Source organism: Planotetraspora sp. A-T 1434, assembly GCF_025420585.1.
GTDB lineage: Bacteria > Actinomycetota > Actinomycetes > Streptosporangiales > Streptosporangiaceae > JAOEGB01.
Map to the genome: position 1 here is coordinate 113,999 of NZ_JAOEGB010000008.1, position 115,343 is coordinate 229,341.

The window sequence follows — 115,343 nt, forward strand, 5'->3', positions numbered from 1 at the left end:
CTTCCGTTATCCAAGCTCGATAGCTCAGATAGATACAGATCAAGGGGTAAAGCCAGCGTAAAACCTAGTAGGGGAGGGGGCGGCCCGAGGGGGAGCGCAGGTCGAGGTTGAGGCGGCGCGGGGTGCGGCGGGTGTTACGGGCCCGCGAGATCCGTATGCGTCTCATGGTCCGTATCTCCTTCCGGTGATTTGAGCACACTATGTGCCGCGTCGCTTGCCTTCTCCTTGTTTTCCGGCTGCAGGGTGCGCGCCGGTTGCGGGGCCGCATCAAGATTTGCCGCACGGCCCCGCTCGCTGGAATGTCGCTCGTCAGCGGTGGGACCCGGGGACGAGCCTGGCGGTGACGCCGATCCTGTTCCAGGCGTTGATCGCCGCGATCGCCACGACGAGCGCCGCCAGAGTCTCCTCGTCGTAGTGCTTGGCCGCCTCGGCCCAGATCTCGTCCGGGACCGGGTCGGGACGGTCGCTCAGCCGCGTAGCCGCCTCGGTCAGTGCCAGTGCGGCACGCTCCGCGTCGGTGTAGAACGGCGCATCCCGCCAGGCCACCACGGCGAACAGCCGCTCGTCGCTCTCCCCGGCCTTCTTGGCGTCGTGGCTGTGCATGTCGACGCAGTAGCCGCAACCGTTGATCTGGCTGGCCCGCAGCTTGACGAGCTCAAGCGTGCGCTGCGGAAGCCCGCTCTCATGGAGGAACCGCTCCAGGCCGAGCAGCGAGTGGTAGGCCTTAGGGGCGAGCTTCGCCACGTCGATTCTCTGCATTCGTTTCCCCTTTCACATCACAGGTTCCCGGTACGGCTCACACGGGCGAGCTTTTCCGGGTTCATGACGAGGTCGATGGCGGTGATCCGGCCGCCGGCGACCGTGAGCGCCACTCCAGGACGACCAGCATGGCCGTACGCCACTCCCACGAGCCGGGGCCGCAACGCGTCGACCTCCGCCGCGAGGTCGTCATGGTCGTTCACATACTGAGGGCGAGACACGCTCCCAGTGTGTGACAGTTATGCCCAGCGGCCTCGGGGAGGTCCGTCCGTACGCCTCTGGGAGGTCCGTACGCCTCTGGAAGGTCGGTCCGGACGGCTCTGGGGGTCCGTGCCTACAGTTCGGGGCAGGCTTCCCACTCGTGGCAGGGTCGAAGGGGATAGTGGTGGTAGATCATGCCGACCGCCAGGTGGGGGCCCCCGGCCTCCACGGCAGGCCAGACGTCGCCCTGACCGTCTATGCCGTCCGGGCCATCGACGCCGTGCGCGTCGTCAATGCCGTCCCAGCCATCTATTCCGCCGCTTTCGTCCATGACGTCCAGGGCGCTTACGGCCTGGCCGCCGGGGCCGCAGACGCAGTCCGGCGTGCCCTCGTGGCGGATGACGTCGTCGAGCGGCATCACGTGTACGAACCTGTCCATGCCACCTCCACTCCGAGGCGTGAATTGGCCGTCACGTTACCGTAAAGAGACATAAATCGGAACATATGGCTCAAAAGATTACTAATCTCCCGCAGGCGCTTGGGAGGGGCGCGGAAGCCGTACCTCCGCGCCGGTTCGCCCGGCCGGCCGTAAGAGCCCGGAAGGAAGCCCGTCGCGTGTGGGTGGGCAAGAGGCGCGCGCTGAAGGGGGCTCCGCCGTGCGAGCTGAACGAGTCGGCCGCATGAGCTCATGCGAATCCGGCGCGTGTGGCGAGAAGATCAGGCGGCGCGATCCCGGCGCGTGGTGTGGCCAGGAGATCAGGCGGCGCGATCCCGGCGCGTGTGGCGAGAAGGTCCCGCCGTGTGGTCCTTCGGCGTGGGCGGGAACGTCCCGCCGGGTGAGCTGGAAGGGGCACGGATGTCCTGACATGGGGCATCGGGGGGAGAGGCTCGAAGTCCCACGGCGAGCGCTGGAAATCGACCGGACATCGATCACTATTTCGCTATTCTCCCCGATATGGCCGAATCGCGCGGGGAGACGCTGGCCTCGCGATACCACCTGCTGCGCCCACTCGGCTCGGGCGGGATGGGCACGGTCTGGCTGGCCAGGGACGCCATGCTCGACCGCGAGGTGGCCGTCAAGGAGCTGCGAATCCCTGACGGCGTCGCTGACGCCGAACGTGCCGAGCTGACGGCCCGGGTAATGCGGGAGGCGGAGGTCACGGCGCGCCTCCGCCATCCGGGCATCGTGGCCGTACATGACGTACTTGTCCAGGGCGGCAGGCCGTGGATCGTGATGGAGCTCCTCCACGGGCGCGACCTGGCGCAGGAGATCTCGGCGCGCGGACCGTTGCCGCCGCCCCCGGTCGCGGACCTCGGCGCCCGTGTGCTTGAGGCGCTCATGGCGACGCACGCGCGAGGTGTGCAGCACCGGGACGTCAAACCCGGCAATGTGTTCATCACGGGCGACGGCAGGGTTGTCCTGACCGACTTCGGCATCGCGCGGCCGGCCGATCAGACTGCCCTGACCGAGGCCGGGCTGCTCGTGGGCTCGCCCGGGTTCATCGCGCCGGAACGGCTGGCCGGGGAGCCCGGAGGCCCGGCCTCCGATCTTTGGTCGTTCGCCGCCACGCTGTACGCGGCGGTCGAGGGCGTTCCGCCGTACCAGGGCTCGCAGGCGGAGGTGATCCGCGCGACGCTGACGCGGGAGTGCCGGCCGCCCCGGCTTGCCGGTCCGCTGGGGCCGCTGCTCGTTTGGATGTTGGCGAGAGATCCCCTCGCCCGCCCTGACGCCGCGACGGCGCTCGGCCACCTGCGGCAGATCGCGGAGGGCGGCTCACCGGAGATCCGCCCGCGCCCGGCTCGCACCGTCGGCCGCGCGGGCTCGAGAACCCCTGCCGGGTCTGCCGGCCGTACGCGCTGGTGGGTCCCGGCGGTGGCCGTCGCTGTCGCCGTCGCGGCCTTGGGAGCCTCTGCCATGGTGCTCCTCCCGAAGTCCCGGGAGGAGGGATCGGCGCAGCGGACCAATCCCGGCTCCCCGACGTTCACCCATGCGGTGGATCTCTGCCGTTCCCTCGCCGCGCCGGAGGTGGCCAGACTCCTCGGTACGGCGAAGCCGCCGCGGGGACGCTCCCGCGAGGCGGAATGCCAGTGGACCATCGACGGCGCCGGGCTCGGCCTGACGGCCGTGACCGACTCCGACACCCCCGACCCGTGGTCGCTGACGGCCGAGTCGGCTCGCACGCTCCTGGCCGGATACCAGAGGCAGTACGGCTCGGGACCCCGTGACGGCGAGTGGATTTGGTACGAAATCGGCCTCGACCGGAAGAGCCCCGTCATCGAGTCCGTGGCGCAGCCCGTTCCCGATGTCGCCGACCAGGCGTTCGCCTCGGACCTCTCAACGCCGGAGGGCCAGGTGCAAGGGTCTGTGGTGTTCTTCCGCCTGGGTGATCTCGTGGCGAGCCTGCGGTACGCCGACCTCGACGCGACATCCCCCACCGACGTGCGGCGACGCGCCGTGGAGGCGGCGAGGTCGGCCGCCGACGGGCTGAGGGGGCTGGCGTAGCCGTGGACCTGCTCGCGGGTCGATACCGCCTGGTCGAGCGGCTGGGGGAGGGCGGTGGTGGCACTGTCTGGCGCGCCGCCGACGAGGTGCTCCGCCGCGAGGTCGCCGTCAAACAGCTACGGACCGCCCGGGGCCTGAGCGAGGCGGAACTCGCGGACCTCACCGCCCGCGCGATCCGCGAGGCGCGGGCCGCCGGGCGGCTCAGCCATCCGTCGATCGTCATGGTCCACGACGTGGTACGGCATGCCGGCGGGCCCTGGATCGTCATGGACCTCGTGCCGGGCCGGTCGCTCGACAAGATCGTCCATGCGGAGGGCCCGCTCCCGGTGGACCGGGTGGCCGCGATCGGGCTGTCCGTCCTCGGCGCCCTTGAGGCGGCGCACGCCCACGGGATCCTGCACCGCGACGTCAAGCCGGGCAACGTCCTGATCGGGCCGGACGGCCAGGCCATGCTGACCGACTTCGGGATCGCCGCCTTCGCCGGGAAGAAGCGGGACGCGGAGGCGCAGAGCTCGGCCGGGTCTCCCGCCTACATGGCTCCCGAGCGGTTCCGGGGCGAGCCGGACGGGCCGGCCTCCGACCTGTGGTCGTTGGGCGCGACCCTGTACACGGCCGTGGAGGGCCACCCGCCCTTCCAGCGCGACCTGGCCGCCGCCGTCGTGGCCGCCGTGCTGCTCCACGAGCCCCGGCCGATGGTCCGGGCGTCGCCCGAGCTGGCCCGGCTCGTGCTGGCCCTCCTCGGCAAGGACCCCGCGCGGCGGCCGCCTCATGAGGTCGTCCGCCAGGCGTTGGGCGCCCTCGCGGGGCCGCCCAAGCAGGCCCGGGCCGTACGGCCACGGCCCCGCCGTACTGTCCGGACGATCGCCGGTGGCGTGCTCCTGGGCGCGGTGGTCGTGGCGGTGGGGGTCGCGGTCGGCCTGGGAGCGTGGCGGCTGGCCTCCGAGGACGAGGGCGACGCGGGCTCCGGGCGGTTCGCGGCGGCCCCCGACCCGTGCCGGAGCCTCACCGGGACCCAGATCAGGGACCTGCTCGGCGCGCAACCCGACGCGGAGCCGTCCGCGTTGGGCTGCCGATGGGCCGAACGGCGCGGCGGCCGGACCGTGACCGTGTCCTACGAGGTGCCGCCCGCAAGCCAGGGAGCCGGCGGGGCCGACGTGGCGCGGGCCGACTTCGCCGGGCGGCGGACGGCCCAGGCCCGGGAGGCGGGCACCGGGCTCCACGACCAGCCCGGTGTCGCGGACGAGGCGTTCGCCCGAGACGTGGCCGACCCCGCGTCCGGCACTGCCGGGACCACGGTGTGGTTCCGGCTCAGCAACATCATCGTCGAGGTCGCCTACCGGCGTTCGGGCGGCGGGGCGGCCACCCCGGACGACCGGCGGACCGCCGTCCGCGCGGCCGAACTCGTCAGCATCGGGCTCGGCTAGGGACGCCACCTAGTGCCCCTCCCTTCCCTCGAGTGCTCTCAGGAGACGACATGACCAGCGGCGAAGACGGACACTTTCAGCCGGACGGCCACCCACCCGACCGGTCCCGGCCTCCCCAGCCGCCACCGCCGTACGGCCCGCCCTGGCAGGGCACGCCGCCACCGCCTCCCGGCGCGGGCCCGCGAGACGGATCCCTCCCGCAGTGGACCGGGCAGGGTCCGGGGGCGGGGTGGGAGGGGCCGGGGCCCGGTGCGGGATGGCAGGGGCAGGGTCCGGGCGCGGGATGGCAGGGGCACGGTCCGGGCGCGGGATGGCAGGGGCACGGTCCGGGCGCGGGATGGCAGGGGCCCGAGGGATGGCCGGGGTCGGGGTCGGGGGCGGGGTGGCCGGGGGCAGGGCAGGGGGACCGGCAACCGTCAGGGCAAGGAGGGTGGCAGGGGACGACCCAGCCTCCTCCGGAGTTGTGGCAGATGCCCACCCAGCCCGCGCCGAGGCGGCGAGGATGGGCTGTGGCGGTGGTGGCCGTCGTGGCCGTGCTGGCGGTGGCCGGAGCGACCTTCGCCTTCATGATGGTCCGGGGAGGCGGCCCCACCCCGGTGGCCGCACGTAAGCCGCTCGCGCCTCCGGCGTCCCCGGCTGTCACGGCGGCTTCCGCCGCTACGTCCGCCGACGTCTGCGCCATGATCGACCCGGCCCAGGCCGAGCGGCTGGTCCCCAAGGCGAAGATCGACTCAAGGACCAGCGACAACCGCGCCGACGGCTTCGTCAGCTACATCAGGTGGACCTGCGACTGGGCCAACAGGGACATCTCCTACAAGGACGTCACCCGCAGCCGGGAGATCACGGTGAACGTCGCTCGCTATGAGGCGCTCGGCGGCACCACAGCGGAGAGGGCGGCCCGCATCCAGTTCGACGGCGAGCAGAGGCAGTACAAGTACAACGCGACCGTCTCCACGAAGGAGCACTACTACTCCGCGCCGGAGGACTATCCCGGGATCGGGGACCAGGCGGCCGCGCAGTATCAGTGGATCAGGCAGAAGGACGAGTTCTGGTACTCCTTCGGTCAGGGCGTGGGCCGCGTGGGCGACGTGGTGTTCCAGGTGAAGTACGAGGCGAGCCAGCAGAACAAGGAGGCCGCCTTTCTGTCCACGGACACCAAGCAGTCGATCACCGAGGAGAACGCCCTGCGTGAGGTGAGGAGCCTCCTCTCGCAACTCGGCCGCTCGGTCGCGGCATGGCGCTCGGGGCGGCCCCTGCCGTACCACGCGCGGCCCGAGCCCAGCCCGAGCCCGACGGCGAGCCCGAAGCCGACGCTTGTCGCCCTTCCCGCGCCGTGCGTGAGCGTGAAGCCGCTGGCCGCGACGCTCGTCCCGGACACCGAGGGGCTGGCCGCCCGGAGCGTGGACGGCAAGGCGGCGGTGGCCGACTGCCAGTGGTGGAACGAGAAGCTGCCCGCGGGCCATGGCAAAGCCAGGTGGCGGAACCTGCGGATCACCATCCGCGCCTTCACCGATGCCGACACCGCCCGCTATTTCCTCATCGACAAGCGCGCGAAGAACAGGTTCACGGCCAACAGCCAGATCGGCGGCATCCGCTGGGGCAGGATCCAGAAGCTGCCGGGGCTGGGCCAGGACGCGTTCGGCCAGGCCATCCGCCAGCGCACGGACACGGCGCAGTCGAACCGTTACGAGATCTACGTGCTCGACGGGAAGAACGTGGTCTGGGTGCTTTTCGGCGGCAGCGACCGTCCGGAGGACACGCCGATCAACGCCCCCGACTCGACGCTGATGGACCTGAAAGAGGCGACGGCCGGGGCCAGGTCCGTCACCGAAGCCGTGGTGGGAGCCCTGTGACGACGCCCCGATGCCGGCGCTGGGTGGTTTGGACGGTGTTGGACGGTGTTGGACGGTATTGGGGGCGGTACGGAACGGGTATGCCCGACTCGACATCGGCTATCGGGGGGAACGATGGCGACCTGTGAGGTTTGCGGCAACGAATACGACATGGCCTTCGAAGTGCACGCCCAGGGCGTGACGCACGTGTTCGACAGCTTCGAGTGCGCGATCACCCGGATGGCACCGGTCTGCGAACACTGCGGGTGCCGCATCGTCGGTCACGGCGTGGCGGTGGACGATCGCTGGTACTGCTGCGCCCACTGCGCGCGGGAGTCCGGGGCGAGGGCCATCGTCGACCGGGAGGTCACGGCCTCGGGCAGAAGGTGAACGCCCGGAGGGGAAGTCCCGGACGTTCATTCGCCTGAGGGGAACCAGCGGCCAGGTCAGGACTCGAAGGCGACGAGACGCATGATCACGTAGCCGTCGCCCTCGGCCATGGGCGGGAACGTGGTCCCGGGCACCGCCTCGAAGATCTCGGGGCGCTCGGCCCGGGACACCACGCCGAACATCTCGCCCGGCAGCGTCATGCCGAGCGCGTGGGCGCGCTTCGCGGCGGCGTAGAAGCTGCCGCCCGACTCGAGCTCGGCGGCGATGGTCTCCGCTGCCCAGTGGTCGGCGAGCCGGATGAACGCCACGCGCGCATTGTCCGGCTTCGCCGTCTGCGCGCTGAGGTAGTCCTCGATCTCCCATATGAGCAGCTCGCCCAGGTACTGCGACGTGTCTTTCCACATGCGGGACAGGTTCCCTTGTCTTGCTTGATGACCGGTTGCACTCGAATTGCTCGGCGTGCCATCGCCTCTCCGATATCTTGTCCTGGGGTCTGGACCGGGCGGCCAGAAGGCCGCCATCGCCGCCGCGAAGCTGGAGCGGCGAGTGGCCATCGTCGAGCGCCGCGACATGATCGGCGGAGTGTGCATCAACACGGGAACGATCCCGTCCAAGACCCTCCGCGAGGCTGTGCTGTACCTCACCGGGCTCACCCAGAGGGACATGTACGGCAGCAGCTACCGCCTGAAGGAGGACATCACGGTCACCGACCTGACCGTGCGGACGCGGCACGTGGTCGGGCGTGAGATCGACGTTATCCGCAACCAGCTCGCCCGCAACAGGGTGACCGTCCTGACCGGGTCGGGGCACTTCGTGGACCCGCACAAGGTCGCCGCTCTGGACGCGATGAACAAGCTGCGCAGGATCGAGCGCTTCGCCGACCAAATAGTCGGCATGACAGATTGTCTTTGATAAAGCCCATCTGTCAAGTCACCGTCTATCATGAAAGCGTGAGAGAACTGGCGTGCGAACTCCCTGCCGGCCTTGAGGTTGACTTCGGATGGTTGCTGGGCCAGGCGCTGCATGCCCACCTGACGGCGACCAAACGCGCGGCGGACACGCTTCCCGCAGGTCACCGTGGTTATCTGGTGCTGTCGGCGGCGGTCCACGAGAGCGCCCGCAATCAGATCGAAATGGCCCGCCAGCTCCGCCTCGACCGCACGGTGATGGTCTACCTGGTCGACGACCTGGTGAAGGCCGGCCTGGTCGAGCGGCGCCCGGATCCCGCGGACCGGCGCAACCGGCTCATCGCGGCGACCCACCTCGGAGCCGAGCGCCTCGCGCAGGTGACGGCCGAGATCGACCGCGCCGAGGCGCACCTCCTGGCCGCCCTCGACGACCACGAGCGGGAGATGCTCAGGAACCTGCTGCGCCGCGTCGTCGCGGGATCTCTGGCGGAGGACGGCCACGTGCCGTCGATGTGCGAGGTGGCGGAGAACCTACAGGACGCGCTCCAGGGACAGCACGGCGACGAGAAGTGCGACTAGCGCCGCGAGTTGCGCGGCCGACCACCACATCCCCAGCGGGAAGCTGGCCGCGGCCGCCAGCGCCGCGATGAGCCTCAAGGGCCCCTGACCGAGCCCGAGCACCCGGCGGAACCACACGTCGCCGATCAGGAACAGCGCCACCCCCGCCGCCATCGCGACGGCGGGGCCGAGGCCGAGGTGGTCGTGGCCGATGGCCTTCTTGATCCCGGCGGCCGTGGCGACGATGCCCAGCAGCATCGGCACGTGCGCGTAGAAATAGGCGCCCAGGATGAGCCGCGTGCGGCGGACGACGTCCACCCCGATCAGGGCCCGTTCGGGGGCCTCCTCGTCACCGCCGAAGTAGACCCACCACATGGCGGCCGTGAGGGCCAGCCCGAGCAGCGCCGCGACGATCAGCTTGGCGCCCGGGTGGTCGCCGCTCGCGCCGATCCCGATGGCCACGATCGACTCGCCCAGCACGATGATGACGAGCAGGCCGTGCCGCTCGACGATGTGGGCGGGGTGGAGAGGGAAGCCCTTCTGGCCGATGAAGTAGGGGCTCGTCCACAGCAGCAGGAGCGCCGCCGTCCAGAGCACGTAGTTCCCCGGCTCGTCCACGAACGCGGCGGCGAAGATGAGCGCCGTCCCGGCCAGGTTGAAGGGGAGGACGCGGGTGAAGGCGGCCGACGCCTGCAGGTAGAGCGCGCCGTGGACCAGCACGATCACCAGGTAGCCGAGGGCGAAGGCCGCCCCGCCGCCGTCGAAGACGCTCGGGATGGCCAGTGCCATGATCAGGAAGCCCGCCATGCCGAGCAGGATCAGGATCCGCCGGGCCGGCCGATGCGGGGGAACGGTGTTGGTCAGCCAGGCGTAGCCGGAGTACATCCACCACAGCACGCCGAAGATCAGAAGCGTCTGCACCGTGCCCTGCCCGGTGAACCGGTGCCCATCGGACCCCCCTGTGACGGCGGGGTGGGCGAAGTCGCCGACGATCAGCGTCGTCAGCTGTGTCACGGTGAAGACGAAGACCAGGTCGAAGAAGAGCTCGACCGTGGAGACGCGGAGTTCGGCTTCGGGGGAGGTCGGCTGGAGCCGCTCGGCGAACCAGACGGGCAGGCGCATGCCGAAATTATGCGGCTTTCTTGATTACACCTTTGCACCTGTTAGATGACAGCACGGCCAATCAGGACCGAGGCTCATAGGGCGGCGCAGGTCCCAAATGCGTTGCCGCTCCGCACTTTCCCTCAGACAGACAGTGCCGCCATGGGGACGCGCGCGGCGACCATGAACGATCTGGCAGGCCCTCAAGCATTGTTCGAGGCGTCTGGCCGGCCAGTCCGACCAATGGCGGTGGCAGATCGACGGCAGAACGCGGCCGGCCATGGACTAGTCGATGACCTCGGCCCGCAACTGGGGGAAGACCTTCGACACCTTTCCGAGGAGGTAATCGCCGTACGTCCCGGTGAAGGCGCGGAGGTCCTGGCCGTCCCAGCGCGGGCGCCCGCCGTCGCGTTGTGGGCGGGACGGCAGCGGTGGCACCTCCCGGTCCCAGCCGGGGTCGAAGAAGAACGGGAACGAGAGCCGGTCCCGGCCGCTCAGGTTGCGCACTCGGTGCGGCGTCGACCGGTAGTGGCCGCCGGTCAGCCGGTCGAGCATGTCGCCGATGTTGCAGACGAACGTGCCGGGGATGGGCGGAGCCTCCATCCAGCCGCGTGAGGTGTGGACCTGGAGCCCGCCGTTGTCGTCCTGGAGGAGCAGGGTCAGCAGGCCGTAGTCGGTGTGCTCGCCGACCCCCCAGTCCGTCGAGTCCGGCGGCGAGGGCGGATAGTGAAATATCCGGAAAAGGATGGTCGGCGCGGCCGTGTAGCCGGAGGCGAAGTAATCCTCCTCCAGCCCGAGGCTCAGGGCGATCCCACGCATGACGCTCTGCGCGACCTCGGTCAGCGCGTCGAGATAGGCCAGTACGGCAGGGCGCAGCTCCGGCACCTGGGAGGGGAACAGGTTGGGGCCGTGCAGGGGCCTCGGGTCGTCGACGGCCCCTTCCACGCCGAAGTAGATCCCTTCCTTCAGGTCGGGGCGTCCGGAGGTGAGCTCGCCACCCACGGGGAAGAAGCCGCGCCAGGCCCGGCCGCCCCGGTCCATGGAGATCTCCATCTTGCGCTGCGGCGGGAGCCGGAAGAACCGCCGCGCGGCGCCGTCCAGCCGGGTGACGAGCTCGGCGGGCACCCCGTGGCCGCTGACGTAGAAGAACCCGCTGTCCCGGCAGGCCGCCTCGATCTCGCGGGCGACAGCCGTACGCTCGCCGGGAGAGCCGGGGCCGACGAGCGGGCTCACATCGATGACCGGCAGCGGTCCGGAAGCGCTCGACATGATCGTTACCCCAGCACGCCCGCGCGGGGCCTCGCCATGGACGAGGACGCGGAGGACATGGCCTCCGACGCGGCGGAGGCCATGGCGTCGGCCCGCTCGCGCGCCTCCAGGACCTCCTCGACGTGGGTTTCGGCCCACTTCTTCACGGCGGCGATGGGCTCCAGGAGCGAACGGCCCAGCTCGGTGAGCCGGTATTCGACACGGGGCGGGACCACGGGGAAGACCTCGCGGCTGACGAGCCCGTCTCTTTCAAGCGCTCGAAGCGTCTGGGTCAGGACCTTGGGAGTCGCTCCGCCGACCCGTGCGCGGAGCTGGGAAAACCTGAGAACCTCACGACTGAGCGCCACGATGATCAATAGGGTCCATCTGTCGCCGATCCTGTTGAGGATCATCCGCGAGGGGCAGTCCACGCTCAGAACGTCATATTCGCGTTCAGTATCCATTCGGGAACTATAGCGCTTCGAAGTACTCAATACCTGTTGGATACCGGTCGGCCTTCGCGCGCCTTCGGCGACTTGGCGCGGGCTCGACCAGGTGCCGTTCATGCCGACGGGAGGGGTGACCATGGGGGAGGCGGCGGAGTGGGTCAAGGCCGGTGCCGTCGCCGTCGGAATGGAGCGCGCGCTCGCCCGCGCCGGCGCCGCCGCCCTGGCCGGCCTCCTGCGCGCCCTCACCTGACGGTCCGCATTGCGGCCCCGTGGCTGACGGACACCTTGACTGCCCGTTTTGTCCCCTTTACATCCTTGTTGCGTTTTGTGTACCTTTGGTCCCCACGGCACGGACGACGATGACCCCCGCGTTGTTCCGCCGCCGGTCAGTTGCCCGGACCGTGCGTTTCAGATGGGATCCGTCCCGACGGGAACGCCGGCCGCCGAATCCGCACCTCGCGGAGCCGGGGACCCACCTTTGCGGGGTGAATCGGAGCGCCGGCCCCCAGGCGCGCCCGTAGGGCACTTCCTCGCCCGAACCCGTCAGCTAACCCGGTAGGCGGTATGGAAGCAAGGAGCCAACCCCTACATGCCCCACCAGCGACACTCCTCGACCGCCCCCTCTCCCAAGGGCCGGCCGCACCTCTCCCGCAGGCGTCTCCGCACGGCCATCGCCGGTGCGACCCTGGCTCTGTCGGTCGCCGTCTCGACCGGCCTCCTGACGGGCCCGGCGCACGCCGACGGGTTCACCTATGGCGAAGACGTCTCCGGCTACGAGTCCGACTGGAACTGGAGCGCCAGCCCGGCCAAGTTCGGCATCATCAAGGCCACCGAGGGCCTGACCTACGACGACTCCTCCTTCGTCCGGCACTGGGACGAGCTCGCCAAGAAGGGCATCGTGCGCGGCGCCTACCACTACGGCCACCCGAGCAACGATCCCATCGCCGAGGCCGATCACTTCCTCTCCGTGGTGAACGCGCAGCCCGGCGAGCCCGGTGACCTGCTGGTGCTGGACCTGGAGACGTCCGACGACGAGTCCGTCGCGCACGTCAACGCGTGGGCCAAGACGTGGCTGCAGTACGTGAAGGCCAAGACCGGCATCACGCCCTTGTTCTACAGCGGCTGGAACTTCGCCGACACCTACGGCTACGGCCTGGCCGACTATCCGTTGTGGGTGGCCAACTACAGCATGGCCATGGGCACCGTCACGCCGCCCGCCGACTGGAAGTCCTGGACCATCCACCAGTACACCGACGCCCCCGTCGACCAGAACGTCTCCTCGTTGACTCCAGGCCAGCTGCGCGCCCTCGGCCGCCCCTGAGCGTAGCGCTCATCGTCGCCTACTGTCTGTGCCGAGATCGAGGGATCACTTACGCGGCCACAGGCGCCAGGGATGGTTCGAGGGCTCAGTCGGGCTCGGCGGGCGTGCGCCTTCCGGCGACCAGGGTGTCGCCCGGCTCCGCGGGGCGCGAGGGAGGCTCGCTGCGGCTCTCCGTCGTCTCGTCCCGCTTGGTACGGCGGAGCCGCCCCTTGGGGACCGTGTTCGCAGCCGTGTTCGCAGCCCTGTTCGCAGCCGTGTTCCCGGCCGTGTTCGCAGCCGTGCCGTCCTTGTCGTCGGATGAGGCCGATGCCGGGGTGGAGGCTGGAGCTTGGGTGGAGGCTGGAGCGGGGGATGAGGAGGCCGGGAACGTGACGGGCCCCTTCGCGCCGGCCCCCTTCCGGCTGGCCGGCTCGACCGATGGCCCCTTCGGCTTCCCGGCGGTTCCCGGCTCGCCCCGGTCCGTAGGCCCGGTCGCGTGCCGCTCGGCTGTGGACCGCTCGGCGGGGGCCGGTGTCCTCGGCTCACGCAGGGCGGCGATGACGGCGTCGGCCTCCGCCTCCGCGGCGAAGTCCTCAGCCGCCTCGGCCTCGCGCCGCTTGATGACGACCATGTGATCGACCGAGATGCGGCCGGCCCCTCCGACGGCCAGCAGCACGGACGCGGCGCCGAGCGCCACGATGAGTTCGATGTCGCCGCCGGTGAGCGGCAGTCCGGTGTCCCCGGCGGTCAGGATGAACACCGCGAGGGCCTCGGCGAACAGCAGCAGGCCGACGGCCGGTACGGCGAGGCCCGCGATGAGCAGAGTCCCTCCGATCAGCTCGATCAGCATGGCGGCGGCCGCCCAGAAGCCGGGCAGGGGGGCGCCGAGTTTGGCGAAATCCGCGCCCGTGGCGGTCAGGCCGGCTTCGAGCTTGTGCCAGCCGTTGGCGAAGAAGATCCCGCCGACGCCCATCCGGGCGGCCAGCGAGGCTAAGTCGTGGAGGGTTCTCTTCACGGCACTCATTCTGGGGGGCTGGGGGTGGCTTGCCCAGACAATCTCCCCATAACCGGCGGTCTCATGCATGCCCCCGCTACGACATGGCCGGGTCGGATGGTCGGGTCAGGCCGAGACGGGCCTGCGTTCCTCGGCGGGCGCTGGCGCTGGCGCGGGCGCGGGTCCGGTTGCGGGCGCGGATCCGGGCGCGCGCCTGGGGGAGGCGGGGCGGGGGATCAGCACGGCCACGGCCAGCGCGGTCAGGGAGAGCAGCGCGACACTCACCACGACCGTGCTGTGCAGGGCCGTGACGAAGGCCACGCGGGCAGCGTCGAGCAGCGCGGGCCCGGCGGCGCCGCCGGTCTCGGCCGCCACATGGGCCGCGGCGGCGAGCGACTCCCGGGCCTGGGCCATCAGGAGTCCGGGAACACCGGGAATCACCCCCAGAGCCGGCGCGTAGACGACCGTGGTGATCGTTCCGAGGACCGCGATGCCGAGCCCGGCGCCCAGCTCGTAGGCCGTCTCCTCGATGGCGGCGGCCCCTCCGGCGCGTGACTCCGGGACGGACGCCATGATCGTGTCGGATGCGGCGAGCAGCGCCACCTCGACGCCGAAGCCGATCCCCACGAAGGACACGGTCAGCATGGCCGAGTGCTGCTCCACGCCCCACGTGAGCACGGGGGCGAGCGACAGCGCGGTGAGCGCCAGGCCGCCGCTCATGGTGGCGCGCAGGCCGATCCGCCGCAGCACGTGCGCGGCGGCCAGGCCGCCGGCGATCGCGGCGACCATCAGCGGCAGCATCCGGACGGCCGCCTCCAGCGGCGACAGGCCGAGCACGAGCTGGAGATACTGCGCGAGCATGAGCTCCAGCCCGACCAGGGCGAAGATCGCCAGCAGCACGCAGGCCACTCCGGTCGCGAAGGCGCGCTCCGCGAACAGCCCGAGGTCGAGCAGCGGGAACGCCAGCCGCCGCTGGCGGCGCACGAACCAGACCAGTAGGGCGGCCCCCGCCAGGAACACGGCCACGGCGAGACCGCGGCCGATCGTGTGGCCGTATCCCGCCTCCTTGAGCCCGAACGCGACCGCGAGGATGCCGGCCGTGGAAAGGACGGCGCTCGGGGCGTCCCATCGGTGGGTGGCTCCGCGAGGTGACGAGGGGAGGATCCGTACCGCCAGCGGCAGCGCCACGAGCAGCAGCGGCACGTTGATCAGGAAGACCGCGCCCCACCACAGGTGCTCGACGAGGACACCGCCGATCAGCGGGCCTACGGCGGCCCCCGCCGCGGCGACCGCGCTCCAGACGCCGAGGGCGATGGCCCGCTCCCGCCGGTCGGTGAAGACCTGCCGGATGATCGAAAGAGTGGCCGGCATGATCATCGCGCCGCCGACCCCGAGGAAGGCCCGCGAGACGATCAGCGCGTACGGCGTCCAGGAGAACGCCGCCGACAGCGACGCCAGCCCGAACACCACGTAGCCGGCGAGCACGAACCGGCGCCTGCCGTACCGGTCGCCCAGCGTGCCGAAGGTGACCAGCAGGGGCGCGACGACCAGCGAGTAGATGTCGATGATCCACAGGAGCTGCACGGCGCTCGGCTCCAACGCGGCGGTGAGCGCGGGCACCGCGATGTGCAGCACGGTCGCGTCGACGGCGATCAGCAGCAGGCTGAAACAGAGCAGCACGAGGATCGACCACCGGCTCGCCCGGTGCTCACGCGCGATGCCTCGGGCGCGGACGGCGCCGCCGGACTCGGCCTCAACCGCGGCCATGATCATAGGCCGCTCAGGGCTCCCGTGAGCACAGGTCGCTCAGGACCGCCGTGATCGTAGGCCGCTCAGGGCTACGGGCCCGCTGGAACATGCGTGGCAGCTTAGGCCATCTTCGTCGGATCTCTCAGCCGCTTCGGGTCAGCTCTGGAACATATCCGGACAACGATTCCGGAGCCTCTCTAGAGAGCTATAGGTATATATCCGGCGTCTAGGCAATCCGCGACCCGCAACGGATCATGCGGGAGTGGGGAGCGATATCGATCAATGGGATACGTCCCCGGTGCCGCCCCCGCACGACCGCGCCGACCCCCGCGCCTGGTGCGCGGTCGCGGTGGCGAGGTTGTCCCGCGACCAGCCGGAGGCGGCGCTGGAGGCCGCCCGCCAGGCGGTCGGCCGTGACCCGGACGGAGAGTGGGGGCATCGCCTGGCGAGCCTCGCCCTTGAGCGCCTCGGCCGCGACTCCGAGGCGGTCGCGTCGGCCCGGGAGGCCGTCCGGCTCGCACCGGGCTCCTGGGCCGCGCGACTACGCCTGGGCGGCGCCCTCCGCCGGATCCCCGGCCGTTGGCGGGACGCGTGGGCCGAGGCGCGCAAAGCCGTCCGCTTCGCACCCGACGAGCCCGACGCGCACGTGCTCGCCGGCGACCTGGCCCTGCTCAGGGGAGAGCACGAACGGGCGGCGAGGTCCTACGAACTGGCGCTCCGCAGGGCGCCCGACCACCCCGGCGCGCGGATCAACCTCGGTCTCACGCTGCTGCGCTGGGAGCGGCCACGAGCCCATCACGACCCCGCGTGGGACGTCGACCCCCGCGACACGGGCCGCGCCCGGCACGCCATCGAGGTCTGGTCCCGCCAGGTGCGGGTGCTGCTCGCGGTGGCGCTGACCGCCGTGTCCGTCGCCGGGCTCGGCCTCGAACTGCACCGCGAGGCGCAGATCGGCGGAGCCGTGGTGCTCGGGGCCGTCCTGGCGATCACCATCAGGCAGGCGGGCCGTGTGCGGGCCTGGCCGTACGTCCCCGCCATGCTCGGCCGTGACCTGTGGCTCAGCATGTCGGTCTCGGTGACGCTCATGGCGATCGCGGCCTACGTCGCGGGCCTGGCCACCCTCCCGCCGGTCAGGCCCGCGTCCCTGGAAGAGGCGGCGGGCGGCGTGTGGGCCGGTGCGCTCGGCCTCGTGCTGTTGAACGGCGTGGCGGTGGCCGTGGTCCGCCTCCTCGCGGAGGCCTGGCGGGGGCGGCCCCTCCGGGCGCTCGGCGTATTCGCCGCAGCGGCGGCGGACCGTACGGCTCTGCGCGACATCGACGTGACGCTCTGGATCGTCGCCGGGCGGGTGTGGTGGCTGACCGGGCTCGCCGCCCTGCTGCCGCCGCTGACCGGCGACCCGCGTACGGCTCTCGCCGCCCTCGCGGTGCTGGGCGGCCTGCTGTACGCCAGAAGGCGCGTGGCAGGACAGGCAGGGGGCCGCCGGGCGCTGCGCCTCGGGCCGCTCCTGCGCGCCGACCGCTGGCTGGCCGTCGCGTTCCTCGCCCTGCTCGTCGCCATCGCCTGCCTGACCGTCGCCGGGATGGCCGCCGGAGTGTCCCCCATGACCGCGGCGGGAGCCGTACATGGGGAGGGCGGCACGGCGGGCGAGGCGGGGTGGGACGTGGTCGCGCGGTGGTCCCTGCTGGGCTCGTGGGGGGCGCTGGCGCTGGTCGGCTTGGCGTTCGGGGCGCGGGCCTGGCGGGCGTGGTGGCGCGGCGGCGCGGGGCCGTGGCGGGCGTCGCTCGTCCTCTCCGAGGCGCGGGGGCCGCGGCTTCCCGGCGACATGAGCCCCTCCACGGGCCTGAGCGACGAGGTGCGGCATGCCGCCACCTACTCGCGGAGCGTCGTCCTGGCCTACACCGAGCCCGACGGGCCGAGGGCGCTCGCGGTGAGCGCGGTGACGTCGGTGAGCGCGTCCGGCGAGTTCCGGCTCATCGCGGGGGACGAGGCGTGGGACGCCGTCGAGCGTGACCCGCGTGTCGTCCTCTTCGTCGGGGACCCACGCTTCTGGGCGGAGGTCCGGGGCATCGCCGTGCCCGACAACGACGTGCTCCGCATCACTCCACGGCGGGTTCTCATGCGCGAATACCCCGGCCGCCACCAGGCGCGGAGCCGGTAGGGCCGGAGCCCGGGCGCCCGCCCCGGCCCTGCCGGGCGCGGCGGGTCCACCCATTCCGCCGTCACGTGCGGTATAACCGGGGGCGAACCGGGGAGGCGTTGATGCGGGACTCCGACAGGGCACGGGCGGCGGGCCTCTTAAGTCGGAATGCGGCACGTGATCTGTTCGAACAGGTTCGTCTCCGCTATTTCCGCATTCCGCCGTTCGCGCGGCGGGCCATCTTCGCGGTGCTGCTCGTCGCCACCATGGGTGTGGCGGCGGCGCTGAGCTGGCCGCTCGCCCCGACGTTCGTCTACACCGTCGTGGTGCTGGCGTTCGTGGCGCTCGCGCTCAGCTATCCCCGCGCCGCCGCGACCGTGCTGGTGCTCGCGGCCTGGGGGCTGCTGGTGGTGCCGTTCCTGGGGTGGTTCGGCACCCAGTCCCTGGCGCCCGGCCTGCTGATGTTCCTCGGGCCGGCGGTCGCGGGCGCGGCCCATGCGATCCGGTGGGTGCCGCCGTGGCTCACCACGCTGATGGCGCTCTTCCCGGCCGGGGCGGTGGCCTTCGCGCTCGTGTGGTTGTCGCCCGCCGCCTCCCTCTGGGGCGCGTACGGCGTGGCCGCGGCGGTCCTCGTCTACCGGTTCCTGCTCGCCCGTAAGGCGCGGGCCGCGTTCGACGTGGAGCCCGTGAACGGCGACGGGCAGGTCCAGCAGCGGATCAGGATCGGCGGCCACCAGGCCTCAGGCGGAGACAAGGGAGCGCCGCCGCCCATCACGGTCGAGCAGGCACTCGGCGAGCTTGAGGCCATGATCGGCCTGGAGCCGGTCAAGGAGCAGGTCCGGGCGATCGCCGCGTCGATCGAGGCGGCGCGGCTCCGCAAGGAGGCCGGATACGCCAATGAGCCGCCGATGCGGCACTTCGTCTTCGTCGGCCCTCCGGGGACGGGCAAGACCAGCGTCGCCCGCACGGTCGCCAAGATCTTCTACGCCTTCGGGCTGCTGGACACGCCGTTCGTGGTGGAGGCCCAGCGGGCCGACCTCGTGGGGGAGTACCTCGGCGCCACGGCGATCAAGACCAACGAGCTCATCGACCGCGCGCTCGGCGGCGTGCTCTTCGTGGACGAGGCGTACGGCCTGATCAACTCCGGCGACGGCCAGCCCGACCGGTTCGGCGCGGAAGCGGTGCAGACCCTGCTCAAGCGGGCCGAGGACGACCGGGACCAGCTGATCGTCATCCTGGCCGGATACGAGAAGGAGATGAACGGCTTCCTGTCGTCCAACCCGGGCCTGTCCAGCCGGTTCGCCAGCCGGGTGCGCTTCCCCAGCTACACACCGGCCGAGCTGCTGGAGATCACCGAGGCGCTTCAGGTCAGGCGGGGCGATCGGCTCGCGCCCGAGGCCCGGCCGGTGCTGCGCGGCCTGTTCGAGGACGTCCACCGTCGCGGGCTGATCGACGAGCTCGGCAACGCCCGCTTCGCCCGCAGCCTCGCGGAGGCCGCCGCGCAGGCCCGCGACGTGCGGGTGGTCAGCGCCGGGGGAGCGCCGCGGGGCGAGGCTCTGGTCACCGTCACCACGGCCGACGTCACCAAGGCGTTCAACGAGATCACCGCCAGGTTCCGCGGCTACCAGGCGACGCCGACCCTGGAGGAGGCCCTGGCCGACCTCGACCGGATGGCCGGCCTGGAGCCCGTCAAGCGCCAGGTCCGGGCGATAACGGCGCAGCTCAAGGTGGCGCGGATGCGCCAGGAGCAGGGCCTGCCCGTTCAGTCGCAGATGAGGCATTTTGTGTTCGTCGGCCCGCCGGGCACGGGCAAGACGACCGTCGCGCGGATCCTCGGCCGGATCTTCTCGGCTCTCGGCCTGCTGGCCCGCCCCGACGTCGTCGAGGCGTCCCGCGCCGACCTGGTCGGCCAGCATCTCGGCGCCACCGCTATCAAGACCAACGAGCTGGTCGACCGGGCGCTCGGCGGCGTGCTCTTCATCGACGAGGCCTACAGCCTGGTCAACGCCGGATACTCGGGTGGCGACGCCTTCGGCGCGGAAGCCGTGCAGACCCTGCTGAAGCGGGCGGAGGACGACCGCGACCGCCTGGTGATCATCCTGGCCGGATATCAGCGCGAGATGGACGCCTTCCTGGCCACCAACCCCGGGCTGGGCTCGCGGTTCAACCAGCGGGTGTCGTTCCCGTCGTACGCGCCCGCGGAGCTCACGGAGATCGCCGAGCTGCTGGCGGCCGGGAGCGGCGACCGGTTCGACGCCTCGGCGGCCAGGGACCTCGCGGACGTCTTCGACTGGGTCTGCCGCGAAGGGCTCATCGACGGCCTGGGCAACGGCCGCTTCGCCCGCTCGCTGTACGAGAGGGCCGCCCTCCGGCGTGACGTGCGGCTCGCCGCGCAGGGGTCGGCGAACGCCGCCGAGCTGACGACGATCACCAGTGAGGACGTCCGCAGCGCGGTCGACGAGCTGTCCTGACCGGCCGGCCGTCCCCGGCCGTTTCGAACCCTCTATGCCATCCTGTGCGCGCGTCCGATGGCCTGGGACGATTACTGTCTGCTACTAATCTACTGCGACATGTAGCTGGAGGGATCGGAGAAGCACGTTGAGAGCACGATGGCCGGTTGCCCTGCTCGCGCTGATCGCCGTGGGAGCCGCGGGGGCCTGTGGCGGCGAGACCACCACGAGCGGGCACTCGCCCCGCCTGGCTCCCTCTCCCGTCAAGGCGCTCGACATCAACCCCGTCCCGCGTGAAAAGGTCAAGGACGGCGGCACGCTGCGGTGGGGGCTCAGCGACTTCCCCGCGCAGTGGAACCAGAACCACATCGACGGCGACCTGGCCAACGTCAAGACCGTCATGGCCGCGCTCATGCCGAGCCCGTTCCGGTCCGACGAGCGGGGCCGGGTCTCGCTTGACGGCGACTACGTCACGAACGCCCGGATCACGGCCACCACGCCCCGCCAGGTCATCACCTACTCGCTGAACCCGAAGGCGAAGTGGTCCGACGGCAAGCCGATCACGTGGGCCGACTTCGCCGCCCAGTGGAAGGCCATGAGCGGGCAGAACCCCGGCTACCGGGTCGACTCGACCATCGCCTACGAGAACATCCAGAACGTCGCCAGGGGGTCGAGCGACCACGAGGTGGTCGTCACGCTGGCGCAGCCGTTCAACGAGTGGCAGTCGCTTTTCTCGCCGCTCTACCCCGCCGCGACGAACGCCTCGCCCGAAGCGTTCAACGCCGACTGGCTCAACAAGATCCCGGTCACGGCCGGGCCGTTCAAGCTGTCGGGCTTCGACGCCAAGGGCAAGACCATCACGCTCGTCCGCGACGACAACTGGTGGGGCAACCGGGCCAAGCTCGACAAGATCATCTTCCGGGGCTTGAAGACCGACATGGTCCGCGCGTTCACCAAGGGCGAGGTGGACGTCTTCGACGTGGGGCCGTCCCCCGAGGACTACTCGCGCGCCAGGGGAGCCTGGGACGCCGTCGTCCGGCAGGCGGCCGGCACCGACTTCCGGCAGTTCACCTTCAACGGGGAGAGCGACAGCCTCGCCGACGTGAAGGTCCGCCAGGCCATCGCCATGGCGCTCGACCGCCGGGCCCTCATGCAGCTCGACCTGAAGGGGATGGGCTGGCCGGTCGTCACGCTCGACAACCACTTCCTGGCCAACAGCCAGCAGGGATATCAGAGCAACGCGCGCGCGCTGGGCGTCTACAACCCGCAGCAGGCCGGCAGGATGCTGGACCAGGCGGGCTGGAAGCTCTCCGGCAAGACCCGGCAGAAGAACGGCAAGCCGCTGAACCTGCGCTTCGTCATCCCGTCGGGAGTGGGCGTCAGCGACATCGAGGCCGAGGTCACGCGGCTGATGCTCCGCCGGATCGGGGTGGGGGTCACCATCCAGGCGGTGCCGTTCACCGACTTCTTCACCAAATACCTGATGGCCGGCAACTTCGACATCACGGCCTTCTCGTATCCGAGCACGCCCTACCCGGTGTCGAACGCCTTCGACGTCTACGCCAACGGCGAGACCGCCAAGGGCGACGACAAGAAGTGGTACTCCAACCTGGGGCGCAGCGGGAGCAGGCAGATCGACCAGGCCATGTACCGCGCCGGGACCCTGTTCGACCAGTGGCGGGTCTACGACCAGATCAACTCCGCCGACGACATGCTCTGGCAGGAGGTCAACGTCCTGCCGCTCTACCAGACGCCGGAGAACGTCGCCGTGAGGTCCTCGCTGGCCAACGTCGGCGCGAGCGGCTTCTACAACCTGAAATACGCCGACATCGGGTTCACGTCCTGACCTTCCGGAACCGGAGATGGTCGCCCGGCCGTAGCTGGGCGACCATCGGCACGTCACCGGACTGAACCACGCCGATCACCGGGTAGCCCCCCGTCGGCGGGTGGTCGGCGAGGAACACGATCGGCTGCCCGCCCGGCGGCACCTGGATCGCCCCCAGCGCCATCCCCTCGCTCGGCAGCTCGCCCTCCCGCGCGCGCCCCAGCACGGGGCCGCGCAGCCGCACCCCCACGCGGTTGCTCTCCGTCGCGATCTCGTACGGCCCGCCGTACAGAGCCGTGAGGGCCTGAGGGGTGAACCAGTCGTCACGCGGGCCCGGGACGACTCCGACGGTGGGGCATCGGGGGAACGCCCGCTGGGCGGCCACGTCGACGGCGATCGGCGCGGCGGGCTCCGCACCGCCCAGCGGAAGCACCATGCCCGCCCGCAGCGGCGGCGGGCCGAGCCCTGACAGGGAGTCGGTGGACCGGCTGCCCAGCACCGGATCCACGCCGATCCCGCCGCGAACGGCGAGATAGGTCCGCAGCCCCTCGTACGGCAGGCCGACCCGCAGCTCGCCGCCCTCCGGCATCCAGAAGGGCGCGCACATGCCGACGGGCCGCCCGGCGGCCTCGACCGCGCAGGGCGCCCCCGCGAGGGCGATCCACGCGCCGGCGGCGAAACGCAGAGCGACGCCGCCGAAGGTCGTCTCGATTCCGGCGGCAGACTCCGGGTTGCCGACGAGGCGGTTGGCCAGCCGCAGGCTGGGGGCGTCCGCCGCACCCGAGCGCGGCACCCCCAGATGGCCGTAGCCCGGCCGCCCCAGATCCTGCACGGTCGCGTACGGCCCCGGCGAGACGACTTCGATCATGGCGTGAACCGGACCCGGGTCCCCGGCGGGAGCAGCGCCGGTGGATCGGCGCGCACGTCCCACACCCGCAGATCCGTACGGCCCAGCAGCCGCCAGCCACCCGGAGACGCGGACGGGTAGACGGCCGAGTACGGCCCCGCGATGGCCACGGACCCCGCCGGGACCGACGTGCGGGGCACGTCCAGCCGGGGCACGTGCAGCGCCGGATCGAGCCCGGCGAGGTAGGCGAACCCCGGCGCGAACCCGAGCCAGCCCACCACGAACTCCGACGCGGCGTGCCGCGCCACGACCTCGTCCACCGCGAGCCCGCTCAGGTCCGCCACGGACCGCAGGTCCTCCCCGTCGTACACGACCGGGATCTCGACCGTCCCGCCCGCCGCCGTCGCCCCGCCCGCGTCCTTCGCCGGGCTCGCCGGGCTCATCGCTGGCGCGGAAGCCGTACGGAGCAGGGAGGAGAGCAGCGCCTCCAGGCCGGACCGGTCCGCGCCCGGCGCGACGACGAGGACCGTCTCGGGGCCGGGCACGATCTCCTCGACCCCGGCGGGCCGGTCGGACCGCAGCAGCGCGTCCAGCCGGTGAGCGACTTCCAGCGAGCCCGTCTCCACCAGCAGCGCGTGCTCCCCGGCCGGCCTGATGGCCGTGCCGGTCCCAGCCGCGCGGCCGGGGGTCGTGCGTGGCCCGGTCACGCCGAGGTCCCCGGTCACGCGAAGGGCTCCAGGGCGATGCCCGCGCCGACGAGGGCCTTCCGCACGGCCTCGGCCAGCCGTACGGCGCCGGGGGTGTCGCCGTGGACGCAGACCGATCGGGCGTCGATCCGCACCTCGGTGCCGTCGACGGCGGTGACGACCCCGTCGCGGGCCATCCGGACCGCGCGGGCGGCCACCTCGTCCGGGTCGTGCAGGACGGCGCCCGCCTCTCGTCGTGACACCAGCGCGCCCGCCGGGGTGTAGGCGCGGTCCGCGAAGCACTCGTTCACCGTCGGCACGCCGTACCGCTCGGCCACCCGGTGCACCGCCGAGCCGGGCAGCGTGAGGATCGGCAGAGCCGCCTGCCGTTCCCCACCCGACGCCGGGGCGTAGTCCGCCACGGCCGCGACCAGCGCCTCCGCCTGCACGGCGTCGCGGCAGACCCGGTTGTAGAAGGCGCCGTGCGGCTTGACGTAGGACACCCGGCCGCCCATCGCCCGCGCGATCCCGTCCACGGCCGCGAGCTGGTAGAGCACCTCCGAGCAGAGCTCCTCCGGGTCCACGTCCATCTCGCGGCGGCCGAACCCGGCCAGATCCCGATAGGACACCTGCGCCCCGATGGCCACGCCCCGGTCCACGGCGGCCGCGCATGTACGCCGGATGATCAGCGGGTCGCCCGCGTGGAAGCCACAGGCCACATTGGCGCTCGTCACAAGATCGAGCAGGGCTGTGTCGTCGCCCAGCCTCCAGATCCCGAAGCCCTCCCCGAGATCCGCATTCAAATCGACTGTGTTCATGGCCTCGCCTCCGGCTCGGCGGGCTCGGGGCGCCCTTTTTTGGCGCCCCTCGTAGTTCTTGTTGACCTCAATCCTGCCGCAGGCGGAGCGGGTGGGGGATTAGACGGGGGGTTCGTCTGGGATGTCGGCGATGTCGTCGAGGGCGGCGGCCAGCTCGTCGGGGTGGTCGCCGATCCGCTCGGCGATCTCGATGAGCACGTGCAGCACGTCGTGGCGGTCGTGGCCGAGGTCGATCAGCCGCTGGGCCGCCTCCCACATCTGCGCCGGGTCGCCCACCCACAGGCGGCCCGCGATCTCCTCATGCCAGGCCAGGTGCTCCTCGAGGTCGTGCCTGCCCAGCTCGTCGGCGTGGTCGATCTCCAGCAGGATCCGCCGGTCGGCCTCGTCCGCCGGGTTCAGCAGGTCGAGGTTGGTCGAGCCCCGCATGCCCTGCAGCAGAGGGAACGCGAAGGCCCGCCGGGCCAGCGCGGACAGGTCGCCGTCCGGCAGCAGCCGCTCCACGAGGGAGCGATCAAGGCCGAAGGTCGCCGGATCGCGGTAGGCGGCGGTGAACCGGGCCGTCGCCTCCCAGACGGCGTCCAGAGTGGCTCGGACGCCCTCCTCCGGCAGCCCGATGCGCGGCCCGGCGAACCGCACCCAGGCCGACAGCGCGTGCGGCATGGCGTCCTGCTCGGCGGGGGAGAGCAGGACCTTGCGCGGCAGCCAGTCGAGCAGGAACGTCTCGCACTTGGTCGGGCTGACCCGCATCGGCCGCCCGAAGTCCTCGTCGCAGCCGTAGTCGATGATGTGGTCGGCGCACCGGGAGGCCGCCGACGGGTCCGACAGGTTCTCCGCCGCGTCCGACGCCAGGAACTCCGCCGCGAGCATCGCACGCCGGTCCCGGCTGTACGGAGCCTCCGTGTGGGCGGGCGCGGGCCGCATGCGCCCCGGAGGGAGTGCCTTGATCCGCGACCGGGCGAAGGCGTGGTAGGCGCTGTAGCTGTCGCTGACGAGCTTGGGGGCCTTCCGGCCCTGAGCCGCCTTGGTCGCCTTCATGGCGAACTCCAGCAGCGCCCGCGCCTGCTGCGGCTCGATCTCCTCGAAGCGCAGCAGCGCGTTGCCGGCCGCTTCGAGTCTCGCCTGGTCCAGGAGCTTGTCGACCTGCGACGACACCCAGGCGTCCCGCGCCATGCCGCCCATGTTGTAGTCGACCACCACGACCAGGGCATGCGTGTCCTCGCCGTTGTAGGCGAAGGTGCACACGACGGTGTCCTGGTCGCCGTAGACGTCCCGGGAGACGTAACACCCGGCGGGCTTGACCACGCCGACGCGCTCGGCCCACCGGGGCCTGGCCACGTCGGACTCCATCAGCGCGAGCGCCGCGCCCTCGGCCTTGGCGGCCTGACGGGCGGTGCCGAGGTAGGCCACCGAGATCAGCAGCGTCAGCGCCGCGGGCGTGCCGGCCTTGGCCGCGTAGTCCACCAGTCCCTCGCCGAGGATCTGCTCGACGTCGCCTCCGCGTAGCCGCTTCCCCCACCAGGCGCCCAGCATGTCCGACACCATGAGCTCGGCGTCGAGCGGGCTCCGCACGGCGAGCAGCTCCCGGGCCGCCAGGAGCATCTCGGCGAACACGTCGTCGGGCGGCCTGGTATCCCGGGGATCTCGTCGGTGCCGACGACTCACGTGTACTCGCTCCGCTCGCTCACGGTCTCCACCCTCTCGCATTCCCGCCCCAAACGGCATCAGGAACGCGGGCCGGTGACTTCCCCGTTATGTGCGGGCCTTCGTGCGGGTCGGCGGAGTCGAGTTCACCACTCCGAGCAGGTGCTCCCGGGCCACCCGCTCGACGATCTCGGGCGTGACGTCGAGCCCCATGTGCTCGGCGCACGCCCAGACGTCCGCGACGCAGCGGTCGACGGCGTCCAGGGGAAGGGTCAGGAATTCGGCGGCCAGCCGGGCGATCACGGGTCCGCGGGGCTCCGGCTCCGCTGAAGGGCCGCCACTGAGTCGCGTTGCGAGTACGGGCATGGACTGCATTCCTCGCTGAATGGGGACCTGCCGCCCCTTATTCCACATCTTTCCGCGCGACTGTCAACCCTCATTCTCGGGCGCGTGCGAAGCTGAACCCATGCGGATCCAGCTCGCCCAGCGACCCGAGGCCGACGAACTCCTCGGACGCAGCCGCCTCGCCCTGCTCATCGGCATGCTGCTTGACCAGCAGATCCCCATGGAATGGGCGTTTTCCGGCCCGCGCGCGATCGCGGAAAGGCTCGGCCTCGGCACGGACGCGGACTTGGACGCGCGCGAGATCGCCTCTTATGATCCTGCGGAGTTCGCGGCCCTGCTGGCGGCCAAGCCGGCCGTCCACCGCTATCCGAAATCGATGGCGGAGCGGATCCAGCAGCTCGCGGCCTACCTGGTCGAGCATTACGACGGCTCGGCCGACAGGGTGTGGGAGGATGTCGGCGACGGTGCCGAGCTGCTTCGCCGGCTCATGGCGTTGCCCGGATTCGGCAAGCAGAAGGCACAGATCTTCCTGGCGCTGCTGGGCAAGCAACTCGGCGTGCGGCCGGAGGGCTGGCGTGAGGCGGCCGGGCCGTACGGCGAGGAGGGCGTGCACCGGTCGGTGGCCGACGTCGTCGACGCCGAAAGCCTCGAACGTGTCCGTGCGACGAAGCAGGAAGCGAAGCGGGCGGCCAAGAAGTAAGCCGGATCTTCCTGCGCGGGGTGCCGGTCTTTTGACAGGATGCGTTGACCGCATGGCGGGCGGGGCTTCCGTCCGCACATGCCCATCGCCGATGATGTAGGGCAGATCTGCGCTACCAATCACAGTTATGGAGATGTGCCTCGTGGGAGACCCTGGCACGCGACGGAGGTGCCGACCATGAGCGCCGAAACCTCCGTGCCCCGGCCCCGGGAGTCCGGTTTGGACATCTCAGACTCCGACCTCTTCAGAGGCCTGTTGTCGGAGGCTCCGTTCGCCTTTGCCTTTTTCGACCCATCCGGGCGCTTCATCCGAGTCAACTCCACCTTTACGGAGTTGACCGGGCACCCTGTCGAGCGGCATCTGGACCGCCGTCCGGCCGAGCTGCTCCCGGCCGACCTGACGGCGCTGATCGACTCGGCGCTCCGCAGGATCGGCGAGGAGGGCCTGCCGGTCACGGACCAGCGGATCAGGACGCGGGCCGGCAACGGCGACACCCGGCACTGGGCGGTGTCGTTATTCCCGATGCACGGCGAGGAGGGCGTCGTCATGGGCGCCGCCCTGTTCGGTGTGGACCTCACCGAGCGGCAGCTGACCGAGGAAGAGCTGAAGCGGAGCGAGGAGCGGTACCGCTCGCTCGTCGAGTCCCAGCAGCAGCTCGTCTGGATCACCTCGCCGACCGGCACGGTGGTCGAGGACGCCCCGCAGTGGCGCGCCATCACGGGCCAGGGCCTCGAGGAGTACCTCGCCCACGGCTGGCTGGACGCCGTCCACCCGGACGACCGCCCCGGCGCGGAGGAGGCCTGGCGTGAGGCGCTGCGCGGCCGGACCATGTTCGAGTGGAGCTACCGGGTGCGCACCCGGGCCAGCGGATACCGGCACTTCGAGGTGCGGGCCGTCCCGATCATCCGGCACGGCGGCGTGGTGGAGTGGGTCGGCGCCAACACCGACGTCACGCCGCAGCGCGAGGCCGAGGAGATGCGGGGCCGCCTGACCGACCAGCTCGGCGCCGCCGCGCTGCGCACGGCCCGGCTCCAGGGGGCGACCGCCCAGCTGGCCGAGGCGCTCACGGTCGAGCAGGTCGTCCAGGTCATCATCGACGTCGGCCGTACGGCTCTCGCCGCCGACCACTCCGCGGTGGCCCTGCTCGATCCCGACCGGGGCACCCTGAAGGTGATCAACAGTGGTGGCATCCCCGACGCGCCCGGCGCGCCGGGCGAGGAGCTCCAACTCTCGCAGTCCAGCGTGATGACGATGGCGGTCAACAGCCGGCGTCCGGTCTTCGCCGAGTCGCCGGAGAGCCTGCGGGCCCAGCTCGTCGACGCCGGGGCCGAAGCGGACCAGATCGCCAGCTTCGTCGCCCACACCGACGAGCGCGCCTGGGTGGGCCTGCCGCTTCTCGCGGCCGGCCGGGCCCTCGGGGCGCTGCGGTTCTCATTCACCCGGCCGCAGAAGATCTCGCAGGAGGACGGCGTCTTCCTGGAGGCCCTGGCCGGGCAGTGCGCCCTCGCGGTCGAGCGGGCCACGCTGTTCGAACGTGAGCACCGGACCGCCGAGACGCTCCAGCGGAGCCTGCTGCCCGACCGCCTGCCGGTCGTGCGGGGCCTGACGCTGGCCCAGCGGTTCCGGTCCGGCTCCCGCCATGTCCAGGTCGGCGGCGACTGGTACGACGCGTTCGTCCTGCAGGACGGGCGCGTCGCGGCCGTCGTCGGCGACGTGATGGGCAAGGGCGTGAAGGCCGCGGCCGGCATGGGCCGGATCCGCAACGCGATGCGGGCCCTCGCGCTGACCAACCCGCCTCCGGCGGCCGTCCTCACCGGTCTCGACCGGGTCTTCGAGGCCACCGAGGAGGAAGAGCAGGTCACGACCCTGGCGTACATGGTCGTCGAGCCGGGCACCGGGGAGGGTACGCTGGCGCTGGCCGGTCACCCGCCGCCGCTGCTGGTGTCGCCCCAGGGCACCGCCCTGCTGCACGAGACCGAGCCCGGCACACCGCTCGGCTGGGCCACCAGCCGGAGGCAGTTCCGGTTCTGCGTGCCGCCGGGGCACACCGCGGTGCTGTACTCGGACGGTCTCGTGGAGAACCGCAAGCGCGGGCTCGACGCGGGGCTACGGGAGCTTTCGTCCGTTGTGGCCGAGGCACCCCCGGAAGTCGTGGCCAGCCCGCATATGCTCCTTGATTTCCTGGTGGATCGGATGTTGTCCGGGTATGAACAGGATGATGACGTGACGGTCCTCGCGGTTCATGTACCAGCCGCCACGAAGAGTGACTGAATGAAACAGTCATAACGGTTGCTTTCGGGTATCGGTGACCTCCTTCCGTACGCACTAGTGTCTCGGTCGGCCTAGGGTGGAGGAGCAACCGGCGGGACGTGGCCGTTTCAGGCGTCGTGGCATGCCACAATGGCATGTCGCGATCCGCGCGGCCTCACCACCGGAAAAGAAGAAGCACCTGGGTCCATTCTCGCCATGCGTTCGTTCGAGAGGTGTTCGTGTCGCCTGCAAGTTCGACTCGCTCGAAGCCGTCGGAGCTGAACGAGCCAGTGATTCAGCAGCTCCTCGAGCGTGGGCGCTCGCAGGGTTTCCTCGAGTCCGAGGATGTCCGCAAGGCCTTCGAGGAAGCGGACATCCCGCTGTCGCACGCCGCTGGATTCCTGCGCAGCCTCAGCAAGGAGGGTGTGACCGTCGTGGTGACCGCGGCGGACTCCGCGGCGGCGCCCAAGCGGTCTCGAGGTCAAGCCAAGCGCCGCACCACCGCGCCCGTCAAGAAGACCACCAAATCCGCCGCGGCGAAGGAGTCGCAGCCGGAGACCGTCACCGCCGTGGTGACCGACTCCGCTCCGGCCGCCAAGCCCGCCGCCAAGAAGGGGCCAGCCAAGCCCGCGGCCGCCAAGGCGCCGGCCAAGGCGGCGCCTGCCAAGAAGACCGCGGCGGCTGCTAAGCCCGCCGCCAAGGACGGCCCCGAGGCCCCCTCGGCCGGTCCTGAGCTCAAGGCCGGCAAGGCCGAACCCAAGCCCAAGTCCGCCGGCCCCGCCGAGGACGACGAAGACCTCGACCTCGAGGCCGACGTCGAGATCGAGGACTTCGACCTGGAGGTCGAGGATGTCGAGATCGAAGCCGAGGTGGAGGTCGAGGGCGACGCCGAGGCCGACGCCGAGGTGGAGACCGACACCGAGGGCGACGAGCCCAAGGCGGAGGTCATCGCCCAGTCCGAGGACGAGGTGCTGATCCTCACCGACGACGATGATGACGCGCCCGTGGCCCAGGTCGCGGCCGCCGGAGCCACCGCTGACCCGGTCAAGGACTACCTCAAGCAGATCGGCAAGGTCCCCCTCCTCAACGCCGAGCAGGAGGTCGAGCTCGCCAAGCGCATCGAGGCCGGCCTGTTCGCCGAGGAGCAGCTCGGCACAGATGGGGAGCAGCTCCCGGTCGACGTCCGCGCCGAGCTGGAGTGGATCGCCGAGGACGGCCGCCGCGCCAAGAACCACCTGCTGGAGGCCAACCTCCGCCTCGTCGTCTCGCTGGCCAAGCGGTACACCGGGCGCGGCATGCTCTTCCTGGACCTGATCCAGGAGGGCAACCTGGGCCTGATCCGCGCGGTCGAGAAGTTCGACTACACCAAGGGCTACAAGTTCTCCACCTACGCCACGTGGTGGATCCGGCAGGCGATCACCCGGGCCATGGCCGACCAGGCGCGGACCATCCGCATCCCGGTTCACATGGTCGAAGTGATCAACAAGCTGGCCCGGGTCCAGCGGCAGATGCTGCAGGACCTCGGCCGCGAGCCCACGCCGGAGGAGCTGGCCCGGGAGCTCGACATGACCCCCGAAAAGGTCATCGAGGTCCAGAAGTACGGCCGCGAGCCGATCTCCCTGCACACCCCCCTCGGCGAGGAGGGCGACAGCGAGTTCGGCGACCTGATCGAGGACTCCGAGGCCATCGTGCCGGCGGACGCCGTCAGCTTCACGCTGCTGCAGGAGCAGCTGCACTCCGTTCTGGACACGCTGTCCGAGCGGGAGGCGGGCGTCGTCTCGATGCGGTTCGGCCTCACCGACGGGCAGCCGAAGACCCTCGACGAGATCGGCAAGGTCTACGGCGTGACCCGCGAGCGGATCCGCCAGATCGAGTCGAAGACCATGTCGAAGCTCCGCCACCCGTCCCGGTCGCAGGTCCTCCGCGACTACCTCGACTAGGGTCCTGTCCGCGGACGGTTAACACCGGCGTTACATCGTGGTAGCGCCGGACCACTTTGGCGCTCCTAGGCTCGCCCCTCATGGGAGTGATCGAAGTGGATCGGGCGCGTGCTCGGGGGCCACGCGTGATCCCGGACCGCCCGTGGGCGGACAGCATGCTGGACGACGCGGTGAGCGCCGTCCAGCGAGGTGATCTGGCGGCTGGCATCCCGGCGCTCGTGGCGAGCCGGGGGGATGCCGAGCTCCGGTCGCTCCGCCTGGAGGCGTTGTCGCGTGCCGTGCTCGGCTCCAGCCGGTCGATCGAGGCACTCGTCGCCCGCGACCAGGCCAACGCGGACCTGTGGCTGTGGCTGGGCCGGGCCAGGATAGAAGAGGCCTGGACTCTCAAGCCCGACGTGCGGGCGCGAGCCGTACAGGCCGATCGGCTGCGGACCTACCACGCCGCGATGGAGCTGGCCAGGCAGCCGCTGCTGTCGGCCGCGGCCCTCGCGCCCGGCGACCCCGTGCCGTGGGAATGCATGATGTGGCTGGCCCTGGGCCTGGACCGGCCGAGGGCCGACAGGGACTCGGTCTGGTTCGAGTGCTCCCGCCGCTGGCCATGGCTGTATCCGGCCGCGGTCGCCCGCATGATGACCCTTTCACCCGGCTGGGGCGGCACCGCGCAGGAGATGCTGGACTTCGCGCGGATGGCCGCCGCCCGCGCCCCCGAGGGCAGCCCGCTTCCGGCGCTCGTGCCGCTGGCCCACTTCGAGAACGTCGCCTCCGAGCGCACTCCGATCTCGCGCGGCGGCTGGTTCTCCTTCGACGTCCAGCGTGAGGTGGTGTCCGCCGCCGCCCGCTGGTCGGAGCGGCGGCTTGGGGGCGCTCACCCTCGGTCGATCGAGGCCCACAACGCGTTCGGGGCGGCCTTCTACCTCGCCGATCTCCGCCGGCCCGCCCGGGGACACCTCGCCCGGACGGCGGGGCGGTTCAGCAGGCTGCCGTGGTCCTATCTGGGGGATCCCGGGCATCAGTACCAGCGGGCGTGCGGCCGCCTGAATGTGATCAGCGAATGACGGTCACGAAGTGACGATCACGTCCAGGGTCCACGGCCGGCCGGGGCGGGGCGGGGCGCCCAGCTCCGCGCGGTGCCCGAGACCGGTCAGGACCTCGGCGAGCTCGTGCGGGTTCCTCGGCCGGTCGGCGCTCTCGGCCAGGGCCCGCGCCACGGCTCCGCGGGTGGCCTTGGCCATGTGGCTGACGACCGTGCGCCTGCCATCCTCCTCCCGCAGGACACGGACGGTCACCGACCGCTCGCCCGGCTGCCAGGCCGCCGCGTAGGTGGCCGACCGCATGTCCACGACCAGGCCCTTCACCGGTTCGAGCGCGGCCGTGATCGAGGGCCGCCAGAAGGCGGCCAGCCCGCCCATGGGTGGCAGCCGTACGCCCATGGAGAGCCTGTACGGCGGGACGCGGTCGGTGAGCCGCAGGAGGCCCCACAGCCCCGAGAAGACGACGATCCGCCTGTCGGCCCGCCTCCTGGCCTCGGGAGACAGCGTGGAGAGCCCGAGGTTGTCGTACAGCACGCCGGTGTAGAGCTCGGCGACCGGGAGCGCGAGCGCCGTATGCAACTCCCCGTTGCGGACCAGGTCGCCCGCCTGGCCGTCCGACAGGCCGAGGACGGCCCGCGCCTCGTCCGTACGGCACAGCGTGACCAGGGCGTCCAGCACCTTCTCCCGGGGCGACGCCAGCTCCGGGAAGCTCAGCCGCCTGAGCTTCGAGGTTCCACGGGCGGCCTTGCCCTCGGACGGCGGTAGCAGGATGAGCACGGTCCACCAGCGTATTAGCCGCGCTGACCGGTCGTGGCGATGCCCTCCACGAAGTACCGCTGGCCGATGAAGAAGATCACGATCAGCGGCAGCGTGGTGATCACCCCGGCGGCCAGGACGATCTCCCACTTGGGGTCGCCGCCCTGGTAGAACTGGTCGACGATCGCCTTGAGCCCCCTCGGCAGCGTGAAGAGCCGGGGATCCTGCAGATAGATGAGCGGCTTCATCAGGTCGAACCAGCTCGCCTTGAGCTCGAAGACGAACGCGATGATCAGAGCGGGCCGCGCCAGCGGCAGCGCGATCCGCCAGAAGAGGTCGAGATAGGAGGCCCCGTCCACCCTGGCCGCTTCGAAGACGTAGCGCGGGATGCTGAGGAAGAACTGGCGCAGCAGGAAGATGTAGAACGCCGACCCGAACAGGTTGCCCGCCCAGAGGGGGACCTGGGTCCCCGTCAGGCCGACGGAGTTCCAGATGAGGTAGGTCGGCACCAGCGTGACGGCCGACGGGAGCATCATGGTGCCGAGCACACTGCCGAAGAGCACGCCCCGGCCGGGGAAGCGGAAGTACGCGAAGCCGAAGGCCACGAACGCGCTCGACACCGTCACGGTCAGCGCCGCCATGAACCCGACGATCAACGTGTTGACCAGCCAGGCGAGCATGGGGGCCGCGTCCCAGACGGCGGCGTAGTTCTGCGGGGAGAACGGGTGCGGCCACGGGACGAACGGGTCGGCGAAGGTTCGCGAACGCGGCTTGAGCGAGGCCACGACCAGCCACACGAAGGGGTAGAGGAACACCGCCGAGGCCGCGGCCAGCATGACGAGGAAGAACGCCCGCCTCGTCTCGGGAGCCGAGGTCATCGCGTCCCCCGCTCCGCCGCTCCGGGCGGCTCCGACTCGTAGTAGACGAACCGGTTGCCCGCCTTCACCTGGATCACCGTGATGACCGCGATGATGGCGAACAGCAGCCACGCCAGCGCGGAGGCGTAGCCCATGTGGAGGAACTGGAAGCCCTGCTGGAACAGGTAGACGACGTAGAACAGGGCCGCGTCGCCCGACGACTGCTGGGCGCTCTGGCTCCCGAAGTACATCGTGTAGACCTGGTCGAACATCTGCAGCGACGTGATCGTGTTGACGATCACGACGAAGAACAGCGCCGAGCTGATCATCGGCACGGTCACCGACCGGAACCGCTGCCACGGCCCCGCCCCGTCGATCATCGCGGCCTCGTACAGCTCGCGCGGCACGTTGCGCAGCGCCGCGAACAGGATGATCGTGGTCGTCCCGAGGTTCCACAGCGACATCAGCACAATGCCGGGCTTCACCCACGCCGGGTCGGTGGTCCACTGCGGCCCGTCGATCCCGAACAGGCCGAGGAACTGGTTGACCAGCCCCGCCTGGCCGTTCAGCAGGAACAGGAAGAGCACGCCGACGGCGACGTACGGCGTCATCGACGGCAGGTAGAAGACCGTACGGAAGAAGCCCGCCGCCCGCCCGGTGATCCGGTTGAGCATGAGGGCCAGCAGCAGCGCGATGGCGATCGCCAGCGGCACGTGCAGCACGGTGTAGAAGGCGGTGTTGCCGATCGCCGCGGCGACCTTGGGGTCTTTCAGCATCTCGGCGTAGTTGCCGAGCCCGGCGAACCTCGGGCTGGAGATCAGGTCGTAGTCCGTCAGCGAGAGCACGAAACTGGCGACCATCGGCCCGACCTGGAAGATCACCAGACCGAGCAGCCAGGGAAGCAGGAAGACGTAGGCCCAGCGGGTCTCGGTCCTCAACCGCGGTCGGGTTCTCACGGCTCAGCCCGCTCCCCGCAGGGCCCTCTGGGCCTCACCGTGGGCCTGCAGCAGCGCGGCCTGCGGCTCCGCCCGGCCCTGCATGACCCGGGTGGCCGCGTCGAGCCATGCCGTACGGAACTCCGCGGCGGCGGGGGAGGGCGGCACGACCAAGCCCTCGGCCTGCGCGGCGAGGATCGTCTTGATCGCGTTGTCGTACGGCTCGTGCCCGCTCGGCCTGACGATCTGGGAGAAGATCACCTTGTCGGCCTTCGCGTTGCCGGTGTAGGTGCCGGTGTAGACCTTGCCCTCCTGGGCGCGCTTGGCGGCCCGCGCCTTCGCGGCGGCGATCCAGGTGTCCGCCGAGGTCATGGTCTTGATCCACTGGCAGGCCGCGTCCGGGTTCCGGGCCCCCTTGGGGATCGCCCAGGCGTTCCCGCCGACGTTGCTGATCGGGTGGCCCTGCCGGTCCTCGAACGGCAGGACGGTGATCCGGGCGTCGGGGCTGGTGTTGGCCATGGAGGTGATCAGGAACTGCTCCGTGAGCATCATCCCGATCTGGTCCTGCGTGACCGGGTTCTTCTCGCCGAAGTAGTCGAAGGTGTCGGTGAACGCCTTGAGCCTGGTCCAGCCGCCCTGCTCCTTGAGCAGGCCGTTGGCGTAGGTGAGGGCCTCGATGACCTTTGGGTCGGTGAGCTGGGAGGTCCTGCCGTCGGCCGTCATCAGGTCGGCGCCGTTGGCCTTGGCCCACAGCGGCAGGAACTCGGGAAGCTTGGGATAGAAGCCGAATCGCTCGATCTTGCCGCCGGACACCTTGTTCATCTTCTTGGCGAGGGCGGACAGGCCGTCCCAGTCGGAGGCGTCGATCTTCGCGGGGTCGGCCCCGGCCTCCTTGGCGGCCTTGTCGTTCACCAGCAGGACGATCGAGTTGTAGAACTCCGGCATGCCGTACCACTTGCCGGCCAGCCGGACCTGCTGCTGGGCGGCGGGGTAGAAGTCCCCGGTCGCGATGCCCTGCTTGGCCACACAGTCGTCGAGTGGCTGGATCGCGCCCCTGGCGGCGTAGGTCCCGAGCATCTCGCGGCTGAGGTAGACGACGTCCGGCGGGTTGCCGCTCGCGACCGACGAGAGGAAGGCCTGCTCGTCGAACTGGCCCTGATTGATGGTGAGCTTCACGTCCGGGTGGGCCTTCTGGAAGGCGGCCACGCGGGTCGTGGCGATCTCGTCGGGCAGACCGAAGCCCATCGTCGTCAGGCCGGCCGAGCCGCCCGCGGGCGTGCCACCTTTGGCCCCCACACCGCCGCACGCGGCCAGTGCCAGCGACAGGCCGCCGGCGAGGACGACGGCGCCGGCACGGCTTCCGCGACACCTGCGGCCGTGCCGGCGAAAGGCCAGGCGAAGTGACGCGAGATGAGACATCGCCGCTCCTCGGGGGGTCGAGCGATTGAGACGTCTCCCGTAACTGCCCCAGGGGCGAGCCGTAAACGTAGCAGTGCAGGTCAGCTACGCTGCGGAGAATGGATCACGGAAAATCACAGTTCGGTTCACGGCTCGGTTCGCGGTTCGACTCACTGGTCGATGAGGCGTGGCCCGCGCCGCACCGGGCCGAGGCGGGGGGCTGGGTCCACCGGCACGCGGGCGGCGTGACCAAGCGGGCCAACTCCGTGCTGGCGCTCGGCGAGCGGGCTGATCTGCCCCGGGCGGTGGACGACGCGGAGCGGTTCTACGCGGGCCTCCGCCTGCCCTGTGTGTTCTCCGTCGGTCCGGGGGCCACGCCGGGGCTCGACGAGGAACTCGAACGCCGGGGCTACCGGACCGCAGACCCCACTCTGATCATGACGGCGCCGCTCGCGGAGGCCGGAGCCGTACCGGGCGTGCGGATCGAGGCAGAGCCGTCGGAGCGGTGGTTCGGCACCTGGTGGCGGGTGGACGGCGGCCGTCACGCGGCAGGAGGTGAGACTCCGCCGCGGGAGTGGGCCCGGCGCATCCTGACCGGAGTCGCCGCGGGCTACCTCCACCTCGAGGAGGGCGCCGCCGGGCGGGCGGTGCCGCAGGGGGAGTGGCTCGGGATCTACTGCATGGCCGTCGAGCCCCACGCCAGGCGGCGGGGGCTCGGACGGTCGATCATGCGCGCGCTGCTCGGCTGGGGGCGGGAGCGTGGCGCGGCCCATGCGTACCTGGCCGTGACCGAGGCCAACGCCGGAGCCCGGGCGCTCTACGAGCGGGAAGGGTTCACGGTCGCCGGCCGCTACCACTACCGAGTAGGGCCATGAGGGTGCTGGGACGGCGTGGCGGAGAGGTGGGTCACTCCGCCACGCCGTCTATGGTCGGCGTTCGTCGTAAGCGCCGATGAATCAGCGCTCATCGGCTGGGGCGGACGCGGGGGATTCACTGAGTCGGGCCGACTCGTCCTGGATCTCAGCGCCTTTGTCGCGCAACACAGTCACGTGCTGACGCCCGTGATGGGCGCAGAACAGCAACTCCCCACCCACGGGCAGGGTCGCGCGGATGTAGGCCTGAGCACCGCACCGGTCGCACCGGTCCAGGGCTGTCAGCGGCTTGATGGGGGCGAGAGCTCCAGTCACGTATCGCCTTTCGGGTCGCCCCACTGTGTGGGGACGTTGGCGTCAGTCACTTGGCACAACATCTAACCGGATGAGGGCGTTCCCAATCATGCTCCGACTACGCCGAGAGCAGAATGATCCGGAAAGTGACGCGGATCACAGCGGAAGTGCCGAGTACACCGGTGCGCCTGGCAAGCTTGTACGCGTAAAAACATGGGTGGCGATAAGCTGCGTACGCGTGTTCGATTGATAAGTGGGAGCTCGTTGTGACGGCGGTTGGCGCGGAGACGGGTTATACGGCTCGTCATCTCTCGGTGCTCGAAGGCCTTGAGGCCGTCCGCAAGCGCCCTGGAATGTACATCGGGTCCACCGACACCCGCGGCCTCATGCACTGCCTGTGGGAGATCGTGGACAACTCCGTCGACGAGGCTCTAGCGGGGTTCTGCACGCGCATCGAGGTCGAGCTGCACCCCGACGGCTCCATCGAGGTCCGGGACAACGGCCGCGGCATCCCCGTCGACGTCGAGCCCAAGTCCGGTCTCGCCGGAGTCGAGCTCGTCTACACGAAGCTCCACGCCGGCGGAAAGTTCGGCGGCGGCTCCTACGGCGCGTCCGGCGGCCTCCACGGCGTCGGCGCCTCGGTGGTCAACGCGCTGTCCTCGCGGCTGGACGTCGAGGTGGACCGCGACGGCCGGATCCACGAGATCAGCTTCCGCAGGGGAGTGCCCGGCGTCTTCGAGGGCGACGGGCCGACGGCCAAGTTCCGCAAGAAGTCCGGCCTGCGCGAGGGCGGCAAGGTCGGCAGGCAGGTCACCGGCACCCGCGTGCGCTGGTGGGCCGACCGGCAGATCTTCCTGCCCGAGGCCGAGGTCTCCATTGACGAGATCCACGTACGGCTCCGCCAGACGGCGTTCCTGGTCCCCGGCCTCACGCTCGTGCTGCGCGACGCCAGGGGTCAGGAGAGGGGTGAGGAGCCGGCCGAGGAAACCTTCCGGTTCGACGGCGGGATCAGCGAGTTCACCGAGTTCCTCGCCCGCGACGAGGCCGCGTGCGACGTGCTCAGGCTGCAGGGCGTGGGGCACTTCCACGAGACCGTCCCCGTGCTCGACGAGCAGGGCCACATGACGCCCACCGAGGTCGAGCGCGAGCTCACCGTCGACGTCGCCGTCCGCTGGGGCAAGGGCTACGAGACGACGGTGCGCTCCTTCGTCAACGTGATCGCCACCCCCAAGGGCGGCACCCACGTGGCGGGGTTCGAGCGCGCCCTGGTCCGCACGATGAACGAGCAGCTGCGCGAGACGCGGCTGCTCAAGAACGGGGACGACCCCGTCACCAAGGAGGACATCCTCGAGGGCCTGACGGCCGTGGTGACCGTCCGCGTCCCCGAGCCGCAGTTCGAGGGCCAGACCAAGGAGGTCCTCGGCACGTCGGCGGCCACCCGGATCGTCGGTCACGTCGTCTCACGCGAGCTCAAGACGCTGTTCGCCAACCCCAAGCGGGGCCAGAAGCAGCAGCTCCGGGCCGTCCTGGAGAAGGTCGTGGCGGCCGCCAAGGCCCGCATCGCCGCCCGTGAGCACCGTGACAACCAGCGTCGCAAGTCCGCCCTGGAGAACTCGGCGCTTCCCGCCAAACTCGTCGACTGCCGCAGCGACGACGTGGACCGCAGCGAGCTGTTCATCGTCGAGGGCGACTCCGCGCTCGGCACCGCCAAGCTGGCCCGCGACTCGGAGTTCCAGGCGCTCCTGCCGATCCGGGGCAAGATCCTGAACGTGCAGAAGGCCTCCGTCGCCGACATGCTGAAGAACGCGGAGTGCGCCGCGATCATCCAGGTGGTCGGGGCCGGGTCCGGCCGGTCGTTCGACATCGAGTCCGCCCGCTACGGCAAGGTCATCCTGATGGCCGACGCCGACGTGGACGGCGCCCACATCCGCTGCCTGCTACTGACCCTGTTCCACCGGTACATGAAGCCGATGGTCGAGGCCGGGCGGGTCTTCGCCGCCGTGCCGCCGCTGCACCGGATCGAGGTCACCAATCCCGGCAAGGGGCAGGACAAGTACATCTACACCTACTCCGACGCGGAGCTGCACAAGGTCCTGCGCGACCTGGAGCGGCGGGGCAAGCGCTGGAAGGACCCCGTGCAGCGCTACAAGGGCCTTGGAGAGATGGACGCCGACCAGTTGGCCGAGACCACCATGGACCCGCGCCACCGTGTCCTGCGCCGCGTCAGGATCGAGGACGTCGAGCAGGGGGAGCGCATCTTCGACCTCCTCATGGGCAGCGACGTGGCCCCTCGGCGGGAGTTCATCGTCGGGAACGCCGCCGAGGTCGACCGGGACCACATCGACGCCTAGTGCCCCGGTCAGACAACCGTCGCCGTGATCATGCAGGGTTTCCCGGGAAGCTCGTGGACGTGGGGCCCCCTGGGGCCCCCCGGATCGTGATCATGCATGGATTCCGCCCTATGCGGTCTGATCAGGGCCGGCACTGTTTGTGATCATGGGGTGTCCGGCGGGCGCACCCACATCAAGCATGATCACGCGCAAGGGCGGCGTGCCGTACGTCAGGCCTTGACCTCGCGGAGGCGGCCGGTCCTGACGTCGTAGACGAAGCCGCGGACCGAGTCGCGGTGCGGGATGAACGGGTCGGCCTTGATCCGGTTCACGGACTGGACGACGTCCTCGTCGAGGTCCGTGAACGCCTCGGCGGCCCAGTCGGGCTTGATCCCGACCTCTTCCTCGATCTGCCGCTTGAACCCGTCGTCGGTGAAGGTCAGCATGCCGCAGTCGGTGTGGTGGATAAGGATGATCTCCCGGGTGCCCAGGAGCCGCTGGCTGATGGCGAGGCTGCGCCGCTCGTCGGCGGTGACCACCCCTCCGGCGTTGCGGATCACGTGCGCGTCGCCCTCGGACAGCCCGAGCACGCCGTAGGGGTTGAGGCGGGCGTCCATGCAGGCCAGAACCGCGACGTGCTTCGCCGGAGGCAGCGGCAGGTCGCCCTTGTCGAAGGACGCGGCGTAACGCTCGGCGTTGGCAAGGAGCTCGTCGGTGACGGACATGTATGCCTCCAGGTGTACGGGGGTCGTGACCTCACCCACCTTTGCCGGTATTTCCTACATAGTCAATAGGTAATATTACTGTGTGTGAGGTAATAATCCATATCCGTGCCCAATTGTCTCTCCGTCTTGATGCCCGCGCGTCACCCGGATTCGAGCTGCAGCGTGCTCACGCGCGAGCGGGCCTCCACCATGGCCTGCCGGTAGCGCTCGTCCCAGTTGGGGTCGTCGTCGGGGATGGCCCGGACGGTCTGCTTGGTGAGCTCGACAGGGCCACGGCTCCCCTCGGCGACCTTCCTGACGACGATCAGGGTCCAGCCGTCCTCCATGACGGTGTCGACCTCCCAGCGGGGTGGCGCCTGGACGGCCCGCCCGCCCCGCTCGCGCGATCCCTTGAGGAGGAGCACGAGCAGGTAGACGAGTGCGGCGACCACGATCAAGGTCACCGGGAGGGCGAAGAGTCGCATCGGTTCCGACCCCCTGCTTGGTGAGGAGTGCGACCTGCTTGGTGAGCGGCGAGTTGCTGGGTGAGGAGCGGGCTGCTCGGTGGGGAGGATCTACTTGGTGGAGAGGACTACTTGGTGGGGAGCGCGACGCCTCCAGTATTGCCCGGCGCGTACACCGTGATGCCCTGCGGGAGCGCCTTCAGTTTCTCGATGTCGGCACATGTCGGGCACTTGTTGTAGCCGTCCTGGCGCGCCTTGTTCGCGTCGGCCTCCGCGCGGGCCTGGGCCACCTTGGCCTGTGCCTCGGTGACCTTGGCGAAGGCCGCCTGGGCCTGGTCCACGGCGGACTGGACCTCGGCCGGCAGGGTGACCCTGGACAGGTTGAAATGGATCCCGGTGAGGAAGTCCGCGCCGAGCGTGGCCTTGAGGTCCTCGGCCAGGCTGGTGTTCACCGCGTTCTGGATCTTCGCGATGTTGGCGTTGTTGCCCTGCTGCTGCAGCCCGCCCTGCTGGTTGGAGGTGTTCTGCACCAGGGCGCAGGAGGACACGAGCTCGGCGCAGCGGAAGCTGTTGATCTGCGTGCGCAGGTCGTTGTCGATCACGGGGCGAATGATCTGGTCGAGGAAGGCCGACCAGCCCTCGTCGCCGTCCCAGGGGTAGTAGGTCCCGCCGCCCGCGCTGCGGAACTTCCGGGTGCCGAACTTGTCGTCGAACGACTTGAGCGTCCCGTGATCGAGGTTGAGCGCGAAGTAAAGCGTGCCCTCGATGCCCATGTTGACGCCGTCGCTGCTCGGCACGGTCACCACGTCGACGCCGGAGCGCTCGCCCCGGCCGGAGTCCGAGGTGATCGTGTAGAAGCGCTGCTGGGCCGGGTAGCGGTGGATCTGGGACCACCAGCCGATCCACGTGACGCTCGACCCCGGATCGATGATCTGCCGGACACGGTTGTCGTCGAGCGGGCCGCCGTCGCGGACGACGGCCACCTCGCCGCCGTTCGTCCGCTCGAATCCGTTGAAGACTCCGAGGACGGTCGGCACGGCGACGACGATGAGCGCGATCACCGCCAGGATCGCGAGCCTGCGGAAGGACCGGGATCCGCCCGCGTCTGTGTGGGTGGGGGTGCGGCTGGGCATCTGGGGCTCCTCTGGAGGGACCGCGGAGCCGCCTCGGATGGCTGCCTGGAGAGGCGCATCGGATGGGCTGCCGCGCGGCGATGGAACTCACCAGGAAACGTAGCAGCCCCCCGGCGCGGTTCCCGTTCCCGCACGACCTGGGGGGCCCGTACCAGCCGGGGGGCACGAGCTGGGGCTCGTACGAGCTGGAAGGCCCGCACGGCCCCGGGGCCGGTTCCCCGTACGGCCGGCGGGCGCCGCCGTACGGGGGGAACCGGAGGGCGTCAGAGCTCTCGGGAGCTCTCGGGAGCTCTCGGAGCTGTCAGAGCTCGATGGGCAGCAGCTTGCCGGTGTGCACGTCGTAGATCGCGCCGCCGACGGTCAGCGAGCCGGGGAGGAACGGGCTCGTCCGGATGCGGGTCAGGTCGTGCTTGAGCGCCGCGCCCTGGTCGGGCACGGTGCTGAACTCCAGGCTCCGCGTGTCCACGCCGTACTCGGCGGCGATTAGCTTGTGCACGTCGTCGTCGGTGGACTTGGCCATCCGGCAGTCGGTGTGCGGCATGACCAGGACGCGGTCGACCCCGAGCAGGTAGACGGCGAGGACCAGCGTGCGCAGCACGTCGTCGGTCACCCGGGCGCCCGCGTTGCGGAGGATCTTCGCGTCACCCGCCCGGAGCCCGAGCAGCCCGAGCGGGTCGATGCGGGAGTCCATGCAGGTCACGATGGCCAGACCGCGAGCGGCCCGGCCTGTCAGGTCGGAGTGTCTGAAATTGCTCGCATACGTGTCGTTGGCGGCGAGGAGATCGTCAAAGGCACCCGTCATGAGATAGATGTTCCCTCATGGCCGTTCGCCGATACGCAGCGGGTCAGGGTGCGAGGGGGTCAGGGGGGTCAGGCGGGTCTCAGCCGGGCTCGTTGCCGGGCTTCCACTTGATGCCGCAGCCCAGGCTGGGGCTCTGGTCCGGTACGGCATGGCCTTCCAGCACGGCGTCCGCGGCCGCCCGCAGGGAGGCGCCGGTCACCGGGACGTCGTTCCTCGGCCGCGCGCCGTCGAACTCGCCGCGGTAGGCCAGCTTGTGATCGGCGTCGAACAGGAAGAAGTCCGGCGTGCAGGCGGCGCGGTAGGCCCGGGCGACGTCCTGTGACTCGTCCACGAGGTACGGAAAGCCGAACGCGGCTCGCTCGGCCTGCTCGGCCAGATGTGGCACATCGTCGTCCGGGTAGTTGACCACGTCATTGCTGGAGATCCCGATCGTCGCGATGCGGCCCCGGTAGTCGGCGGCGAACCGGCCGAGCCCCTCCTCGATCCTCCGGACGTAGGGGCAGTGGTTCGAGAGGAAGACGACCAGGACGGGGGAGCCCTTGAGGTCGGACAGCGCGACCCGGTCACCGGTGATGGAGGGCAGATCGAACTCGGGCGCGGAGGTACCGAGGGGCACCATGAACGAATTGACGGCCATGCATTCCATCCTTCCCCATCCGCGCGGAACCCGCTGGGCCTGGGCCGGAGGTCGACACCGGTATAGAGTCTTTGGAGGTGTTTCCCCTATTACCGAGGAGGTCGACGATGAGCGGGATCGCCCGGATGCACTCGGTCGTGCTGGACTGCCCGGATCCGAAGGCGCTGGCAGAGTTCTACTCCGCCCTGGTCGGGTGGAAGGTCACGCGAGTGGACGACGACTGGGCCACGGTCGGCGACGGGGGGCAGTTCCACCTGTGCTTCCAGCTGGCGCCCGATCACAAGCCGCCCATCTGGCCGGACCCGGAGCATCCGCAGCAGGCTCACATCGACGTGGTCGTCGACGACATGGCGAAGGCGGAGGCCGAGGTCCTGGCCCTGGGCGCGGTGAAGCACGCCCACCAGCCCGCCGAGAAGGGAAGCTTCACCGTCTTCCTCGACCCGGCCGGGCACCCCTTCTGTCTCTGCGACGCCAACTGACCGCCTCACCTTCAGCGTGATCATGCATGGGTTCCCAGTGAGGGTGGCTGACCGCCTCACCCTTCAGCGTGATCATGCATAAGTTCCCATGCGGCGCGCTGACCTGCGAGAACGGACATCTTGATCATGCAGTCCGAACTGCATGATCACATTCGTCGGTTCCCCTGGTGGCTCCCCAGGGGAATCCGTGCATGATCACGCTGCGGGTTGGGGCCGCTCGAGGCATGCCTCCGGGAACGTGTGCATGATCACGGCGCGGTTGTATCGGGGGCATTGGACGTGCCGGCTTGGGCGTCAAAGTCGGCCGCCGAGGCTCCGAGCGACCCGCCGATCGCCGCTATCGCGTGCACGAGCCGTACGCCCGAGCCGTCGCGGCGGCCGAGCTCCTCGGGGAGCGGCACCGGCTTGCCGGTCGAGGACACGGCCTTGGCGGGCGCCGGGCCCGCCCACGCCAGCAGCAGGACGTCCTCGCCCTTCAGGAAGCGCTGGGCGCGCACTCCTCCGGTCGCCCGGCCCTTCGGGGGGAACTCGGCGTAGTCGGAGACCTTGCCCGCGCCCATCTGGGTGCCCGGCAGGGCCGTCGATGAGCCCGCGATCGTCACAACCCGTGACTCCCGGCTGGGATCGACCACGCCGAACCAGACGACCCGGGCGTCCCCCTCCAGGCGGACCCCGGCCATCCCTCCCGCGGGGCGGCCCTGCGGCCGGACCGCGGAGGCGGGATAGCGCAGGAGCTGGGCGTCCGAGGTGATGAAGACCAGGTCATGGTCGGGGGAGGCCAGTTCGACCGCGCCCACCACGGTGTCGCCCTCACGGAGCCCGATGACCTCGAAGTCGTCGCGGTTCACCGGATATTCGGGAACGACCCGTTTGACCACGCCCTGGGCCGTGCCGAGGGCGAGCCCGGGGCTGTCCGGGTCGAGCGAGCCCAGCCCGACGACCTTCTCGTCCGGGTTGAGCACGACATATTCCGAAACGGGGTGCCCGCCCGCCAGCGTCGGCGGATTGGCCGAAGGCGGCAGCGCGGGCAGGTCGAGCACCGACACCCGGATCAGGCGGCCCTGGGAGGTCACCACACCCACCTCACCCCGGACCGTCGAGCGCACGACCGACACGAGCACGTCGTGGGCCGCCCGCTCGCCGTCGCCCTCGATGGGCGTGGCGTCGGCCGTACGGGCGAGGAGGCCCGTGGAGGAGAGCAGCACGAGGCAGGGGTCGTCGGCCACCTCGAGGGGCACCACGGCGGCCCTGGCCGCGCCGGACGACTCCAGCAGGACGGTGCGCCGGGGCGTGCCGTACGTCTTGGCGACCTCGGCCAGCTCGCTCGACACCACCTGGCGGAGCCGCGTCTCGGAGGACAGGATCTCGGAGAGCTCGGCGATGTCCGCCTGGAGCGTCTCCTTCTCCCGGTCCAGCTCCAGCTTGTCGTAGCGGGTCAGGCGGCGCAGCGGGGTGTCGAGGATGTAGTTCGACTGGATCTCGCTCAGCTCGAACGTCTCCATGAGCCGCGCCCGCGCCTGGGCCGAGTCGTCCGAGGAGCGGATGACGCGGATGACCTCGTCGATGTTGAGCAGCGCGATGATAAGGCCGTCCACCAGGTGGAGGCGCTCCTCGCGCTTGCGGCGCCGGAAGAGCGACCGCCTGCGGACGACGTCGATCCGGTGGTCGACGTAGACCGTCAGCAGGTCGCGCAGGCCGAGCGTGCGCGGCTGCCCGTCGACGAGCGCCACGTTGTTGATGCCGAAGGTCTCCTCCATCGGCGTCAGGCGGTAGAGCTCCTCGAGCACGGCCTCCGGGTGGAAGCCGTTCTTGACCTCGATCACCAGGCGGAGGCCCTTGTGGCGGTCGGTCAGGTCCTTGAGGTCGGAGATGCCGCTGAGCTTCTTGGAGGTCACCAGCTCCTTGATCTTCGTGACCACGCGCTCCGGGCCGACGTTGAAGGGCAACTCGGTGACGACGATGCCCTTGCGCCGCGGGGTCACGTGCTCGATCGTCGCCTTGGCCCGCATGCGGAACGTGCCGCGGCCGGTCTCGTAGGCGTCCCTGATCCCGCCGAGGCCGATGATCGAGCCGCCCGTGGGCAGGTCGGGGCCGGGGATGAAGCGCATCAGCTCGTCGAGCGTCGCGTCCGGCTTCTTGATCAGATGCCGGGCCGCCGCGATGACCTCGCCGAGGTTGTGCGGGGCCATGTTGGTCGCCATCCCGACCGCGATGCCACTGGTGCCGTTGACCAGCAGGTTCGGGAACGCCGACGGCATGACCGAGGGCTCGGTCTCCTGGCCGTCGTAGTTCGGCTTGAAGTTGACCGTGTCCTCGTCGATCGACTGCACCATGAGCATGGCCGTCGCGGCGAGGCGGGCCTCGGTGTACCGCATGGCCGCCGGCAGGTCGTCCGGCGAGCCGAAGTTGCCGTGCCCGTCCACCAGCGGAAGCCGCATGGAGAACGGCTGCGCCAGACGCACAAGCGCGTCGTAGATCGCGGCGTCGCCGTGCGGGTGCAGCTTGCCCATCACGTCGCCGACTACCCGCGAGGATTTGACGTGACCCCGGTCGGGGCGCAGCCCCATCTCGCTCATCGAGTAGAGGATGCGGCGCTGGACTGGCTTGAGACCGTCGCGAGCGTCGGGGAGCGCGCGCTGGTAGATCACCGAGTAGGCGTACTCCAGGTAGCTGTTGCGCATCTCCGCGGAAACGTCGATGTCGACGATCCGCTCCTCGAACTCCTCGTCCGGCGGGCGTGTGGTCGTGCGTCGGGCCATATCGAACATTGTGCCGATGAAGGCGCGTGGTCGCGACTCAGCTCCGGTTCCCGCCCGATTCCGCCGCTCATGTCCCGAACGTGTCGCGCGCAGTCGTTCCCTTCACCCGGGACAACGCGCGGCTCATGCCGTACGGAACGGGCCGGCCGTCGCCCTCCCTGCCACGCCGAGTGGCGGGGACGGGGGGTTTCACGCGCGGTGGGCGGGGGATGCCGCACGGGCCGTGCCGGGTGGGCGGTGGGTCAGCCGCGGGGGCCGGCTCCCGGCCACGGGCCAGGCGTGATGCCCTCGTCCTCGTCTCCCGGCACGTTGAGCTTGGTGTCGAAGATCCGGAATCCCCGGGCCTGGTAGTTCGCGAGGGCCGCCGGGCCGTCCAGGGAGCAGGTGTGCACCCAGACGCGGCGGGTCTCGTCCAGCTCGGGCCAGCGCTCCGCGATGTCCCAGGCGCGGGCCGCGCCGACGGTGAGAAGGTGTCCGCCCAGGCCCTGGCCGATGGCGTACGGCAGGAGCCCGAAGTTGGTGATCTCCACGACGCCGCCCTCCCGGGCGACGAGCTCCACATATCCGGCGGGCGTGCCGCGCACGTAGGCGACCCAGGTCTCGGTGCCGGGGCGGCTGAGCCAGTCCATCCACTGCGCCCATGTCCACGGGAGCCGGTTGGTCCACTGCCAGTCGCCGCCCACGGCGGTGTAGAGGAACCGGCTGAACTCCGGAGCCGGGGTCTCGGCGCGGACGACGTCGGCGGCGGCGAGAGGCGGGCGGCCGGGCCGGAGATCGTCGGGGCTGGTCTGTTCGAGATACCACGTGGTCACGTCCATAGCGGGATTTATCCAACCATGTCGCATTGCCCCGGCCAGGTGACCGGGATCCGCTTAGTGGCAGCGGGAGCGGCGGGAAGCCCCCGGTCCCGTGCCGCCATGGTCTCTTGAGCAAGCGGTTGCTTGTTTTATGGGCGTCGCTCTACGCTGGGGGAAATGGCCCGACCGGCGTCGATGGAGGCATGATGATCGAGTTCCATCCCGTGACCCGCCACATCGCGGCCGAGGTGACCGGGGTCGACCTGCGCAAGCCGCTGTCGGAGGACGAGGTCCACACGATCCGGCGGGGCTGGCTGGAGCACAAGGTGCTGTTCTTCCGCGACCAGCACATCAGCGACGAGGAGCACATCCAGTTCGCGGTGAACTTCGGCACGATCAACCACCCCGCCTTCAAGAAGGACGGCGGCACCGCGATCCACGTGCTCGACCAGACCGACCCCAAGGGGGAGGGCGGCGACGAGTGGCACAGCGACAACACCTTCGAGCCGATCCCGCCGATGGGGTCGCTCCTGCGCTGCGTCCAGTTGCCGTCCGTGGGCGGTGACACGTTGTGGGCCAATACCCATCTCGCCTACGAGACCCTCTCACCGCCCATCCAGCGGCTCTGCGACGAGCTGACGGCGATCCACGACATCACGGCCTCGATGAAGAAGGCGATCTCCAAAGGTCACGACTTCGACCTGGCCGAGGTCCAGCGGAAGTGGCCGCCGATCGAGCGCCCCGTCGTACGGGTCCACGCCGAGACCGGCCGCAAGGCGCTGTTCGTCAACCGGTCGTCCACGACCCGGCTCGTCGGCCTGTCCGACCGGGAGAACGAGGCCCTGCTGCCGCTCCTGATCGACCACATCCGATCGCCCGAATATCAGGTGAGGCTCCGCTGGCGGCCGGGCACCCTGGCGTTCTGGGACAACCGGAGCACGCAGCACTACGCGGTCGCGGACTACACCGAACGGCGCCGCATGCACCGGGTGACGATCAATGCCTTTCCCGAGCACCTGGACCGCTGACGACGGCTCGGCACATGCATGATCACGATGGGCATCAGCCCAGGCCATCAACGCGTGCGGGAATCCGTGCATGATCACGTTGTGGGTGTGCGCAGGCCGCGAGAGCCGTACGGGAATCCGTGCATGATCACGCTGAAGCGGGCGGATTCGTCACCGGGACCTGGTACGAATGACCGAGTGAGCGAAGAAGAGACGCTGCGGGAAGAGGCCGAGGCGCGGCTGCGGGCGCTGGCGGGCGAGGGCGCGCGCCTGCGGGACGACCAGTGGACCGCCATCAAGGCCCTTGTCATGGACCGCCGCCGCGCCCTGGTAGTGCAGCGCACCGGCTGGGGCAAGTCGGCCGTCTACTTCATCGCGACGGCCCTGCTGCGCGAGCTGGGCGAGGGACCCACGGTCATCGTGTCGCCGCTGCTCGCGCTGATGCGCAACCAGATCGCGGCGGCCGAGCGCGCGGGCATCCACGCCGCCACCATCAACTCGGCCAACCCGGAGGAGTGGGAGAAGACCTACGCGCAGGTCGCCGAGGGCATGGTCGACGTGCTCCTGGTCAGCCCCGAGCGGCTCAACAACCCCGACTTCCGCGACCACGTCCTGCCCGAGCTGGCCGAGAGCGCCGGGCTCGTGGTGATCGACGAGGCGCACTGCATCTCCGACTGGGGTCACGACTTCCGCCCCGACTACCGCCGCATCCGCACGATGCTGGCGGATCTACCGCCGGGCATCCCGGTCCTCGCGACCACCGCAACGGCCAACGCCCGGGTCACCCGGGACGTCGCCGAGCAACTGGCCACCGGCGCCGGCCCGGACGAGCCAGAGGGCATGTACGGCGGCGGGCCGCCGCACGACACGGCGGATTTCGACGACACGGCAGACGCCGGGCTGGCCGGGGCGCTGGTGCTCCGGGGGCCGCTGGAGCGCGACAGCCTCCATCTCGGCGTCGTACGGCTTCGCGGCGCCGAGCAGCGGCTGGCCTGGCTGGCGAAGACGCTGCACGAGCTGCCGGGCTCCGGCATCGTCTACACCCTCACCGTGGCCGCCGCGCAGGAGATCGCGGCCTACCTGCGCGAGCAGGGGCATCAGGTGGTCGCTTACACGGGACAGACGGAGCCTGCCGAGCGGCTGGCCGCGGAGGAGGACCTGCTCGCCAACAGGATCAAGGCTCTGGTCGCGACCTCGGCCCTCGGCATGGGCTTCGACAAGCCCGACCTCGGCTTCGTCATCCATGTGGGAGCGCCGGCGTCGCCCGTGGCGTACTACCAGCAGGTGGGGCGAGCCGGCCGTGGCGTCGAGAAAGCGGAGGTCATCCTGCTGCCGGGCGCCGAAGACCGGGAGATCTGGGCCTATTTCGCCTCGCTGGCGTTCCCGCCGGAGCCTGTGGTGCGCGCCACCCTCCAGGCGCTGTCGGAGCAGGGCGTGATGTCGACCGCCGCCCTGGAGACGCGCGTCGACCTCAGCCGGAGCCGCCTGGAGATGATGCTCAAGGTGCTCGACGTGGACGGCGCCGTCCGGCGGGTCAAGGGCGGCTGGGAGGCGACCGGAGAGCCGTGGAGCTACGACGCCGACCGCTACGCCCGGGTCGCGGCCGAGCGGAGGGCCGAGCAGGAGGCGATGCTCGGCTACATCACCACGACCGAGTGCCGTGAGGAGTTCCTCCGCCGCCACCTCGACGACGAGACCGCCACACCGTGTGGCCGTTGCGACAACTGCACCGGAGAGCACCGCTCGCCGGAGATCGCGGCGGAAGCCGTACAGGCCGCGCATGAGCGCCTGGCACGGCCCGGGGTGGAGGTCGAGCCGCGGCGGCAGTGGCCGACCGGCCTGAGCGACCTGAAGGGGCGGATCAAGCCCGAGCTGTCCGCGGACCCCGGCCGCGCCCTGGGCCGCCTCACCGACATCGGGTGGGGCACCAGGCTCCGGGAGCTGTTCGCCGCGGGCGACGGCCCGGTGCCCGACGACGTGTTCGACGCCGTGGTCGCGGTGCTCAAGTCGTGGAGCTGGGCGGAGCGCCCCGTCGCCGTGGTGAGCGTTCCCTCGGCCGCCAGGCCCGTGTTGATCCGCACACTGACCGAGCGGCTGGCGCAGATCGGCCGCCTCGCCTATCTGGGCGAGCTGGGCTATCGGAACGGGCCGCCCGGCAGTCAGTTCAACAGCGCCCAGCGGGTGGGGGCCATCCGGGGGACGCTGGCGATGCCGCGGGACGTCGCGATCAGGATCGCCGAGGCGGGTGGCCCGGTCCTGCTGGTCGACGACCGCGTGGACACGGGCTGGACCATGACGCTCGCCGCGGCCCAGGTCCGCCACGCAGGGGCCCCGGCGGTGCTCCCGCTCGCCCTCGCCACGACGACCTAGGTCCCCTTGACGGGCGGCTGCCGGGGGTTCAGGTCAGCGACGGTCCCAGGTCAGAGGCGGGGGCGTGCGCCGAGGTTGGAGATGCACTTGGCGGCGAGGGAGTTGCCGGCGGCCAGGGCCTCGGCCGGCGGCTTGCCCTCCAGCCACGAGGGCAGGAAGCCGGCGGTGAAGGCGTCACCCGCGCCGGTGCCGTCCACCACCCGGTCGACCGTCTCGGCCGGCACGCGAACCGGCTCGGACCGGCTGTTGGTGTACCAGAGCGAGCCCTCGGCGTTCAGCTTGATGACGACCTGCGGGAACCAGGCGGTGAGCACCTTCGCCGCCGCGTCGGGCTCCTCCCGCCCGGTCAGCACCTTGGCCTGGTCGGCGTTGGCGAACAGCAGCTTGGCGCCGTGCGTCCACTCCAGGAACGGCTCGGCCCCGGTCCGCTCGACGGGGGCGGACGAGGCGCAGTCCACCGAGATCGACATCCCGGCCCGCCGGGCGAGGTCCAGCGCGGCCAGACCGGCGTCGCGCGATCCCTCGTTGATCAGCGTGTATCCCGACATGTGGAGGTGGCTGCCGCCGGCGAACAGGTCACGCGGCAGGTCCTCGGGGGAGAGCGCGGCGTTGGCGCCGGGGTCGGACAGCATGGTCCGCTCGCCCTTGTGTGTGACCAGCACGACACAGGTGCCGGTGGGGCGCTCGGGGTCCATGACCAGCCGGGCGTCCACGCCGTAGCCCATCAGCTCCATGTCGCGGTTGCGGCCGGTGATGTCGGCGCCACGGCGGCCGACGAAGGCCACCTCCGAGCCTTCCACGGCGAGCCAGGAGGCGATGTTCGCTCCGGAACCGCCACCGTGCATGGTCACGACGGCCGGGGTGTCGCTCGCCCTCGCGAGAGGGAACCTGGCGCGGGCGACCGCGTCCGTCATGAGATCGCCCACCACGACGACCCGCGTCATGATGTCACCACCTTGCCAACTGCTTGTGGAGGCGAGCGCGCCATGCCCGTGGAGGGCCGGCGTCCTCTCCGTGCTATGAGGCTGACGCCCAGAAACCTAACAGTTTCCGGCGTCGCCGTGGGGCATAGAGCGGACACCGGGGCACAGTCGATGCACAAGCGTTGTCCAACCCACCGGCGGCGATCTGGTCAATCCCGTACAAGTGCGGTCTCCGAGGGGCCGGGGTCGACCCGAGGTAAGCCAGGAGCCTAACAAAAGTATGGATTCGCCCAATACGGAGCAAGGCGGACACCGGTAGCCTCTCGTTCGTGCAAGCTCAGTATCCCGCCCACTGGGAGGCGGACGTCGTGCTCTCCGACGGGGGCACCGCACACCTGCGCCCGATCAGGCCGGATGACGCCGACCTGCTGCGGTCGTTCTACTCCCGGCTCTCCGAGGAGTCGATCTACTTCCGCTATTTCGGCCCCCGGCCCCGGCTGACCGACCGCGACGTCGCCTATTTCACCAACGTCGACTACAACAACCGGGTCGCGCTGATCGCCACGATCGGCACTGAGATGGTGGCCGTCGTCCGATACGACCGGGTGAAGCCGGAGGACCACGCCGAGGTGGCGTTCCTCGTGGAGGACGCCCATCAGGGGCGGGGCGTGGCGGCGGTGCTGATGGAGCACCTGCGGGCCGCGGCGCGCGAGCGTGGCATCAAGACCTTCATCGCCGACGTGCTGCCCGGCAACCACCGGATGATGGGCCTGTTCCGCCAGGCGGGGTACACGGCGCAGAGCCAGTTCGAGGACGGCGTCGTCCGCATGACGCTCGACCTCGCCAGCACCGACACCGCTCTGGAAGTCAGGCTCGCCCGGGAGCACCGCTCCGAGGCCCGCTCCATCGAGCGGCTGCTGAAGCCCGAGTCGGTCGCGGTGATCGGCGCGAGCCGCGAGCCGGGCGGGATCGGGCAGACCGTCCTGCGCAACCTGCTCGGGGCCGACTTCTCCGGCCCGGTCTATCCGGTCCACCGGCACGTGCGGGCCGTGGCCGGCGTCCGGGCCTACCGCGGCGTCTCGGCGATCGACGGCGACGTCGACCTGGCCGTGCTCGCCGTACCCGCGGAAAGCGTCCTCGATGTCGTCGAGGAGTGCGCGCGGAAGGGCGTCAAGGGCCTCATCGTGGTCTCGTCGGGCTTCGGCGAGACCGGCCCGGAGGGCCGCGAGCGCCAGGACGAACTCGTCAGCATCTCCAGGGCGTACGGCCTGCGCGTGGTGGGCCCCAACTGCCTCGGCATCGCCAACACCGACCCCTCGGTCAGGCTGAACGCCACCCTCGCGGCGACCCTGCCGGGACGGGGCAGGGTCGGCTTCTTCAGCCAGTCCGGCGCGCTCGGCACGGCCCTCCTCCAAAGGGTGGCCCAGCGGGGCATGGGCATCTCGACCTTCGTCAGCGCCGGCAACCGGGCCGACGTCTCCGGCAACGACCTCCTCCAGTATTGGGAGGAGGACCCGGCGACCGACGTGATCCTGCTCTACCTGGAGTCCCTCGGAAACCCGCGCAAGTTCACCCGGCTGGCCCGGCGGATCTCGCGGAGCAAGCCGATCGTCGTCGTCAAGAGCCGGGGAGTGCCCGGCGGGCACGCCGCCCCCGTGCTCGGCCTGCCCGACAGCGCGCTCAGCTCGCTCTTCGAACAGGCGGGCGTGATCCGGGTCGACGACCTGACCCAGCTCTTCGACGTGGCGCAACTGCTGGCCTACCAGCCCCTGCCGGCGGGCCCCCGGGTCGGCGTCGTCAGCAACTCCGACGCGCTCGCGCTACTGGCCGTGGAGGCGTGCCTCGGCGCGGGCCTGGAGCCGAGCCCGCCCGTCAACCTGGGCGCGCGGGCCGGTGCCGCCGAGTTCGCGAGCGCGCTGACCGGCGTCCTGCCCGACGTGGACGCGGCCGTCGTCGTCTACATGCCGCCGATCCCCGGCAACAGCGACGAGGTCGCCGCCGAGCTGGTGCGGGTGGCCCGCGACTCCGGCAAGCCGGTGCTCGCGACCTTCCAGGGCGAGATGGGCATGCCGCCGGAGCTCCGAGTGACCTCCATCCGCGAGACCTCCGAGCCGGCGGCACCGGAGCGGGGCTCCATCCCCTCCTACCCCGCCCCCGAGGAGGCCGTGCGCGCCCTCGCCCATGTCGTACGGCATGCCCGCTGGCGCGGCGAGCCCGCGGGCACCGTCCCGGCCGTCGAGGGGATCGACGCCCGCAAGGCGTGCGACCTCGTCGCCGGGGCTCTCGCGGGAGACGGTCGCCCGGATCGGGAGATCGACGCCACCGGGCTGCTTGCCTGCTACGGCATCGAGGTCTGGCCCGCCGAGGTGGTGGCGTCCGCCGACGAGGCCGTGGCCGCCGCCGGCCGGATCGGCTGGCCGGTGGTCGTGAAGTCGGCCGACCCCGACTCCTCCCGCCGGGCCGGAGCCGTCCGGATCGGCCTGAGCGAGCCCGCAGGGCTCCGGCAGGCGTACGCCGACCTGGCGGATCTCCTCGGGCCCGGCGCGAGCCTCGCCGTACAGCACATGGCTCCGCAGCCCGCGGTGCCGACCGTCGTCGGCATGCGGCAGGACCGCCACTTCGGCGGGGTGGTGTCCTTCGGGCTCGGCGAGATCGCGGCCCGCCTCCTGGGCGACCACGCGTACCGGCTGGCCCCGCTGACCCTGGAGGACGCCGCCGGGCTCGTGCGATCGGTCCGCGCCGCGCCCCTGTTGTTCGGCGAGTACGGCTATCCGCCGGTGGCCGTCGAGGCGCTGGAGGACCTGCTCGTCCGCGTGGGGCTGCTGGCCGACGCCCTACCCGAGGTCGCCCGGATGGACCTCGACCAGGTCCTCGTCGGCACGTCAGGAGTGGCCGTCCTCGGCGCCCGCGCCGTCCTGCGGCCGGCCTCGGGCCCCCGTCCGGACGTCGGACCCCGCCGCCTGGGCTGAAACCGGCGCCGATCGGATGTGAAAGCGGTGTCCCATACAGGGCAGGATGGACCCATGAGGGAAACCCGAGTCTCCGCCGCGGGCATGCGCGAGGCCATCGACCGCAGCGGCTACTATCCCGACCTGGTCGCGGACGCGGTCGACTCCGCGCTCGGCAAGGAGCAGGTAACGGCATACGTCGTGCATCACGAGGCCACGTTCGACCCGGCGATGGAAGTCCGCAGGCACGTCACGGTGCTGGTGCTGTCTCCCACCCGGCTGCTGGTGTGCCACACCGACGAGCACCCTCCGGCCGAGGGCATGCCGGCGTCGCACGCGTCCACCACCACCGAAGCCGTACGGCTCAGCCGGATCCAGTCGGTCGCGGTCACCAGAGTCGTCCCCGACCCGGCTTCCTACGTGCCTGGCGTGCCCCCCACCGAGGTCACGCTCACGATCGGCTGGGGCGCCATCTCGCATGTCGACCTCGAGCCCGCGACCTGCGGTGACGAGAACTGCGAGGCCGACCACGGCTACACCGGCGCGATCACCGCCGACGACCTGTCCCTCCGCGTCAGCGAGGCGGCCGACGGCCCCGAGGCCGTCAGCCACGTCCTGGCCTTCGCCAAAGCGCTCTCGGAGGCCACCGCCCGTTCGGCGACCTGACGGCAAGCGTCCTCGACAACCCCTGGGAGGCGACGTGGCCGAGCCCGCGCCGGTGCCGGAACCCGCGCACCCCGTGCCGCCCGCCGCACCGCCGGCCGAGCCGCCCATTGTGCCGCCCACTGTGCCGTTCGTCCCCGCGTACGGCGTGGCGTCGCTCGCGGACCTGCCGGGGTCCATGCTCGCCTCCCTCGGGGTTCCCACGACGACCAACACGCTCGGCCTGAACCCCGCCGAGCGCGTATGTCTCTTCCTGGTCGACGGCCTGGGAGCCGAACTGCTCAGCGCGCACCCCGGCGCCGCGCCGTTCCTGTCCGCGCACCTCCGGCGGACCCTCACGGCCGGATTCCCGTCCTCGACCCCGACCAGCCTGGCCACCATCGGCACCGGCGTCCCCCCGGGCGAGCACGGAATGGTCGGCATCCAGATGGCCGTGCCGGGAGAGGGGCGGCTGTTCAACTGCCTCCGCTGGACCGCGCCCGGCCTGTCCATCGACCCCGACGTGTGGCAGCCCGCCGAGACCGTGTACGAGCGCCTGGCCGCCATGGGCATCGATCCCGTCTACGTCGCCCCGTCCGCGTTCGACGGAACCGGGCTCACCCGGGCCGTCTACCGCGGCATGCGCTACCGGCCCGCCGACACCGTGGACGAGCGGATCCAGGGCGTACGGCAGGCGCTCCGCGAAACCTCGTTCGTCACCGTCTACTACGGCGACCTCGACGCCGCCGGTCACACGACCGGCTGGGGAAGCGCCCAGTGGCTGGAGAAGCTCGCGGTCGTCGACCGCATGGCCGAGCGGATCGCCGAGGCGCTGCCGCCGGGGTCGGCGCTCTACGTCACCGCCGACCACGGCATGATCAACGCTGTCGACAAGGTGGACGTGGACCAGCGTCCCGAGCTGCGGGAAGGCGTGGCCCTCGTCGGAGGGGACGCCCGCGCCCGCCACCTCTACACCGCCCCGGGCGCGGCGGCCGCCGCGCTGGAGACCTGGAGCGAGGCTCTGCGCGGCCGGGCATGGGTCGTCACGCGGGAGGAGGCCGCCGACGCCGGCTGGTTCGGCCGCGGGGTCCGGCGCGAGTGGCTCGACCGGATCGGCGACGTCATGGCCGTGCCGTACGGCGACTGCGTGATCGTCGCGTCGCAGGCCGAGCCGCTGGAGTCGTCCCTCACCGGCTACCACGGCTCCCTCACGGCCGCGGAGCAGAATGTCCCGCTGATGGAGATCCGCCGCTGATGCCCGCGGATCGGCTCGGGGGAATACCGGCGTTGATGGTCGTCCGGGCAGGGCAGAATGGCTGTCGGCCGATGTCCCGTTCTGGAGGTAGGTGCCGATGAGCCCGTTGATCACGCCCGAGGAGCTGGCCGCGCTCGACGACGTCACCGTCCTGGACGTGCGGTGGCGGCTCGGCGGCCCTCCCGGCGTCGAGTCCTACCAGGAGGGACACATCCCCGGCGCGGTCTTCTGCGACCTCGACGCCGATCTCGCGTCCCCGCCCGGACCGGCCGGCCGGCACCCCCTGCCGAGCCCGGAGGCGTTCCAGTCCGCCATGCGTCGTCTCGGCGTGTCCGGCTCCCGCACCGTGGTCGTCTACGACGAGGCCGACTCCACGTCGGCGGCCCGAGCATGGTGGACCCTGCGCTACTTCGGCCACGGCGACGTCCGCGTGCTCGACGGCGGCCTGCGCGCCTGGGCACAGGCCGCGCTCCCGGTCGTCAAGGAGACGGCTGCCGTGACGCCGGGCGACTTCACCGCCGTGCCGGGCGGCATGCCGGTCCTCGACGCCGGGCAGGCCGCGGACCTGGCCATCAGCGGCGTCCTGCTCGACGCGAGGGCGGCCGAGCGGTATCGGGGCGAGGTCGAGCCGGTGGACCCGGTCGCGGGCCACATCCCCGGTGCGGTCAGTGCTCCGACCGGCCAGAACGTCGAACCCGGCGGCCGTTTCCACGCCAAGGACTTCCTCCGCGAGCGGTTCAACACGCTGGGCGCGGTGGACGGAGTGCCGGTCGGCGCCTACTGCGGGTCTGGAGTGACGGCCGCCCACGAGCTCCTCGCGCTGGAGGTGGCGGGCATCCCGGCCGCCCTCTACGTCGGCTCCTGGTCCAACTGGGTCGCCGACCCCACACGCCCCGTCGCCACCGGCTGACGGCGGTCACCGGCTGGGCCAAACCGGTCGCGTCAGCGGTTCGTCGCCCGCGCCGAAACAGACGAAGCCGCCGATGCCGGTCTTGTCGGCCGCCGCTCCCAGGGCCTCGGCGGGGGAGCGGCCGTCCGCGAGGAGCGCGTGAAAGAGCGTCATCAGCGTCAGAGCCTCATCGTCGCGCACCGGCACCACCCCGGCCACCACGGAAGCGGATCCGCGATCGAGGAAGGCTCCGGCCAGGCCGAGAGCGATGCCGTCCACGGGGGCGTGCGCCATCCCCGCGTCGCATGCGGACAGAACCACCAGGCGCGGTGCCGTGCGGAGCCTCAGCAGGTCATAGGCCATCAGTGGCCCATCGCCGAGTGTGATCTTCGACAGCATCGGGCTACGCGGCGAGAACATGCCGTGGGCGGCCACATGGACCACGTCGGCCCGTTCGAGTGCGGCGAGCACCTCGTCCCCGGTGGCGTTGATCCGGCTTCCTCGGGGATGTGCCCGGACGACCATGTCCGCTTCCGCCCCCGCGTGCGTCAGTCCCGGCCCGGCCACCGCCACGACAAGCGGCCCGCAGCCTCCCTCGGTAACGGCCTTCATGGGAAGCGGGCTCCCTTGCTCCCGCACCGCCGGGCCGTGGGGACCGGCCATGACCTCCGAAGGTCCCTGAGAGGTCACCGGCAGACGTCTTGCCAGCCAGGACGCGGCCTCCGAGGCTACCGACAGCGGGCGTCCGCGTAGCGAGGGGAGCAACGGCCAGGGCAGCGTGCACAGGGTGCCGGTCGGCACGATCACCACTGGCCCGTCCGGCAGGCCGAGGGGTGCGAGCAGCTGCCGGTCGAGCGCGGCAAGCTCGCGGGCCAGCCCGTCAGCCGCCTCGGAGTCCTGAAGATTGCGGCGGCGCAGGCCGTACCGGACCCGGACGGTCGCCTCCGTCGTCGCCGCGTACGAGCCGAGAGGGCGCAGCGCGCGATCCTGTGAAGTGACCACGACCGCGGCGAGATCGTCCCCGTTCCGCACCAGCTCGACAAGCGAGCCTGCCAAGGGGGAGCCCTCCGCCAGAGGGCGGGCGTGAGGCTTTCCGGGCGGGGAGGCGCAGGGGTTTCCGGGCGGGGCGGCACAGGGCTTTCCGGGCGGGGCGGCACAGGGCTTTCCGGGCGGGGCGGCACAGGGCTTTCCGGGCGGGGAGGCGCGGGGGCTTTCGAGATGCGACAGGTGCGACGGCGATGTGCCGCGAACGATGGACCGCCACCGCTCGGCCCACGTGAGGACCGTCCAGGCGTCGCCGCTCTCCATGGCCACCTTCAGGCCGAAAGCAGCCAGCTCCTCGGCCGGGCGAGCCGCATGCGCGCGTAGCTCGGGCTCCGCCATGGCGGCCCCGCCGGGCCGGTCGGGTGGGTGATGCAGCGTTTCGAGGCCGGCGCGGGCCGCGTCAAGGGCGCCTGAATGATCGCCGTCGAGGTGGAGACGCATGGCCTGGGCGTGGTGCCTGACGACGGGCCGGGTGGCGGATCTCGCCACCGAATCGAGCTGCGTCCGCGCGGTGGCCCGGTCGCCGAGCCGCCAGGCCGTTTCGGCGGCGGTGAGCCGCAGCGCGGAGGAGGCGGTGGCCCAGCCGCCGTCGGCGAGGCTGGACGCGCACGACAACAGGTCCGACAGCAACTCCCCGCTCGGAGTCTCCTGGGCCAGCCGGGCGCGCAGCAGCACTTCCGTCGCGAGGGGCGTCCATGCGGCCCTGCCCTGGGCGGCCAGCTCCGACAGCGCGTCCTCCGCCATGGCTCTGGCCTGGTGGAGGTCGCCGGTGAGGAGCCAGACCTGGGCGAGTGACAACCGGGCGTCGGGAAGCGACGCCCGCGCCCCGGCGGCCAGCAGGTCCGGTACGGCCTGCTCGAGGAGCGCCCGCGCCTCGAGCGGCAGCCGGGCCGCCACGAGCGCCTCCGCGAAGTCCGCCCGCATGGCCGCAAGACGCTCGGGATAGCCCAGCAGGGCCGCCTCTGCTGCCTGATACCTCTCGAAAGCGGCTGGTATGTCACCTTGCCGCGCCGCCACGAACGGCAGGTTCCCCTCGGCCAGCATCGCGACGTGGTCGAGGCCGGCCGCCCGAGCGATCTCCGCGCACCTCGACAGGTCGGCCTCAGCGCTGCCGTACTCCTCCAGGAAGGTGTAGGCGATGCCGCGGTTGAGGAGGGCACCCGCCTGAAACTTCGGGTCCTCGTCCAGCGACTCGATCGCGCCGTGGCAGTGGCCGACCGCCTCCTGATGGCGGCCGAGCACCATGAGCGCCACCGAACGCTGCACGCCCAGCCGCGCCAGGTCGCCTCCCGTGAGCTCCCCCTCGGCGAGGTCGGCCAGGCGCAGCGCGCCTTCGGGATCGCCGAGCTGGGCCTGGATCGTCACCAGCGACATCTGGGCCTGCGCCACCCGCCGCGGGAATCCCTCTCCGACCTCGATGGCCTGCCGCAACCGTTCCTCGGCCAGAGCGAGGTCGCCCAGCTCCCGGGCCGCCAGCGCCGACGCCCGCAGCGCGACGGAGACCGCCTCCCGGAAGGCCGTCCCGACGCGTGGGCCGCCTGTGGCCTCCAGGGACGACCTGCTCTCCTCATACGGCGCGGCCGCCTCGGCCCGAGGTTCCGGAGGGCCCGGGAGCTCCGCCAGTACGGCTCTCGCCTCGGCCAGGGCGAGGTGGGGATCGGTGCCGGCGAGGGCGACGGCGGCCTCCGCTCGGGCGATGAGCGCGGCGGTGGCCACGGACTCCCGGGGCGCCGATCTCATGCTCGGACGTGCAGCCAGCGGGTGGACACCGGCGGCAGGCCCGGACGATGGCAGACCACGCTGACCCAGCCGGGAGGCAGCCCGGACACCGCGAAGTGGCCGCTCTCCGAGGGCGCGCGGGTCTTGCTGATATGAGCGGTGCGGACCTCGACCTCCCAGCCCGGGCCCGGCGGCGGGGAGACCTGCCCGGCCACCTCCAGGCGGCCGCCGACGACGGCCGGTTCGATGTCGATGGTCAGGCCGTCCGCTGTGAACCGACGCATCACCGGGCCGCCCTCCGGGGCGGTGCCGTACGTGCCGGTCTCTGGAGACGTCCCCGGGGCTGTCGCGGATCGGGCGCCCGGGGGTGCGGACACCCTGACGGGTGCGGCGATGACACCGCCGGGCAGGCGGAGCGCGAAAGCGGCGCGGGCGTCGGCCGAGACGCGGCCGGGCACCGGGTCCACCCCGGCGGCCATCCGCAGCGCGGCGAGCAGATATTCCTCGCTCATGGGCGTTCCTCCTCCGGAGAGCCTTCCTCCCGCATGAAAGGGTCCGGGGTGCCGATGCCTTGGGAGATCATGCGTCGTCGTCCTGGACCAGGGTGCGGAGGCGGGACAGGCAGCGCGCGCGGGTGGGGCCGATGCTGCCGACGGGGAGGTTCAGGCGGATCGCGATCTGGGCGTATTTCGCGTCGGGGTTCAGCACGTACAGGCGGAGCAGGGACCGGCACGGCTCGCCCAGCGTGTGGAGCCGCTGCCACACATGCCTGCCGAAGTCGGCGTCGACGATGGCCGCCGCCGGATCGGGACCGGCGACGTCGGGAAGCTCATGGTCTGCCATGACCTCCCCTCGGGCCCTGCGGCTCAGGCGGACGGCCTCGTGCCGGGTCGTGGTGATGAGCCAGGCGCCGATCCGCTCGGGATCGCGGATGCCGTCGAGGCTCTCGACCATCCGCAGCCAGGCTCCCTGGACGGCGTCGGCCGCGTCGGCGGGGCTCAGGCCGAAGGCGCGGGCGACGGCCCACATCCTGCCGTCGAACCGGGCGACGAGCTCCTCCCAGGCGGCCTGGTCGAGCACGGCGAACGACTTCTCTGGTGACTCTGGTGACATCGAGGTAACTTCACGCGTTGACGGGGGTACGGTGCGTGAGCACCCTATCGAGCCGGGGCGACGACGACCCCGAGATCGGGGATTCGCCGGCTTCCCGTCAGCGCCTGCCGTACGGCATCGGGCGGCGGCATGTCGCCGCACAGGCGGGCGACGGCTCCGGTGACGATCGCGGTGGCGAAGGACGTGCCGCTCCAGGAGGCGTAGCCGTGGAAGCCCGAATGCTCGACGAAGCTGCTCGTCAGGCCGACGCCCTGGGCGCAGGCGTCGACCCACGGGCCGTATGCCGAGAAGGCGGCCCGCGCGTCCCCGTCCAGCGCCGCGACCGCGACCACGCCGGGGAGGGCGGCGGGCCAGAAGGGGCGGGGCGAGCCGGTGTTGCCCGCGCAGGCGACGGCCGCCGGGAAGGCGCTCAGGGCGTCCGCCAGGCCCAGTGGCGGCTGGTCGTCGAAGGTGTAGCCGCCGAAGGACAGGTTCAGCACGTCGACGCGCTGTCCCCTGAGCCGGTCGAGGGCGGCGAGCAGCATGGCCTCGTCGCCGGCGCCGTGGCTGTCGAGCAGTCGCAGGACGCGCAGCCGCACACCCGGCGCGTGCCGCAGGATCAGCCCGGCGACGAAGGTCCCGTGCCCGGCCTGCTCGTCGAGCGCTCCGTCGCCGTCGGCGTCGGGGGTCTCGGCGATGTCGTCCCGATACCACTCGCGGAGCCACGGGTGCGGCGCGAGCCCGGTGTCCAGCACGCCGACCGTGACGTCACAGGCCTTCCCCGGCTCGTACGGCACGGCCGCCGCGGGCGCGGGCGGGCTGCCGGGGCCGCCGAAGTACAGCGGCTGCCCGACGAGGACGTGGTTCGGGGAGGCGAGGTGGCCCCTGTCCCGCAGTGCCGCCGTGAGGTCGAGCACGTCCACGCCAGGCGAGAGCCGTACAAGGTGGATGTTGTGGACAGGCGTGGCGCTACGGGTCCAGCGGGCGACGGCGGCCGGTGACGAGGTGAGCAACTCGTCCGGCCGGATAAGGGCGGGGTGACCCGGGATGTGTTCGACCAGTCGCTTTCGCATCCGTTGTCCTTCAGCGGGGGGTTACGGCATGCGTCTTTCCCAATCCATAGCGTTGCCAAGCAGGAATCGGTATGACCCCCCTCTGGTGCCGCGCCACAACGGACGGTAGTCTCTCCTACAGTCAACGCTGATCTTAGAAGTTCGCAAAAGATCAGATAAAACTGTGATCATCCCAGAGCGTGAGGCCGTTGGGGAAGGCGCACCTCATGCGATTTGGGAGGTCCGGTGGCTGCTGCTCGTGGCGTCCTGTACGTCCACTCGGCTCAGCCTGCGCTGTGCCCGCATATTGAGTGGGCCGTCGCAGGCGTTCTTGGCGTACCCGTCGACCTGACGTGGACCGCCCAGCCCGCCGCGCCCGGGACCCTGCGGGCCCAGGCGGAGTGGGAGGGTCGTCCCGGCACGGCGGCGGCGATCACGTCGTCTCTCATGGGCTGGCAGCGCATCCGCTTCGAGATCACCGAGGACGCGTCGCCGGGCGTCGACGGCTCCCGGCATGCCTACACGCCGACGCTGGGCGCCTTCACGGCCGTGGTCGGCGCGAACGGCGACATCCTGGTCCCCGAGGACCGCCTGCGCAACGTCATGCTGATGGCCGCCCAGGGCCGGGTCGTCCTGGAGGACGAGCTCGACCGCCTGCTCGGGAAGCAGTGGGACGAGGAGTTGGAGTCGTTCCGCTACGCGGGGGAGGGCGCGCCGGTCCGCTGGCTGCACGCCGCCGTCTGATCGGGCTGTCTGATCGGGCGCCCCAGACACGTGCGCGTATCTTCCGGGGCGCGCGTGGCAGACATGTGAAAGCGCCGGCCCCCTTCCGGGGAGGCCGGCGCTTTCGTGTGCCGTCAGAGGGGGATGTTGCCGTGGGCGCCGCGGGCCGGGGTGGCCTGGGCGAGCACCCGGGCGATCGCGCCCCGCGTCTTCGCCGGCTCGATCACTTCGTCGATCACGCCCAGGTCGATGGCCCGCTGGAGGCCGCCGGCGACCTTCTCGTGCTCCTCGGCAAGCTGCGCCTCGAGCGCGGCGCGCTCCTCCTCCGGCGCCGCCGCGAGCTCACGCCGCTTGAGGATGCGGACCGCCGCGACCGGGCCCATGACGGCCACCTGGGTGGTCGGCCAGGCGAAGACACGGGTCGCGCCGAGGGAGCGGGAGTTCATCGCGATGTACGCGCCGCCGTACGCCTTGCGGGTGACCAGCGTGACCCGGGGCACCGACGCCTCGGCGAAGGCGTGCAGCAGCTTGGCGCCACGCCGTACGACGCCGTCGTGCTCCTGGCCGACACCGGGAAGGTAGCCGGGCACGTCCACCAGGACGACCAGCGGCACGCCGAAGGCATCGCACATCCGGACGAAGCGGGAGGCTTTCTCCGCCGAGGTCGAGTCGAGGCAGCCGCCGAGCCGCATCGGGTTGTTGGCGATGACGCCGACCGTCCGGCCGCCCATCCGGCCCAGGGTGGTCACGATGTTCGGGGCCCACTTGGGGTGGAGCTCCACGCCGGGCTCGTCGAGCAGACCGTTCACCAGCGGGTGCACGTCATAGGCGCGGCGGGGGTTCTCCGGGAGCAGGCTGCTGAAGTCGACCTCGTCCACCTCGCGCACCCGGCCCTGGTGGCCGAGCAGCCCGGCGAGCTGGCGGGCCTTGAGCAGGGCCTCGCCCTCGTCCTTGGTGACCACGTGGACGACGCCGCTGCGCTTGCTGTGCGGCTCGGGGCCGCCGAGCGCCGCCATGTCGATCTGCTCTCCGGTGACGCTGCGGACCACGTCCGGCCCGGTCACGAAGATGCGGCCGTTGTCGGCGAGGATCACGATGTCGGTCAGCGCGGGGCCGTAGGCCGCCCCGCCGGCCGCCGCGCCGACGACGACGGAGATCTGCGGGACGACGCCGGACGCCTTGGTCATGGCGGCGAACACGCGGCCCACCGCGTGCAGCGACTCCACGCCCTCCGCCAGCCGCGCGCCGCCGGAGTGCCAGACCCCGATCACGGGGACGCGCTCGCGGACCGCCACGTCGTAGGCGTGGACGATGTGCTCGCAGCCCTCGGAGCCCATCGCGCCGCCCTGGACGCGGGCGTCGCTGCAGAAGGCCACGACCGGGACGCCTTCCACGCGCCCGGTGACGGCCAGCACGCCGCTCTTGTCCTCGGGAGAGATCAGTCTGATCGACCCCTCGTCGAGGAGGTGTCCGAGACGGGCGCGGGGGTCGCGGGGATCGACGGCCTCCGCGGCGGAGGCCGGGGTCACCAACCTGTTGTCCACAACAGTCACGTGAGACTCCTTGTCAAACAGTGGTGAAGGCCACGGCGACGTTGTGCCCGCCGAATCCGAACGAGTTGTTGACCGCGGCGATCTGTCCGTCGGGCAGCTTGCGCGGCTCCACGCGGACGATATCCACCTCGATGCCGTCGTCCAGGTCGTCCACGTTGATGGTGGCCGGGACGATGCGCTCGCTCAGCGCGAGGATCGTGAAGACCGACTCGATGCCGCCCGCGCCGCCGAGCAGGTGACCGGTCATCGACTTGGTCGCGGTGACCAGCGGGTGCGACCCGAGGGCCTCCTTGATCGCGACCGTCTCGACGACGTCGCCCGCCGGCGTGGAGGTCGCGTGGGCGTTGATGTGGCGCACGTCCGCGCCGGTCAGCCCGGTGTTCTCCAGGACCCGCCGCATGGCGAGCCGGATGCCCGCGCCCGTGGGCTCGGGCTGCGCGATGTGGTGGGCGTCGGAGGAGTAGCCCGCTCCGGCCGCCACGGCGTAGACCTTCGCGCCGCGCGCCCGCGCGTGCTCCTCGGACTCGAGCACGACGATGCCCGCGCCCTCGCCGAGCACGAACCCGTCACGGCCCTTGTCGAACGGCCGGGAGGCCCGCTGCGGCTCGTCGTTCCGCGTGGACATCGCCCGCATCGCTGCGAAGGAGCCCACGTTCAGCGGGTGGATGGCGGCCTCCGTGCCGCCCGCGACGACCACGTCCGCGCGGCCATCCTTGATCATTTCGATGGCGTAGCCGATGGACTCCGCGCCGGTCGCGCAGGCGCTGACGGTCGCGTGGACGCCCGCCCGGGCGCCGACCTCGATGCCGATCCAGCCTGCCGCGCCGTTCGGCATCAGCATGGGCACGGTGAACGGCGAGAGGCGCGCCCAGCCCTTCTCCTTGTACGTGTCGTACGCCGCAAGGATGGTGGTGATGCCGCCGATGCCGCTGCCGACGACGACGCCCAGCCGGGTGGGCTCGACCTCCGGGGCGCCCGCGTCCCGCCAGGCCTCGCGCGCCGCGATCATCGCGAACTGCTCGGCCCGGTCGAGCCTCCTGGCCTCGGGCCTGGGGAGCACCTCGCCGGGGTCGACCGCGGCCACGCCGGCGAACTTCACCGGCACGGTGTCGATCCAGTCCTCGGTGAGAGTGCGGATGCCCGAACGCCCTTCGAGGAGCGCCGACCAGGTCGAGGCGACGTCTCCACCGAGGGGCGTCGTCGCGCCGAGCCCGGTGACGACGACACGTACCCGGTCCTTACTCACTTGTCTGCACTCCTCTGTCGCTCAAGCGTTGTGGTCAAGCGGGTCCTGCCGCTCCGACGTGAATGTGCCGCGGGACGGCACATTCACAGGGGCGCGGCTAGGCCTGGATGAAGTTGATGACGTCCTTGACGGTCTTCAGGTGCTTGAGCTGGTCGTCGGGGATCTCGACGCCGAACTCGTCCTGCGCGGCGACGGCGATCTCGACCATGGAGAGCGAGTCGATGTCGAGGTCGTCCACGAAGTTCTTCTCCGGGGTGACCTCGGCCGCCGGGATACCGGTGATCTCGTTGACGATCTTGCCGAGGCCCGCGAGGATCTCCTGCTCGGTCAGTGCCATGTCGCGATTACTCCTTGGGATTTTCGGATTTTTCGGGTCTGTACGGCATGCCGTACAAGTGTTAGGGGATCTCGACCACTTGGGAGGCGTAGGTGAGACCGGCGCCGAAGCCGAGCAGCAGGGCGAGCCCGCCGGAGGGCACCTCGCCGCGCTCGATCATGCGCGACAGCGCGAGCGGGATGGACGCGGCCGAGGTGTTGCCCGCGAGGACGATGTCCTTGGCGATGACGGCGTTGTCGGCGCCGAGCTTGCGGGCGATCGCCTCGATGATGCGGAGGTTCGCCTGGTGGGGGACGAACGCGGCGAGCTCGGCGGGGTCCACCCCGGCACGCTCGCACGCCAGCTGGGCCACCGGGTGAAGCGCGGTGGTGGCCCAGCGGAACACGGTCTGGCCTTCCTGCTCCAGGAAGGACGCGCGGTCCTTGATCGCGATGGCGTCGGACTTGTCCCCGGCGCTGCCCCAGACCACCGGGCCGATCCCCGGCGTCTCGGAGGGGACGACCACGGCCGCCCCCGCGCCGTCCGCGAAGATCACGGATACGGCCCGGTTGTCCCAGTCGATCCACTGGGAGAGCTTCTCGGTGCCGATGACCAGCACGTTCGTGGCGGACCCGGTCCGTACGGCGTCGCTCGCGGCGCTGAGCGCGTAGCAGAACCCGGCGCACGCGGCGTTGATGTCGAAGGCGCCGGGGGCGGCGATGCCGAGCCGGTGGGCGACCCGGGCCGCCGCGTTGGGGATCTGCGCCTCCAGGGTGCAGGTCGCCACGATGACGAGGTCGATGTCGCCGGCCGCGAGGCCGCTCGCCGCGAGGGCCTTGCCGCCCGCCTGCACGGCGAGGTCGATCTCGGACTCCTGCGGCCCGGCGACGCGGCGCTCCTTGATGCCGACGCGGCTCTGGATCCACTCGTCGCTGGTCTCGATCCGCTTCGCGAGGTCCTCGTTCGTCACGACGTCGGCGGGCTGATAGCCGCCGAACGCGAGCACCTTCGCGCCGGGGGCGCCTTGGCTGAGCCTCACTTGAGCACCTCTCGGGCGGCGTCCAGGTTGTCCGGGGTCTTCAGGGCGACGGTCTTCACGCCGGGCAGGCCGCGCCTGGCCAGGCCGGTCAGCGTGCCGCCGGGCAGCAGCTCGATCATCGCGGTCACGCCCTCGGCGGCCATCGTGGCCATGCAGGCGTCCCAGCGGACCGGGTTGGCCACCTGGTTGATCAGGCGCTCGAGGAACTCCGCGCCGGTGGCGACGACGGCGCCGTCCGCGTTGGACAGCAGCCTGACCGCCGGGTCTCCGGGCGTGATCTCCGCCGCCGCCTGGCGCAGGTGGTCGACCGCCGGAGCCATGTGCGCGGTGTGGAACGCCCCCGCGACGGACAGCGGGATCAGGCGCGCCTTCGCGGGCGGGTCGGCCTTGAAGGCGTCCAGCCGCTCCAGCGTGCCGCCCGCGACGATCTGCCCGGCGCCGTTGTTGTTCGCGGGCGTGAGCCCGTGCTTGTCGACGGCCGCGAGGACCTCGTCCTCGGCTCCGCCGAGCACGGCCAGCATGCCGGTCTCCGTCACGGCGGCGGCCTTGGCCATCGCCTTGCCGCGCTCCCTCACCAGGGCGAGGGCCTGCTCGGTGGACATCACCCCGGCGATGGCGGCGGCGGCGAGCTCGCCCACGCTGTGCCCGGCCACCAGGTCCGGCGTCAGCCCCAGCACCTCGAAGGAGGCCAGCGCGGCCGCCACGAGCAGCGGCTGCGCGACGGCGGTGTCACGGATCTCGTCGGCGTCGGCGGTCGTCCCGTAGGCGATGAGGTCGAGGCCTGCGATCTCCGACCAGGCGGAGATCCGGTCACGGAATTCGGGGATCTCGAGCCATGGACTCAGGAAGCCTGGGGTCTGGGCGCCTTGGCCCGGAGCGACGATGACGAGCACGTAATCCACCCTGCCCTGTAGAAGTTCGCCACACTGATAGAGATCCGAACGAACTTTGAGGGCGCCGTTTTGTGGGGTACCTACAGTTTCGGTTTCGGCGAGGTTAACGCGGCCTAGCTACATTACGGTCAGGCGCCCCAATATCAGTCCTACTTGGAGGGTGAAAGCGGACCGACCCTCGGTGGGCTGATAGCCGGTGAGCTCCGTGATCTTCTTGAGCCGGTACCGGACCGTGTTCGGATGGACGAACAATAGCCGGGCGGTGGCCTCCAGGGAGGTCCCCTGCTCCAGGTAGGTCGCCAGCGTGTCGAGCAGTGGGGTGCCCGCGAGCGGCTTGTAGACGTTCTCGACGAGCTGCGCCCTGGCGTCCTCGTCCCCGTCGAGTGCGCGCTCGGCCAGCAGGTCCTCGGCCAGGACCGGCCGGGGCGCGTCCGGCCATCCGGCCGCGGCCCGCAGGCCGGCGATGGCCGCCCGCGCCGAGCTGGCCGCCGCGTGCAGGTCGGGGACCTCCGGTCCGATCACGATGGGGCCGGGCCCGAAGCGGGGGACGACGCTCCGCGCGGCGTCCTTGATGCTGTCGGCCCCGCCCACGATCACGATGAGCCGGTCGCCCTGGACCCCCGCGAGCAGCTCGTGGCCGACCCGGCGGCCCTTGTCGCGCAGGCCGTCGATGATGCTCTGCGGGTCGTCGTCCGGGGCGTAGCCGGCGAACACCACGACCGGCGCCGATGTCCAGCCGAGAGCCGCGGCCCAGGAGTGCAGACCGTCGTCGACCTGCCCGCGGACCAGCGCGTCGACGATGAGCGCCTCCAGCCGGGCGTCCCAGGAGCCGCGCGCCTCGGCCTCCCGCGCGTACACCTGGGCGGCGGCGAAGGCCACGTCGCGGGTGTAGCGGAGCATCGCGTGGCGCAGCAGCTCGCCGCCGCCGGGGGCCGCCAGCTCGTCGACCTGGGCCTCCACCACCTCGACGACGATGCGGACGAGGTCGACCGTCTGCTGGAGCGACACGCTCCGCTTGAGCTCTCGCGGCGCGGTGCCGAAGAACTCGATGCTGGGCGTCGGCCGCCCCTCGCCGGCGTGCCCGAACCACTCCACGAACGCGGCGATGCCCGCCTGGGCGACCAGCCCCACCCAGGACCTGTCCTCGGCGGACAGTGCCCGGTACCACGCGAGCTGCTCCTCCATGCGGGCCATCGCGGCCGTCCCCAGGCTGCCCATCGCGCGGTCGAGCCGTCGTGCCGTGTCCTGTCGGACCTTGTCGTTTATGTCGCTCATGAGGCCTCCTGGATCGGCCACACGAACGATCGCGTCGTCGTGCCTGTCTGCGCGCACCTGACTGTCCGCCTGCCCGCCCCGCTCGTTCACGCCTCTAGCGTGCCAGGTCATGGCACATGGTGCGGCGAGGCGCCCGCGCGGCTCCACTCGACGCGGGCTCGGAGGTGGAGCACGACCTCGGCACGCGCGAGCGGTCATCGCGTCCCCTTCCTCGGGATGAACACCCACGCCCGCAGCAGCACGAACCGGAGCAGCGTGGCGAGCCCATTGGCGAGCACCACGACGATCAGCTCGGCCGTACGGGACGTGTCATCCGGAAGGAGCGCCAGACCGGATGTGGTCAGCGCGAGACCGATGAAGAACACGATCAACCCGCCGAGGTGATCCCGGAGGGCGCCCGCCCGGCCGGTGACACCGAACGTGAAGCGGCGGTTGGCGGCCGTGTTGCCGAGTGCGGTGACCAGCAAGGTGATCGCGTTGGCCGTGACCGATGGCATGAACTCCGCGAACACCCAGAAGAGGGCCAGGTAGGTGATCGTGCTGACGACCCCGACGGCCGCGAAGACCGGCAACTGCCGGGCCATGCCCGCGGGAAGTTGTGCCTGTTGGATACGCGGCGGTACCGGGATGTGCGCGACGCCGGACACGCTCTTGCGGGCAACCCGCCACATGCCCTTGAGATCCTCCGCCGAAGTCTTGACGATGTCCACCCGGCTGTCGGGATCGTCGACCCAGTCGACAGGCACCTCGTGAATACGAAGCCCATGTTGCTCGGCCAGGAGTAGCAGCTCCGTGTCGAAGAACCAGGCCTCGTCCTCCACAGCGGGCAGCAGGGCCTGGACGACGTCCGCGCGGCCGGCTTTGAACCCGCATTGAGCGTCGGAGAAGCGGACCCCCATGAGGGACCGTAGCAGCAGGTTGTAGGCGCGGGAGATGAACTCCCGCTTCGGACCGCGCACGACGTTCGACCCATGCGACAGGCGCGTGCCGATGGCCAGGTCACTGTGGCCGCTGAGCAACGGCGCCACAAGTGGCAAAAAGGCGTCGAGGTCCGTCGACAGGTCGACGTCCATGTAGCAGACGACGTCGGCGTCGCTCTCCGACCACACCCGCCGCAGGGCGCGCCCCCGCCCCTTCTCGGCGAGGTGGACGGCGTGCACCTCCGGAAGATCCCTCGCCAGCTGATCTGCGGTCATCCAGGTGTCGTCCGTGCTGGCGTTGTCCGCGATGGTGATTCTAAAGGCGTAGGGGAGGTTACGAGTGAGATAGGCGTGCAGCCGCCGGACGCTTTCGGCCAGCACGCGCTGCTCGTTGTGGACGGGAACCACAACCTCGACAACGCGCGCCTTGACTGGATGCCCGAAGGCGAGTGTTTCCATCGAACCCCCTAATTGTCCTGAATCCCGAGGTCATTAGACGGCCCGGAGGATCTCTCGCCGATGCGACGCGCTCTCCATTTGCGCGTCCGACACCAAAAATTGAGAGTGTCCGTATAAGAGGGGATTTATCCGTCAGCGCCTGCCGGGTCAGATGGAAGGGGTGCGGCCTCCTGATATCTCATCGCACAGGTCGGGCCAGAGATTTGTTTTACACTAGCTTGATCAAGTTGTCGGTTGTGTCCTCAGGCGATCGGGATGTCCGGTCACTACAGTTCGGAACACACTCTCCCCAATTCCGCGTTGCGCACATGCCTGCCCAAGCATGGTGGCGTCCTTGAAAGAGGAACGACCAAGAGGAAGAAGGGGAGGATGACGATGACGGTATGGAGCGGGGTTCGACCGGACGAAGCGGCATCAAGCACCATTCCTGGACGTCCCGATGGGGCAGTAGAGGTTCTGCGCGAGGTCGCGGCGCCAATACGCCGGGCGTATCTGTCGTCTGCCGGCAGACTCAGGACTGCCCCTCGCCATTGTGGTCCAGGACATGATTGCCGGCGGCCGTGACTAAGGGTCTGGGAAGCGTCGAACGTGTCACCGGAAGGCCGTCGCCCGATTTCATGTGCGCATTTCGGTCCGGCAGCCGGAGTTTCCTGCTGTACATCGCCATTGGCACCAGCGGGGTGGCGGCCGACCTCGCGACATTCGTGCTCTTGTTCAATGTATTCGGGCTGCACGCACAGGTGGCGAACGCGCTCAGCACCACGCTGGGCATTACCAACAACTTTCTCCTGAACAGCTATTTCAATTTCAACAAGCGGGATCGAAAGCTCGCGCGGTTCGCGCGTTTCTATGGAGTGGGCGTCTTCGGAATGTTGTTGACAACGGTCGCGCTCCAGGTGTTCGTCACGAATCTCGGATTTGGCCCGAACCTCGTGAAGACAGTCACGATCCCAATTGTTGCCGTGGTTCAGTACTTGCTGAACAAGAAGTGGAGCTTCGCATGAGGGTCGGTGTCATCGGAGCCGGGGCGACCGGCCTCACCGCCGCCTACGACCTCACACTGCGCGGACATGAGGTCGTCGTGCTGGAAGGGGCACAGGAACTTGGTGGCCTCGCGGGTTCGCTCCTCATCGCAGGAACCTCTCTGGAGCGCTTTTACCACCATCTCTTCGGTACGGATCGCGCCATCATCGACCTGATCGGAGAACTTGGCCTCAGTGACCGGTTGCGCTTCCACGCCACCACGACCGGGATATATCAGGACGGTCGGCTGCATGATTTCAGTACACCCAGGGAGATGCTCAGGTTCAGTCCGCTGCCCTTCATGGACCGGCTCCGCTTCGGATTGAGCTCGGCCTCGATTAAGGCCATTCGTCGAGGAGAACGCTTCAATGACGTCACCGCCCTCGACTGGACTCGCCGTTGGGCGGGTCGAAAGGCGAGCACCGTGATCTGGGAGCCCTTGCTCGCCGGGAAGTTCGGCGACCGGGCGCCTGAGATCTCGATGGCCTGGCTATGGGCCCGAGTACACTTTCGCACCTTCCGGCTGGGATATCTGGATGGCGGTTTCGCGCGTCTCTACTCCGTGCTCGCGGAGCAGGTGGCAGCCAAAGGCGGGAAGCTTGAGTTCGGGAAAAAGCTCACAAAGATCACACAAACCGCCGCCAACCGGCCGGTTCGGGTATCAGTGGAGGACGAATCGCAATATGAATTCGATCGCGTCCTTGTAACGGTTCCGCAGCCCGCGTTCGCCAAGGCCATCGGTGCCGATGGGCAGGACTCCCTCTGGCAAAACCACTATCTGGGTGCGACCTGTTTCGTTCTCGAACTCGACCGGAGCGTGATTCCCTACTACTGGTTGAACGTCAACGATCCGAGCTTTCCCTTCCTGGCACTCGTTGAGCACACCCAGATGATCTCCCCCTCCACATATGGGGGTCGCCATGTGCTCTACGTCGGAAACTACGTTCCCCGCGAGGACTGGAGGTTCACCACGAGACCGGACGAATTGCTGAAACGATTCGTCCCCTACATCCGCCAAATCAACCCAGGGTTCGACCTCTCATGGGTGAGGCAATGGCACTTCTCTCGCGCCGGATTCGCCCAACCGGTGGTCACCTCTGGGTACCGTGCCCTGATCCCATCCCACACCACAGCGTTGCCCGGTGTTTTTCTGGCGACCATGGCGCAGGTCTACCCGCAGGATCGGGGGCAGAACTATGCGGTTGCGATGGCGCGCAGAGTAGTCCGTGACTACTTCAGCTGATCGGAAACAACGGACCAGACGGATGCCCAGGGTCAGTCCGCTCCGAGAAAGGATCTGCAATGCTTGATCGGTCAACGATCGATTACGCGGAGAACGCCAGAGAGGCGACCGAAACTGAGGATCCTCTCAGATCACGGAAGCACCGCCTCGCTCTCCTGACCGATCCATATTTCATCATTTCGGCGACAATCATACTGTGGGGAATTGTCGTCAGCTCCTACCACATATGGAGTAATGACTGGCATGCGCACGTGGCGAGCGTGCGCGCGCTCATGGACAACCCGTGGCGACCTGAGAATCCTCTAGTGGGTGGCTCCGCACCGTGGCCCTATTTCGAACCGTATGAGCTGGTGGTCGCGTTGGCTGCGCGACTGACAGGTCTGTCCGCGGAGACCGCTTTCGAGATGGCCGGCCCGGTCAATGCGGTGCTCTTCTGCTGGGCACTGCGACGCTTCTGCAATCACCTTCACAGGAGCACTTGGACGGCGACGCTCGCACTCGTGTTCACGTTGTTCTTGTGGGGAGTGACATCGATCCAGTGGAGTGGCCTGTTCGAACTGAGCTCACTGGTCTCATCCTTCAGCTACCCCGCCACACTCGCCACGGCGCTCATGCTGCTGTCCCTGGACGCTCTGTTGAGATTCCGGGAGACAGCCCGGGTCCCGTGGCTCGCCCTGCTCAGCGTTCTCGCGGCGGCGCTTGTCCTGATACATCCTGCGACCGCCATGGGCGCCGCCGCGACCGCTGTAGGTCTCGTATTCGTCCGGTTGGGAAAGTGGACCCCGTGGCGATTGGCCGCCCTGCTGATTCCTGCCGCATCTGCGTTGATTGCCGTAGCTTATTGGCCTTACTTCGATATCTCGGTCTTGCTCAACCGAGGCGAAGCCTTCGACCAGGTTCAGGCCGACTTGCTGCACAGCTCGATTCTGCGGTTCGGCCTGGTCTTGCTCGCACTCCCTGCCCTGCTCTGGGACAGGCGGGACCGGCTGGGGCTCGAACTGCTCGGGATGTTCACTGTCTGCACCGCCGCACTCCTCGTGGGAACGATCGCGGGGATGGGGACGATGGCGAGGCTGATGCCGTTTCCGGTGCTCCTTCTCCACCTGGCCCTCGCCCGGCACCTGGCGCAGAAGAGGGATCCCCGGCGACCGTATAGGAAGGTGGTCACCGTGGCGACGGTCATCGGGGCGTGGGTGCAAATCGGTACTGCCGTTATGCTCGCCCTCCCGCCAGACATGAGGCTTGGCAGATACCAGGAATGGACGGAGCCCTATCGCTTCGCGCAACGGCACCTACGGCCCGGAGATGTGGTACTCACAGAAGATCAAGGCGCCGCGCGGCTGCTGCCCCTGTGGGGAGTCCGGTCCGTCGCTCCAGGCTATGAGCACTTTTTCGTGCCCGACGAGGAGAAACGATGGAAAGCCGTCGACCGTTTCCTGGATCCGGATACGAAAGCCGACGAGCGCAAGCGCATCATCGATGATTATGGCGTGAGATGTGTGCTTACCAGAAAGTGGCCTCACCAGTCCATTCCTGGATTCGTGAAAGGGAGCACAAGGTCGGGCGACATCGCGCTGTTCTGTCGCCCCTGACTGAACGGGAACGTGACAGCCGGCTGGGCTATTTCGTGAGCTCGGGTTGGTCGCGCCCCTCGTCTCCACCTAACCAAGCGCCGCTAGGTCCACCGGAAACGGACACACCATGCTCAAGCCGTTCTTTTCCTTCCTCGCCGTACTCGGTCTGCTTGCTATGAACCTCGGCACGTTCTTTCCCTCGTCCGCGTCCAGCAGCACGCTTCGTACGATCACCGTCGATGACAGGGTGACCGGCACAGGAGACAACCAGTTCAACTACCGCGGCACGTGGTCGAACAACAGCGTCGGCGGTTATTACAACAGCACCCATTCCTGGAGTAACACCGCTGGCGGTTCGGTGACGATGACGTTCAGCGGCACACAGTTCAGGCTGTATGGGGGGCTGGGGTCGAATGGCGGGATCGCCACGGTTTCCATCGACGGGGGACCAGCGTACGAGGTGGACTTCTACGCGTCCTCCGACCAGGGGGATGCGGTGCTGTGGGTCAGCGGGATCCTCCCTAACGGTCACCACACCTTCACCCTGGCGGTGGCCGGCATCCGCAATGGCGCGTCCTCGGGTACCTACGTCGTGCTGGACCGGGTGGACATCATCGACGCGAAAACCGTCGCTTTGGACGATCGAGTGACCGGCGGGGGATACAACCAGTTCAACTACAGCGGCACGTGGGCGAAAGACGGCGCCCGCGACTACTACGGCAACACCCACTCATACAGCACCACCGTCGACAGCGCCGTCACCATCTTCTTCAACGGTGCCGGCATCGACTTCTACGGCGGGGTCGGCGCCGCAGGCGGCATAGGCGCCGCTTCCATCGATGGCGGTCCTGAACAGAAGGTCGACTTCTATGCCGCAGCCGACGCCGGAAACCGGCTGCTGTGGCAGAGCGGGCCCCTCCGTCCCGGCACGCACACCTTCAGCCTGAGAGTGACCGGCGAGAAGAACACCAACTCCGCCGGCACCCGGATCGCCACCGACCGGGTTGACGTCATCAGCAGTGCCGTTACGACCCCGATCCCGAGCACCACTGCCGGCGCAGGCACCGGCTGGACGAAATTCGCCCGCAACCCCGTCCTCGGGAAGAACTATGGCACCGCATTCGACACCTCGATGCTCCACGAGAACGGCGTCTACAAGATGTGGTTCTCCTGGCGTAACGCCAACGCCATCGCCTACGTCCAGAGCGTGGACGGCATCTCCTGGACCAAGCCGCGAAGCGTGCTGAGCGGTATCCCCGACACCTGGGAACAGGAGATCAACCGGCCCAGCGTCATCTACAACTCCAGGCTGGGCATGTACCAGATGTGGTACACGGGTCAGAATGGCATCTCGAAGATCGGCTACGCCACCAGCACCGACGGCATCACCTGGACCAGGAGCGCGCGTAATCCAGTGATGCGGGCCGGGAACGCCTGGGAAAAGAACACCGTCCTTAATCCCAGCGTGCTCTGGAATTCCAGATCGAACGTGTACCAGATGTGGTATGCGGCCGGCTTCGACTACGAGCCCAAAGCCATTGGTTACGCGACCAGCGCCGACGGTGTCACCTGGGTCAAAAGCGACAGGAATCCCGTCCTCACCGCCAACCCAGCCAAAATATGGGAAAAAGACCGTGTTTCGGGTGCGAGCGTTTTCCAACAGTCTGACGGTTACTACTATATGTTCTATATCGGCTACACCAACATCGACCGAAGCGCGATAGGCATCGCCCGTTCCCGGGACGGAGTCACCTGGCAACGGATGCCCACCAACCCCATCGTCGGGCCGGTCAGGGGTACGTGGGAATGCGACGCCGACTACAAACCCTCGGTTCTCTGGGAGGATGTCAGCCAATCCTGGAAACTCTGGTACAACGGCCGATGTGGCGCTCCCGAACAACAGGGTCTCGCCTTGCACCGTGGATCATCCCTGGGCTTCTAAGTCGTGTCTAGGCGCGTCCTCATCTCCGACCACGGGCGGGGGACGTAGCCGACCGTCTCGGCCTCGGGGACGCTTCGCACTGGCGTGTCCGGCGGCAGATTATGAACCGCCCGCGATCGCTTTTACCGCCGGGCTCGGAGCCGGGTGCGGGAGAAAAGCGGAACGCCCGGAGGGTGTTCCGCTTTGTAGTTTTCGCCACGAAAACGTGGCCGCTGAGCGGCTGTTCTCGCCCACCCGCGCTCTTCACTGAGGTCATAACTCGATTTTTTCTCCTTTGCGGGCCAATTCTCGCGCAAATTTTACGGGATTTTGCGGTTTGGTTCCCAGCTTGTCGCTGGTGGCCAATTGATTCTGATCCGGGATGTCATGTCCCGTTTTGGTTCGGCGCCTGGATCGAGGCGGGGTGGCGTCCATGGGGGTGCTCGAATCCCGGGTAATCATGGTCAAGCACAGGCCTCCGATGCGGCCGCCGTTTCTGTTGAGGAAACGCCTGGCGGCTCATTTCTGACTCCAGATTTTTTGGCCCACTCTTGCCAGGGTGGATGTCTGGGTGGTTCGGCGATACGGGGAAGGTTCGAAGCGACCTAATCGGCTGGAGGCGCTCAAGTAAGGGGGAGAAGATTTGAACGCGGAGGAGATCAGGAAACCTGTTCGGCTCAAGGAACGGCATTTCTGGCATCGGGAACGGCGCGTCATTCTTGCCCGAGAGGCCCATCGGCTGGGTCCACCCGTCGATGCCCTGGAAATCGGTGCCGCCAATGGTGTGAAATGCGAGATGCTCAATCGCTTGGGCTGGAACGCGCTTGCCCCGTATTACCACGTCACGGCGACGGAGATTGCGAGGGAACGCGGGCTGGAGGCGCTGCGCGCCGACACGCGCGCGCTGCTCGGTGTCTCGCTATTCGTGCGGGCCCGGCGGAGGCTCGTGTGACGAGCCTGACCGCGGTCCGTCCTGACGCCCCCGCGAAAGCGCGCCGCAGGAGACGGCTGCCCGTGGAGTTGGCGGCCCTCGGCGTGGGGTCCGTCGTGCTCGCGGTGATCATGACCTGGCCCACGATGGCCCATCCGGCCACCACGCTCCCCGGTGACTTGGAAGATCCGCCCTGCTTGGCCTGGGAAATCGCGTGGTACGGCCATGCCCTGCTCCAACAGTTCAGGCATCCCTTCGATGGAAACATCTTCTGGCCGGTGCAGCACACCGCTGTGATCAGTGACAGTTTGGTCGGCCTGGCACCGCTGGGCCTCGGTGTCAATGACATGGCGGACGCCCTCCTGCGTTACAACCTGATCTACGTCCTGGCTGCCGCGTTCAATTTCGTGGGTGCTTACTTGCTGGCTCGCCAGCTCGGCAGCGGGCGGACAGGCGCACTCGTGGCGGGTGCGGCCTTCGCTTACACACCATGGCGGATCTGCCATGCGATACACATCAATATCCTGATGACCGGCGGTGTTCCGCTGTCGATCGCACTTCTGCTGAGGGGCCACGGGATCGGCCGGGGACGATGGGATCTGTCCCAAGCGCGGCCGTGGCCGGCTCTGGCGGGCTGGGCGGTGGCCGCCTGGCAGATGAGTCTGGGTTTCGCGATCGGCTTGTCCTTCGCGTACGTGCTCATGCTGATCGTGCTGGCGGGATTCGCCGGGTGGCTGGCCGCCGGTCGGCCGCGCCCATCTCGGAGGTTGCTGGCGGCGGACGTGGCTGGAGGCGTCGGCTTCGCGGCGGTAACGTTCGCGCTGGGGAGCGTGTTCGCGCAAGTGGCGAAAGATCACCCCGAGGCCGCACGGACTCGTAACGTGGCCATCCTCGATTACTTCTCGCCCCCACTTCGGGGTTTCTGGGCAGCCCACGAGAACTCGTTCCTATGGGGGCCGCTTACCTCAGGGGCGCGCGATGGAATCCCGTGGACGGTTGAGGCCTGCCTGTTCCCCGGCTTGACTGTGGTCCTGATCGCGGCTCTCGGCTTGGTGGTAACGGTCTGGAGTCGTCGCAGGCGGGTGTGGCTGGTGCTGGTCGTGTTGATCAGCGCGCTGTGGGCCCTGGGCACGACGTTTTTGGGCGGAAGGTGGACGTGGTTGCCCGCCCGAGAACTGCTCCCGGGTTTCGATGCGGTGCGGACGTCCGGTCGCCTGGTGATGTACGCCGTTCTAGCGCTGGGGTTGCTCGCCGCGGGGGCGGTTACCCGACTTACCCGACTTACCCGATTTACCCGATTTACGCGTGTGGCATCGCTCAGATCCGCCCTGCTGGCAATTCCTCTGCTCGTCTGCGTCGAAGGATTGTCAACGGTCCCACATCCGAAGGTGCCACAGCCACCATCCGCCCTGGCCCAGGTCAAGGGGCCTGTGCTGATACTCCCCGCGCTGCGGTTTCGGGACCCCATTTCCGTGATCTGGTCGACGAACGGTTTCTACCAGCAAGTGAACGGCCACGGATCTTTCATTCCGCGGATGATGGTGGATGTGGCCAGGATCACCACGTCGTTCCCGGATCGGATGTCGCTCGAATACCTACGGCGCATGGGCGTCCGCGAGGTCGTCATCCCCCGGGACCGTGCTATTGGGCACATTTTCGAGACCGCAGTTGAACGTTCCGTCACCGGACTCCCGGTGGAGCGACGCGACATGGGAGACAGTGTCCTCTACGTCATCCACTGATCTTCCCTGCTGGGAAAAGATTCATTAGCCCCAGCATTGTTTGCGCTGAAGGTAATTCTCATCACGAGCGTGCTGATCGCTTATTCCTGATGGGGATGGCAGAGTCGGGCAAAAGAGGTGCGATCGCAGCGCGAGCCTCGCCCAAAACTAATGGCGCAGGCCTTTTACTGGCCTCGCAATTCCGGCCAACAGGAGGTTCAATGGAGACGCTTTCCTTCCGACGTCCGATCGCATCGACCGCGCCCCTGACCGCCCGGCACCATGCGCCCGCGAGCACGGTGAAGGGCACAGCGAACGGACTGGCATCGTGATGGCCAGGCCGAACAGGTTCCCAGAGACCCGGGTTGCGGCCGAACAGCCGGAGGCAGGAGGTGGTCGCCCGCCATCCCCCGCTTCGAGGCGATGGCCGGACCGGCACCGGCTTTCGGTCATGGCTATAACGGTCACGGCCGCCGGTCTGTACGCGCTTCTTAGCCTGGTCCGCTTCTACGGGTACCGGGCGAGCAACTACGACCTCGTCATCCATGACCAGGCCGTCCGCGGGTATGCGGCTTTCACCGGGCCCATCTGCCCTCTCCTGGGGTTCGATCGTGGTCTCGGCCTGGGGTTCAGCCAGCTCGGCGACCATTTCGCGCCGATTCTGGCGATTCTCGCTCCGCTCTACTGGCTGCACGACGGGCCGGAGACATTGCTCGTCGCTCAGGCGGTTCTGTTCGCGCTCGCCATCCCGCCGATCTGGTCGTACACGCGGCGCATGCTCGGCACCGGGCCCGCTTACCTCGTCGCCACCGCCTACGCCATCTCCTGGCCGGTCGCACAGGCGGTGAACTTCGACTTCCACGAGGTGGCGTTCGTCCCCGTCCTGACCGCGGTGATGATCGAGCGGTTTCACGCGAAAAAGCACGTTGCGGCCGCGCTCGCGGCGGCCGCGCTCCTGCTCGTGAAAGAGGACATGGGCCTGGTGGTCGCCGGCTTCGGCTGTTTCGCTCTGATACGCGGACGCCGCCTCAACGGAGCCGCGTACATCGCGCTCGGCCTCTCCTATACCTTGCTCGTGCGTGAGGTCCTGACCCCCGCCTTTGGCGGTGATCCGATGTACCACTGGCACTATGACGGGCTCGGGAAGAACATCGCGGAGGTGCTGGGCACGTTCGCCAGTGATCCGCTCAGCGTCCTGAACAGGTTCGTCACCCCGCAAGTGAAGGTCGAGACCCTGGCCTTTCTGCTCTGGCCTGCCTTGCTGACCTGCCTTTTCTCACCATTGATGCTGATGGCGCTGCCACACTTCCTCGAGCGGATGCTGTCGGACATCCCGAACTGGTGGGCATCGGACTTTCAGTACAACGCCTTCACCGTGGTCATCATTCTGTGCGCCGGCGTGGACGGCACCGCCCGGCTGGCCCAGTGGATGGGGCGCCGTGTGGGCACTCGGACCTGGGCCCTCACCTGGGCGGCCGGAGTGTTCGTGGCGGCGCTCACGCTGGTGCCGCGATTCCCCTTCTACCAGCTCATCGAGCCGCAGTTCTATGAGAGGGGTCCGGACGTGATCGCCGCGGATGAGGCGATCAAGGTGGTGCCGGATGGAGTCGTGGTCGAGGCGGCCAACAATATCGGTCCGCGCCTGTCCGGACGTACGACGGTCCTGAACTGGGGCGACCTGCCACCCGTGGCGGACTGGATAGTGGCGGACGTCGCCCGCATCAGCTTCCCGTGGCACTCTACAGACGAGGAGAAGCAGAGGGCGGATGAACTCGTGGCAATGGGCTACGAGGTCGTCTTCTACCGTGACGGTTACGTGGTCCTTCACAGGACGTCCCCCTCAGGGCAACCCGCCAAGGTGGTTCCGTAGTGGGCCACGACGCGTCCGCCCGACCGGCGGAGCCGTGATCAGATGACGGCGACGGCGGTGATGAGGCCGATGACGAAATGGGTGACGGCGAGGAGGACGGCGGCCGGCTGCAGGGTGGCCTCGTGCGCGAGCTCCCGGACCGAGATCCCGGCGATCTTGTCGAACACGATCATGCCGAGGGTCTGTACGGCGATGCCGACCAGGCCGAAGACCAGGGTCGCGAGCAGGCCGTCCCGCAGCGCGCCGCCGGACGACCAGATCGAGGCCGCCACGATCAGCCCGACGGCGGCCAGGCTGGAGGCGGTCAGGAGCGTCGCGTTGGGGTTGCGGTCGGTGCGGATCACCTTGCTGAGGCGTCCGGGCGTGGCGAGGTCGATGACGTAGAACCCGGCGACGAGCAGCAGCACGCCGAGGATCGCGTAGGCGAGGATCGCCAGCGAGCCATGCCCGAGGACGGAGGCGAGCGAGGTGGAGGGGGCGGTGTTCATGCCGGTGTTCAAGCCGGTGTTCATGCCGGTGTTCATAGCCGGGTCGCTTTCAGCCGTGGATGCGGTGGGGGACGAATGAGGAGGTGTCATCGGTGATCAGGCCGGAGGTCTCCCGGATGCCCAGCCCGGCGGACTCGTCGCCGACGACCCAGGCGCCGAGCACCGGCCGCCAGCCGTCGAAGTCGGGAAGCGCCAGGAACTCCTGGTAGACGAAGCCCTCGGCGCCGTAGTCGCCGCCGGTCCGCACCTGCTCTCCGGCGCCGGGCGTGACGATCCGCATGGAGGCGCCCTCGCGTCCCAGCAGCGGTTTCTCGATATATCCGGATGTGTCGGCGAGCTCGCGCGGGCCGCCCAGATAGGCGGGCAGCAGGTTGGGGTGGCCGGGGTACAGCTCCCACAGGACGGCCAGCAGCGCCTTGTTGGACAGCAGCATCTTCCACAGCGGCTCGATCCAGGCCATGGAGATCTGCTGGTCCAGGGCATGCGGGCCGAACGGCTCGGCGACGATCCACTCCCAGGGGTAGAGCTTGCACAGCGACCGCATCACCCGGTGTTCCATGTCGACGAACCGCCGGTTGAGCGCGTCCCAGCCGATGTCCTCCATGGCGACGGCGACCGTGGTGAGCCCGGCCTGCTCGGCGGTCTCCTGGAGGTAGCCGAGCGTCATGACCTCCTCGCCGGTCTCGTCGGCGTTCGTCCAGGCGAAGTGGACGGGGCCGGTCGGCAGCGTGAGCGTCTTCCAGTGGCCGACGAGCCGCTCGTGCAGCGAGTTCCACTGGTCGTCGCCCGGAAAGACGTCGCGCAGCCAGAACCACTGCACGACCGCGCTCTCGACCAGGCTCGTGGGCGTGTCCGCGTTGTACTCCAGCAGCTTGGCCGGGCCCGTCCCGTCGTACCGCAGGTCGAACCGGCCGAAGACGTGCTGGTCGCGCCGCCGCCACGACTCGGCGACAGCCGTACGGCACGCGGGCGGGATGCCGAAGTCGGCGAGCCGGCCGGTGGCGACGACGTGCTCGGCCGCCGCCAGGCACATCTCGTGCAGCTCCTCGACCTGGCTCTCCAGGGCGAGGACCTCGTCCATGGTGAAGACGTAATGGACGCTCTCGTCCCAGTACGGCCGGGCGAGGCCCTCGGGGTGAGCCGAGCGGTGGAAGGCGAGCCCCTGCGACTCGATGATGTCCGACCAGCCCTCGCGCGGCCGCGCGCGTTCCCTCCGCATGCGTCAGCCGCCGCCACCGGAGTGGAACCCGAAACCGCCGCGCTGGATGACCCGGCCCGACCGCGTCGTGATCTCGGTGTCCGCCGGCCTGATCGTGCTGCCCCTCGACACGCGCCCGCCGCGATGGCTGCCGCCGTAGTACCACCCGTAGGCGCCGCGCGAGCCGTGGTAGTGGTGATGATCGTCATCGTCGCAGAAGTCGTCGTCGACGACGGTGTAGGACCCGTCGGGCTGGCGGCTGGACATGTCCACGCAGTCCGCGCCGACCTCCTCGTAGTTGTTCTGCGCCGCGCAGAAGCCGACGACGAGCGTGGACAGGACGCCCAGCGTGCCGAGCTTGATCGCGGTGGAGGACTTGATGCCGCTCGACGGCGGAGGCGGCGGCGTCCGACCGGGCTTCCCCGGAGAGCTCATCGCCAGCGGGTGGGGGTCTGGGTGGGGATGCTCCCCGGGTTGTGCCATCGGGCTCCTGCGGTCGAGATCGGGACAGATTACCGCGTTCCAAACGAACGAGACAGTCCATGTCTCCACGCATGCCGCGCGTGCGTGATCCGGGCTCGGGTAGCGTGCCGGTGTGGATCCGGTCGAGGCTCTGAAAAGGATCGCCTACCTGCTGGAGCGGGCGGGCGAGCCGACCTATCGCGTCCGCGCCTTCCGCGGCGCCGCCGACACCATCGCCGCCATCCCGCGTGACGAGCTCGTACGGCTCGCCCGGACCGGCGGCCTGGCCGACCTGAAGGGCATCGGCAAGGTGACCGCCCTGGCGATCGCCGAGGCGCTGAACGGTGAAGTGCCGACCTACCTCAGGCGCATGGAGGACACCAAGGACGTCGATCTGGACGAGGCGACGTCGGCCATGCGGGCGGCGCTCAAGGGGGATCTGCACAGCCACTCCGACTGGTCGGACGGCGGATCGCCCATCGAGGAGATGGCCGCGGCCGCCCGGGAGCTTGGTCACGAGTACCTCGCGCTCACCGACCACTCGCCCCGGCTGAGCGTCGCGAACGGCCTGTCGGCCGACCGGCTGCGCAGGCAGCTCGACGTGGTCGAGGAGCTGAACGCCGGCTTCGCGGGGTCGGGCGACCCCTTCCGCATTCTCACCGGCATCGAGGTGGACATCAAGGCCGACGGCTCCCTGGACCAGCGGCCCGAGCTGCTGGAACGGCTCGACGTCGTCGTGGCCAGCGTCCACTCCCTGCTCAGGATGGACGCCGAGGACATGACGCGGCGGATGGTGATGGCCATCGCGAACCCGCACGTGGACGTGCTCGGCCACTGCACGGGCCGGATCGTCCAGGCGGGCGGCAAGCGGGGCGGCCTGCGCCCGGAGTCCAAGTTCGACGCGGAGATCGTGTTCGAGGCGTGCCGGCAGTTCGGCGTGGCCGTCGAGATCAACTCCAGGCCCGACCGGCTTGACCCGCCCAAGCGGCTGCTGCGGCTGGCCTACGAGATGGGCTGCGAGTTCTCGATCGACTCCGACGCGCACGCCCCCGGTCAGCTCGACTGGCAGCGGTTCGGCTGCGCGAGAGCCGTACAGTGCGGGATCGAGCCTGAACGGATCATCAACACCCGGTCATGGGGTGATGGTGCTGTGGCCTCTGGGTGAGGCGTTTTCGGGCGGTTTCGCCGGTTGGGTCGGCGTAGCTTCAAGTCATGCATCGTCGCGACGCCCTGGTGGAGGAGCTCCGCACCGCCGGATCCCTATCCGCCCGTGAGCTGGCGTCGCGTCTCGGAGTCAGCAAGCGGACCGTCGTCCGGGATGTCGCCAAGCTCCGCGAGGCGGGCGTTCCCATCCAGCTCGACCCGGGCGGGTACACCTTCGCCCGCGTCGAGATGGTCAAGCGCGCGATCGACCGGGCCCTGCTCGGGCGGCGGGTGCTGCTCATCGAGTACGTCGACGGCAAGGGCGTGGTGACCTCCAGGAAGGTCGAGCCGAGCATCTGCCTCGGCGGCAGGGGAGGCCGCTGGTACCTGGTGGCGTGGTGCAGGCTCCGCGAGGAGGTGCGGGTGTTCCGCCTCGACCGGATCCTGTCGGCCGTCGTCACGGCCGAGCGCTTCCCCGAGCCCCCCACCCCCCGGCGTGATCATGCACAGGTTCCTGGATTGGCCCTCTGACCGGCCCCCTCCATTCGCGTGATCATGCACAGGTTCCGCCGCGCAGGCGTTGACCAGCCGCGACGGGTCACGTGATCATGCTCGCCCCCGCGCGGCTCAAGTGATCCTTGACGCTCCGGCGTCTGTAAGGAACCCTTACTAATTAATTACTTGCACTCCGCGGAGGACGCCATGAGGCCCGCCGTACCCCCCAATCCCCCCTCGTGGCGGCGGTCTCCGCTCGCCCGACTCACCGCGGCCCTGATGACGGCCGCACTCCTCGCCGCCGGCGCAGGCCTGGCGGTGCTGACCACCGCGACGCCCGCCGCCGCGGCGTCGTTCGCCGATGTGGTGCCCGCCCCGGTCACCTCACAGCCGGCCAGCGGCGTGACCTACACGCTGCCGTCCAGCGCCTCGATCTTCACCGAGGCCGGCTCGACCCCGGCGGCCGACGTCGGCAACTACCTGGCCGGGATCCTCCGGCCCTCCACCGGCTACGCGCTGCCGGTGGCGGACGCGTCCGGCACTCCCACTAGCGGCATCTCGCTGCTGCTCAGCGGGGCCGACTCCAGCGTCGGGTCGCAGGGCTACCAGCTTGACGTGACCTCCACCACCGTGGTCATCAGGGCGCAGACGGCGACCGGTCTCTTCAACGGCGTGCAGACGCTCCGCCAGCTCCTGCCTGCGGCCATCGAGAGCGCCACCGTAGGCGCGGGGCCGTGGACGGCGCCCGGCGGGCACATCGTCGACTACCCGCGGTTCGCGTACCGCGGCGCGATGCTCGACGTCGCGCGGCACTTCCACCCGGTGGCGACCGTCAAGCGGTACCTGGACCGGATCGCGCTCTACAAGATCAATTACCTGCACCTGCACCTGTCCGACGACCAGGGCTGGCGGATCGTCGTGGACTCCTGGCCGCGGCTGGCCACGTACGGCGGCAGCACCCAGGTCGGCGGGGGAGCGGGCGGTTACTACACCAAGGCGCAGTATCAGGACATCGTGGCCTACGCCGCGCAGCGGCAGATCACGATCGTGCCCGAGATCGACATGCCGGGCCACACCAACGCCGCGCTCGCGTCGTACGCCGAGCTGAACTGCAACGGCGTCGCCCCGGCGCTCTACACCGGCACCAACGTCGGGTTCAGCTCGCTGTGCACGTCGAAGGAAAGCACCTACACCTTCGTGAACAACGTGCTGACCGAGCTGGCGGCGATCACCCCTGGCCCCTACCTGCACATCGGTGGTGACGAGGCATCCTCCACCTCGGCCTCGCAGTACACCACGTTCATGAACAGGGTGCAGCCCCTGGTCGTGGGCGCCGGCAAGACCGTCATGGGCTGGCACCAGATCGGCGCCTCGGGGGTGCAGCACTCGCCCGGCCGCATCGCGCAGTACTGGGGCACGACGACCTCCGACTCGTCGGTCACCAACGCCGTGTCCCTGGGGGCGAAGGTCGTCATGTCGCCCGCCAACAAGGCGTACCTCGACATGAAGTACAACTCCTCGACCTCGCTGGGCCAGAACTGGGCCGGCTACATCGAGGTCCAGACGGCGTACGAGTGGAACCCGGGCGCCTACCTGAGCGGCGTCCCGGCCTCGGCCGTGCTCGGCGTCGAGGCGCCACTGTGGGCCGAGACGATCGCCACCGAGGACGACATCGAGTACATGGCGTTCCCGCGTCTCCCGGCCATCGCCGAGCTCGGATGGTCCCCATGGTCCACGCACGACTGGACCGCGTTCAAGACCCGCCTGGGCGCTCAGGGCCCGCGCTGGACGGTCATGGGCATCAACTTCTACAAGTCCTCCCAGGTGCCGTGGGCGACCGCCCCTCCGCCTCCGCCGCCGAACAACCGGTATGAGGCCGAGAACGCGACGATCTCGCAGGGCGTGCTGGAGACCCTGCACACGGGTTACTCCGGCACGGGTTACGTGAACTATGACAACGTGACCGGGAGCTACGTGCAGTGGACGGTGAACGCGGCGTCGGCGGGCCCGGCGACGGTGACTCTGCGGTTCGCGAACGGTACGACGACCAACCGGCCGATGGACATCGCGGTCAACGGCACGGTGGTGTCGAGCGGGCTGGCCTTCGCGGGCACGGGTTCGTGGGACACCTGGCAGACCAAGACGGTCAACGTCAACCTGAACGCCGGGGCCAACGTCATCAAGGCCACCGGGACCACGGTCAACGGCGGCCCCAACGTCGACTACATCGAGGTCAACGCGTCCGCGCCGCCTCCGCCGCCGCCCACGCGGTACGAGGCCGAGAACGCGACGATCTCGCAGGGGATCCTGGAGACCACGCACACGGGCTTCTCGGGCACGGGTTACGTGAACTATGACAACGTGACCGGGAGCTACGTGCAGTGGACGGTGAACGCGGCGTCGGCGGGCCCGGCGACGGTGACTCTGCGGTTCGCGAACGGTACGACGACCAACCGGCCGATGGACATCGCGGTGAACGGCACGGTGGTGTCGAGCGGGCTGGCCTTCGCGGGCACGGGTTCGTGGGACACCTGGCAGACCAAGACGGTCAACGTCAACCTCAACGCCGGGGCCAACGTCATCAAGGCCACCGGGACCACGGTCAACGGCGGCCCCAACGTCGACTACATCGACGTCCAGCAGTGACCAAGTGATGAGACGGCGGGGCCGGCCATAGCCGGTCCTCGCCACGGAACCCGCACCGGTCGCAGAGCCCGGTGCGGGTTCCTTCGTATTCCCGCGTGGTCGTCGTTTACGGGGAGGGCACCGGACGGGGGAGGGGAATCGGATGGAGAGGAAGCGGAGAGGAGAAGACCACCGCGCGCCCGAGCCGGCCGACCGTCTTCTGGTTCGAGTGTGCGGTCGGCGCGGCTCGGCGGCGCGGCGGGCGGCGTGCACGGGGCGCGTATGGCGCGGTCATGGCGCGGTCATGGCGATTTCGCGGTGCTGGTGTGCCACGGTTCCGGCTGGCCGGACGGGGTCACGCTTCGGCGAGCCGTAATTGTCGGTCGTGTGTTCTATCTTCTCGCGTGTGAACCGTACCGACCGGCTCTACGCGATCGTTGAGGACCTGCGGGCGATCGCCCCGCGCTGCCGGTCCGCGCGCGCCCTCGCCGAGCGTTTCGAGGTGAGCTCGCGGACCATCGAGCGGGACATCGGGGCGCTGCAGCAGGCTGGAGTCCCCATCTATGCCGAAGCCGGCCGCCGGGGCGGCTACGCCCTCGAGAAAAGCATGTCCCTTCCCCCGCTCAACTTCACTCCCGCCGAGGCGGTGGCGGTCGCCATCGCGCTGAGCCGCACCGACCAGCAGCCGTTCGAGGACGACGCCCGCAGCGCCCTGCGCAAGCTCGTCGCCGCGATGCCGGGCCAGGAGACGGAGCGGGCGCGGCAGCTCGCGACCCGCGTGCAGATCCTCATGGACAAACCCGGGACACCCGAGCGCCGCTACACCGGATCGATCGGCCGGGTCATCGAGGAGGCGCTGCTCAAGGGGGTCGTCCTGCGGATGCGGTACGGCGACGCCAACGGCTCACTGACCACCAGGGAGGTCGAGCCGGGGATGTTCATCGGCGGACGCAGCGGCTCGTGGTATCTGGTGGCGTGGTGCCGCCTGAGGGACGCCGTCCGCCTGTTCCGGCTGGACCGGATCGCGGCCGCCGAGCTGACCGGCGAGCCGGTGCCGGGCCGTCCCCTGGAGGACTTCGACTCCGACGTGCCAGACATGATCACCCGATGTCCGGCCCTCGACTGAGGACGCGGAGCCGTTTCTGAGCCGCCTGGAAACTCCGACAGGGGGTTGTCGCCAGTGGCCGCGAAGCTCGATCCGTGCGAACGACCGGCGCCGCTCACGATGTCAGGGCGGCGCCATCAGATAGCGAGGGAGACGAGTGATGACCACCCCGGCCGTCAACACTGTGGCATGGTTCGAGGTCGCGAGCGACGACCCGGACAGCGTTCAGCGCTTCTACGGCGAGCTGTTCGGCTGGCGCTTCCGGGTGGACGAGGAGTCCGCGGCGGGGGGCATCGACTATCGGATCCTCAGCTATCCGGATGACGACGAGCCTCGCGGGGGCGTCTTCGGCACGCGTGGCCAGTTCCCCGGCCACGCCGTCTTCACCATTCTCGTGGAGGACGTGGCCGCCACCTGCGAGAAGGTCGAGGCACTCGGCGGCAAGGTGCTTCACAAGGTGCTGGGCAACACCAGCGGCCCCGACTTCGCCTACCTCCACGACACCTCCGGCAACGCCTTCGGGATCTTCGCCGAGGCAGGCGCCTGACCTGCCGGAGCCTCCCCAGGCCGTCCGATCGCCCGCCGGGACCGCCGCGGTCCCGTGCTTCCCCAGGCACTTCCCCCCGGGCGCTTCCCCTCCGGGCCTCAGAGGGCGATCGGACGGCCCCTTCTCCGCGGGCCGGCTTTCTCCCCGCGGGCCGGCTTCTCCGCGGGCATGCTTCCCGGGCGTGCTTCCCCCGGGGCTGTTCGGAGTTCACGCACCCGGCGGGCGCTGCTCCAGCCGGCGGCGCAGCTCGGCAAGCTCCCGTTCCAGCTCCGCCACCTGCGCGGCGCTCGGCTGGCCGGGCACCGGCTCCTCCAGCCTGCCGTACGGCGACGGCATGGGCCGCACGTACTGCGTCGGGCCGTCGGGCCGCTGGCCGTACGCCCCGGCCTGTGCCTCAACGGGGGGCTGAACGGGCGCCTGAGCGTCGTGCCGCGCGTTCCCCCGGACGTCCTCCCAGGCGGCGCCTTGGACGTGGGCCTGGACGTCGTATTCGACCTGGTGCCGCGCCTGCTGACGAGCCTGCTGACGAGCCTGGTGCTGGGCACCCGCCGGCAGGCTCTGCTGCCAGGCCGGAGCCGCCACGCTGCCCGCGTAGCCGCCGCCGTTGACCCCACCGTTGATCCCACCGTTGATCCCACCGTTGATCCCACCGTTGATCCCACCGTTGATCCCGCCGTTGATCCCGCCGTTGACCCCGTAGCCGCCGTTCGCCGGGTAGGCCCCGCCGGCCGGCCCGGGGTAGGCGCCGCCGTACGTCGCGGGAGTGGCGGCGCGCTTCCGGCGGCGCAGGATCATCGACAGCAGGGCGAGGCCGCCGAGGATCGCGAGCAGCACGCCCGCTCCGATCACGATCCACAGCCACATGGGCTGCGGCGTCTCGTCCTTGCCCGACGAGATGGCCTGCTGGGAGTCGCTGATGTACTTGGCGACGTACGGGTGGTTCGGGTGGAGCGCCTGCACCTCTCGGAACTTGGGCAGCGCGTCCTTGTAGTGGCGCTTGAAGAAGTCGTCGAGCGCCTCGTTGTACCTGCGGGTCGTCAGCGACTCGGCGGGCTTGATGTTCTTCTCGTTGAGCTTCTCCTTGATGATCGACACCGGGAGCACGAAGCTCTCGTTCTCCGAGGACTCGCCCGTGTCGCTCACCGTCCCGGCGATCAGCATGCCGATCACCTTGCCGTCCTTGCTGAAGACCGGGCCGCCCGAGTTGCCGTGGTAGGAGGGGGCCTGCGTCTGGATGTACGGCACGCCTTCCTGGGTGGTCCGCTTCGCGTTGTACGGTCCCTCGGTCAGCGCGGGCTCCAGCTTCGACTCCAGGCTGAAGAACGGGGTGTTGGTGACCAGGCCGGGGAAGCCGCTGATGTAGAGCGTGTTGCCGGTCTGGACGTCGCTGTCGTCACCCAGCGGCAGGGTCGGCAGGTTCTGCTGGCCGTTCACCTTGAGCAGCGCGAAGTCCTTGCCCGGGTAGCTCTCGCCCACGGAGACCAGCTCGGCGGGGACCGCCTTGGCCGTCTTGTCCACACCGCCGCCCGGCAGGCTCTGCAGCACCGAAAGGCTCTTCTGCAGCCCGCGGATCTTGAGGTGGCTGCTGTTGAAGGTCACGTAGATCTGCTGGGCGAGCTGGACCATCTCCGCGTCGGCCGAGATGCCGCGCAGGTCCTTCAGGATGGACTTGGCGTCCTGCTTGTTGAACTTCTCCAGCGCCTGCGCGGCGAAGACGTCGGACAGCTCCTGGTCGCTCATCTCGACGCAGTGCGCGCCGGTGACCATGTAGCCGTCGGGCGTGACCCACCAGCCCGTGCACAACCCGCCGACCTGGGCCTTGACCGTACGCTCCGGTGACGTCGGCTTGAGGTAGCGGTTGACGTCGGCCGCCATCTGCTGGAAGAGATACTTGGCGATGCTCCGCTCGTCCGAGGAGATCTTGCCGTCGAGCACCGCCACCGTGGCCTGGTTGACGAGCTGGTTGAACGGGCCCTGCTTGATGGTGCCCGTCGGCACGACCACCTCGCCCGAATAGGTCAGGCTGGTGAGCTGCACGGCCGGGTGGGTGCGGGCGGCCAGCCGCGTCCCGACCGGGACGTCGTCGCCGCTGTCCGCCGAGGCGGGCGGCGCCACGGCGATAAGGGCCACCAGGGCGACCGCCGCCGTTGCGACCAGCCCCCTGCTCAATCTGCCAATGCAAGTCCTGATATTTCCATTCACGGGGGCAATCGTGAACGGGTGGTCTTGTCCGTGGCTTGTAGGCGGCTTGGGGCTTCCTGCGCGGGGGCCAGGGCTGTGCCGTACGAAACGAAGACGGCCCCCGCCGGAGCGGAGGCCGTCTTGAGAAGACCTGAAGACTAGACGCCCATGGACTGGGTGTCGTTGGTCTCCGGGGTGGGCTGGCTGATGACCTCGGTCACGCCGTTCTTGAGGTGGTAGCGGGCGATGGCCTCGTTCAGGACCTCCGGCTTGACCTCGCCGCGCTTCACGAGCTGGGTCAGCACGGCCAGGGTGATCGAGGCCGCGTCCACGTGGAAGTGGCGGCGCAGCGCCGAACGGGTGTCGGACAGGCCGAACCCGTCGGTGCCGAGCGAGGCCCAATCGCCGGGCACCCACTGGGCGATCTGGTCCTGGACCGCCCGCATGTAGTCGCTCACGCCGACGAACGGCCCGGGGATCCCGGACAGCTTGCTCGTGACGTACGGCACGCGCTGCTCGGCGTCGGGGTTGAGCAGGTTGTGCTCCTCGGCGGCGAGGGCGTCCCTGCGCAGCTCCGACCAGGAGGTCGCCGACCATACCGAGGCGGAGACGCCCCAGTCCTCGGCGAGCATCCGCTGGGCCTCCAGGCCCCACGGCCCGGCCACGCCGGAGACCAGGATGTTGGCCTTCGGGCCGTCCCCGGTCGCGGGCGCGTACAGGTAGAGCCCCTTGAGGATGCCCTCGACGTCGACCCCGGCCGGCTCCGCGGGCTGCGGGTAGGGCTCGTTGTAGACGGTCAGGTAGTAAAAGACGTTCTCCGGGTCGTCCCCGTACATCCTGCGCAGGCCGTCCTTGACGATGTGCGCGATCTCGAACGCCCACGCCGGGTCGTAGGACACGGCCGCCGGGTTGGTCGAGGCGATGAGCGGGGTGTGGCCGTCCTCGTGCTGCAGGCCCTCGCCGTTCAGGGTCGTACGGCCCGCCGTGGCGCCGAGCAGGAAGCCGCGGCCCATCTGGTCGGCGAGCTGCCACATCTGGTCGGCGGTGCGCTGGAACCCGAACATCGAGTAGAAGATGTAGACCGGGATCATGTGCTCGCCGTGCGTGGCGTAGGAGCTGCCCGCCGCGATGACCGAGCCCATCGAGCCGGCCTCGCTGATCCCCTCGTGCAGGATCTGGCCCTCGGTCGACTCCTTGTAGGAGAGCAGGAGCTCCCGGTCGACCGCCTCGTAGGTCTGGCCGTGCGGCGAGTAGATCTTGGCCGTCGGGAACATCGCGTCCACGCCGAAGGTGCGCGCCTCGTCCGGGATGACCGGCACGAATCTCGCCCCGATCTCCTTGTCCCGCATGAGGTCCTTCAGCAGGCGGACGAACGCCATCGTGGTGGCGACGTTCTGCTTGCCCGAGCCCTTGCGCATGCCGGCGTAGACGGGGTCGCCGGGGAGTTTGAGCGGCTTGGCCCGCACGACCCGCTTCGGGACGTAGCCCCCCAGAGCGGCGCGGCGCTCGTTCATGTAGGCGATCTCGTCGTTGTTCTCGCCCGGATGGAAGTACGGCGGTAGGTCGCCCTCGAGGTCCTTGTCCGGGATCGGCAGGTAGAGCCGGTCGCGGAACTCCTTGAGCTCGGCCTTGCTCATCTTCTTCATCTGGTGGGTGGCGTTGCGCGCCTCGAAGTCCTTGCCCAGCGTCCAGCCCTTGATGGTCTGGGCGAGGATCACCGTCGGCTGGCCGACGTGCTCACGGGCCGCCTTGAACGCGGCGTAGACCTTGCGGTAGTCGTGGCCGCCGCGCGACAGCTTGCGGATCTCGTCGTCCGACATGTGCTCGACCATCTTGCGCAGCCGGGGATCGCCGCCGAAGAAGTTCTCGCGGATGTAGCCGCCCGACTCGACCGAGTAGGTCTGGTACTGCCCGTCGGGAGTCGTGTTCATCTGGTTGACCAGCACGCCGTCGACGTCGGCCGCGAGCAGCGGGTCCCAGTCGCGGCCCCAGACGACCTTGATGACGTTCCAGCCGGCGCCGCGGAAGTACGACTCCAGCTCCTGAATGATCTTGCCGTTGCCGCGCACTGGGCCGTCGAGCCGCTGCAGGTTGCAATTGATGACGAAGGTGAGGTTGTCAAGCTCCTCGCGGGCGGCGACGCCGATCGCGCCGAGCGACTCGGGCTCGTCCATCTCGCCGTCGCCCAGGAAGCACCACACATGGCTGCGGCTGGTGTCCTTGATCTGGCGGCTCAGCAGGTAACGGTTGAACCGCGCCTGGTAGATCGCGCCGATCGCCCCGAGCCCCATGGAGACGGTGGGGAACTCCCAGAAGTCCGGCATGAGACGCGGGTGGGGGTAGGACGGCAGGCCCTTGAACCCCTGGGACAGCTCCTGCCGGAACGCGTCGAGCTGCGACTCGTTCAGGCGGCCCTCCAGGAAGGCGCGGGCGTAGATCCCCGGCGCCGCGTGGCCCTGGATGAAGACCTGGTCGCCCGACTCCCCGTGGTCCTTGCCGCGGAAGAAGTGGTTGAAGCCGACCTCGTACAGCGACGCCGCCGACGCGTACGTCGCGATGTGGCCGCCGACATTGGTCCGCGCGTTGGCCCGGGTCACCATGACCGCCGCGTTCCACCGGATGTAGGCCCGGATGCGGCGCTCGACGTACTCATCCCCGGGGAACCAGGGCTCCCGCTCCGGCGGGATCGTATTGATGTAGTCCGTGCTGCGCAGGCCGGGCACGCCGACCTGATGCTCGCGGGCACGCTCCAGCAGCCGGAGCATCAGGTAGCGGGCACGGGTGCGGCCCTCGGTCTTGATGACGTTGTCGAGCGATTCGAGCCATTCCTGGGTCTCGCTCGGATCGACATCAGGCAACTGGCTGGGTAGGCCGTCGCTGATGATCGAGAAACGCTGGCGTCCGGAAGCCACTGGGTCTCGCCTTCCGAGAATGAACTTGGTTACGGTCTTGTGAATCTATTGCCTGCTGCGATGTGTTCCTACTTGGATCGCCGCTCCTCTGGTCGCCTTCCATCCTTGCTCCTTGGTTCGGAAAGCGCATCTCTACTATCCGGTAACCACGATGTCCCGGCTGGCAGCAGGTCACTGATGGCCTAGACCACCGATGGTAGGACGATTTTTGCAAACCGCCCACAGTGACTTGGCGGCGGGTCTCCCCTCCAGCCTTCCTCCCCCGGAAAGGGGAGCGCACGCCCCCGCGCGGGGGCGATGTGCGGGAAAGGTCCGGGAGGAAGCCTAGAGGCACGGCTCCGCGCCCCCGCCGACCCGCGGTTCTGGATGCTCGACGGCGTCGTGGATCTCCACGCGCACCCGTTCACCCGTACGGCGGAGCCACCTCGATCACGTCCGGCTGTGGAGGACGCCCTCGACGATCGGCACGGCGGCGGCCGTGACCATGGCGTGGGAGGCGGCCATCCGGCCCCTGAGCCCCATCTCGGCAGCGTAACGTTTTGGTATGAGTTGTCCCTCCCCCTGTGGAGGGAGAGGTTTCTCCTCTTTCCAGGTGGCGATAGCCGTACCAGGCTCAGGAGAGAGGGGGGATGGATATGCATGCATCGGTGGGCGACCGGCTCCTGGTGCACGGGAGCATCGTCGGCGAGCACGACAAGCACGGAGAGATCATCGAGGTCCGCGGCCCCGGCGGCGAGCCGCCGTTCCTGGTGCGCTTCGAGGATGGGCACGAGGCCTTGATCTTTCCAGGTCCGGACGCCGTCGTCGTCCCAGCTCAGCGGGGGTCGTAGTATCTCGCTGTGAGATCGCGGGAGATCGAGGTGCGCACCGGCTCGCGGGAGCGGGTGCATGACATGACAGGGGAGTGTGCGGATTTCGCGCGCGAATGCGGCGGAGACGGGCTTTTGCACGTCTTCGTGCCGCACGCGACGGCGGGTATCGCGATCATCGAGCTCGGTTCCGGCAGCGACGACGATCTGCTGGCCGCCCTCGGAGATCTGCTTCCGGCGGACGACCGGTGGAGGCATGCGCACGGTTCCCGGGGGCATGGGAGATCGCATGTCATGCCCGCGTTCATTCCGCCGTACGCGACGGTTCCCGTGCTGGGTGGCAGGCTCGCCCTGGGGACGTGGCAGTCGGTCGCACTCGTCGATCTCAACGTCGACAACCCGGACAGGCGTGTTCGTTTGTCATTTTTGTCCGATTAGCAGATAACGGTGCGGGTCACCGGACGTGGCGACCGTTGACGACGGTGGGTCACAGCGTGTGGACTGTGCCGAAGCATGGCTCTCAGAGAGCCGGACAACCGCATATACAGGCGGGGCCACCCAAGCAGGAGGGATGAACGTGAGCGCGACCGCGGGTCAGGCGCAGGGCGAGCGCGGCCTGGCCGAACGACTCGGCCTCAAAGCCGGTCAGGTGGTGCAGGAAGTCGGCTGGGACGAGGACAGCGACGAGGCGCTGCGCCAGTCCATCGAGGAGCTGACCGGCAATGAGCTTGTCGACGAGGAGTACGAAGACGTCGTCGACGTGGTGCTGTTGTGGTGGCGCGACGGGGACGGTGATCTGTTCGACGCACTCAGCGACGCGATGACCGCACTCGCCGACGGAGGCCAGATCTGGCTGCTGACCCCGAAGGCGGGCCGAGACGGCCACGTCGAGCCAAGCGACATCGGCGAGGACGCGACAACCGCGGGACTGTCCCAGACGAGCAGCGTGAGCGCCGCCAGGGACTGGTCGGGGACGCGGCTCGTCGCCCCCAAGGCTCGCCGCTGAGCTGATCCCCTGCCGTACGGTCCCGACACGCCGTACGGCAGGATGACGCGCGGATCACAGCCGGAAGGACTGCTCATGGCGGTAGAGGTCGGGGAGAGGGCTCCGGACTTCGAGCTCAGGGACCAGCACGGCGTCCCCCTCAGGCTTTCCGACCTGCGGGGCAGCAAGGTCGTGCTGGTCTTCTACCCCTTGGCGTTCAGTCCGGTGTGCCACGGCGAGCTGGGCGCGATCCGTGACGAGCTCCTCCCGTCGGCGCCCGCCGACGTCCGGGTGCTGACCGTCTCGGTCGACTCGATGTTCAGCCACCGCGTCTGGGCGGACGCGGAGCGATTCACGTTCCCGCTGCTGTCGGACTTCTGGCCACACGGCGGGGTGGCACAGGCGTACGGTGTGTTCGACGACGTGAGGGGCCAGGCCGTCCGGGGCACCTTCATCCTCGACGGCGAGGGCGTCGTCCGCTGGAAGATCGTCAATGAGATCGGCTCCCCGCGGGACGTCGCCGAGTATCGCAAGGTGCTCGAAGAACTCTGATCCTGAATCCCAATCCGGCCTATCCCGGTCTGAGCTATCCCGACCTGTCTGTCCTCCCGACCTGCCCTATCCCGACCGATTTACCCCGTTTTATCCGTTACTGGACAGCCTATTGGAGGCGAACATGCCCTGCTATCGGTGCGGGGCCCGGCAGACCGATCCCGTCCGCGGCGCGAGCCCGTGGAAGCGGGGGGTGCGCCACGAGGCGCAGGTCCTGGTCTGCCCGGACTGCCAGCGCGCGCACGACCTCGATCTCGACACGTGCGCCTCGTGCGGGTCCTCCGCACTGATCTGCCGCCTCGGCGAGGTCGAATGCCGGTCCTGCGGTTCCGTACGGCAGGCCAGGCCGGCGGACGACCTGGTGGCGGCCGGCCTGCCGTCCAGTGAGACGAGCCGGTCCACCGAGGCACCGGGCCTGTCGGCGGAGGTCGAGGCCGCCCTCAACCGCGTGCTCGGGCGCTCGTGACAGCGGCCTCAGAGTACGTGGTCGCCCTCGACGTGGGCGGAACCGCCATGAAGGGCGGCCTGGTCACGCGGCGGGGCGAGGTCACGGCCCTGGAAGGCCGCGCCACCGGCCGGGAGAGCGGCCCGGAGGCCGTGGTCCTGGCCATCCGCGCCTACGTGGACGAGCTGGTCGAGCTGGGCATCTCCCGGTTCGGTTCCCAGCCCGCCGGCGTCGGCCTCGCCGTACCAGGCATCGTGACGTCCTCCACGGCCATGTACTCGGCCAACATCGGCTGGCGCAACGTCCCCGCGACGGCGTTCGTGCCCCCCGGCATCCCGGCGCGGCTCGGGCATGACGTGCGGACCGGCGGCCTGGCGGAAAGCGTGTTCGGCGCGGGGCGTGACGTCGACGACTTCCTGTTCCTCCCTATAGGAACCGGTATCGCCGGGGCCGTGGTCATCAGAGGCGAGCCGTACGGTGGCGCCAACGGCTGGGGAGGGGAGATCGGCCACACCCCGGTGTGGCCGGCGGGAGAGCGGTGCGCGTGCGGCCAGATCGGCTGCCTGGAGACCTACGCCTCCGCGTCCGCCGTCGCCCGCCGCTTCACGACCCGCTCGGGCCGTACGGCCACCGCCAAGGAGGTCGTGGCGCTCGCTCTCGAAGGCGACGAGGCGGCCGGCGAGGTCTTCTGCGAGGCGGTGGAGGCTCTCGCCATCTCGCTGGCGTCGTATGTCCTGCTGCTCGATCCGTCCATGATCGTTCTGGGTGGCGGCCTCTCCGAGGCGGGCCGGGCGCTGTTCGACCCTCTGTGGGAACGGCTGGCCGCCCGCCTCGCCTTCCGGGAGCCGCCTCCGCTCCGCCCGGCCGCCCTGGGCGTCCACGCCGGGATGTTCGGGGCCGCCATCCTCGGCTGGCGGGCCGCCGGAGCGCCCGACATGGGGCAAGACTGGTCACTCGATGTGCTGAGAGGCGGCCTGGTGTCGTAAGGTGTAGTCCCGTCCGGGCGGTTAGCTCAGCGGTAGAGCACTCGCCTTACAAGCGAGGGGTCACTGGTTCGAACCCAGTACCGCCCACCTGGTGAAACTCACTCTCACCGATCTTGTTATACCCGGACTGAGTGACTATGCCTTCAAAAGGCTGTCCATACTGTTAATCCCCTCGAACGCGGCCAGGTGCCGGGCTGTTGTCGCGCCTATGTGACCGTCGTTATTTCCGATCAGGGGTCACTGGTTCATCCACGCGCTGACCTGGAAACAGGCAGGGGCCTGTCCGACGGGTATGGGCGCTGTGGGAAGAGCGGTTCCCTGAGCGGCTTCCCGCCGCCTGACGGGGTGGGTTGCGGGTATCCGCTTGGAGGTAACTGCTCGGGAAACCCCCAGTTGCAACGCGCCATCTCAGCAATCTGGTGGTTGGAGGGCGTGGCGGCTCAGGCCACCTTGACGGAATGGGGGCCAACGCTAATGGTTACCTGCAGGTGTCCTCCCAGGGCGGTCGCATAGGCGCGAAGGGTCTCCAACTCCATGACGTCGGGATCTCCGTTCTCGATCTGGGAGACCCGGGACTGCGAGATGCCCAACGCGGTGGCAACATCGGCCTGGGTCTTACCCAGTGCCTTGCGTAGTTCCTTCAGGTGGTGTCCGGCCACGAAAGCGTCCAGTTCGGCGTCGGCGGCGGCCTGGAGGGCCGGATCGGCCAGTTCAGGGTGGCGGCGGTGTGCTTCCGCCTTGACTTCCCGCCAGCTACGAGCAGAGCTCATGTCGTATCCTCCTTCGCCTTGTCTGTACGGTATTGGGCATAACGTCGCTTGGCCAGCGGAATCGCTTCGTGGTACCAGCGCGACCATCGACCTGCCTTGTCGCCGGCCACCAGAAGGATGGCTTCCCTGTCAGGATCGAAGACGAACACGATCCTGATCTCTGAACGGCCTCGGGAACCCGGTCGCAACTCCTTGAGATTGTTCAGGTCGTCATCTTCCAGGGTGTCCACAAGCGGGCGACCTAAGGCTGGCCCGGCTTCGGCAAGCCGGTCGATGGCCCGTTCGACCAAGGTCGCAGTATGCGGGTCGGTGTCACAGAGCTTGAGGAACCAGTCCTCGACTGGTTCTAGCAGTACTACATCCCACGCACACCTCGCAATATAACCCCTGGCTTCTATCCCTACCCAGTTATTGGAAAGGGTTCCTTGCGCCAGGCCCGCTGGCGTGCGGTCAACGCACCTCACCTCGTCGCCCTGGTCCGGACCGGAGCGATGTTCATCAACGGCATCCTGGTGGACCGACCCGCCGCCGACGCCCCATCTGCGGCCGCCTAAAGATTTTGATCCACAGGTCTTGACGATTGCTTGCCCTGCCATCGGGCTCGGGTTAGCACGTGAGGCCTACCAGAGATCGTCAAGTTCGCCGATCCTTTTGCGGAGCACACGCGCATCCCTCCTCGGGAGGACATGGACGACAGCGTTCAAAATCTCGCGAAGCTCGAGGGGATCCGGACAGCAGAGCATCACCCCGCACGACTGCGCAGGATCGAAGAGGCGATGCCACGGGTCCCGTAAGAACAGCGACCAGGCACGCAGTGCTTCTGCCGCAGCACCCGGCCAATAGCGCTTGCGCTCCAGACAAGCGACTGTGACACGACCTCGCTGGGACAAGCCAGAGATGACCTCGACCTGAGCGCCAGTTGCCGGCCAAGGGCACGGGGCATCGGCGCGGATCTGAGCCGGACGTCTACGCGCCATAGCCCTTTCGTGTGATCGACATAGGCACCATCTTGCCACTGGCTGAACTTCAGGCAAGAGGCTCACCTCCCGAGGTCACAAGCTGCCGACGGAGGAAAGCTTTGCGGCCGCCGAGCGCGACGGTGTGAATGGTTATACGGCGGGTCATGCTGGTCGCGGTGGGGCACACTGGGGAGTATGAACGGTCAGCGTGATGCTCCCTTCAGCTATGCGGATGTCCGGCCGTATGCGGTTGCCGAGTCGCTGGACGAGCTGGCTGGGCCGGTACACGGCGTGGTGACACTCCCGCATGAGCTGGCGTGGAGCGGCCGCCGCAGCTTCGATTTGGATGATCCATACGATCGCAGTGCACTGTACAAGATCGTGCTGGAGGAAGGGCGTCAGGAGCATTTCCGTGTGCTTCTCAACGCTGAGGTGCTCAGGCGCCACTGGGGTGAGCTACTACCCGCCCGGCGGGTCCGGGCGCTGTGGGAAGAGCGGTTCCCCCAATTGCATCGCTCCGCTGCCTGATGGATCGACTGCAGGAGCGTCTTGCGCGTATCGGCTTGGAGGTCGCCGCCCGGCACGGGTTCGTTCTTGGTGGCGGCCACGCGGTACAGCTACATGGCATGGGTGCCCGCCCATCGGAGGACATAGACCTGTTCACGCCCTCGCGCGGAACTCCGGAGCAGGTCGAGCAAGTCGTTGTTGACGCCTATGGCAGGGAGGGCTTCCAGGTCGAAGTACGGCTGCGTACGCCTGATCTGGTGCAACTGGAAGTTAGTGACGCTGCGGGGGGCAGTTGCAAGGTGGATCTGGGGGTGTTCTGGCAAGCGCGCTCGCCGGTCATGCTGGAGATTGGGCCAGTGCTGCACCCCGATGATGCCGTGGCCGGCAAGATGGACGCCCTGTTCAACCGGTGGGCGCCCAGGGATTTCCTGGATATCGATGCGATCTTGAGCAGTGGCCGTTACACCACAGAACAGCTCTTGTCCGTCGCCGAAGAACACAATCCCGGGTTCGAGAGACTCATGTTCGCTGAAGCTCTGTCGTACCTTGAGCGGGTCCCGGACCGGGACTTCCTCGCCTACGGTGTGACACCCGAACGGGTCGAGACGATGCGCAAACGTCTGAACGAGTGGCGGAGGAGGCTCGTCCCCCCAGTCGGAGGAGCTGAGTGACTATCTGGGTGACAACAGGGACGGACGAGCCCGGACAACGGCGCGCTACCACGTACTGAAAGCCCAGCTCGAGGCCGGTACCTGTGCAGGTCCCGCCCCTCCCCGGGTTGACTTACAAGCGAGGGGTCACTGGTTCGAACCCAGTCCCGCCCACCTGCGAAAAGAGCTCCGTCTCCCACCAGGGAAAACGGGGCTCGTGCCATTAACGTGCCATTAGCAGGCGCGGACGATCTTGTTCTTTCGCGGCCCCTACAACTTCCTTACCCGAGTAAACGCACGACGAGGTTCCCGACCCCTCCCAGGAAGGCCACGACCCCCAGCACCAGCAAGACACCCACCTGAAAGGTCCCCTCACCCAACGGTGACATCTCAACAGGCTCACTCGGATTCTCTGGATCGACCAACAACGGCATCTGCCGCCCCGCCCATTCGCGTAACCCCTACCCCGTACCGGTGGAGACGACAGCCTCGTGCTCCCGCCCATCCAGGCTTACGTACACGACTCGAAGCGCTCCGAGGCCTTCCCTCCGTATGACCGATCCTGTCGTTTGGTAGGCCCGTCTTCGCAAGTGCCGTAAGCGGCGGATCGCCGCGACGGCCCAGACCAACAACGCCGCGCCGATCACGATCACGGAGACAATCACAGGGATCGGAGCGTCCTTGAGGTCATTTGAAGCCACAGCCAACATGGTCGCCTCCTGCCCGAAAGTCTCCCTGAGCGAGATCAAGGCGGCAAAACAGCGCCTCCGGCGGGGGCCTCGCCTCCGCGATGATCGGTCATGCCCTCTGCCGGTACCCCCTGGCCAGGCTCGCCCACGACGAGAAGACCCTCAACGAAGTCTGCCGAATTGCGCTTATGGGAATCGCACGATCACGCTGGTCACCCACTCGAGATGAACATCGCAGTGTTCCTGACGGGACTCGAACCCGCATCAACGTAGCCAGGTGAGGAAAACGCGCTTCCCTGCCGGGGGCTAAGGTTCCCCAACCCGTACGGTTACCCGCACAGGCCCGGTCCCGGTGCATCCGCAACCCTCTGGCATGACACCCCTGCGTTTTGGGCCGCTCTATCCAGTTGAGCTACAGGAACATTGGTGATCAGCTGCAAAGCCATCATCGGACGGCGTAACCCCAACCGCAAGAACTTTTCGCCTCCGGCGGGGGTCTCGGCTCCGGGATGATCGCCACGAGCAAGAGTTGGTCCGTAAGGGCTGGGGTAGGGCCTGATCTTCCCGCCCGCCACGACCCAGGCAAGTCCAGCAGCCCGACTCCTCCGAGTCAAGCCCGTCCGTGATCGTGGCATCTCATGATGGACCGCTATGTCTGCCGAATCACTCTCGTAGAGGTCAAGCGGCGGCGCGCCGCGCTGCCGTACCCCCTGCGATGTCGTCCGCACGCTGCGCGCCACACGCCAGCCACCACATATCCAAGCAAGTCGCCGACCCGTAACGCGCCGCCGCTCCGGCCCTGGCGCCGACCACAGGCCTCAACTGCTTCGCGGTCCTTCGGTGCTCTCCGGACGATGGTCCGTTATTCCGCCTCCGCTCGCATGTCGCCCCTGTCCTCTCCGCCTGCCGAACAGAGCCGCTACTACTTGCCCTGGATCAGTCACCACGGCAAGTGCGGTAAGGACGAGTGCAGCGAGCGACACGATGACCCGACGTAAGAAACGCACACCTGCAAACTACGTGCCTCCGGCTGGGCCTCAAATCCGGGCCGATCGTGATAAAGCCAAATATGCGGGCGTGCAACGGTACGGGGATCCGATCGGCGAGGTCGCGTAGCAGACCATGCGGATCTCCAGCATTGCGCTGTGCAAATCGTGGCGGCGACCAGGATGGCGCCCCCGGGCTATGGTCGCTGTCGATCGGATGTCGCCGCGACCGCCGGGTCGCCTGATTGGCTACTCGCGGCCCCGCACGCGGCCCGTGGTGGCGGGTGCCGCGCCGCCCAGGAGCATCGCCTCGGTGATCAGGTTGTATGCGCTGTGCCAGGCGGCCCTCGTCTCGTCCGTCCAGCCATCCCCGAGACCGTCGGCGATGGCCTCGAACAGCACGTCGCGGACCCGGGTGTAATCCGCGACCCGCACGCCGTACGTGGCGTGCCGTGCGCCGAGCTGGCGCGCCCGCTCGAGGAACGACCCGAAATCGGGGATCGCGAAGACGATCATCTCCAGCTCGTCGGCGAACTTGCGCCGCTGCAGCGACATGTCCGTAGAGAACAGCTCCCGCAGTTCCGGATGACGCTCGAACAGGCGGGAGTAGAAGTCGTCGGCGACCTCGTCCATCCGGGGCCGGAGGGCCGCGACGGCTCCTGTCACGAGCGCGATCTGCTCCGGCGTCATGTACAGACCTCCTGTCGGACCAGGGCGGAGAGCTCGGCGGCCCCATCGACCCCCAGTTTGGCGTACACGTTGCGCAGATCGCCCTCGACCGTGTCGACCGGGATCACGAGGCTCCGGGCGATCTGCGGGCCGGTCTGTCCGTGGGCGGCCAGCTTGGCCACCTGCCGTTCGCGGCCGTTCAGGGTAGTGACTCCTTCCGGAGTCACGATCCCGGGCGTACGCGCCCCCTCGCACCTCTCCAGCAGCTCGGCCACGGCCAGCATGTGCCTGGCCGCCGTGCGGTGACCGGCGTGCCCTGCCGCGGCGGTGAGGGCTTCCGCGGCGAGCAGGTTCGCGCCCAGAGCATGGAAACGCCACCCCGCCGCGGCGAGGCCCTCCGGATCCCGCCGGCCGAGCGCCTCCGCGTGCGCGACCCGGACCGCGGCGTACGGCCCCTGCATGGCTGGGAGCCACGGGACCGCCTCTCCGAGCCGCACCACGTCGTGGAGGAGCGCGGCGGCGGCCGTCACCTGGCCGGTGGCGAGATACCGGCGGGCCGCGTCCCTGAGGTGGGCGCGTGCCTCCGGGAGGCTTCCCGCGGCGGCCTTGGCCCAGGCCTGGGCCCGGTCGACGTCGTGGTGCCGGAACGGCAGGCCGTCAAGCTCCGCCAGCCGCGCGGAGATCTCCGGCCCGGCCGTGCGGCCCGACCATGCGGCAGCCAGCAGCAGCCCGGCGAGGTGCAGCCGCTCGGCGACGGGCTGGCCGCCTGCCCGCGCCTGGCTGAGCCCTTCGCGGAACTGCTTCTCGGCGACGGCAGGGCGCCCACGCGCGAGCTCGATCCTGCCGAGCTGCCACGGTAACCACATGGCGAGCGAACCCACCTCGTCGTCGAGCGCCTTGTCCTGAGCGAGCCGTACGGCCTGCTCGGCCTCGGCAATCGCGCCCTGCTCCAGCAGCGCGCCGGCGACGGTGATCAGCGCGCCCGCCGGATGTGAGACGTTCGTGTGGTCGTGGAGCAGCCGATGCTCGTCATAGGCCCGCTGTCCCAGCTCGGCGGCCTCGTCGACCCGGCCGCCGTCGAGCAGGGCGTGCGTCCGGGCCCGAAGCCACAGCACGAGATGCCGCCGATTGCGCGGCTCCTTCTCACCCGCCGCGGCCAGCGCCTCAGCCGGCCTCCCATCCGCGGCGAGCACCATCGCCTCGACCGCCGCCAGCCCCGGCGTCCGCCCTACAGCCAGGGCCGCGGCGCGAAGCGATGCGAGGGCGTCCCGAGCCCGGCCGAGCCCGTAGAACAGGTTCATGGCCCGGCTGACGGCGACGGCCTCCAGGTCCTCCCCACGGGCGTACTCGGTCGCCGCCCGCAGCTGCTCCTCCGCCTCCGCGAAGCGGCCCAGCTCCCCGAGGGACTCGCCCAGGCACACCGCCGCACGGCAGTCGGGCCCGTGCCGCAGCGCCGCCCGAGACAGCCGCTCCGCCCGTACGACGTCGTGCGTGTACCGCGCGAGCAGCGCGGCGCGGATCAGCAGCTCGGGATCGGCGGTTCCGGTGGCGTCCAGCCGCCACGAGGCGAGCAGCAGCGGGTCGGCCTGCCGCCGTGCGCCGTACGCCTCGACCCGGCTCACCTGGTCGAGCAGCAGCGAGCGCGCGCGCAGGCGCGGCAGCGACTCCCGTACGGCTCTCGCGTGCAGGGGATGGGCCAGCGTGACCTCCTGCCGGCGGCCCTCCTCGCGCAACGCGATCAGCCCGAGGTTCTCCAGCCGGGTCAGCACCTCGATCGGGGTGTGGGCGAGCAGGTCGTCGAGGCCGAGGGGCTGGCACAGGGCGAGCAGCTCCACGCTCGCGCGCTCCGTCTGGCTCAGTTCCTTGAGGCGCTGGGAGACGAGGTCGTTCATCCCCGCGCCTGCCACCAGGGGGCGACGCAGACGCCACACGCCGTCGGCGTCATCGAGCGCGCCGTCCGCCTGTGCGTTCAGCACGAGCTCGCGCAGGTACAGCAGGTTGCCCTGGCTGGCCTCCCACAGCGCGTGCGCCGCCGGGGCGGCGACGGGGCCGCCGAGCGCCAGATGGAGCAGCGTGTCGGACCCCTGCCGGTCGAGGGACTGGATCTCGACCCGCAGGGCGCTGCCCTTGCGCCACAGCGCCTCCAGCGCGTCCGGGGTGACGGCCTCAGTGCGTTTGGTGGCGACGAGGAACAGCCGCGAGCCGGCGAGAAGGTAGGCCAGCAACGCCAGCGAGGTGGCGTCGAGCAGGTCGATGTCGTCCACCGCCAGGACGAAACGACCCGAGGCTACGGCCGCGTCGATCCTGGCCTTGACGGCGTCGAAGATCCGGTGCGGGTCGGTCAGGTCGAGCCCGGCGGGCAGGACCGGACCGAGCGCCGACAGGGGAACGACCGAGGCGCTCGCTGTCGCTGTGACGTGCGCGACGGCGTGCCCCCGGGCCCTGGCATGCGCGAGGAACTCCTCCGCGAGCCGGCTCTTGCCCACGCCGGAGGGACCGGTCACGAGCACGGCGTTGCAGTTCGCCGAGGCGAGGATGTCGTCGAGCTGCTCCAGCTCCGCCCGCCGCCCCACGAAGGGCCAGCGCAGCGCCAGGCTGGAGCGGTCCAGCTCAGTGGGGCGCCCGTCGGAGGGGGCGACCTCCCGCCGCGCCGCCTGCTCGGGCTCCGGGTACGGCGAGGCCGGTGCCATGTAAGTGGTGGCGGCGGCCACCAGGCGCGAGCGGGCCTCGGTGACGGTCAGGCCGGCCGCGGAGACGGCCCCGACCAGGCGCCGGGTTACCTCGGTCAGACCGGGCCGGGCCGCCGGATCGACCGCGAGCATGGCCTCCAGCAGGCTCTTCAACTCGGGGGACACGCCGGTGAGGTCGGGCGGCACTTCCGGAGAGATGATCCGGTAGACCAGTGCGGCGACGTTGTCCGCTTCATACGGGTAGCGGCCGGTGAGGGTGTAGGCCAGCGTGGCGCCCAGCGCGTACACGTCGGTGGCCGCCGTGAGCTCCCGCACTCCGCTGGCCTGCTCCGGCGACATGCAGACCAGGGTGCCCACCAGCACGCCGGTCTCGGTCATCGCGTGTCTGCGCTCGGCGAGGACGGCCAGCCCGAAGTCGATGATCATAGGCCCCTCGGCGCCCATGATGATGTTGTGCGGCTTGAGGTCGCGGTGTAGGAGGCCCGCGGTGTGGATCGTAGCCAGCCCTTCGGCAAGCGTGGCTCCGAGGATCGCGGCGAGCGCCGGTTCGAGCGGACCGTCGCCTGCCACGTACTGGCTCAGCGTGGTGCCCGGCACGTACTCCACCGCCAGCCAGGGGCGCGCCGCCAGGGGGTCGGCGGCGACCAGGGCCGCGACGCGGGGGCCGAACACGGTCTTGAGCGCCTGGACCTCGGCGGCGAATCGCCGGCGGATCTGCGTGTGGTCCAGCAGCCCGTCGTTGATCACCTTGACCGCGACCCGCTCCCCGGCGGGGGACATGCCGAGGTAGACGCGTCCCATCCCGCCGGAGCCCAGCCGCCCTTGAAGCACGAACCCGCCGATCTCTCTCGGATCGGATTCCGCCAGGGGGTCCATGCACACCTGCCACACCACGTGAAGGGGAAAGCGCGCCTGCCCGACGGGACGGCACTGGGCTGATGGTAAAGGGTGCCGAAAGGTCTCACCAGATGGGGCTTCGCGTTCCGGGTGCCGGCCCGTGCCGATGCGGTGGCGCTCTGGCTGAGTTCCGTGGCGTCCGCGACCGCTTCGCCCGCAGATGGCCGGGCAGGGCGTCTGATGACTGTGGCAGGCTGCCCCGCGGGTCAGGCGGCGCCGGTTCGCGCCGCGGTGACCACCAGCGTGGCGTAGCCCATCGTGAAGCCGCCGCCCACCGCGTCGATGGCGGCGCCGATGCCCAAGAGCACCTCCTGCACCTTGGCCGGCGGGAGCTGAGCATGGAAGCCGACGGTGGGCAGCTGGTCCAGCCACTCGTCGCGGGTGTAGGACCGCTCCCAGTCGAATCGCCACTGCTCCGGGTCGCCGAACGCGCCCGCATGGGTCGGTCGCTGTGGCGATCGTCGGCCTCGTCACCTCCCGGGATGACCTGCGCGCCCGGCTGCGCCAGGCCAGGCCGACCGGCGTCCCGATACTCGCGGAAGCAGCGGCCATGATCGCCTCCTACCTCACCATCGAGCGGGAACTGGGCCGCATCGCGGCCGATGCCGACGTCGACACGCTCGCTCCCACGCTGATCGGAGCCGGGCATCTGCTGTTCGCCGACCGGAAAGGCGTCCCGCCGGAGGCTGGAGCCGTTCACAAGGTCGTGACCACGGTCATCGCCGGCGTCGTGTGATGAGGAGCGCGCCTTGTCCTTCAACGACTTGATCATCTTCTTCGGCCTGGCCTATGAGGTCATCGCTCCGCTGGTCGTTGGCGTTGGCGTGCTCGCCTTCATTGTTGGTGTTACCGGCACGCTCCTCATCGTCCTGTACGCCCTGACGCGTCGGTTCTTCCGCCTCCGGCGGGGGCCTCGGCTCCCGGACGACCGCGAGGAGCAAGGCTTCGTCCTTGAGTGGCTGAGGTAGAGCCTGGTCCTCCTTCGGATGCTCAAGCTTCGAGCGCGGTCGGGTCTTCCGGTGCCGGCCGGATCCGTCCCGCCGCCAGACTCTCCTCCAGATGCCTGAGGGAACCCGTACTGTCAGGGGGCCAGGTCAGGGGGCTAGGTCGCGGCGCCGGAACAGCGCCATCCCGGCCGCCGCGAGGACCGCCGCGACCGCCACCAGCGCGACGATCGGCCCGGCTGTGGCGTCCACCGCCGGAATCGACGGCACGTGGCTGAACGGCGACAGGTCGCGCACCTGCCGGGGCAGCCCCAGCACGTCTCCGAGCAGGCCGAAGGCGATGCTCACCACGAGCCCGGCCCAGGCGAGCGTCACGAGCAACCGCGGCAGTCCGCCGAAGACCAGCAGCACGAACCCGGCCACGGTCAGCGCCGCCGGCAACTGCGCCAGCCCCGCGCCGATCAGCGTCATCACCCCTTCGTCACCGCCGACGGCGGCGTCGGCGATCCCGGCTCCGGCACCCGCGAACACCAGCATGGCCGCCGCGCCGCCGGCCGCGCAGGCCAGGTGCGAGACCACCCACCGGACCCGGCCCACGGCCGTGGCCAGCACGGCCTCCGCCCGCCCGCCGGCCTCCTCGGAGCGCAGCCGCAGCAGCGTCTGTACGGCGAAGCCCGCCGCCAGCGCGCCGAAGACGTTCATCATCGCCGCGAAGTACACGTCCACCAGGCCGGGGGCAGCCGTGCCGGCGAGCTGGCCGATCAGCTGGGTGGCGCCCGCGTTGCCGCTCATGGCGTCGTTCACCGCGTCGCCGAGCGAGCCGATGCCCACGCCGAACGCCGCGCTGCCGATCACCCAGCCGAGCGCCGAGCCGCGGTGCAACCGCCACGCCAGCCCGAGCGGGCTCAGCAGCGCGCGCGAGCCGGTCGCCGGGCCCGGCCGGTCGGGGATCAGCCCGGCGCCCAGGTCACGCCGGTCGACCAGCGCGAAGGCGCCCAGCACGCACACGGCGAGCAGCACGACGGGCAGGGCGAGGACCCACCAGCGCTCCCCGCCGTACGGGCGCACCTGCATGCCCCAGCCGATGGGGGAGAGCCAGGACAACCAGTTGCTGGTCACCTGGATGCCGTCCGGCGCCCGCTCGCCGAGAGCGTCGCCGATGCCGCGGACCAGGTAGGCCACTCCGACGGCGGTGGCGGCGCAGGCGTTCGCCGCGCGGGAGCTCTGGAACAACTGCGCGGCGACCGCGGCGAGGCCGGCGAACGCCATGCCGATCGCCGCGCATGCGGCGCCGAACGCCAGCGCGCCGTCCGCCGGCAGCTTGGCGCCCAGCAGGGTGCCGGTCAGCGCCGCGCCGAGCAGCAGGTTGGCCCCGAGCGTCACGGCCAGCGCCGCGGTCAGTCCGGCGTGCCGGCCCACGGCGCCCGCGCCGACCATCTCGGCTCGGCCGGTCTCCTCGTTCTGACGCGTGTGCCGTACGACCGCGAAGGTGCTCATCAGCCCGGCGAGCACCATCATGAAGGCGAAGTTGCGGAAGTTGACCAGTGCGCCGATGTCGGTGCCGACCGGCGCGCCGCGCATCAGCAGGACGGCGGGGCTCCCACCGGCCCCCCGGAGCGCGGTGACCCGGTCCGCCTCGGCCGGGAACTCGTCGGCCACGGCGGCGGCGCCGGCCGCCAGCACGGCGGCCGAGCCGATGATCCAGATCGGCAGCTGAACGCGGTCGCGGCGTACGGCGAGGCGGATCAGGTGGCCGGTGCCCGCGTAGGCGCTCACCGGGACGCCTCCGCGGCGGCTTCGGGAGCGGCGGGCGCGTCGCCGTAGTGGCGCATGAAGAGCTCCTCCAGCGTCGGGGGCCGGCTCGTCAGCGTGTGCACCTCGAAGCCCGCAAGGTGGCGCAGCACGCGGGGCAGCTCCGCCGGGTCCACGTCGAACCGGGCCCGGGTGGTGTCCGCCACCAGGTCATGCACACCCGGCAGCTCGGCCAGCCCGCTGATCGGCTGTGAGGCCTCCACGGCGATCGAGGTCCGGGTCAGGTGGCGCAGCTCCTCCAGCGTGCCCGACTCGACGGTGACCCCGTCGCGGATGATGCTGACCCTGGAGCAGAGGGCCTCCACCTCGGAGAAGATGTGGCTGGACAGCAGCACGGTCGCGCCGTTGCCGCTCACCTCGCGGACGGTCTGCTGGAACGCCGCCTCCATCAGCGGGTCCAGCCCGGAGGTCGGCTCGTCCAGGATGAACAGCTCCACGTCGGAGGCGAACGCGGCGATCAGCGCCACCTTCTGCCGGTTGCCTTTGGAATAGGTGCGGCATCGCTTCGTCGGGTCCAGATGGAACCGCTCCACCAGTTCCGCGCGCCGGGCCTTGTCCAGCCCGCCGCGCAGATCGCCGAACAGGTCGATGGCCTCGCCCCCGGACAGGTTGGGCCACAGGTTGACGTCGCCGGGGACGTACGCCAGCCGGCGGTGGAGCCGTACCGCGTCCTGCCAGGGATCACCGCCGAGCACCCGCGCCTGCCCCGCGTCGGCGCGCAGCAGGCCGAGGAGCACCCGGATCGTGGTGGTCTTGCCGGCGCCGTTCGGCCCCAGGAAGCCGTGAACCTCACCTGTTCTTACGACGAGATCGAGACCGTCCAGCGCCCGGGTCCGGCCGAACGTCTTGACGAGCCTGGCCACCGAGATGGCGTCAGTCATCGTTGGTGCTCCTCGAATCAGCGGAGCGTGGCTCCAGTGTCTGTGTGGGGGTCTGTGCGGGGGGACGCGTCCTGCGTCTTGTCGAGAGCGGCCCGGATCACAGAGGCGTCTTCCAGGCTGAGCATCGGGTGGGAGTAGACGTCGATCAGGGCCCGGGCGAGCGGCAGGTCCCCCTGTGGGCTGAACACCTCGACGCCCATGGCGCGCGATATGTGCTGGTGCAGGACCGTGATGGACAGCGCCATCGCGGTGAACACGGCCGCCCGGTCCTTGCGGTCGACGTCGGGAGGATCGGGACGGCGCGTGTCGGCTTCGGCGAGCCACTGCTCGGTCATCTGGACCATCTCGTCGAACAGCGTCGCGGCGGAGCCCTCCGCCAGCGCCCGCGCCAGATATCGCTGGTATGGCCCCAGCGCGGTCCGGGAGGCGGCAACGTAATTGATGTCGCCGGGCGCGGGGTCGGCCCGGACCTGGTCGTTGAGGCGCCGGACCACCTTGACCAGGTGAGCGTCGCACGCCTCGCGAAGCGCCTGCTTGGATCCGAAGTGGTGACGCACCAGGCCCGAGGACACACCGGCGGTCTCGGCGATCCCCCTGATCGTCGCCCGCTCGAACCCGTGCTCACCGAAGTGCAGCAGCGCCGCGTCCCTGATGCGAGCGCGAGCCGTGAGGTCTTCGGGGTCCGGTCCGGCCGTCGTCACTGCCACCTGTCCCTACACGTGCATATGGCTTACTATCCGAACGAATAGGAAGCTACACGCGTGTGTAGCCACTGTCCAGTGCGAAGGGTCGCTGTGGATGTCAGTGGCATAAGTCTCCGCGCCGACCGCCTTCCGGATCCGGCCAGGACCGGAGCCGCCGTCTCTGGTGCCGAAAACAAGGCCCAAGAGGGTCGGTGTCTCTTACTCTTTGATCGCCCACTGGCCTTTCTGGCCGGCGAGCCCGCCGTCCAGCGCGAACTGGAACGTCGCCGGGCGCCTGCGTCTCGGGGTCTCGAAGACGATGACGCCTGAAACGCTGTTGCCAGGTCCCAAGGCCGTCACCTGCTGCAATGTGTCCCCCTCGCGCACATCGGTGAAGAACGCCGGTCCGTGCCGCACGCCCCGGTCGTCGATCAGGAGGGCCCCTGCCGAGGGGGTGTCGCTGTAGGGGACCTCGCCCGTGTTGTCGAGCTCGACCTCCACCGCGACCAACACGCCGTTGTTTGGCGACATCATGGACGGGTCCTTGGGGGTGGCGTCCATGATGACCTTGTTAACCGTCACCGCCACCTCGAGCGCACGGTCCAGGCCCTTGAGCGGAATGGTGTCGCCGAGGGCTGCGGCGGGCTGGCGCGTGCTCGCCGGCTCTCGCCCGGCCTCTGGCCGAACCGATGACCGAACCTTTGGCTGAACCGATGGCCGAACCTCTGGCCCGATCGCTCTGCCGGGAAGAGTGGTCGCCGGGGCGGTGCCGATGACGGCCTGCGGCCTTCCAGAGTTGTCCGCCACGGCGACGATGGCCGCGTAGCCGCCGAACAGGACGATTACGGCAGTGCCTGCCAGGACCACAAGGACCCCGGGGTCGCGGCGCGCTTTCGTCGCGGCGGGGCCGTGCCGGCCTGAAGGGGGACCGTACGGTTCCGGGCGCGGCGGCGGCTCGCCGGGGCCTGCCGGCCACTGGCGTGAACCTTGCGGGCCCTGCTGTTGTCCCATCGTCTGGCTCCCGGAGCGGCGGTCTTCGTCGTCGGGTAAGACGCATGACGCGCCGTCAGGGGTTCGTGATAACGCGAGTTTCCTGATTACGGATGCCCACCGGTGGCGACTTCTTCGCCGCTCCCGGCAGATATCTCCGGCATCTTCTTCCCGACGAGGCGTGAGCCGGGGGTCAGGGCGTACTGCTGCCCCCCGGCTGCCCGGGATCGCCGGGCGGCGCCCGGAGGCACCGCGACGCTACTCCCAGGGGGCGGCGCCGTAGGAGCGGCAGTCGACGATCCGTCCGATGCCCTGGGCGTCGTAGACAACCTCGATGTCGACCGGATGGCCCAGCGTGCGGGCCGTCTGGCGCGCGAGCGCGCGGAGCCGCCTGCGTCCCATCCAGCCCAGGCTCTCGGCCGGGTTCTCCGTCTCCGGGACGCTCGTCCAGATGCTCGTGCCGCGTTGGCGCCTGAGCGGGTGGCCGCTCATCGCCAGCACCGAGCGGTGTACGGCCGGCACGCGCTGGACCACGATGCTCCATGGCCGCCACCGGGCGTAGGGATTCTCGAGGTTGTTGTGCAGCAGGACGTCGCACAGCCCGTCGAGCAGGCCGTTCCAGGTGCTGCCGTCGTGGAAGTGGGGGCCCGCGCCGAAGCCGTCGCCGGACGGGCTGCTCACCGACAGGGCGATGCGCACGGGCCCCTTCGTCCGCGCCCAGGCCTGCCGTAGTGCGGGCAGCATGCCGGAATCCTCCGCGTTGATCGCCGCCGCCGGGACCACGAAGCCGTACGCGACCGGAAGCCCCAGTCGCAGGGCCCTGGACAGCAGCGCCGCGCCGTCACCGACGAGCTCGGCGTCAAGCGATTCCGGCGCGCCCAGGGGGATGGCCATCGGTACGGCGGCGCGGTCCAGCGTGGGGTTGTGTGCGAGATCCCTCATCGCTCCTCCATCCAGGCGAGGTCATGGACCGACCATAGGCACGGACGCGCCGGCGGGGATCAGTCAGTCGACTGTGCTGGAGGCTGAACGGGAACGGAATGTCGCCACGCGGGACGCCGCGCGCGGCAGGGCATGCTTTCAGGCACGACTAGCGTTGCGGCATCCCAGCGTCGCTCAGAGGGGGAGCAGCGCCACGGCGGCCTCGCTCGTGAGCGGCAGGAAGGTGAAGCTCTCCTGCAGGTAGAGCCGCACGACCGCCTCGGTGTGGCTGTCGTAGCCGATGGAGATGTCCTGCCCGAGGTGGAGCGCGAAGTCGCCGCCCCGGGTGGTCAGCACGATGGCGCCGCTGATCGCCGGAGCCCAGATGATGTCGCCGCTTACTATCCGCCGGATGTGCTCCAGCACCGGGTAGCCGTGGTCGCTCGTCTCGCTGACCCCGGTGTACGCGTCGGCGCTCAGCAGCACACTGTACGGACCGTCCACGCCGGCCATCCGGAGCCGGCTGACGGCCTGCGCGATGGCGTCCGGGTACTTCGTGATGTCGCCGGGCAGCGCCAGGGCCTCGTCGCCGCTGCTCTGCCTGATGCCCACGATGCCGCCGGAGAGATAGCCCTCGAAGATGGCCTGGTCCTCGGCCAGGGCCATCGCGCGGGCGGCGTCTTTGACCGGCTGCCAGTCGGAGTCGCCCGATCCGCGCTCGACGTCGTCGATCGCGTCGCGGCTCAAGGTGAACGGGCGGCGCAGCTCGACGACGTGGGCCGCGTCACGCTGCCGGGCGATGATGCCGTCTGCGGGGGCGTCGATCGGGCGCAGGTGACCGGTCCCGACGGCGGCCAGGGACGGGCCCGAGGGGCCGACGACGTCCACGACCCGCCGCCCGGCGAGATGACGCTTGAAGGTGCGGCTCGCCTCCTCCTCGATCTGGGCCCAGGCGGCGTCCGAGATCGGCGCCAGTTCGCGGTGCAGGTTGTTCATGTCTGCGGGACTCCCTTCAAGGTTCCGACACCCAGCGAGCCGTCGTTCGCCGCAGTGGTGCTTGTGGTGTTCTCGGCGAGCCCCGCCGTCGCGGGCGCCCCCTCCTCGGCCGCGCTTCCGGCCGTGTCCTCCTCGGCGAGGCTCTTCAGCAGCGGGACGGACGGCACGAAGAACAGCGATCCGGTGACCGGCCGGGAGAAGTCGAGGATCCGGTCGTAGTTGCCGGGAGGCCGGCCGACGAACATGTTGTCGAGCATCTTCTCGATCGTGGCCGGCGACTTCGCGTAGCCGATGAAGTAGGTGCCGAACTCGCCCTGGGTGACGTTGCCGAACGGCATGTTGTCACGGAGGATCCGCATCTCGCGGCCGTCCTCGGTGATCGTCGTGAGCGCGCTGTGCGCCCAGGTCGGCTTCACCGTGTCGTCCAGCTCGATGTTGGTCAGCTTGGTCCGTCCGATGACGTGCTCCTGCGCCTCCGTGGACAGGGAGTTCCACGCGGTCATGTCGTGCAGGTACTTCTGCACGATGACATAGCTGCTCCCCGCGAACGCCGGATCTTCCTCCCCGATCAGCACGGCCTCGGGGACATCCCCTCCGGTCGGATTCTCCGTACCGTCCACGAAGCCGAGCAGGTCGCGGTCGTCGAAGTAGCGGAAGCCGTGGACCTCGTCGACCCCGGACACGGCCCCGGAGATCCGGTCAAGGAGCTGGGAGGCGAGCTCGAAGCAGAGGTCCATCCGCTTGGCGCGCAGGTGGAACAGCAGGTCGCCGGGGGTCGACGGGGCGTGGTGGACGCCGTGGATCTCCCGGAACGGGTGCAGCTCGGCCGGGCGGGGGACCTCGAACAGCCGGTCCCAGGCGTCGGCTCCGAAGCCGACGACGCACGACAGCCGCGCTTCGATGTCGCGGAAGGACACCGACCGGACGAGCCCGGGAAGGTCGGCGCACAGGTCACGCACGGTCGCGCGACTGTCCTCGTCAGGGTTCACGGTCACGATGATGAAGATCGCGTTGCGGCTGAGCGGCGCGATGACGGCCTGCAGAGCCTGGTCGGGCGACGTGCCGACGCTGGGCAGGCTCATGAGATCCCCCCTGTGAGATGCCGTGTGAGATGCCGTGTGAGATGCCGGCGGTGCTGCATCGCCGACCCTATCGTCACCAGGTTTTCGGCCTTTGGTCCGGTACGGAGTCCCTCATGGAGAAGGTCCGGTCTGGCGGTGTCCAGGGAGATTGCCACGGAGATCTGCCGGCGTCACCCAGCCGGATGGTCAGGCTCGGCGTCGTCCAGGGCGAAGCTCAGGTAGCGGTCGGACGAACGGCGAACCGCCTCGGCGCCGTCGGTGTCCACGATGTGCCGCCACCACGCTCCGTAAACACGGCCGAAGGCGTACGGCTCCAGCAACGAGAGGGCGCGC

At 69.7% G+C, this 115,343-nt stretch carries 103 protein-coding genes, 1 tRNA gene and 1 riboswitch (2 of these 105 running past the window's edge); of the genes, 48 read left to right on the top strand and 56 right to left on the bottom strand.

Annotated elements, in window-relative coordinates; genetic code table 11:
- From N5079_RS12780 to N5079_RS12795, 4 genes are all read right to left on the bottom strand, one after another.
- Positions 1–14 carry the beginning of a hypothetical protein gene (locus N5079_RS12780; RefSeq protein WP_261583863.1) on the bottom strand. Its footprint begins 181 nt before the window's first position, so the window shows 14 of its 195 coding nt (coding positions 1–14); it begins with the start codon at positions 12–14; its stop codon lies beyond the left edge, outside the window.
- Between the two features lie 295 nt (positions 15–309).
- Positions 310–759 (bottom strand): carboxymuconolactone decarboxylase family protein, encoded by a 450-nt coding sequence (locus N5079_RS12785; protein WP_261583864.1) that lies wholly within the window; start codon positions 757–759, stop codon positions 310–312.
- A gap of 17 nt (positions 760–776) precedes the next feature.
- Complete coding sequence (locus N5079_RS12790) at positions 777–980, bottom strand: hypothetical protein (protein ID WP_261583865.1); 204 nt, start codon at positions 978–980, stop codon at positions 777–779.
- A 113-nt stretch (positions 981–1,093) separates the two neighbouring features.
- The gene (locus tag N5079_RS12795) at positions 1,094–1,399 is read right to left on the bottom strand and encodes a hypothetical protein (RefSeq protein ID WP_261583866.1); all 306 of its coding nucleotides are present in this window, start codon (positions 1,397–1,399) and stop codon (positions 1,094–1,096) included.
- A gap of 516 nt (positions 1,400–1,915) precedes the next feature.
- Between N5079_RS12795 and N5079_RS12800 the strand changes: the two genes are divergently transcribed.
- The 4 genes from N5079_RS12800 (at position 1,916) to N5079_RS12815 (ending at position 7,109) form a co-directional block, all read left to right on the top strand.
- On the top strand, positions 1,916–3,463 hold the full coding sequence (locus N5079_RS12800; protein ID WP_261583867.1) for a serine/threonine-protein kinase: 1,548 nt from the start codon (positions 1,916–1,918) through the stop codon (positions 3,461–3,463).
- A 2-nt stretch (positions 3,464–3,465) separates the two neighbouring features.
- On the top strand, positions 3,466–4,887 hold the full coding sequence (locus tag N5079_RS12805) for a serine/threonine-protein kinase (protein WP_261583868.1): 1,422 nt from the start codon (positions 3,466–3,468) through the stop codon (positions 4,885–4,887).
- 509 nt (positions 4,888–5,396) lie between these two features.
- On the top strand, positions 5,397–6,740 hold the full coding sequence (locus tag N5079_RS12810; RefSeq protein WP_261583869.1) for a hypothetical protein: 1,344 nt from the start codon (positions 5,397–5,399) through the stop codon (positions 6,738–6,740).
- Between the two features lie 114 nt (positions 6,741–6,854).
- Entirely contained in the window at positions 6,855–7,109 is a 255-nt protein-coding gene (locus tag N5079_RS12815; RefSeq protein WP_261583870.1) for a hypothetical protein, read from the top strand.
- 56 nt (positions 7,110–7,165) lie between these two features.
- Here the strand turns inward: N5079_RS12815 and N5079_RS12820 are convergent, their stop codons facing one another.
- Complete coding sequence (locus N5079_RS12820; protein ID WP_261583871.1) at positions 7,166–7,513, bottom strand: hypothetical protein; 348 nt, start codon at positions 7,511–7,513, stop codon at positions 7,166–7,168.
- A gap of 55 nt (positions 7,514–7,568) precedes the next feature.
- Between N5079_RS12820 and N5079_RS12825 the strand changes: the two genes are divergently transcribed.
- Both N5079_RS12825 and N5079_RS12830 read left to right on the top strand, forming a co-directional pair.
- Positions 7,569–8,021, top strand: a complete 453-nt coding sequence (locus tag N5079_RS12825) for an FAD-dependent oxidoreductase (RefSeq protein WP_261583872.1) — start codon at positions 7,569–7,571, stop codon at positions 8,019–8,021.
- Positions 8,022–8,059: 38 nt separating this feature from the next.
- Complete coding sequence (locus N5079_RS12830; protein WP_261583873.1) at positions 8,060–8,596, top strand: MarR family winged helix-turn-helix transcriptional regulator; 537 nt, start codon at positions 8,060–8,062, stop codon at positions 8,594–8,596.
- Here N5079_RS12830 and N5079_RS12835 read toward each other — a convergent pair.
- The 3 genes from N5079_RS12835 to N5079_RS12845 all read right to left on the bottom strand — a co-directional run bounded on the left by N5079_RS12835 (position 8,549) and on the right by N5079_RS12845 (position 11,388).
- Positions 8,549–9,697 carry a low temperature requirement protein A gene (locus N5079_RS12835; protein ID WP_261583874.1) on the bottom strand — a complete coding sequence of 383 codons (1,149 nt, stop codon included), beginning with the start codon at positions 9,695–9,697 and terminating at the stop codon, positions 8,549–8,551. The genes N5079_RS12830 and N5079_RS12835 overlap by 48 nt on opposite strands.
- Before the next feature lie 264 nt (positions 9,698–9,961).
- Positions 9,962–10,945 (bottom strand): isopenicillin N synthase family dioxygenase, encoded by a 984-nt coding sequence (locus N5079_RS12840; RefSeq protein ID WP_261583875.1) that lies wholly within the window; start codon positions 10,943–10,945, stop codon positions 9,962–9,964.
- A 5-nt stretch (positions 10,946–10,950) separates the two neighbouring features.
- Positions 10,951–11,388, bottom strand: a complete 438-nt coding sequence (locus N5079_RS12845; RefSeq protein ID WP_261583876.1) for a winged helix-turn-helix transcriptional regulator — start codon at positions 11,386–11,388, stop codon at positions 10,951–10,953.
- Between the two features lie 100 nt (positions 11,389–11,488).
- On the opposite strand from N5079_RS12845, the gene N5079_RS12850 reads away from it, so the two are divergent.
- Both N5079_RS12850 and N5079_RS12855 read left to right on the top strand, forming a co-directional pair.
- Positions 11,489–11,623, top strand: coding sequence for a hypothetical protein (locus N5079_RS12850; RefSeq protein WP_261583877.1), 135 nt, complete (start codon positions 11,489–11,491; stop codon positions 11,621–11,623).
- Positions 11,624–11,804: 181 nt separating this feature from the next.
- Positions 11,805–11,950: riboswitch (cyclic di-AMP (ydaO/yuaA leader) on the top strand.
- A gap of 12 nt (positions 11,951–11,962) precedes the next feature.
- Positions 11,963–12,694, top strand: a complete 732-nt coding sequence (locus tag N5079_RS12855; protein WP_261583878.1) for a glycoside hydrolase family 25 protein — start codon at positions 11,963–11,965, stop codon at positions 12,692–12,694.
- Positions 12,695–12,779: 85 nt separating this feature from the next.
- Here the strand turns inward: N5079_RS12855 and N5079_RS12860 are convergent, their stop codons facing one another.
- Both N5079_RS12860 and N5079_RS12865 read right to left on the bottom strand, forming a co-directional pair.
- Positions 12,780–13,688: a DoxX family protein gene (locus tag N5079_RS12860; RefSeq protein ID WP_261583879.1), complete on the bottom strand. Its 909-nt coding sequence runs from the start codon at positions 13,686–13,688 to the stop codon at positions 12,780–12,782.
- Positions 13,689–13,793: 105 nt separating this feature from the next.
- A complete protein-coding gene (locus N5079_RS12865) occupies positions 13,794–15,434 on the bottom strand; it encodes an MFS transporter (protein ID WP_261583880.1) in 1,641 nt (546 codons plus the stop codon).
- A 244-nt stretch (positions 15,435–15,678) separates the two neighbouring features.
- Here N5079_RS12865 and N5079_RS12870 point away from each other — a divergent pair, with 244 nt between their 5' ends.
- From N5079_RS12870 to N5079_RS12880, 3 genes are all read left to right on the top strand, one after another.
- Positions 15,679–17,574 (top strand): hypothetical protein, encoded by a 1,896-nt coding sequence (locus tag N5079_RS12870; protein WP_261583881.1) that lies wholly within the window; start codon positions 15,679–15,681, stop codon positions 17,572–17,574.
- A gap of 101 nt (positions 17,575–17,675) precedes the next feature.
- Positions 17,676–20,024: an AAA family ATPase gene (locus N5079_RS12875; RefSeq protein WP_261583882.1), complete on the top strand. Its 2,349-nt coding sequence runs from the start codon at positions 17,676–17,678 to the stop codon at positions 20,022–20,024.
- A gap of 127 nt (positions 20,025–20,151) precedes the next feature.
- On the top strand, positions 20,152–21,849 hold the full coding sequence (locus tag N5079_RS12880) for an ABC transporter family substrate-binding protein (protein WP_261583883.1): 1,698 nt from the start codon (positions 20,152–20,154) through the stop codon (positions 21,847–21,849).
- On the opposite strand, the gene N5079_RS12885 is transcribed toward N5079_RS12880, so the two are convergent.
- The 5 genes from N5079_RS12885 to N5079_RS12905 all read right to left on the bottom strand — a co-directional run bounded on the left by N5079_RS12885 (position 21,839) and on the right by N5079_RS12905 (position 26,186).
- Positions 21,839–22,696, bottom strand: a complete 858-nt coding sequence (locus tag N5079_RS12885; RefSeq protein WP_261583884.1) for a biotin-dependent carboxyltransferase family protein — start codon at positions 22,694–22,696, stop codon at positions 21,839–21,841. The two genes, N5079_RS12880 and N5079_RS12885, sit on opposite strands and share 11 nt — an antisense overlap.
- Entirely contained in the window at positions 22,693–23,307 is a 615-nt protein-coding gene (locus N5079_RS12890; protein WP_410007783.1) for a 5-oxoprolinase subunit B family protein, read from the bottom strand. Before N5079_RS12890 ends, N5079_RS12885 begins: the two co-directional genes overlap by 4 nt.
- Before the next feature lie 89 nt (positions 23,308–23,396).
- Positions 23,397–24,179, bottom strand: coding sequence for a LamB/YcsF family protein (locus N5079_RS12895; RefSeq protein WP_261583886.1), 783 nt, complete (start codon positions 24,177–24,179; stop codon positions 23,397–23,399).
- Between the two features lie 99 nt (positions 24,180–24,278).
- Complete coding sequence (locus N5079_RS12900) at positions 24,279–25,778, bottom strand: hypothetical protein (RefSeq protein WP_261583984.1); 1,500 nt, start codon at positions 25,776–25,778, stop codon at positions 24,279–24,281.
- Between the two features lie 150 nt (positions 25,779–25,928).
- Positions 25,929–26,186, bottom strand: coding sequence for a hypothetical protein (locus N5079_RS12905; RefSeq protein WP_261583887.1), 258 nt, complete (start codon positions 26,184–26,186; stop codon positions 25,929–25,931).
- A 100-nt stretch (positions 26,187–26,286) separates the two neighbouring features.
- On the opposite strand from N5079_RS12905, the gene N5079_RS12910 reads away from it, so the two are divergent.
- The 4 genes from N5079_RS12910 (at position 26,287) to N5079_RS12925 (ending at position 32,110) form a co-directional block, all read left to right on the top strand.
- Positions 26,287–26,865, top strand: a complete 579-nt coding sequence (locus tag N5079_RS12910; RefSeq protein ID WP_261583888.1) for an HhH-GPD-type base excision DNA repair protein — start codon at positions 26,287–26,289, stop codon at positions 26,863–26,865.
- 177 nt (positions 26,866–27,042) lie between these two features.
- Positions 27,043–29,136: a SpoIIE family protein phosphatase gene (locus N5079_RS12915; RefSeq protein ID WP_261583889.1), complete on the top strand. Its 2,094-nt coding sequence runs from the start codon at positions 27,043–27,045 to the stop codon at positions 29,134–29,136.
- 218 nt (positions 29,137–29,354) lie between these two features.
- A complete protein-coding gene (locus N5079_RS12920) occupies positions 29,355–31,055 on the top strand; it encodes an RNA polymerase sigma factor (protein ID WP_261583890.1) in 1,701 nt (566 codons plus the stop codon).
- A gap of 80 nt (positions 31,056–31,135) precedes the next feature.
- The gene (locus tag N5079_RS12925) at positions 31,136–32,110 is read left to right on the top strand and encodes a hypothetical protein (RefSeq protein WP_261583891.1); all 975 of its coding nucleotides are present in this window, start codon (positions 31,136–31,138) and stop codon (positions 32,108–32,110) included.
- 3 nt (positions 32,111–32,113) lie between these two features.
- Here N5079_RS12925 and N5079_RS12930 read toward each other — a convergent pair whose 3' ends face one another.
- From N5079_RS12930 to N5079_RS12945, 4 genes are read right to left on the bottom strand one after another with little or no spacing between them, the layout of a single operon-like run.
- Positions 32,114–32,863: a YaaA family protein gene (locus N5079_RS12930; protein ID WP_261583892.1), complete on the bottom strand. Its 750-nt coding sequence runs from the start codon at positions 32,861–32,863 to the stop codon at positions 32,114–32,116.
- 14 nt (positions 32,864–32,877) lie between these two features.
- Positions 32,878–33,720: a carbohydrate ABC transporter permease gene (locus tag N5079_RS12935; RefSeq protein ID WP_261583893.1), complete on the bottom strand. Its 843-nt coding sequence runs from the start codon at positions 33,718–33,720 to the stop codon at positions 32,878–32,880.
- Positions 33,717–34,655 (bottom strand): carbohydrate ABC transporter permease, encoded by a 939-nt coding sequence (locus N5079_RS12940; protein WP_261583894.1) that lies wholly within the window; start codon positions 34,653–34,655, stop codon positions 33,717–33,719. Before N5079_RS12940 ends, N5079_RS12935 begins: the two co-directional genes overlap by 4 nt.
- 3 nt (positions 34,656–34,658) lie before the next feature.
- Positions 34,659–36,053 (bottom strand): ABC transporter substrate-binding protein, encoded by a 1,395-nt coding sequence (locus N5079_RS12945; protein ID WP_261583895.1) that lies wholly within the window; start codon positions 36,051–36,053, stop codon positions 34,659–34,661.
- Between the two features lie 98 nt (positions 36,054–36,151).
- Between N5079_RS12945 and N5079_RS12950 the strand changes: the two genes are divergently transcribed.
- On the top strand, positions 36,152–36,907 hold the full coding sequence (locus N5079_RS12950) for a GNAT family N-acetyltransferase (protein WP_261583896.1): 756 nt from the start codon (positions 36,152–36,154) through the stop codon (positions 36,905–36,907).
- A gap of 81 nt (positions 36,908–36,988) precedes the next feature.
- Here N5079_RS12950 and N5079_RS12955 read toward each other — a convergent pair whose 3' ends face one another.
- On the bottom strand, positions 36,989–37,219 hold the full coding sequence (locus tag N5079_RS12955) for a hypothetical protein (protein ID WP_261583897.1): 231 nt from the start codon (positions 37,217–37,219) through the stop codon (positions 36,989–36,991).
- 245 nt (positions 37,220–37,464) lie between these two features.
- On the opposite strand from N5079_RS12955, the gene N5079_RS12960 reads away from it, so the two are divergent.
- On the top strand, positions 37,465–39,549 hold the full coding sequence (locus N5079_RS12960; protein WP_261583898.1) for a type IIA DNA topoisomerase subunit B: 2,085 nt from the start codon (positions 37,465–37,467) through the stop codon (positions 39,547–39,549).
- 209 nt (positions 39,550–39,758) lie between these two features.
- Here N5079_RS12960 and N5079_RS12965 read toward each other — a convergent pair whose 3' ends face one another.
- The 5 genes from N5079_RS12965 to N5079_RS12985 form a co-directional block, all read right to left on the bottom strand.
- Positions 39,759–40,253, bottom strand: coding sequence for a beta-class carbonic anhydrase (locus tag N5079_RS12965; protein WP_261583899.1), 495 nt, complete (start codon positions 40,251–40,253; stop codon positions 39,759–39,761).
- Between the two features lie 140 nt (positions 40,254–40,393).
- A complete protein-coding gene (locus N5079_RS12970; RefSeq protein ID WP_261583900.1) occupies positions 40,394–40,717 on the bottom strand; it encodes a hypothetical protein in 324 nt (107 codons plus the stop codon).
- Positions 40,718–40,824: 107 nt separating this feature from the next.
- Entirely contained in the window at positions 40,825–41,829 is a 1,005-nt protein-coding gene (locus N5079_RS12975; protein WP_261583901.1) for an SPFH domain-containing protein, read from the bottom strand.
- Between the two features lie 301 nt (positions 41,830–42,130).
- The gene (locus N5079_RS12980; protein WP_261583902.1) at positions 42,131–42,631 is read right to left on the bottom strand and encodes a beta-class carbonic anhydrase; all 501 of its coding nucleotides are present in this window, start codon (positions 42,629–42,631) and stop codon (positions 42,131–42,133) included.
- Positions 42,632–42,710: 79 nt separating this feature from the next.
- Entirely contained in the window at positions 42,711–43,268 is a 558-nt protein-coding gene (locus N5079_RS12985; protein ID WP_261583903.1) for a thioredoxin family protein, read from the bottom strand.
- 107 nt (positions 43,269–43,375) lie between these two features.
- Between N5079_RS12985 and N5079_RS12990 the strand changes: the two genes are divergently transcribed.
- The gene (locus tag N5079_RS12990; RefSeq protein ID WP_261583904.1) at positions 43,376–43,747 is read left to right on the top strand and encodes a VOC family protein; all 372 of its coding nucleotides are present in this window, start codon (positions 43,376–43,378) and stop codon (positions 43,745–43,747) included.
- Between the two features lie 248 nt (positions 43,748–43,995).
- Here N5079_RS12990 and N5079_RS12995 read toward each other — a convergent pair whose 3' ends face one another.
- Both N5079_RS12995 and N5079_RS13000 read right to left on the bottom strand, forming a co-directional pair.
- Positions 43,996–46,506, bottom strand: coding sequence for a DNA topoisomerase (ATP-hydrolyzing) subunit A (locus tag N5079_RS12995; protein WP_261583905.1), 2,511 nt, complete (start codon positions 46,504–46,506; stop codon positions 43,996–43,998).
- Positions 46,507–46,748: 242 nt separating this feature from the next.
- A complete protein-coding gene (locus N5079_RS13000; RefSeq protein WP_261583906.1) occupies positions 46,749–47,324 on the bottom strand; it encodes a GNAT family N-acetyltransferase in 576 nt (191 codons plus the stop codon).
- A gap of 185 nt (positions 47,325–47,509) precedes the next feature.
- Between N5079_RS13000 and N5079_RS13005 the strand changes: the two genes are divergently transcribed.
- Positions 47,510–48,331 carry a TauD/TfdA dioxygenase family protein gene (locus N5079_RS13005; protein ID WP_261583907.1) on the top strand — a complete coding sequence of 274 codons (822 nt, stop codon included), beginning with the start codon at positions 47,510–47,512 and terminating at the stop codon, positions 48,329–48,331.
- 177 nt (positions 48,332–48,508) lie between these two features.
- A complete protein-coding gene (locus tag N5079_RS13010) occupies positions 48,509–50,680 on the top strand; it encodes a RecQ family ATP-dependent DNA helicase (protein ID WP_261583908.1) in 2,172 nt (723 codons plus the stop codon).
- Positions 50,681–50,730: 50 nt separating this feature from the next.
- Here the strand turns inward: N5079_RS13010 and N5079_RS13015 are convergent, their stop codons facing one another.
- Complete coding sequence (locus N5079_RS13015; protein WP_261583909.1) at positions 50,731–51,624, bottom strand: carbohydrate kinase family protein; 894 nt, start codon at positions 51,622–51,624, stop codon at positions 50,731–50,733.
- Positions 51,625–51,932: 308 nt separating this feature from the next.
- Between N5079_RS13015 and N5079_RS13020 the strand changes: the two genes are divergently transcribed.
- From N5079_RS13020 to N5079_RS13035, 4 genes are all read left to right on the top strand, one after another.
- The gene (locus N5079_RS13020; protein WP_261583910.1) at positions 51,933–54,572 is read left to right on the top strand and encodes a bifunctional GNAT family N-acetyltransferase/acetate--CoA ligase family protein; all 2,640 of its coding nucleotides are present in this window, start codon (positions 51,933–51,935) and stop codon (positions 54,570–54,572) included.
- 54 nt (positions 54,573–54,626) lie between these two features.
- Positions 54,627–55,217 carry a DUF5998 family protein gene (locus N5079_RS13025; RefSeq protein ID WP_261583911.1) on the top strand — a complete coding sequence of 197 codons (591 nt, stop codon included), beginning with the start codon at positions 54,627–54,629 and terminating at the stop codon, positions 55,215–55,217.
- 34 nt (positions 55,218–55,251) lie between these two features.
- Positions 55,252–56,448 carry an alkaline phosphatase family protein gene (locus tag N5079_RS13030; protein ID WP_410007779.1) on the top strand — a complete coding sequence of 399 codons (1,197 nt, stop codon included), beginning with the start codon at positions 55,252–55,254 and terminating at the stop codon, positions 56,446–56,448.
- 97 nt (positions 56,449–56,545) lie between these two features.
- Positions 56,546–57,358 carry a sulfurtransferase gene (locus N5079_RS13035; protein WP_261583912.1) on the top strand — a complete coding sequence of 271 codons (813 nt, stop codon included), beginning with the start codon at positions 56,546–56,548 and terminating at the stop codon, positions 57,356–57,358.
- Positions 57,359–57,364: 6 nt separating this feature from the next.
- On the opposite strand, the gene N5079_RS13040 is transcribed toward N5079_RS13035, so the two are convergent.
- The 4 genes from N5079_RS13040 to N5079_RS13055 form a co-directional block, all read right to left on the bottom strand.
- Complete coding sequence (locus tag N5079_RS13040; protein WP_261583913.1) at positions 57,365–60,121, bottom strand: CHAT domain-containing protein; 2,757 nt, start codon at positions 60,119–60,121, stop codon at positions 57,365–57,367.
- On the bottom strand, positions 60,118–60,612 hold the full coding sequence (locus N5079_RS13045) for a hypothetical protein (RefSeq protein ID WP_261583914.1): 495 nt from the start codon (positions 60,610–60,612) through the stop codon (positions 60,118–60,120). Before N5079_RS13045 ends, N5079_RS13040 begins: the two co-directional genes overlap by 4 nt.
- A gap of 67 nt (positions 60,613–60,679) precedes the next feature.
- Complete coding sequence (locus N5079_RS13050; protein ID WP_261583915.1) at positions 60,680–61,213, bottom strand: RNA polymerase sigma factor; 534 nt, start codon at positions 61,211–61,213, stop codon at positions 60,680–60,682.
- Between the two features lie 44 nt (positions 61,214–61,257).
- Positions 61,258–62,265, bottom strand: coding sequence for a S8 family peptidase (locus N5079_RS13055; protein WP_261583916.1), 1,008 nt, complete (start codon positions 62,263–62,265; stop codon positions 61,258–61,260).
- 225 nt (positions 62,266–62,490) lie between these two features.
- On the opposite strand from N5079_RS13055, the gene N5079_RS13060 reads away from it, so the two are divergent.
- Entirely contained in the window at positions 62,491–62,988 is a 498-nt protein-coding gene (locus N5079_RS13060) for a DUF3145 domain-containing protein (protein WP_036404524.1), read from the top strand.
- 113 nt (positions 62,989–63,101) lie between these two features.
- On the opposite strand, the gene N5079_RS13065 is transcribed toward N5079_RS13060, so the two are convergent.
- The 7 genes from N5079_RS13065 to N5079_RS13095 form a co-directional block, all read right to left on the bottom strand.
- Positions 63,102–64,520, bottom strand: coding sequence for an acyl-CoA carboxylase subunit beta (locus N5079_RS13065; RefSeq protein WP_261583917.1), 1,419 nt, complete (start codon positions 64,518–64,520; stop codon positions 63,102–63,104).
- Between the two features lie 13 nt (positions 64,521–64,533).
- Positions 64,534–65,766 (bottom strand): beta-ketoacyl-ACP synthase II, encoded by a 1,233-nt coding sequence (gene fabF, locus N5079_RS13070; protein ID WP_261583918.1) that lies wholly within the window; start codon positions 65,764–65,766, stop codon positions 64,534–64,536.
- Positions 65,767–65,863: 97 nt separating this feature from the next.
- On the bottom strand, positions 65,864–66,103 hold the full coding sequence (locus N5079_RS13075) for an acyl carrier protein (protein WP_261583919.1): 240 nt from the start codon (positions 66,101–66,103) through the stop codon (positions 65,864–65,866).
- A 61-nt stretch (positions 66,104–66,164) separates the two neighbouring features.
- On the bottom strand, positions 66,165–67,121 hold the full coding sequence (locus N5079_RS13080; RefSeq protein WP_261583920.1) for a beta-ketoacyl-ACP synthase III: 957 nt from the start codon (positions 67,119–67,121) through the stop codon (positions 66,165–66,167).
- Positions 67,118–68,014 (bottom strand): ACP S-malonyltransferase, encoded by an 897-nt coding sequence (locus N5079_RS13085; RefSeq protein WP_261583921.1) that lies wholly within the window; start codon positions 68,012–68,014, stop codon positions 67,118–67,120. Before N5079_RS13085 ends, N5079_RS13080 begins: the two co-directional genes overlap by 4 nt.
- Positions 68,015–68,131: 117 nt before the next feature.
- Positions 68,132–69,289, bottom strand: a complete 1,158-nt coding sequence (locus N5079_RS13090; RefSeq protein WP_261583922.1) for a PucR family transcriptional regulator — start codon at positions 69,287–69,289, stop codon at positions 68,132–68,134.
- Positions 69,290–69,483: 194 nt separating this feature from the next.
- On the bottom strand, positions 69,484–70,668 hold the full coding sequence (locus tag N5079_RS13095; RefSeq protein WP_261583923.1) for a bifunctional glycosyltransferase family 2/GtrA family protein: 1,185 nt from the start codon (positions 70,666–70,668) through the stop codon (positions 69,484–69,486).
- Between the two features lie 560 nt (positions 70,669–71,228).
- Between N5079_RS13095 and N5079_RS13100 the strand changes: the two genes are divergently transcribed.
- The 7 genes from N5079_RS13100 (at position 71,229) to N5079_RS13130 (ending at position 80,951) form a co-directional block, all read left to right on the top strand.
- Positions 71,229–71,672, top strand: a complete 444-nt coding sequence (locus tag N5079_RS13100; protein WP_261583924.1) for a GtrA family protein — start codon at positions 71,229–71,231, stop codon at positions 71,670–71,672.
- Positions 71,669–72,934 (top strand): NAD(P)/FAD-dependent oxidoreductase, encoded by a 1,266-nt coding sequence (locus N5079_RS13105; RefSeq protein WP_261583925.1) that lies wholly within the window; start codon positions 71,669–71,671, stop codon positions 72,932–72,934. The genes N5079_RS13100 and N5079_RS13105 overlap by 4 nt, the downstream gene beginning before the upstream one ends.
- 59 nt (positions 72,935–72,993) lie before the next feature.
- Entirely contained in the window at positions 72,994–74,526 is a 1,533-nt protein-coding gene (locus tag N5079_RS13110) for a hypothetical protein (RefSeq protein ID WP_261583926.1), read from the top strand.
- 109 nt (positions 74,527–74,635) lie between these two features.
- Entirely contained in the window at positions 74,636–76,450 is a 1,815-nt protein-coding gene (locus N5079_RS13115; protein ID WP_261583927.1) for a hypothetical protein, read from the top strand.
- Between the two features lie 622 nt (positions 76,451–77,072).
- Positions 77,073–77,381, top strand: a complete 309-nt coding sequence (locus N5079_RS13120) for a hypothetical protein (RefSeq protein ID WP_261583928.1) — start codon at positions 77,073–77,075, stop codon at positions 77,379–77,381.
- 62 nt (positions 77,382–77,443) lie between these two features.
- The gene (locus N5079_RS13125) at positions 77,444–79,102 is read left to right on the top strand and encodes a hypothetical protein (RefSeq protein WP_261583929.1); all 1,659 of its coding nucleotides are present in this window, start codon (positions 77,444–77,446) and stop codon (positions 79,100–79,102) included.
- Positions 79,103–79,532: 430 nt separating this feature from the next.
- Entirely contained in the window at positions 79,533–80,951 is a 1,419-nt protein-coding gene (locus N5079_RS13130; RefSeq protein WP_261583930.1) for a DUF2079 domain-containing protein, read from the top strand.
- A gap of 38 nt (positions 80,952–80,989) precedes the next feature.
- On the opposite strand, the gene N5079_RS13135 is transcribed toward N5079_RS13130, so the two are convergent.
- Genes N5079_RS13135 through N5079_RS13145 form a run of 3 tightly spaced genes read right to left on the bottom strand, consistent with a single transcriptional unit; the run spans position 80,990 to position 83,120 of the window.
- A complete protein-coding gene (locus N5079_RS13135; protein ID WP_261583931.1) occupies positions 80,990–81,463 on the bottom strand; it encodes a DUF350 domain-containing protein in 474 nt (157 codons plus the stop codon).
- 25 nt (positions 81,464–81,488) lie between these two features.
- Positions 81,489–82,658: a glutathionylspermidine synthase family protein gene (locus N5079_RS13140; RefSeq protein ID WP_261583932.1), complete on the bottom strand. Its 1,170-nt coding sequence runs from the start codon at positions 82,656–82,658 to the stop codon at positions 81,489–81,491.
- 3 nt (positions 82,659–82,661) lie between these two features.
- Complete coding sequence (locus N5079_RS13145; protein ID WP_261583933.1) at positions 82,662–83,120, bottom strand: hypothetical protein; 459 nt, start codon at positions 83,118–83,120, stop codon at positions 82,662–82,664.
- A gap of 112 nt (positions 83,121–83,232) precedes the next feature.
- Between N5079_RS13145 and N5079_RS13150 the strand changes: the two genes are divergently transcribed.
- The 5 genes from N5079_RS13150 to N5079_RS13175 all read left to right on the top strand — a co-directional run bounded on the left by N5079_RS13150 (position 83,233) and on the right by N5079_RS13175 (position 89,014).
- Positions 83,233–84,264 (top strand): PHP domain-containing protein, encoded by a 1,032-nt coding sequence (locus tag N5079_RS13150; RefSeq protein ID WP_261583934.1) that lies wholly within the window; start codon positions 83,233–83,235, stop codon positions 84,262–84,264.
- Between the two features lie 47 nt (positions 84,265–84,311).
- Positions 84,312–84,773, top strand: a complete 462-nt coding sequence (locus N5079_RS13155; protein ID WP_261583935.1) for a helix-turn-helix transcriptional regulator — start codon at positions 84,312–84,314, stop codon at positions 84,771–84,773.
- Between the two features lie 243 nt (positions 84,774–85,016).
- Positions 85,017–87,383: a family 20 glycosylhydrolase gene (locus N5079_RS35345; RefSeq protein ID WP_315967824.1), complete on the top strand. Its 2,367-nt coding sequence runs from the start codon at positions 85,017–85,019 to the stop codon at positions 87,381–87,383.
- Between the two features lie 385 nt (positions 87,384–87,768).
- Positions 87,769–88,488, top strand: coding sequence for a helix-turn-helix transcriptional regulator (locus N5079_RS13170; protein ID WP_261583936.1), 720 nt, complete (start codon positions 87,769–87,771; stop codon positions 88,486–88,488).
- 139 nt (positions 88,489–88,627) lie between these two features.
- The gene (locus N5079_RS13175; RefSeq protein WP_261583937.1) at positions 88,628–89,014 is read left to right on the top strand and encodes a VOC family protein; all 387 of its coding nucleotides are present in this window, start codon (positions 88,628–88,630) and stop codon (positions 89,012–89,014) included.
- A gap of 207 nt (positions 89,015–89,221) precedes the next feature.
- Here the strand turns inward: N5079_RS13175 and N5079_RS13180 are convergent, their stop codons facing one another.
- Together N5079_RS13180 and aceE are read right to left on the bottom strand one after the other, a co-directional pair.
- Complete coding sequence (locus N5079_RS13180) at positions 89,222–91,183, bottom strand: serine protease (protein ID WP_261583938.1); 1,962 nt, start codon at positions 91,181–91,183, stop codon at positions 89,222–89,224.
- Positions 91,184–91,353: 170 nt separating this feature from the next.
- Positions 91,354–94,107, bottom strand: a complete 2,754-nt coding sequence (aceE, locus tag N5079_RS13185; protein WP_410007780.1) for a pyruvate dehydrogenase (acetyl-transferring), homodimeric type — start codon at positions 94,105–94,107, stop codon at positions 91,354–91,356.
- Positions 94,108–94,742: 635 nt separating this feature from the next.
- On the opposite strand from aceE, the gene N5079_RS13190 reads away from it, so the two are divergent.
- The 7 genes from N5079_RS13190 (at position 94,743) to N5079_RS13220 (ending at position 97,971) form a co-directional block, all read left to right on the top strand.
- Positions 94,743–94,937, top strand: coding sequence for a DUF1918 domain-containing protein (locus N5079_RS13190; RefSeq protein WP_261583988.1), 195 nt, complete (start codon positions 94,743–94,745; stop codon positions 94,935–94,937).
- Positions 94,938–95,000: 63 nt separating this feature from the next.
- Entirely contained in the window at positions 95,001–95,354 is a 354-nt protein-coding gene (locus tag N5079_RS13195; protein ID WP_410007784.1) for a YjbQ family protein, read from the top strand.
- Between the two features lie 139 nt (positions 95,355–95,493).
- Positions 95,494–95,922 (top strand): DUF3052 domain-containing protein, encoded by a 429-nt coding sequence (locus tag N5079_RS13200; RefSeq protein ID WP_261583940.1) that lies wholly within the window; start codon positions 95,494–95,496, stop codon positions 95,920–95,922.
- Between the two features lie 75 nt (positions 95,923–95,997).
- Positions 95,998–96,453: a peroxiredoxin gene (locus tag N5079_RS13205; RefSeq protein WP_261583941.1), complete on the top strand. Its 456-nt coding sequence runs from the start codon at positions 95,998–96,000 to the stop codon at positions 96,451–96,453.
- A gap of 124 nt (positions 96,454–96,577) precedes the next feature.
- Positions 96,578–96,919, top strand: a complete 342-nt coding sequence (locus N5079_RS13210; protein WP_261583942.1) for a hypothetical protein — start codon at positions 96,578–96,580, stop codon at positions 96,917–96,919.
- Positions 96,916–97,884 carry an ROK family protein gene (locus N5079_RS13215; protein WP_261583943.1) on the top strand — a complete coding sequence of 323 codons (969 nt, stop codon included), beginning with the start codon at positions 96,916–96,918 and terminating at the stop codon, positions 97,882–97,884. The genes N5079_RS13210 and N5079_RS13215 overlap by 4 nt, the downstream gene beginning before the upstream one ends.
- 15 nt (positions 97,885–97,899) lie before the next feature.
- Positions 97,900–97,971: transfer RNA gene (locus N5079_RS13220), tRNA-Val, on the top strand.
- A 353-nt stretch (positions 97,972–98,324) separates the two neighbouring features.
- Here the strand turns inward: N5079_RS13220 and N5079_RS13225 are convergent.
- Positions 98,325–98,654: a helix-turn-helix domain-containing protein gene (locus N5079_RS13225; protein ID WP_261583944.1), complete on the bottom strand. Its 330-nt coding sequence runs from the start codon at positions 98,652–98,654 to the stop codon at positions 98,325–98,327.
- Positions 98,651–99,118, bottom strand: a complete 468-nt coding sequence (locus tag N5079_RS13230; protein WP_315967825.1) for a type II toxin-antitoxin system RelE/ParE family toxin — start codon at positions 99,116–99,118, stop codon at positions 98,651–98,653. The genes N5079_RS13225 and N5079_RS13230 overlap by 4 nt, the downstream gene beginning before the upstream one ends.
- 690 nt (positions 99,119–99,808) lie before the next feature.
- Here N5079_RS13230 and N5079_RS13235 point away from each other — a divergent pair.
- Together N5079_RS13235 and N5079_RS13240 are read left to right on the top strand one after the other, a co-directional pair.
- Positions 99,809–100,141, top strand: a complete 333-nt coding sequence (locus N5079_RS13235) for a hypothetical protein (RefSeq protein ID WP_261583945.1) — start codon at positions 99,809–99,811, stop codon at positions 100,139–100,141.
- On the top strand, positions 100,141–100,791 hold the full coding sequence (locus N5079_RS13240; RefSeq protein WP_261583946.1) for a nucleotidyl transferase AbiEii/AbiGii toxin family protein: 651 nt from the start codon (positions 100,141–100,143) through the stop codon (positions 100,789–100,791). Before N5079_RS13235 ends, N5079_RS13240 begins: the two co-directional genes overlap by 1 nt.
- A gap of 1,903 nt (positions 100,792–102,694) precedes the next feature.
- On the opposite strand, the gene N5079_RS13245 is transcribed toward N5079_RS13240, so the two are convergent.
- Together N5079_RS13245 and N5079_RS13250 are read right to left on the bottom strand one after the other, a co-directional pair.
- Entirely contained in the window at positions 102,695–103,135 is a 441-nt protein-coding gene (locus tag N5079_RS13245) for a globin domain-containing protein (RefSeq protein ID WP_261583947.1), read from the bottom strand.
- Positions 103,132–106,680, bottom strand: a complete 3,549-nt coding sequence (locus tag N5079_RS13250; RefSeq protein ID WP_261583948.1) for a serine/threonine-protein kinase — start codon at positions 106,678–106,680, stop codon at positions 103,132–103,134. The genes N5079_RS13245 and N5079_RS13250 overlap by 4 nt, the downstream gene beginning before the upstream one ends.
- 472 nt (positions 106,681–107,152) lie before the next feature.
- Here N5079_RS13250 and N5079_RS13255 point away from each other — a divergent pair, with 472 nt between their 5' ends.
- On the top strand, positions 107,153–107,437 hold the full coding sequence (locus tag N5079_RS13255) for a hypothetical protein (RefSeq protein WP_410007781.1): 285 nt from the start codon (positions 107,153–107,155) through the stop codon (positions 107,435–107,437).
- A 13-nt stretch (positions 107,438–107,450) separates the two neighbouring features.
- Entirely contained in the window at positions 107,451–107,669 is a 219-nt protein-coding gene (locus N5079_RS13260; RefSeq protein ID WP_261583949.1) for a hypothetical protein, read from the top strand.
- Positions 107,670–107,795: 126 nt separating this feature from the next.
- Here N5079_RS13260 and N5079_RS13265 read toward each other — a convergent pair whose 3' ends face one another.
- The 8 genes from N5079_RS13265 to N5079_RS13300 all read right to left on the bottom strand — a co-directional run.
- Positions 107,796–109,421, bottom strand: a complete 1,626-nt coding sequence (locus N5079_RS13265; protein ID WP_261583950.1) for an ABC transporter permease — start codon at positions 109,419–109,421, stop codon at positions 107,796–107,798.
- Entirely contained in the window at positions 109,418–110,338 is a 921-nt protein-coding gene (locus N5079_RS13270) for an ABC transporter ATP-binding protein (protein WP_261583951.1), read from the bottom strand. Before N5079_RS13270 ends, N5079_RS13265 begins: the two co-directional genes overlap by 4 nt.
- A 17-nt stretch (positions 110,339–110,355) precedes the next feature.
- The gene (locus N5079_RS13275) at positions 110,356–111,045 is read right to left on the bottom strand and encodes a TetR/AcrR family transcriptional regulator (protein WP_261583952.1); all 690 of its coding nucleotides are present in this window, start codon (positions 111,043–111,045) and stop codon (positions 110,356–110,358) included.
- 195 nt (positions 111,046–111,240) lie between these two features.
- Positions 111,241–112,032: a DUF4352 domain-containing protein gene (locus tag N5079_RS13280; RefSeq protein ID WP_261583953.1), complete on the bottom strand. Its 792-nt coding sequence runs from the start codon at positions 112,030–112,032 to the stop codon at positions 111,241–111,243.
- Between the two features lie 237 nt (positions 112,033–112,269).
- Complete coding sequence (locus tag N5079_RS13285) at positions 112,270–112,953, bottom strand: hypothetical protein (RefSeq protein ID WP_261583954.1); 684 nt, start codon at positions 112,951–112,953, stop codon at positions 112,270–112,272.
- A gap of 174 nt (positions 112,954–113,127) precedes the next feature.
- Entirely contained in the window at positions 113,128–113,928 is an 801-nt protein-coding gene (locus N5079_RS13290; RefSeq protein ID WP_261583955.1) for a family 1 encapsulin nanocompartment shell protein, read from the bottom strand.
- Positions 113,925–115,010, bottom strand: coding sequence for a Dyp-type peroxidase (locus tag N5079_RS13295; protein WP_261583956.1), 1,086 nt, complete (start codon positions 115,008–115,010; stop codon positions 113,925–113,927). The genes N5079_RS13290 and N5079_RS13295 overlap by 4 nt, the downstream gene beginning before the upstream one ends.
- A 170-nt stretch (positions 115,011–115,180) precedes the next feature.
- Positions 115,181–115,343, bottom strand: partial view of an MBL fold metallo-hydrolase gene (locus N5079_RS13300; RefSeq protein ID WP_261583957.1) — the end only. It continues 662 nt past the right edge of the window; the window shows 163 of its 825 coding nt (coding positions 663–825); the start codon falls outside the window, past its right edge; the stop codon is at positions 115,181–115,183.

Bases quoted from the DNA above. Each gene is read 5' to 3' on its own strand.
- N5079_RS12820 (WP_261583871.1), bottom strand. From the start codon at position 7,513: ATGTGGAAAGACACGTCGCAGTACCTGGGCGAGCTGCTCATATGGGAG.
- N5079_RS13205 (WP_261583941.1), top strand. From the start codon at position 95,998: ATGGCGGTAGAGGTCGGGGAGAGGGCTCCGGACTTCGAGCTCAGGGAC.
- N5079_RS13270 (WP_261583951.1), bottom strand. From the start codon at position 110,338: ATGACTGACGCCATCTCGGTGGCCAGGCTCGTCAAGACGTTCGGCCGG.
- N5079_RS13240 (WP_261583946.1), top strand. From the start codon at position 100,141: ATGGATCGACTGCAGGAGCGTCTTGCGCGTATCGGCTTGGAGGTCGCC.
- N5079_RS13095 (WP_261583923.1), bottom strand. From the start codon at position 70,668: ATGGAAACACTCGCCTTCGGGCATCCAGTCAAGGCGCGCGTTGTCGAG.
- N5079_RS12785 (WP_261583864.1), bottom strand. From the start codon at position 759: ATGCAGAGAATCGACGTGGCGAAGCTCGCCCCTAAGGCCTACCACTCG.
- N5079_RS13235 (WP_261583945.1), top strand. From the start codon at position 99,809: ATGAACGGTCAGCGTGATGCTCCCTTCAGCTATGCGGATGTCCGGCCG.
- N5079_RS12925 (WP_261583891.1), top strand. From the start codon at position 31,136: ATGGGAGTGATCGAAGTGGATCGGGCGCGTGCTCGGGGGCCACGCGTG.
- N5079_RS13025 (WP_261583911.1), top strand. From the start codon at position 54,627: ATGAGGGAAACCCGAGTCTCCGCCGCGGGCATGCGCGAGGCCATCGAC.
- N5079_RS13045 (WP_261583914.1), bottom strand. From the start codon at position 60,612: ATGAGCGAGGAATATCTGCTCGCCGCGCTGCGGATGGCCGCCGGGGTG.
- N5079_RS12985 (WP_261583903.1), bottom strand. From the start codon at position 43,268: ATGGCCGTCAATTCGTTCATGGTGCCCCTCGGTACCTCCGCGCCCGAG.
- N5079_RS12980 (WP_261583902.1), bottom strand. From the start codon at position 42,631: ATGACGGGTGCCTTTGACGATCTCCTCGCCGCCAACGACACGTATGCG.
- N5079_RS12795 (WP_261583866.1), bottom strand. From the start codon at position 1,399: ATGGACAGGTTCGTACACGTGATGCCGCTCGACGACGTCATCCGCCAC.
- N5079_RS12895 (WP_261583886.1), bottom strand. From the start codon at position 24,179: ATGAACACAGTCGATTTGAATGCGGATCTCGGGGAGGGCTTCGGGATC.
- N5079_RS12990 (WP_261583904.1), top strand. From the start codon at position 43,376: ATGAGCGGGATCGCCCGGATGCACTCGGTCGTGCTGGACTGCCCGGAT.
- N5079_RS13075 (WP_261583919.1), bottom strand. From the start codon at position 66,103: ATGGCACTGACCGAGCAGGAGATCCTCGCGGGCCTCGGCAAGATCGTC.
- N5079_RS13035 (WP_261583912.1), top strand. From the start codon at position 56,546: ATGAGCCCGTTGATCACGCCCGAGGAGCTGGCCGCGCTCGACGACGTC.
- N5079_RS12915 (WP_261583889.1), top strand. From the start codon at position 27,043: ATGAGCGCCGAAACCTCCGTGCCCCGGCCCCGGGAGTCCGGTTTGGAC.
- N5079_RS13285 (WP_261583954.1), bottom strand. From the start codon at position 112,953: ATGAGGGATCTCGCACACAACCCCACGCTGGACCGCGCCGCCGTACCG.
- N5079_RS13090 (WP_261583922.1), bottom strand. From the start codon at position 69,289: ATGAGCGACATAAACGACAAGGTCCGACAGGACACGGCACGACGGCTC.
- N5079_RS12845 (WP_261583876.1), bottom strand. From the start codon at position 11,388: ATGGATACTGAACGCGAATATGACGTTCTGAGCGTGGACTGCCCCTCG.
- N5079_RS13290 (WP_261583955.1), bottom strand. From the start codon at position 113,928: ATGAACAACCTGCACCGCGAACTGGCGCCGATCTCGGACGCCGCCTGG.
- N5079_RS13050 (WP_261583915.1), bottom strand. From the start codon at position 61,213: ATGTCACCAGAGTCACCAGAGAAGTCGTTCGCCGTGCTCGACCAGGCC.
- N5079_RS13145 (WP_261583933.1), bottom strand. From the start codon at position 83,120: ATGGCACAACCCGGGGAGCATCCCCACCCAGACCCCCACCCGCTGGCG.
- N5079_RS13195 (WP_410007784.1), top strand. From the start codon at position 95,001: ATGACAGGGGAGTGTGCGGATTTCGCGCGCGAATGCGGCGGAGACGGG.
- N5079_RS13225 (WP_261583944.1), bottom strand. From the start codon at position 98,654: ATGAGCTCTGCTCGTAGCTGGCGGGAAGTCAAGGCGGAAGCACACCGC.
- N5079_RS12965 (WP_261583899.1), bottom strand. From the start codon at position 40,253: ATGTCCGTCACCGACGAGCTCCTTGCCAACGCCGAGCGTTACGCCGCG.
- N5079_RS12950 (WP_261583896.1), top strand. From the start codon at position 36,152: ATGGATCACGGAAAATCACAGTTCGGTTCACGGCTCGGTTCGCGGTTC.
- N5079_RS12900 (WP_261583984.1), bottom strand. From the start codon at position 25,778: ATGCTCCTGGCGGCCCGGGAGCTGCTCGCCGTGCGGAGCCCGCTCGAC.
- N5079_RS12885 (WP_261583884.1), bottom strand. From the start codon at position 22,696: ATGATCGAAGTCGTCTCGCCGGGGCCGTACGCGACCGTGCAGGATCTG.
- N5079_RS13015 (WP_261583909.1), bottom strand. From the start codon at position 51,624: ATGACGCGGGTCGTCGTGGTGGGCGATCTCATGACGGACGCGGTCGCC.
- N5079_RS13130 (WP_261583930.1), top strand. From the start codon at position 79,533: ATGGCTATAACGGTCACGGCCGCCGGTCTGTACGCGCTTCTTAGCCTG.
- N5079_RS13115 (WP_261583927.1), top strand. From the start codon at position 74,636: ATGCTCAAGCCGTTCTTTTCCTTCCTCGCCGTACTCGGTCTGCTTGCT.
- N5079_RS12840 (WP_261583875.1), bottom strand. From the start codon at position 10,945: ATGTCGAGCGCTTCCGGACCGCTGCCGGTCATCGATGTGAGCCCGCTC.
- N5079_RS12910 (WP_261583888.1), top strand. From the start codon at position 26,287: ATGCGGATCCAGCTCGCCCAGCGACCCGAGGCCGACGAACTCCTCGGA.
- N5079_RS13295 (WP_261583956.1), bottom strand. From the start codon at position 115,010: ATGAGCCTGCCCAGCGTCGGCACGTCGCCCGACCAGGCTCTGCAGGCC.
- N5079_RS13210 (WP_261583942.1), top strand. From the start codon at position 96,578: ATGCCCTGCTATCGGTGCGGGGCCCGGCAGACCGATCCCGTCCGCGGC.
- N5079_RS12970 (WP_261583900.1), bottom strand. From the start codon at position 40,717: ATGCGACTCTTCGCCCTCCCGGTGACCTTGATCGTGGTCGCCGCACTC.
- N5079_RS12835 (WP_261583874.1), bottom strand. From the start codon at position 9,697: ATGCGCCTGCCCGTCTGGTTCGCCGAGCGGCTCCAGCCGACCTCCCCC.
- N5079_RS12945 (WP_261583895.1), bottom strand. From the start codon at position 36,053: ATGTCTCATCTCGCGTCACTTCGCCTGGCCTTTCGCCGGCACGGCCGC.
- N5079_RS12815 (WP_261583870.1), top strand. From the start codon at position 6,855: ATGGCGACCTGTGAGGTTTGCGGCAACGAATACGACATGGCCTTCGAA.
- N5079_RS13190 (WP_261583988.1), top strand. From the start codon at position 94,743: ATGCATGCATCGGTGGGCGACCGGCTCCTGGTGCACGGGAGCATCGTC.
- N5079_RS13250 (WP_261583948.1), bottom strand. From the start codon at position 106,680: ATGGACCCCCTGGCGGAATCCGATCCGAGAGAGATCGGCGGGTTCGTG.
- N5079_RS13245 (WP_261583947.1), bottom strand. From the start codon at position 103,135: ATGACGCCGGAGCAGATCGCGCTCGTGACAGGAGCCGTCGCGGCCCTC.
- N5079_RS12800 (WP_261583867.1), top strand. From the start codon at position 1,916: ATGGCCGAATCGCGCGGGGAGACGCTGGCCTCGCGATACCACCTGCTG.
- N5079_RS13000 (WP_261583906.1), bottom strand. From the start codon at position 47,324: ATGGACGTGACCACGTGGTATCTCGAACAGACCAGCCCCGACGATCTC.
- N5079_RS12850 (WP_261583877.1), top strand. From the start codon at position 11,489: ATGCCGACGGGAGGGGTGACCATGGGGGAGGCGGCGGAGTGGGTCAAG.
- N5079_RS35345 (WP_315967824.1), top strand. From the start codon at position 85,017: ATGACGGCCGCACTCCTCGCCGCCGGCGCAGGCCTGGCGGTGCTGACC.
- N5079_RS13140 (WP_261583932.1), bottom strand. From the start codon at position 82,658: ATGCGGAGGGAACGCGCGCGGCCGCGCGAGGGCTGGTCGGACATCATC.
- N5079_RS13110 (WP_261583926.1), top strand. From the start codon at position 72,994: ATGCTTGATCGGTCAACGATCGATTACGCGGAGAACGCCAGAGAGGCG.
- N5079_RS12865 (WP_261583880.1), bottom strand. From the start codon at position 15,434: ATGGCCGCGGTTGAGGCCGAGTCCGGCGGCGCCGTCCGCGCCCGAGGC.
- N5079_RS13040 (WP_261583913.1), bottom strand. From the start codon at position 60,121: ATGAGATCGGCGCCCCGGGAGTCCGTGGCCACCGCCGCGCTCATCGCC.
- N5079_RS13280 (WP_261583953.1), bottom strand. From the start codon at position 112,032: ATGGGACAACAGCAGGGCCCGCAAGGTTCACGCCAGTGGCCGGCAGGC.
- N5079_RS12855 (WP_261583878.1), top strand. From the start codon at position 11,963: ATGCCCCACCAGCGACACTCCTCGACCGCCCCCTCTCCCAAGGGCCGG.
- N5079_RS13005 (WP_261583907.1), top strand. From the start codon at position 47,510: ATGATCGAGTTCCATCCCGTGACCCGCCACATCGCGGCCGAGGTGACC.
- N5079_RS12975 (WP_261583901.1), bottom strand. From the start codon at position 41,829: ATGCCCAGCCGCACCCCCACCCACACAGACGCGGGCGGATCCCGGTCC.
- N5079_RS13135 (WP_261583931.1), bottom strand. From the start codon at position 81,463: ATGAACACCGGCTTGAACACCGGCATGAACACCGCCCCCTCCACCTCG.
- N5079_RS12905 (WP_261583887.1), bottom strand. From the start codon at position 26,186: ATGCCCGTACTCGCAACGCGACTCAGTGGCGGCCCTTCAGCGGAGCCG.
- N5079_RS13155 (WP_261583935.1), top strand. From the start codon at position 84,312: ATGCATCGTCGCGACGCCCTGGTGGAGGAGCTCCGCACCGCCGGATCC.
- N5079_RS12935 (WP_261583893.1), bottom strand. From the start codon at position 33,720: ATGACCTCGGCTCCCGAGACGAGGCGGGCGTTCTTCCTCGTCATGCTG.
- N5079_RS13175 (WP_261583937.1), top strand. From the start codon at position 88,628: ATGACCACCCCGGCCGTCAACACTGTGGCATGGTTCGAGGTCGCGAGC.
- N5079_RS13055 (WP_261583916.1), bottom strand. From the start codon at position 62,265: ATGCGAAAGCGACTGGTCGAACACATCCCGGGTCACCCCGCCCTTATC.
- N5079_RS12875 (WP_261583882.1), top strand. From the start codon at position 17,676: ATGCGGGACTCCGACAGGGCACGGGCGGCGGGCCTCTTAAGTCGGAAT.
- N5079_RS13105 (WP_261583925.1), top strand. From the start codon at position 71,669: ATGAGGGTCGGTGTCATCGGAGCCGGGGCGACCGGCCTCACCGCCGCC.
- N5079_RS12995 (WP_261583905.1), bottom strand. From the start codon at position 46,506: ATGGCCCGACGCACGACCACACGCCCGCCGGACGAGGAGTTCGAGGAG.